The sequence below is a fragment of the Psychrobacter sp. SCQQ22 genome, from assembly GCF_015864605.1.
Classification (GTDB): Bacteria; Pseudomonadota; Gammaproteobacteria; order Pseudomonadales; family Moraxellaceae; genus Psychrobacter; species Psychrobacter fozii.
In genome coordinates, this window is the sequence record NZ_JADYWZ010000004.1 from 288356 (window position 1) to 373021 (window position 84666).

Genomic DNA, 84666 nt, shown 5'->3' on the forward strand with positions numbered 1-84666 from the left:
GTGCAAGCTCACCACGTGTATCAATTGCCACATTTCTATTACACAATCCTCGTGCGACAGCGAATGAAAACACCTTTTCAGTATATAGGCGAGTGCTTGCACCAACGAAAGTCGCTTGGTTTTCATTGTTTTGAATCGACTCACACACGCTTAGTATCATCTCACTGGTGATATCGTTCATTCTCAAGTCGCCAATTTCACGACACATGTATCCGAGACATAAATCCCAAAACTTAAGCGTTGACTCACTAAATGATGGTTTTTTAGATTTGCCTTGTTGGCGACCTGATGTTTTGTGATCTCGCCACGCTTTTGCAATCTCAGAAAATGGTGCGTTTTTTAGATGAGCGTATTTATTGGTTTGCTCTTTTTGCTGAATGGCTTTGGGGTCAGAGCCTTTTGCGACCGTATTAAGGATGGTCTCTGCTTTATACTTAACCTCATACAGACTGATATCTTCAACTTTACCCAACATCATCCTAGGGCGTTTGCCATCGATGTGCGGATGAGAATAACGCAGGTAGTATTCCTTTTTGCCATTTGGATAAATACGAAGACTTAAACCAGACACACCTGAGATGCTGACCGAATAGTCTTTATCTCGGCATTCAAGTTTGTTGATGTCATTTGCATTGTCGACAGCCATGATGTGTATCCGTAAATATGATAAGTAAGGCGAATAATAGATTTAGGGTTTATAACTTATGAAAAGCGTCCTATCTATAAACATAAAGGACTATTGGACACTGGTATGGACACCAGTATTTAGAATAATAATCAAAAAACCCTTTATTCATAGTATTTAAAACACTTAATTATTCCCAAGGTTCACTTGGGGATGATTATAGCATAATGGTCAAAATAAGGGGTAGGCCATGTAGTTGTTGGCCTACACACCATTTTTGCCGGTTATTTTGAGAGATGATTAAACATCATTTTGGTACAGACAGTCCATTAGGTAAGCATTTGAGAGGATTTTATATAAAACACATGCTCCTGTACTCGCACAGAATATTTAAATCGGGGTCATAGTACTGTTCTGTGCAAATATGAAGCATGGCTGCAGATAGCTAAATAGCGAGCGAGTGAGAGTGATATTGCAGAATGAATTAATACTAAGACGGCTAAATGCTCAGGCAAATATTATCGAGCTGACTGAACAGCTCATTTTTCGATGGTTAAATTCTCAATGCACTTAAGTAACGTTTGAGTCGCTTACCTTCATCAAAGATAAAAAGTATTGGGGTTATTCATTTCGACGCGGATTATTTGAAGTACAAGAGGCTGACTTTATAGTTATTGCCAATGCTATGAATATACATATTGACAGGACATAAACCCGATTTGTTAATTACGCTATTGAGTAGGCGTTTAATTTTATTTTTTGGGATACAAGTGGAGCATAAAAAGTGATCATTAACCCCAAGTATGCTGGCCTCTTAATGGGCCTTATTATTTCTTTAGGGATGAGTTTTATGATGTCCTTTGTTATGGTTTCTATGAATGTAGGATTCACCGCAAATTTTTTAAATAAGTAGATGCATGCTTCGGCAGCGGGGTTTTTAATTGGTTTTCCTGCATCTGCTGTATTTGTTCCTATTGCTAGAAAGTATGTGTTTAAGCTTACTGGCGTTGTGACGTAAACCACATTTTATACTTAAAAAGAAGTAATAAAGTAATAGCCCGTTGTACTGCTTCACATAATACGTTTAGGTTTGTTGTTAAGTAAATGTTGTACCATTTCACGCAGTATGGGGTTTTGCATGCGATTGGCTGGATAGACCAATGAAACAGGTGTTGCAGGCATATGAAATGGTTCAAGAATAGACACGAGTTGGCCACTATTAATATAGTCCTGCACTAAAAAATCAGGCAAAAACGCGATACCATGACCTGAGGCTGAGTATTCAGCCGTAATATTTCCGTAATTAACTTCAATCGTTCCTGTAACATTAACATGTCGCTCATTGTTACCTTCAAAGTAGCGCCAGCGACAGGGGGTACGAATTGAGGAATCAAGTATACAGTTGTGTTTTGTAAGTTCTTTAGGATGTTGGGGTGTACCGTATTTTGCTAAGTAATCAGGACTTGCGACATACAACACATTTAATTCAGTAAAATTTCGCGCGATAAGCCGAGAATCCGACAATTCATGTACTCGAATAGCAAGATCAATACCTTCCTCAACTAAGTTAATATAACGATTTAGTAATATAAGCGTGATTTTTACAGCAGGGTGTTGATGCAAAAACTCCCCAATTAAACGAGTGATACCAAGTTGTTCAGCATTAGGGGGAGCACTAATTCGAAGGTGCCCAGCAATAATGCGCTGATTGATATCAGCTCGACCCTCAAGGTTTTCCAAAGCATCAACAATCAGATTGAACTGCTCTAAATAATGCTCACCTTCTGCAGTGAGGTTCATCGCACGCGTTGTGCGATGAAGCAATTGACAACCAAAGTGCTTTTCTAGCTCAGATACCTGCTTGCTAACCGCAGAAACAACAATACCCAGTTGGTCCGCTGCCTTGCTAAAACTGCCCAAATCGAGAACAACTTGAAAAGTTGTTATAGCACGAACAATATCTATTTTTCTCTTCATATGAATAGTGTTTTTGTTTTTAGATTGTTTTTCAATTATAAGTCTATTGTTATACTTTACTCAACCTTAAAGAGACTGGAATAAACAATATGAAAATTTTATTAATAGGTGCCTCTGGCACTATCGGAAAAGCAGTAACTAAACGCCTAGCAAATAACGATGAGATTATAGCTGCAGGATACTCAAACGCAGATGTGATTGTGGATTTAGGTAGCGCAGAGTCAATTAAAAAAATGTTTGAACAAGTCGGGCAAGTTGATGCGGTTATCTCAACCGCTGGGGTTGCAAACTTTGGATCTTTTGATCAACTTTCTGATAATGAGTATCAACTAGCACTTAACAACAAGCTAATGGGGCAAGTTAACTTAGTACGCTTAGGACGTGCTTATATTAGCAAAGGTGGTTCAATAACGTTAACCTCGGGTGTATTGTCACGAGAGCCTATGATTGGTAGCACAGCCGTTAGTATGGTTAATGGCGCATTGGAAAGCTTTGTTAAAGCAGCGGCGCTTGAAATTGACAGCTTTCGACTTAATGTTGTGTCTCCAATTTTTGTAAAGGAAACAATGGCTATGATGGGCATGGACACCGAAGGCGGCCTGTCGGCAGATGACACAGCTAAGGCATATGTTGCTGCTGTAACGGATTCAATGCATGGCGCAACACTTGATGCCCCTGATCACGTTAATTAACCTGAACGCTAGTTAAGATATTTACTAAGCAACTGAACTATCTGATATTTAAAACTTTATGTAGCCAGAGATTTTAGGGTCTATTGAACAGAGCTAATTTACGTGTCAATAGCTGCTTGAGATGGATTTATTATCCAGAATTCAGGTTACTTAATTTTATTTAGAGGGAATAACGAATTGCTCCTATGCCATTGGACATGAGTAATTCGTTATGCGCTCCACAACAAAGTATTAATCAAGGGTACCAACGAATATTTGCAGTCTATTTTTAATTGCCTTTATGTAAACTTGGTCAGTTATCTATTGTTAGATGGTATGATGCCACTGGTTTTTTGCGGCTCAATGCTGTTAACTGATGGCGTATGGACGTAATCAGCCAAGCAGCTGTCATAACATTATCTAAGGTGATTAATTTTGATTTCTTATAATAAAAACATACTATTACTAACATTATGTGCAGGATTTATCGTATCGGGATGTACTGAGCAGAAGGCCAATAGTGCAGCTGTGTCAGCCAAGGTCGATAGCGCGCCTACACAACTCATCAATAATCATGAACAACCAAAGCAAGAGTTACTTCAAGCTCTGCGATTCTTTGAAGACAGCTGTGGTTTTGTAGATGGTGCAAAAAATAATGGCTTTGATGCTAGCCCGAGTGAAAAAGACTTTGATGCGTTCAAATCTTCTTTTATTGGTCATGATTCTAATGCCGCATTTGAAGACCAATACTATCTAAAACCATTGTCCAGTGTACCCAAGCAGTACCGTAAGGCCATTGATGATATCCAGGTAGAGCAGGATGAAGAAGGCAGTATGCGTTATAGTGTTTACTTCAAAAATGCGACCTACCGCGACCATGACCTCGAAAAGCTTGTGATTTTCTTTAAACCTGAAACTGATTACGCTTACGATACGTTGTATTTTAAAAATAAGAACTTTGTCGATTTAAAGCCTTCATTCAAACAAGTCTATGTAGATTGGTTGGGTGGTTATAGCGGCGCTGTTTTTAACTTAGAAAATAACTCAGTGACCTGTGATTACAGCCGTTAGATTAGGGCTTGTCTCACAATATTTACGGTTCAACATCGCTTAGTGTTTGAAAAAGCTTGTCAATAGATTGAGTGATTTCATATTCATTGAGACTCCCAAATCCAAAGCGTATATGTGAGGGCTCTTTTTGTGTTTTGTTAAAAAAAACATTTAACGTCGAGTCATCATTGTCAAAATTTGCCAGATTTTTCCCTTTAGAAAGTTTCGATATATCTACCCATATGGCCAATCCTCCCGTAGGTAAGATAAAGGATATTTGATCACCAAATATCCGTTGAAACTCTTTAGCAGCATGATTTCTCCTTTCCTTGTATTGTTGCCTTACTTTTCTAATATGCCTTTTTACTTCTCCAGATTCCATCAAGTCAGATAAAACATGCTCTGTAATCGTATTGCCTTGTCTGTCGATAAGCACAATCTCTTGAGCGGCTCTTTTTATAAAATGCTGATCAGCCACGACATACCCCAATCTTAGCCCTGGTGCAAACACCTTTGACATCGAACCAATGTGAACCACATTTTCGGAGTTGTGCAGGCTTGCTAATGGCGGAATAGGGTTGGTGTCATAGTGAAACTCATGATCATAATCATCTTCAATGACCGCAAAATTATAGAGTTTCGATAACTCTAGCAAAGCGAGTCTGCGATGCATCGGTAGGCAAACGGTAGTGGGATATTGATGATGGGGCGTCACAAAAACCCCTGCCACGTCATTATTTGACAGGATGTGGCGCAAGTGGGTGATATCCAAACCTTGCTCGTCCAGCTGACATTTTAAGACTGTAAACCCGCTTGCTTCGAATGCCGCCTGTGCTGGCAAGTAACACGATTCTTCCATGACGATAGCACCCTCTTGCGGGTTAAGTATCCTTGATGCTAAATAAATCCCCATTTGACTGCCTCTGACAATGCAGATTTCTTGTTCAGAGCAATTCATAAACCTTTCGCTCGTCAACATCTTTTGAACAGAACAACGCAGTTCAATCGCTCCTCTAGGGTCGCCATAGCCAAGCTTGGAGTGCCGACTAAGGCTAATACATACTCGGCGATAGGTTCTTGCTAACAGCTCGTAAGGAATCAATCGAGCATCGGGTATGCCGTCATTTTTTATGGATAAATAATCAGACAGCACTATCGCATTTTCATATAGCGTTTCCGTCAGTTTAGACGATGATTTGGTTGTCTTTAAAGGGCTGATTAATTTTTTATCTGACTCTAGTAAGTGATGCTCTGGTAGCACATGAGAGACAAAAGTCCCTTGTCTCAACTTGCTTTCAAGCCAGCCTTGCACCTCAAGTTCTTCGTATACTTGCTGGACCGTTTTACGGTTTATGCCTAATTGCTTTGCTAAAGAACGGGAGCCCGGCAGCTTTCTCCCTGCATTCAGACGGCCACTTTGAATGCCTTGCGTTATATAGTTTAGTAGCTTCAAGTGCAGGGTCTTACCCGACGCATCTTCTAAGGTAAATTGAGTATCCCAAAGCATAAACGTTGTCGCTCCTTTTTCTGGACTATTCTGGAATATGTTGTCAGAACCATACGGTAGATTTTATCTGGACCAGTAAGTTTTTAATATCTGGCTCTTTGTTTTAGTCCAGATTATCGCTAATCTGTGTTCATTGTCAACGCATCACTTAAAGGAGATATACATGACGACAATGAATATGACTAAAGACACACTCATGAAAAAAGCCCAGCACGATATGGAAACGCTTATCCAAGACATTGGTTTGACCGATCGTCAAAAGCTAGCAGCGACATGCCGTATTTTGTTTGATAAAGGTCATGATGCAGGATTGGCAGGACAAATCACTTGCCGTTCTGAGGCTCAGGGGACGTTTTTGACTCAGCGCTTTGGACTAGGGTTTGATGAGATCAGTGCTGATAATCTGATAGAAGTAGATCAAGACCTCAAGCCTTTAGATGGACAGGGTATGGCCAATCCTGCCAACCGTTTTCACACATGGATATATAAAGAACATCCAAAAGTGAACTGTATTATCCATACACATCCTACTTATATCGCTGCACTGTCCATGTTGAAAGTGCCGTTAATCATCTCTCACATGGATACGAGCGCGCTATATAACGATTGCTCTTTTGTCGCTGAGTGGCCAGGGGTGCCTGTGGGAAATGAAGAAGGGCAGCTCATATCGAATGCGCTGGGCAACAATCGTGCCGTGTTTCTTGCTCATCATGGACAACTGGTCGCTGGCGAAACGATAGAAGAGGCTTGCAACCTAGCAATACTCATTGAGCGGGCCGCTAAGTTACAACTACTGGCAATGGCCAGTGGCCAGATTCAACCAATATCTCCTGAGTTGGCACAAGAAGCGCACGATTGGGTTTCTACAGACAGAAGAAACAAAGTGAACTTCGCCTATTATGTAAGACAAGCACTCAAAAACCATACTGACTTTATGTAAGGATTAACCAATGAATTTAACAGGCATTATAGGTTATACGATAACCCCGTTTACAGAAAATAATAACGTCGATTTTAAGCAACTCGAAACAGTGATTGACACGTTACTTGATGCAAAAGTCGATGCAATCGCGGCTTTGGGAAGTGCAGGGGAAGCCGCTTATTTGAGTGAAGACGAGTGGGAGAGTGTGGCCAGTCATACTGTCAGCTATGTCGCAGGCAAAGTACCCGTGGTGGTTGGTATCGCTGAACTGACGACTGCACAAGCCGTGAAGCGTGCTAAATATGCTCACAAAATTGGCGCTGACGTCGTCATGTTGTCTCCTTTCTCTTATTATAAATTGAATGAAGATGAGATGTTTTTACACTATAAAAGTGTGTCAGATGCCACACCGCTTCCTATCATGATATACAACAACCCAGCGACTTGCGGTGTGGATATGTCTCCTCAGTTTATGCTAAAAATGGTAGATGGCATCGAAAATGCGCGCTGGATTAAAGAAAGCATCGGTGACATACAGCGCATGCATAAGATTTATAAATTATCAAAGGGGAGCGTGCCTTTCTTTAACGGCTGTAACCATATGGCTTTAGAGGCACTCAATGCAGGCGCAGTAGGCTGGTGTACTATCGCTCCGTGCCTGATTGGCGATCAACCAAAGCAATTGTTTGACGCGATCAAAAACAGCAATAACGAAAAAGCTAGAGAACTGTTTTATCAACAGTACGAGTTTTTAGAGTTTATTGTCCGATCAGGTTTGGCTGCTGCAGTGAAGGCTGGCATGTCTGCACAAGGTATCCAAGTCGGTCATCCTAGAAAGCCTTTGCTGCCTCTAACGCCCTTGAAGCAAGAAAAGCTGAAAAGCTGAAAAGCATGCTAATCGATTTAGGCTGTTTTTCTTAGGTTATTTACCGTTTAGGGTTCAGATGGGAGATATGCCCTAGTACTCGAAAAATCAGATCTTTTGTGTCAGTTATTTATGCTTTAACAGTCCGTAAATTTTGATGCATTAGGTCTGCTTATTCGAACTCACTCAATCATTTGACAAAGGATTGAACATGAAAAATGTCTTGGCTATTAGACATGTGCATTTTGAAGACCTTGGCGTGTTTGAGGAAGTACTCATAAACTCAAACTTCCACATCGAATATATCGATGCTGCTACTGTCGATTTCGATACGATAGACCCTCTATCTGCAGATTTATTGGTGGTTCTTGGTGCGCCAATTGGTGCTTTCGATGAGGATATTTACCCATTCCTCAAGTTAGAATTGGCATTTATTGACAAGCGCTTAAAAGCAAACAAGCCTTTATTGGGTATTTGTTTAGGCGCACAGCTCATTGCTCGATTACTGGGCGCTAACGTCGCCTCTATGGGTCGCAAAGAGATTGGGTTTGGTGCTATGCAAACTCATCACTCAACTGGCAATCCTCTTATAGGGCTGTCAGACATTCCTGTATTGCACTGGCATGGCGATCAGTTTGAGATTCCTCAAGGCTGTCGCTCTTTGGCAGCAACGGATATCTGCCCAAATCAAGCTTTTGCACGTGGGAATAATATATTGGCGCTACAGTTTCATATAGAAGCACGGCCAGATAATATTGAACAATGGCTCGTCGGCCATGCTCACGAGTTGAATAGCACGAATATCGATATTAAACAGATTCGCTATGAGGCTAAAAAATATGGAGTGGCGATCACTTCAGCAGCACAAAAAATATTTTTGAATTGGCTTAACGCCACTGAGTAGGTTGATGAAAAGATTGGTTAACAAGTTGGTTGAGCGGTTGTGATTGTGATGATGTAATACGGTATATTTTTTATCACGACCATACAACACAACGCCATGCAATATTTTTTAGTGAATGATTCATCAATCTAATGCTCAATAGAGTATATTTAACATAATATACATTATGCGAAAACAAACCAACGGTTTGAAGTGGTTTTGAATAAATATTCTGAACAGCATTAAAATTCTCTTTACTAACTTGTTCCAGTATTTTTATGCTAACGTCTAATCATACTTGATCACGTATTTAAGGAAATTTTTATGACAAGAGCCTCTTTTTCAAAACTGTCGACTATTGGGATTTTAACGCCAGTATTATTTATCACTGGTTGCCAATCTTTGGCGACAACATCTGATATTCATAACAGCGGTCATTCATCTGAAAGTCACGCTACACTGGAAAACAACCAACAGATGCTGATACAGCAAGCCACAAATATTCAGCAAGCATTAGCAAATCAAAACTATGCTGCTATCATTGATGATATTCATCCCACACGTGGCGTTCGCTTTTCCATGTATGCTTATGTGCGTCCAGAGACTGACAAAGTCTTTAGTCGTGAACAATATGCGCAATATCTACAGCAGTCCAAAATTCGCTTCACTTGGGGCGAAAAAGACGGCACTGGCGATCTATTAATCACGCCACTAACAACATATTTAGATGCTTGGGTTGCAGCCAACAAGTTTAATAGCGTTACGCCTAGCAGCAATGACAAGTCTCATGGCAATATGATTAATAACATAGACAACATATATCAAAAATCAGATGTTGTAGAGTTCTATCATAAAGGTACAGAAAAATACGCTGGAATGGACTGGCGCGCTCTACGCCTAGTATTTGATGAATATCAAGGAAAACGTTATCTGGTGGCGATTATTAATGACCAATGGACGGTTTAGAGTTTATAGAAACGATTGACTGACCACTTTTGTAAGGCGCGTTTAAAATGGCAGCCTACGCCATCTGATTATAAATACCATATATTCAAATATTAATATATATTTTGCAACTTATGTTACTTTGTTTTTGGTATAGTTTTTAATGACAAGCTTTTTTACTAGCCCTCTAACGACAGCATATTCATAATCAATTTAATCAAAGTCTCTTTTTGATTGGGGTCAGATTCAGCGACCAATAAGGTTAATGCCGCAAGCCCAGTATTATTGATGACCATGTCGCCTTTATCATTCAGCAGTCGGTGATTACGGTGTAAAAAATCCACGAATAGAAACGCACCGCTGCGTTTATTACCATCAGTAAAAGGATGGTTTTTTACCATAAAATATAGTAGATGTGCCGCTTTACTCTCGATAGTCGGATACGCAGGCTCACCAAAGACCGTTTGCTCTAAGTTACCCAATACACTATCTAAACCGTCACCGCGAGGCTTGGCAAATAATTCAGTCGCCTCACCCCTATCTATCAGCTGATATTTCAAATCAGTCAGTGCTGCCATAGCCCCAGTCGTACTTGGTAAGATACCTCCATCTTGTCCTGTAGGATTATCCAGTAAACCTTCATCATAGCGCTGCAACCATAAAAATGTCTGCGTATAGCGGCTTATAATCTCAACCAGTCCGCGTCCTTCGTCGGTTTTAAGCTCGGGGCTTTGTGCGGTTTTTTTGATTAGTTTTAGCGCTTGTTGCAATTCAATAGAGTTTTTATCGAAGCGCTGTTGATTGAGCGTATAGCCTTGTACCAAGTATTCACGTAAGCGCTGCGTTGCCCAACGCCTAAATTGCACACCCTGAGGAGATTTTATGCGATAACCGACTGAGATAACCACATCTAGGTCATAAAAAGTCACCGGACGGTCTGAATTTGCAATATGCATTTTTTGCATATTGCTTTTTTCATCGATTTCTTCATCTCTTATGGCATTGGCGATATGACGAGAAACCACTGATTGGTCACGACCAAATAATTCGGTCATTTGTGCTTGTGACAACCAGACGGTTTCTTGCTCAAAACGTACATCTACTTGCGCCTTTCCATCAGCACTTTCATAGATTTCTACTTTTGCCATATCGTCATTTATAGCGTTACTCATCTCAGCTTCCCCAATTCCAATATGCTGTTTTGAATACAGTTTACTGTCACAACCTCTATAAATATCACTCATAACGGCGTCTGACGAAAGAATTTCACCATAATCTCATAAATATCAGGATAAGCATCTATCAGTTTTTGCGGTGTTTCAAAAAACACTTCACTCAAAACTGCAAAAAACTCAGCAGGATTCGTCGCTCCATAACGATCTAGACCTGACTTACGATGTATCTGAAAGTCCTCAAAATCGCGGCTCATAATCTGTGTCCAGTTTGCAGGATCCATATCAGGCTGCATCGGTGGAAAGCCATTGGCACGGCCATTCATCATATCGAGTTTATGGACAAACTCATGAATGACAACGTTGTGTCCATCACGCTCACCTGAATGTTTGGCATCTTTCCATGAGAGAATGACAGGTCCTCGCAGCCATGCTTCCCCGCTACGGTGCTGAGTGCCTTCGTGGACGATACCAAACTCATCTACCGTGGTGCTATCGCTCTTGTACGAGCCAGGATAAATGATGATGGATGACCAGCCAGCATACCAATCGAGACTTAGGTTTAATATTGGCAGGCACGCTTGCAACGCAATAGACTGTCTGACAGCATTGGTAATCTCGAATCCTTGCGCACCAGTAAATGATTTATCAGCCAAAAACAATGTCGCGAGCTCAAATAAATGTATCATCTCGTCAACACTTAATCTGTCGAGTATCACAATACGTTTAGCAGCCTGCATCCAATCAGCATGGCTAAACTCGCTATTATCTAGTATGCGCTGCTCGCGCCAGTCTCTTATGATGCCAAACATACATGCCACCCCTATTCTTTTAATATTTCGCACACATTGGTATTACTGAATCTGAGTATTATATCGGTAATCAGCAATATGCCTTTATAAGTAATATATTGACATGTATGAGTAAAAAACGCTGCTCATACATGAATTATTGAGCAGCGCAGACTTACATTCACACATCAAGATTTAAAATTGATATTGCAAGCCTAGTTGTACTGAGCTGTCTTTATCGTCACGTGCAAAGGTGGTATCACCATTCAGATACGCATAAACGTTTTTATGAACCTTGTTACTCACACTCAACTCAAAACGTCCATAATCGTCATCTTTATCTGTTTGGGTGATGCTAACCTCTCTTGTTTGACCATCAGCTAAAGACGTTGTCGATAAACCATCTATTAAACCATCTTCGAAAACATGCACGTAAGCGATTTTTCCTTGAAGTTTGGCAGGCGTACCCATCAAGTCAAAACCATACTGCAACTGATAACCAAGCTCTGAATCCCATGCCTCGCTAGAAGTGCTATCAACCTTTAGCGCAGTGCGAGAATCAGCATTGCCACTGGTATAACCATCTATGTCTGTATCACTGTAGTTCAGACCCAAAAATGCACCATGCGCGACGTTTTTCTTGATAAGAAAATTATAGCCAAGCTCATTGTATGCGCTCAACACATCAGCATCCGCATCACTGCGTTCGCTATTGTTGATGATGTTTATGCCGTCATTACCATCCAGTTTTACAGTTCTGTTAACGTCTAAGTCATGTTTAGATAAGCTCAGGGATGTGGTGTTCCACCAAGCCGTGTCTTTTCCGCCCAATAAAGAATATGCCTGAACACCGTAACTCGTATCTTTTTTAATACCGTTTTCGACGGTGTTATTGTTTTGATTGGCCGCTTGCACACCTGCGCCAACACGCCAGCTTGGCTGTACCATATATTCGCCATATAGACCAATATTGGCGCGAGTGCCCTCTTGTACCTCATTAGCATCCACGTAGCTTTGGGAGCCATCTACCCAAACCTGAGTACGCGAATCTGAATCAAAAGGCTCCGCATCATCGAGAGTATGTAACGCCAAAGCATTGGCTCGCTCAAGCACCGCTGAGTGCGAGTCGGTAGCATTGTCCTGTAAAGCTAAGCCCATCGTATTTTGAAGATTGAGCGCACTTTTGGTTGATGCAATGATATCAGCATTGGTTTGCTCCACAATCAACCTGCTGATGATACGAGAGTAGTCACGCATTCTTTGCGCTATGCGTTCTTCACCAAAGGCCGCAGTAAGCACTTCTTCGTTATCTAATGCAGGGTTATGCCACGTATAGCCGCCTGGAATATCTGGGTTTTCAGTTTGTGTGTAACCATCATAATCAGGCCCAAGGCCCCAGTTAGTAGCCTCAAATCCGACGACCTCCATGACACTATCAAAAGACTCCTGATCGCTACAGCATCCAACGCCATAAGGCTCGTATGGCGCTGTCTCACCTGGTGCAATAATGGCTGGATTGACTTCTAGTGTAATACCAAGCTCTTTAGCAATACGCAGTGCGTTTTCACGCAAACTCACATTGGCAGCCACTTCATTGCCGTCACTGTCATAAGCGTTTCGCCCTGCATTGGCGTACATTTTGTCGCCTGTAATCAGACTGTCTAGGTTAATCATGCCCAACGCTGTTGATTTTTCTGCGTCCGTTAGCTGATCAACAAACGCCTTTGAACCATTGAGACCGCCCTCCTCTGCACCAAATGCCACAAACTGGATATCATACTCTGTCTCAATGCCTGTCAGGTTTCTGGTCAACTCAGTTAAGACGCCAGACCCAGAAGCATTATCATCCAGTGCCTCTAAATTTGCATAGTTTGGATAGGCGACGGCAGAATCATAATGTGCACCGACAAATAGCGTTCTGTTGCTGTCAGCACTGCCTTTTTGAGTCACGACAACGTTATTACTCGTTAACGTTTGACTTCTGAATAAACCACGAGGCGCTAAAAAATCAAAAGTTTGACGATTGACTTGGTTGTTACTGCTATCGATTGTCATACGCTGCTGCATATAATCAGCAGCTTGGACTTCTTTATCTGAACCTGTATAACGACCAGCATAGTCACGGGCAAGCGTCAGCGCCGTTTCTGTACCATAATCACCGTACTTGGCTTCTGCAAATACTTGCGAGCCTGTAAGCAGTGTCAGCGCCGCAACCACTGAAATCTTAAGCGATGATAAGTTAGTATCCAAACTGCTTCTCCTTGGTTAAAGAACTGCAATCAATACTAAAAAATAACCTAAAGCAATGCAGTTTACAAGATAAAAGACTTATGTTTGTTAATTAACTTTTTAAGCAGAATGGTGGCTCATCGAAACGCTATCTACATAGCTATAATCAATACTTACGGATCGCTGTTTGATATTGATTTTCACCTCCATACTGCTGATTTATCGGCTCGTTTAGGAGTGCTTTACTAATGCTTAGCTTTAGTTATACCAATGGCATCCAACTGTACTTCTACCACTCGTAGCGCCATTGATTTCCAGTCCAAATTTATATCATCGGTAAACACCATGTGGTGACTGATACTCACGTACCCATGTACGATGGCCCAAATATCTAGCGCTATTTGTCTGCGCTCCTCAATAGTAGCACCATCTGGTAGATACGAACCCGCCACCCGTACCAGTTTCGAAAACGCACTGTCTCTAGCAGCAATGGCTTCTTCAGAGGGCTGATATCCTGCATCAGATTCCCCAAAAATTAGCCGATAGTGTGCCTCGTGGTGCTCGCCCACATTGAGATAACCCAAGCACGCTTCTAATACTTGCTCTTTACATGCTTTGCCCTCTGGAATCACATCCATGGCTTCACGGACTAAGTTAAATCCTTCTATGTACAGCGCGTCTAGTATGCCCTGCTTGCCTTGAAAGTGGCTATATATACCGATAGTGGATAGACCTGCGCGTTTAGAGATACCACGCACGCTTAAGGCATCCCCGCCTCCTTCTAAGAAAAGCGCTGATGCAGCATTTAATATTTTGGTTCTGGCATCCATTAGATTCTCACTAGGTCTTGACAATTATAACAGTGTTATTTTAGTATATAACACTGTTATGTACAAACAGTTATATAAGATTTATATGGATAAATTCAACTTAAGAGTAAGGATGCTATGAATACTCAACACCTAGAAACAGATTATCTAATCATTGGTAGTGGCGCGGTGGGTATGGCTTTTGCCGACGTGCTACTTACAGAGACAGATGCTAATATTATTATCGTCGATAAGCATCATAAGCCAGGTGGTCATTGGAACGATGCCTATTCGTTTGTCACACTGCATCAGCCTTCGTCTTTTTATGGTGTTAGCTCACGTGAGCTTTGCGGCGGTATGATTGATAAAATTGGTTTAAACAAAGGCTTGTCCGAGCTGGCATCAGGCGCAGAAGTCATGGCATACTTTGATAAAGTCATGAAGCATACATTTTTACCAAGTGGCCGTGTGACATACTTCCCGATGTGTGAGTATCAAGGCGATGGTAAGTTTTCATCGTTACTGTCTGATACCCGCTATGAGGTCAAGGTCAATAAAAAAATCATTGATGGTACTTATTTCAAAACTTCAGTACCAGCAACCCATACCCCAAACTTCGAGATTGCTGAAGGTGTTAATTTTGGTCCATTAAATGACTTGCCGAGTCTAACCAAACCTCGTGATGGTTACGTCATTATAGGTGGTGGTAAAACAGGTATTGATGCAGTTTTATGGCTACTAGAGAATCAAATTGATCCAGACCACATTACATGGATTATGCCAAGAGACGCTTGGCTGATCGATCGTCAGAACACCCAGCCTTCTCGTGATTTTTTTGTGAACACTATAGGGGCGCAGGCTACTCAAGCAGAAGCGATTGCTGAAGCTGAAAACATCGAAGACCTTTTTAATCGTTTAGAAAAAGGCGGCGTATTGATGCGTATTGATCCAAATGTACGCCCGCAAATGTTCCATGGTGCCACCATTAGCAGTGAAGAGCTTAAGCAGTTACGCCGTGTTAAAAACATTGTGCGTAAAGGTCGTGTGACCCGTTTAGATACTGACAAGATTTATTTTGGTGATGACAGTATTGCTACTACCATCAATACCATGCACATCGACTGCTCAGCACGTGCAGTACCAGTGACAGAGACGTATGATGTATTCCAAGGTAATACTGTGGTGGTACAAACCGTACGTACCTATCAACCTGTATTTAGTGCGGCGTTCATCGCCCATATTGAAGCCAATTATGATGATGAAACTGTCAAAAATGAGTTGTGCCAAGTGGTCCCGATCCCAAATCATGATACAGACTTTCTGGTTGGGCTCGTTAAACAAATGAAAAACCAGATGCGTTGGTCAAAAGAGCCTGCGCTACGTGAATGGATGATTAACAATCGCTTAGACGGATTCACCAAATTGATACGAGCTAGCGAAGATACACCACCTGAAGAGCTTGCCATCCTTAAGCGTTTAAAAGAAGCAGGACCAAAAGCCGCTGCAAACATGCCCAAACTCATGGGTGAAATCATGCAAATAACGGCAGCACGTCAAGCCACCACCGCTAATACCTAAAAAGTAACTATTTAATAATAACTATCAAGAACAACTGTCAAGGAAGCGACTATGCAAGAATTTCAGACCAACAAGACAAACCTAACCCAAGCTCGCCTACAAGAGACGCCTATACACACTCTCGGTGATGGCGAAGTACGCGTCAAAGTTGATCGCTTTGCTTTTACCGCCAACAATATTACTTATGCAGTCATGGGTGACCAATTACGCTATTGGCAGTTTTTCCCGCCAAATGGCGATGAACCCGAAAAATGGGGCATTATTCCAGTCTGGGGCTTTGCCGATGTTGTTGAGTCCAATAGTGATGCGCTGCCCGTCGGTGAACGACTATTTGGCTATTTTCCGCCTGCCAGCGAATTAATTATTACCCCTAAGCGAGTCACCCAAACCAACTTGCTCGATGGTAGTGCCCATCGTGCCGAGCTGCCGCCTGGCTACAATATGTATCAGCGCGTTAACCACGAGCCGGGTTATGACCGTGCCAATGACAATCAGCGCATGCTATTGTTCGTATTGCACTTAACCTCATTCTGCTTGCATGATTTATTAAAGCGCAATGACTGGTTTGGTGCAGAGCAAGTGGTGATTATCAGTGCCTCTAGTAAGACAAGTACCGGCCTAGCATATGGCCTCACTGATGATAAGGACGCACCGCACGTTATCGGCCTCACCTCAAACCGTCATATAGATTTTGTTAATTCCATCGATGCTTATGACAGTGTGCTGAGCTATGACACGCTTGAGCAGATTGATGCGACCAAACCGACAGTCATCGTAGATATGTCAGCCAATACCGATGTACTTAGCCGTCTACATAGACACTTAGGCGATAACATGCGCTACACCAGCAATGTCGGTATCACGCATTGGGACGAACCACGTCATGTAGACGGTATCATTCAAGAACGTAGCCAGCAGTTTTTTGCGCCCAGCCATGTACAGCAATGCATGAAAGAATGGGGCCCTGAAGAATTTAATAAACGCTCTATGCGCTACGTCATGAACAGCACCGCAAAAACCAATGCATGGCTAAAAATTCAAGAGCTTGACGGGGTTAATGGCTTACTGGAGGTTTATGAAGACATTTGCGAGGGCAAAATAGCCGCTGATGAAGGTCTGATCGTGGTTATGTGATACATGCTCACCATCGTTAATATCAGCTGAATCAAGATATTAGTAATAAATAAAAAAGAGAGTTCAAAAGAGCTCTATTTTTTATTTTCGTAGTGTAGTAGGGTTTTAAACCAGATACCTGTTCTACTTATCCTTTCATGGCTCTAACGTGCCAAGCCTTGCTCTGTTAAGTACTCATGTAATCCTTCGGCGAACTGTCTGTAGCCTGCCGCATTGGCATGTATTTTATCAGATTTCAGCGCATCATCTGATAGCACAGTCGACCAACCATCAGAATATAGCGGTATGCCTTCAGCCTCCGCAATAGCTTAATACAGTGGATTATCACTGGCTTTTCCAAACAAGGCGCTGGTACTGAGATGCGGTTCAGCAATCAGGACAACATTAATATTTTTAGATTGCAAAGTATCAATAGTCGCGATGATATTAGCCCGCGTCGTATCAGGTGCAATGCGCTGCAATACGTCATTGCCGCCCACACCCAATAATACCAAATCAGGACTTTGCTCAGTGATCTCATTCACTCGAGTCAGTACATCTGCAGAAGTGTCACCTTTGACACCCGCATTGATAACCCTCCATTTGCTTAGCTCTGCCAGTACCGTAGGGTATGCTGTTTCAGTATTTGCTCCATAGCCATAGGTCAGCGAATCACCAAGTGCAATCACCGTACTGCCTGCAGGTAAAGCCGTTTGCATTGGTTCACTATCACAGCCTGTCATGCCAATAGCTGCAGCAAGTCCTATGCTTGCCAGCGCTAAAAATCTACCACCTAGACTCATATCTGTTCCACTCCTATATTGTCAATAATTGAGCTAAATTTGTTTGAATAAATAGGTCAAACTTACTTAAAATCTATTATTTAACTTTTGTTGTATATCAATCAGTATACGTTGTATAGTTAATAAAGGAGATAGATTACCTGTTCAGCGCAATACCATTGCTACGCGGCTTAGCATAGACAGTGTATTCATCATAAAGTATAACTTTACCAAGAATACGTGAGGTTTTTATGAATAAAACAGCATCTCAAAGTCAGTCTACCGATAACACCCAAAACAAAGAAAGCTCTGAAAATAAAACCCAGAGTCAATCCATAAAAACATCCAATACCAAAAATCCTACTTCAAAAACAGTAAAAGACACTTTAGAAAAATCTGAGAAAAAAGCACAAAATAAAGCACAAAGCTTCGATGAACTACAGATAAGCAAAGGTCAGTATCGCCCAGTGGCAAAGGCTGTTGGCAACTGGCTTGATAACATCAACATGGATGCCCTCAACTACCTCAACGAACAAGCCGAAAATATCTTTTATCGTAAAGGCGTTACCTTTACCGTCTATAGCGATGCCAAAAACATCGAGCGAATGATACCGTTTGACATTATCCCCCGTATTATCGCTGCCAGTGAGTGGCGACAGATAGAAGCTGGTTGTAAGCAGCGCATCACCGCCCTCAATGCATTCTTGCACGATATCTATCATGACCAAGCGATTATGAAGGCCGACATCGTGCCTGCCAGCTATGTCTATGCCAGCGGCTGCTATGAGCCTTGGATGATGGGTATTGAACTGGACAAACCAATCTACTCACACATCAGTGGTATCGATCTGATCCGTGATGAGTCTGGTAAGTTCTGTGTATTAGAGGATAATTTGCGTACCCCGTCTGGCGTCTCCTATATGCTTGAGAGCCGTAAAATATCAGAGACACTCTTATCTGATATGTTTTCTGACACCCCTATTATGGGCATCAGCGATTACCCCAATCGTCTCAAAGCCTGTCTTGCCAGCTCGACGTCCAAATACGATCCACAAATCGTCATCTTGACGCCTGGTCGCTTCAATAGTGCCTACTATGAACATGCTTTTTTAGCACACGAGATGAATGTACCCTTAGTGCATGGTTATGATTTGGTGGTTGAGGACAGCAAAGTCTACATGCAAGGTATTCGTGGCAAGGTACAAGTCGATGTGATCTACCGACGCATTGATGACCCTTATATCGATCCACTAGCCTTTCAATCTGACTCGATATTGGGTGTCTCAGGGCTGATGAGCGCCTATCGTGCTGGTAATGTCGTCATTGTGAATGCGCCAGGCACAGGTGTGGCTGATGATAAGAGCTTATATCCCTTTGTACCAGATATGATCAAATTCTATTTAAATGAAGAGCCTATTTTACCCAATATAGAAACCTATCAATGCCGTAAGCCTGATGAGCTCAAATACGTGCTTGATAATTTAGACAAGCTGGTTGTAAAAGAAACCCAAGGTTCAGGTGGTTACGGCATGCTCATTGGTCCAACCTCTACTACAAAGGAAATTGAAGAGTATCGCCTGCGTCTACTTGAAAATCCAGCTGGTTTCATTGCCCAGCCGACTATCTCACTATCTACCAATCCTACTGCTGTCAGCGATGGCATTGCGCCGCGCCACATTGATTTGCGTCCCTTTATCCTAAGTCACGGCGATGGCTCGGTAGATATTGTGCCAGGTGGTTTGACTCGTGTGGCCATGGTTGAGGGCTCCTTAGTCGTCAATTCATCTCAAGGGGGCGGTATTAAGGACACGTGGGTCGTCGATGACAGTCACTTGCAATCTTCGACTAAAAAACCAAACTGCAATGGTCAAGCTGGCAAATGCTCGCCTTTATCATCAGAGACCAATACCTCAGATCACGCCAACTACTATGATCGTGTACAGCCTCTAGAAGCGGGCTATGAGATGCTAGATGACGCACCCATGATTCTGCTACTCTCCACTGCCAGTTATCTAATATGGCTGGGCCGATACAGTGAGCGCCTGTATTACTATGATGATGTCATGAAAAAACTGGTCAAAGACGATCTCAAAAAATCACAGCTGAAGCACTTAATCGGCCATTTAGGTTTTGACGCGGATGCGGATGAATCGTTTAAGACCATGAAAGCGCAGATGCTGTCTGATTTGGAACGAAATATCATACCGAACATCGTTCAATCGATAGATGACAATGTACAGGAGGCAAAAGGCGTCATTGGTAAAGATACTGCTGAGTTATATAATTTGATTAAGCGGCTTTCAAGTGCTGGTACTTATCGTGCTGCGACCTTACAGCTACATGCATGTAACGCCGCTATGAAACAAGAGCACCCGACAGTGACTTGTTTCTGGCAATTAGGGCGTCATTTTGAGCAGCTTGAGCGAGCTGTGCTACTGGAAGAGGACTCAATAGAAGTCAGTCTTGAATTTAAGTACTGGATCAATGAGCTACCAGAGAACACGCGCTGGCGTGAGCTGACACGTCTGGCCAATCAGATGATTAGATCGAAGAAATTTAGTGATTTTGAGCTGATTAGCAAAGAGTTTAATATCATTTTGCGTCAAGGTGTCTAGCCGAAAAATGATGACAAGCGCTAATGATACAGTCAATTCGATAGGGTTTGAAAGCAAGGAAGGCACGTAAAGGCACGAACAATAGCAAACTAAGCGAGCCTGACACTGTATTCGATTTATATGGGATTGACCATACATATGAAATAAACAGAAAAATAGGAAGCTATCATGAAACTTCAAATCAGCCATCAAACCAATTACTACTACGGCGAGCTTGCACAGCGCAGTGTCCAGTATATACGCATGACTCCCATGCAGATGCCGCATCAAATTATTCATGAATGGGAGGTAATGCTCCCTAAAGTGGCGACCAATCAAAAGGATGGCTTTGGTAATGACTGGCTCACGCTAAGCCGTAATGAGGCGCATAATAATTTGCAAATGCAAGCGTCAGGTATCGTGGAGATTGATACAGAGACCCAACGTTTAGAGGATATGGCTCATGTCCCCTATCTGCTGTTTACCGTACAAACGCCATTGACCAAATGTTCACAAGAGATGCGTGAGTTTGCAGCGCCTTATCTAAAGAAACCCACGCATGACAGCCTAAAGGCGATGGCCAATGCCCTCATCATGAAAATGCCATTCGTAAAGGACGTGACCCATGTAGGTACGACAGCTGCTGAGTCTTTTGCGACGAGCGCTGGCGTGTGCCAAGATCATACTCATGTGTTTTTAGGCTGCTTACGTGATCAGCATATTCCAGCCCGCTATGTATCAGGCTATCTGTATGACGATACCGAAAACCACATGGCTAGTCATGCGTGGGCAGAAGTATGGTTAGATGGCTACTGGTATACCTTTGATATATCAAATCAGCTGTTTCAACCAAGCTCTCACGTCTACGTCGCTATTGGTAGAGACTACTTAGATACTGCCCCTGTACGCGGTGTACGTATGGGCGGCGGCTATGAGAATCTTTACAGTCAGGTACTGGTCACGCGTCTATCATAGCCTGATACCTTTTATGTTCACCACCAAGGATGTTTTATGACTTATTGTGCTGCCATTCGCCTAAAAGATGGTATGGTTTTCGCTAGTGACACTCGCACCAATGCAGGTGTCGATCATATCTCAACGTTTAGAAAGCTGTATCAGTATGGTATTGAGGGAGAACGCGTGATGGTGCTACAAACTGCTGGTAGTCTGGCCACATCGCAAGCGGTATTTACCAAGTTGCAGCATGATATTGACCAACGTTATGAAAGCAATCTCAATACTGTACTCACACTGTTTGATGCCGCACAAATGGTGGGTGAATGCATGCGTAATGTCATGAACCATGCCAAAACGGTGGCTAATGATGATAACGGTAGTCAATTTACCAGCTCATTTATGTTGGGTGGACAAATAAAAGGCCAGCCGCCCGAGTTATATATGATTTATCCCGAGGGCAATTGTATTAGGGCCACCAAAGACACGCCTTTTTTTCAACTGGGTGAAAGTAAATATGGCAAGCCAATTCTGGATCGGTCAGTCACATACGACACCGATATTCAGCATGCTGCGCGTGCATTAATGCTGTCATTTGATTCCACCATTCACTCCAACCTATCAGTAGGCATGCCGATAGATTTTGTCATTTATAAAAGTGACAGTTTAGAGACACCTGAAGGTCGTCGTATTGATGAGAATGATGAGTATTTCAATACCATTCGTCGGCAGTGGTCAAAGGCGCTACGCAATATATTGGTTGAGCTACCTGAGTATCCTGATAATTATTGGAATAAATAGCTCAGTATAAGAACACGCCATTTATATATCTTTTGCACTAAAAAAGCCCTTTGTCTAATGCAAAGGGCTTTTTTATTATCAACTAATAATCAGGCAATAAAAAACCGGAGTAACGCTGAATAAACAGCCCTACTCCGGTTTTGCCTTAAAGGCCTTGAATGCCATCATAATGATGTCGCACTCAATTGTTGTGTAATCTACCTCATGACCTGGTACATGGAAGACTCACTGGACTGCACCTAGATAAAGGCCCTAGTGCATTAGCTCAATCACGATTGCGTGATTGCGCCAGCGAGCTAATGACACTAGGGCCTTTATCTAGGTATTAGCAGGACTGAAACAGTCTTCCTTGGGTAAAATGTAATGGCTTGACTCGTGGACGACGCAACGTCGCCCCTCACCGTAAACGGTGAAACGCTAAATCTCACAACCCGTTAAGTGTGCCTCATAACAGTTAGTACTGTCAATACATAATTGACCACTTTCTTTGCTTGCGACAGTAGGTGTCGCAAGCTATTTATTTTGTGACAAAAGTCCTTGATGTTTTTTGTAAAACGCGGTTACATAGTAATCAAAATTTTACCGAAACATTCATTGTAAGCTGACAAAATAAAAATTAAGGCAAATTTCTATGAGTCTGTCCTTCGCACAAATTCAGCAAGCTTGGCACGCTCAAGACCCAAGCTTGGTTGATAAGTTATGTTTATTAGCAACACAAGTTGATGATGTTCCTGAGTCGCCCATCCCCGAGCACGAACTGACATTTGAGCGATTTTTGGACAAAATTTTAAGTCATCAGTTTCGGGAGCAAAACCCCAAAGTACAGTTTGTAGAGCGTGTGGCAATGATTGCCAAGCTTGAGGCAGACGAAGGCGTTTACCCTCTCCCTGATCGTTACAAAATCCATTTAATATTGACCGCACTTTGGGAAGATAGCAGCGCGTATTCTAGAACCATCTTAAAACAAGCCATTACAGCTTTGCCGGTCAGCTATGGTGTGTGGAAAGGATTGAAGCGCATTTATAAGCAAGCTGAATTTTCTCAAGATTATGAGATATTTGGACAAATTGCCGCCAAGATTGATTTACAACGCTTCAATCAAACCGCTGATTCTACGGTCAGCCTAGCTACCAAAACCTATATGAGCCTCAGAGCATGGCGTTATCTGCGGCAGTTGGGTCAGCAAATGCCAATTGGCTATATTGATGCTGCCGTCTCTGTACTCGCCAGCTATGACGAAACCATGACGGCTGGCAGCCCTGAACAAACGAGCAGCTGGGTGCTCAATCACATCTGCTTCCACAACAGCCTTGATTATGGCGTCAATCGATTCAGCAGTCGCTCACCTCGCAAGCTCTTTGATGCAAAAGGTCGTGCGTTTTCTGAAGCGTGGCAACGAGACCCTGAACCGCTTATCCAGCTATTGGCTATCGCCAAAAACGAGGCTGTCAGACAGTTTGCAACCGATAGCCTAAAGCACGACTTTAAGACCCAATTACGTGATGTGAGTGGTGAGACGCTACAATATTTATCTGCCGGACAAGCGCACAGCAAAGCGCGTGACGAGATGATTGTTTGGTTATTAGAAAATTCACCGCATTTTGAAAAGTCTAAATTTCAAACATTGGGCTTGCATCAAGTGGTGCTACAACTACTCCATTCACACTATCCTGCCGCTTATCAGTATGCGATTGGCTATGCCAAAAGCTACGCTCAGAACTTATCACTCACTGAGCTGATGCTACTGGCAATGTCAGATTATGAGCCTATTAGAAGCTTTGCCATCAACAATATCTTGAGTCGTGATCCTGTTTCTGATATCGGTGTCAACGGTTGGGGTCAGCTGTTAGACACAGAGCATCACTATCAAACCGCGAGCAAACAACTTAGCAAACACTTTACAAGGCGCGATTTAACCCCTGAGTGGTTTTTTGAACGATTGACTAGCGGTAGAACACACAGCGTAAAATTTGCCATAAAAAAACTGCCTGAGCTTTATAGCGCCAAAGAGCTAGGGACTGAATACTTTATTCGCGTTGCCCAGCAGCTAGATATACCAGAGCAACAGGACTTCTCTGCTCATAATGGCAGTTACTACAATAATAATGACTGTAATGACAGCGACTGCATGGACTTTGCGTTGGACCAGCTCAGACGTTTGGATTTGAGCCAAGTAAATGCGGCAGTATGGCAAACACTATTGTTACACCCATTATCGCAAGCGACTATTACCGATTGGTTTGATGAAGATGTACTGTCAGCAGCGACGCTTGATATGAGCTATTGGCATGCACTTGCCTATGAGCCTGATTGGCAAGTGAGTGAATATATTGAACAATTAAAATCTGCTGACACCCCTATTAAAAACTGGCAAAAGCATTTGGCCTTTGATGAATATCTAGCAGAAAACGTGAGGGATTGGCTGTCTGATGTGCGTCGGTTTGCGCCGATAGATTTAGGTTTTGACTGGTTAATGCAGTTAGCCCATAGCGAACAGGCGGTATACCGCGAATTTGCGATTGAACGCATTAACAAAGGATTCTTGCCTGCCGACTTTATCGCATATCTTGACAGTAATGAAGGCGCCTCTACTGACAACGCTTCCAGTAATGGCACTGACAATAAAGACTCGAGTAGCGACGCTGCTACTGAAGTAGATTTAACCGGCCAACGCTATTTATTCACAGGCAAGATGCAAAGCATGACTCGTGGCGAGGCCGAAAAAGTTGTGAAAGCGGCTAATGGTGCCATCAGTGGTGCTGTCAACGGCAAGTTAGATTACTTGGTCATCGGTGATGATGGTTCACCGTTATACGGTAATGGCCGTAAAGGTAGCAAGCAAGTTAAAGCCGAAAGCTTAATCGCCGATGGTGCGCCGCTAAAGATTATTTCCGAAACCGCATTTTTGCAGATGCTAAGCGGTCAATCGAGAGAGGTGTCTGAAGACGATACTTTTGCAGGTGCCAACGCCCTGTGGCATATGGCAACAGATGACGCTACTGCACCCATCAGTGAGCTTGCGATCAGCTACCTCAGTCATCATCATGAACAGATCTGTATGGCACTGACAGACAGACCAGTCGATCCCGATGCGATTATCCCTTCTTCGTTCTTTGATGCGGAACGTGTCATTCCTTTATTGCAACACCGTAATAGCCAGCTGCGAGAATTTGGCTTATTACTGAGTGAGTATGAAATGGCGACGTGGCAACCAACGCCAGCCCTATGGCTGATGATGGCAGAATCTCCCTATACGGATATCACTCAACTGCTAAAGCGTGCACTATTGGACAAGCCATCCGTTGCCAATCGACGTTACCACGTTCAGTCAGCACAATTGAATGCTGGCATGCTGAATGCGTTGATTGAAAGCAAAGCGCGAGTCGCTCGCCAAATCGGCATCACCTTGCTGCAGCGTCACGCCAACTTCCAAGATGTGCAGTCTCTATATCGATTGACCCAAAGCACAGACCGCGAAGTACGCTATGCCGCCGTGACCATGCTATGGAAACACTATAAGGCGCGTCACGTGTCTCCAAACTGGCAACCAAACACTACCGATAAAGATGCTGTACGAGACAAAGACAGCCGCGCACAACCAGTCATAACAGAGCAGTCAGATAAACGTTTGGCAAGCTTGCCTGCAGAGGTTGATCAATTATTAATGTTGCTACGCCGTGGTCTTTTTGAGCTACCGCCTGGCCGTCTAGGCGGTTCGCAAGAGCCAAGTGCTAGTGACAGCAGTAAGCAAAAACATCAACGCTATTCAGATAAAACCTCATCAGAGCAAACTGAGTCAGATAGCAATATCACGCTAAAACCTATATCTGCGAGTCGTGCCAAACTGGCATTGATTGAGACCTTTCGTGATGTGGCATTGGCTGACAGCACCTTTGCGGCGCTCATTATGCCCACACTGTTCACCTTTACGCACTCGGCAGGCAAGATGGAGCGTCATGCGTGTTTGGTTGCTGTCACACGGTTATTGCATCGCTATCCTGAGCTATCTAAAAATCTGCAGCCAGTGGCATCTGCTTGATGGCTTTTGCAAACAGATATAGATAAAAGATACTTAAAAAATATGACGTCACCTCAACTGAGATAACACCATGAAAACAATAACACTCCCCTATTGGGGTCAAATCATTGGCTTAGTCAGTAAGGCTAACAGCACTCAAGCGGCAACTCAAAAAACAACCAAGCAAGATGGGCGCAGTCTTTTTATTACTCGCCAGCAGCAAGCATCTAATACGGTCTTATACATCCTTGATCAACAAGGTGAGCAATTTAGCTTATCGACAACTGCACTGCCTTGTGCGATGCAAGCCATCACCAAAATAGATGACAGCACTATTGTTATGATTGGTGACGATGGTCATCTTTATCAAACGGATTGGCAAGCAAAGAAAGTTAAGAAGACTAGTGCTACATCCTTGCTTGATGCACCTGAAGATAACAACAGTGCTATAGGCCGTGCTGTAGCAATGGCACCACTACAAAATGCGTTGGCTATCTTATATCCAAAACACATTGTGATATGGCCTTATCAGGACAGTCAAGCCAGCAGTACTGTCATCATTGAGCCTTATTCGTCTTCTATAGCAGCATCAAGTAAGGAGTCTGCATTAACAGCGCTAGCAACCTCAAATGATGGCTCGTGGTTAGTCGTAGCAGATAAAACAGGAGCTGTTAGTAGCTATCAATGGACCTCAGAGGAAGCCCAGCTCAATCTAAGTAGTCGCAAACAGCTCCACCAAGGTAAAGTAAACGCGCTTTGTTTTGAGCCAGTTGGGCAGTATTTCTTCTCAGCAGGCGCAGATAAGTGCTTATACCGTACTCATATCCAAGGCGATCTGCATCCTGTTGATAGAGCCAAGTCTAGCCAACACAGCGAAATGATCACGGCGCTTTGTGTCTCAGACACTCGGTTGTTCACTGCCGCCGATGACAAGAGCGTCAAATCATGGGCATTTGATAAAGGTCAGCCAAACAGCTGTAAAGAGGATCTAACCAAGGCTCGACAGATCGCCTTATCTTCTTACGCTGAACAACCAGCGCTCATCGTAGTCAGTGCCGATCAGAGCCTACGTTTCATACCTATTGACCATACTCAAAGTACGTCAAAAAATAGCAAGCTATTGCCAGTCACTTATATCATCAAAGATGGCTATCAGAGAATCAGCAATCTGCTCACAGATACTTCAAACAATAATGATGTGTCGTTTAAAGAAGGCTTGGCGCTGCTACAGGCACAAGCAGATAACCAAATATTAGAGCTGGTTAAAAAATCACTTGCTGATAGCGATACGCTCACGGCCAATCAAGCATTGCAATTGGTACAGTGGGTTGCTACTACTAATCTTGATAAAACTGCACAGGTTTTAGAGCAGCAACTAAGCTCGGCGCACAGTGCAAAAGTACGCCTTGCTGCTTTTCATGCCTTGGCCGACCGCGCAAGTACGGCAAAGCGCCCGCTGCATTATCTAGAAGAAGCCTTTAAAAACCGTTACTACGAAGAAGTGGTGGCTTCTGCGTTACAAGGTTACCTAAAGGTTGCGATGAAGGATGCCACCAGCCAGCGCCGCATCTTACCTATTTTAAGAGAAGCGTTGTCACACAGTTTTGCGAATATTCGTAAGCAAGCATTGGCGTCCCTTGAGACTTTATTGCCAGAGAACAGTCCGCAAGCAGATTTGATGGCCTTAGACTGCAATCAATCAGACATTGTCCAATCAGGGTTAATTCGTCTGTATCAGCGCGGCATGCTAAATCACCTTGAAGTCTCGCGTCAATTGATGCTGCTACAGCATCATCGTAATACAGAGATTAGGCAAACGGCGTTTTACGTCTCATTGCTGTCTCAGCCTAAATTGATAGAGGCGTTGAAACAGCAAGGTGACACGCAAACCTTACGTACCCTAACTGATTTTGATGACTTTCGCTTACTGCGTGGCACGCTATTAGATAATGCTAGCAGCACAGCGACCAATGATAAGAGTGTTAAACAATCAGAATCCGATGAGGCAATACGTTTAACCTTATCTACGCAAGATTTTATCTCGCAAGCAGATAGTACCCAAGCATCTAAGAGTAAGGCTAAAACGGCCAAATCCAAGAAGCCTGCTGCTGAATCTATAAAGCTAAGCAATGACACGTTAGAGCCATTATTACAAAGCTTAAGCAATAGTCACGAAGATATCAGTTTCCGAGCGGCTTATGCGCTGGCTTGCCTACAAGACAAACGAGCGTTTGGCACCCTGATTAGTCTGATGAGCCATGATGACAGCGCCATCATCCGTGCTGGTGTGGCCACCGCGCTTGGTCATTTAAATATAGAAGACGCCAAAGCAGTCCTACCGACATTACTAGATGATAAGGACGCTGGCGTGCGCCAAGTCGCCATGCAAGCCTATGGTAAGTTGTCAGACAATGCATTATCCTGGGCAGCGACGGGTTTTGCTTCTAAACATCAAGATATTCACGAGCAGTCTTTAGCGCTGTTTTTAAAGCATATTGCACCAGATAGCGCAAATAGTGGTGATAGCAGTGATAAAAGCGCTCAGATGTCGTCAGAGATGACAGACATACTGCTACAGGCATTGAATAATCCTTTTACCAGCATTCGGTTAGAAGTGGTTAAAGTTCTATTAAACCGCCAATTTAAGCAGTCATCTGACAGCGCCATCGTTGACATCATTGAGCTATTGCAGCAAAGCCTCTTTGAAGATGTGCATCAAGTGGCGATAGAAGAATGGCAACGACTGTTGCTGTCGATGACATCGAAACATAAAACGAATAAAGCCAATAACACTGAAGAAACTAGCCACCAAAAGACCAATCAAGCTGTCCTGACCCTGTTCTTTGCAGATACGTTTGCCGCTATTCGTCAGCAAGCCTTTGACATCGCACTTAAGCAAAGCAAGCATTTAGGGTTTGCTGACGTAATGCTGAATGCGCTTGCCAGCCCTTATGCTGATACCAAGCAACTGGCCTTTACGACAGTGCAAGCCAGAGCGAATACGACTCAGCTGACACAGTTGATGCCAGCTCTAGTGGCTATGTTCGCTGATGACAGTATTGAGCTGCGCAAGCAAGCCTTGACGGTTGCTTTGGCGCTGACAGACTTACAGCCTACTATTTTAGCGAATAAAAACGGCACCGATGATCAACCGAATCAACACGAAGCATTGATTACCGCTGCCCTCAACAGCCCTTACCCTGATATACAGCTAACAGTCGCTCAACTACTGGCCAGTCAATCACGCTTATACACTGACGAAGAACAGGCACAGCGGAGTGATGAACAAGCGTATCAAGTCTTTAAACACTATCTAGAACTGCCTATGCCCTCTCAAGGTAAGAAAAGTGATAGCTATACCCAGTGGCACAGTCATGTTAGCCAAGCGCTGTTTGGCTTGTCTAAACTGGCATACCCATCAAAGCATGATGCGCTAGGTTGGTATGCTAAATATCTACACCACCCTGATGCTGATTTTAAACCTCTTGCACCAAAGATTACGCAGATAGTTTCTTTTGAGGACATTGATCTACTGGTGAAATGGCAAAAAGATGAGCGCGCCATTATCAGTCAATCAGCCAGTTTGTGTTTGGCTATTTTGGGTGATGCTCGAGGGCAGTACTTCCTTACTCATAACATAAGAGACGAGACAGACAATCTGAGTACGCTTGTTGCACCGATGACGCCTACGCATTGGCTACAAGCGCAGCACGGTTTAGGTATTACACATGCACGGCAATTACAGCCTTTGTTTGAGTCAGAGTCCTATGCAGTAGCAGCCAGACTGTTATTGATATTTAATAACTTACAAGATGACTGGCAAGATAGCCTGCAAGCTACTAAAACAGACACTACTAGCACTGGTCGACCTAACCGACTGATAGAAGCCCTAAGCTTTGCGGATAATGACACGGCAGTAGTCTACGCCAATATACTCGCTCGTTACCCAAATGACGTACAACACCCTAATAACCAGCCAGCACTATCGTCAACGTGGCAGTACCTAAGTGATTACTTGTCACGTAAATTAGGCAGTGTTTTATCCGCTCACTCTGAAGTCATTACAATGATGATGGATGCCATGCCAAACATGGTAGATAAAGGTGGTGTTAAAGGACAGTCGAATAATACGGCCTCTATCCGAGCAAGTACTCTGACAACCGTCAGTACCGAAAACTTACAACAGCTCGCCAACCTCAGTTGCCATCAGCAGCCATCGGTACGCGCCCAAACTATCGATGTTATCTGCAACTTATCTGAATTACTCGCTCATGATTATTATGACGATGAGGACGATGTTTTTGAGACACTACAAAAATGGCAACGCAGTTTGCAGGCATTGTTAAGTGCTCACCCTGTATCAGCTTCTATTCAGGATGTTTCAAACGACGATGCGCAAACAGTAGGTAGCTCTCCTACTGACAAACAAGATAGTTCTGAGGTGCATTATCCATACCAGTCCCTTGCTTTTGGCGCTTGGATTGGTGTCATACGCGCAGGCGATGATTATTATACTAATAGCAGCACCACAGACCAAGCCATGCGAGGGCTAATGTGGCTTGCTACTCAATCATCGCAGCTTAACACCAATAACAACACTAATAACGATGAGGACTGGCGAGATAGTACCAGTCGCGTGTTGTTGCCACTACTCAACCACAGTAGTTTTGACACTCGTGAGTTGGCTTGGGCATGCTTGTATAAACTGGACATGCCTGCCAAAAAGCTGGCTGACTATGCCATGAGCACGCCCTACCGTGATATGGTCAAACGCGGCTTGGATCTATTGCTAGATACCGCAAATAATAATGCCGTACAGCAGCAAAGAAAACCATCGGATACAGCTACTGTCAGTAGTAGGGCTGATCAACAACTCATTGATTTATTAAAAATCAATAATCACACCTTAGCAGAAGAGACCTATCAGCTGCTAAAAGGCCGACTAGGCCATCTGCCTGCTAGCTTACTTGGGCTACAGACCTATTGTCAGTCGCTACTGCCTCAGATCGTTGCTGAATGGAAACAAGTCATCGTCACGCCCTTTGCAAACAGTCAATCGCCGTCAGTGCAGCGCCAAGACAAACTGACGTTTTTGCTGCACGCTGTGAAGAGTGATGATTGGAATGCAAAATATCAAGCACTGAGTCAACTGGTCGAGTTTCATGACGTACTCTTTGCGGACAGCACGCTATTTGATAGCTTATTTGATTTTGCTGAAGACGCTCAGTCCAGTAATGAGAGATATCGTAGCTGGAAATTACTTACTGAGGCACTCACGTCGTACCAATTCATCAATAAGAACACTTTAGAGGGTCGTTTAAATAGCAGCTTTGATATTGCGACTGCTGAACAGGTCGCCAATGAAGCGCACTTACGATTATTAGCCTTACTTGATGATCCACATATCAACAAACCTAAGCAGTTTATTTATTGGGATATCGCTGACCTACGTAACACGAATCTCGTGGCGCCATTACTACAGCGTTTAGAAAGTCTGTTTGAGCACACGCCGCAAAAAAATAAAGAAGAGCGTAAATATTTATTTGATACCTTAGTAAAAATCAGTGGTTACGATCAAAACATTGAGGATTATTTGGAGGAGCGTGAAGACACGCGCTGGTTACAACGTCAGCACCCTAGAGACTCGCAAGTCTTGTTGTCACTGTTTACTACGCTTATGAATCATAGTGATTATGCGCTTGCCGCGCAGCTATTACCGTCACTGGCATGGGTACAATCGGGCGATAGCGATTTATCCTCACGCATTGATACTGCTTTAGCCCTAGCCTACGAGCAGATGCCAGCTAACCATACCTTTAAATTGGTCGAGGCACTGGCATATCGAGCCAAAAGACGACATAGCAGCATTGCCTCATTACAAAACGCTCTACGCAATAAAGACGCTGATGTGCAATTTGCCGCGGCTGAAGGACTGGCTAAGTGTGGTCACGCTGATGGGGTCAATATCTTGATGGCAACGATAGATTACAACCCTGATGCTGAATTCCGCAGTTGCAGTGTGTTAGCCATTGGCGAGTTGCTAGGCAGCAGTGACCATCAAAACCAAAGTGATAACTCGCCTAATGCCAAAGCGCCTGTGAACAACGCTGATCAAAACTTACAGGTTCATACTTTATACAAAGCCTATGATAAGTTAATCAAACTGGCCGAAGATGATGAACATTACTTGCAAGACGTGGCTAGCGAAGCCTTGGGTCGCCTTGCACAAGGTGGTGATTTTGAACATAGCCCGCATATTTTTGAGCTATTAAAATCGCACTTGTCAGACCCCGCAATCCATTTCACCAATCCCGGCATTGTCCATTGGTTAAATGGACTGCGCTGGCTCAACACAACGCCTGCTTGGGAAGAAATACGCCACTATATACGCATTCATATCGATAAAGCCATATTCTTCCGTCCACAAAGGCATGCGGTATGGCTACTGCAGATGAATGATAGCGATGCCAATAAAGCATTAATTTTAGATATCTTAAAGCAAAACAACCTAGATCGTGCTGTGCTCATGGCGGCTTATACGGCATCACAGAAAACGTGGGGCAGTCTTGCGACGCAGATTTATCCTTATGATTGGGCAGCCATCCAAAGCCATAATAATGACTTTATAGAAGAGACTGAGCATTTGAGTCTAAAGCGTATCATTGATAATAGCAGCATCGATGAGCTGGCAGCATTTATCACCCAGTATGGCGCGCACTTACCAGCCGACACCTTGATGGCACTGCAAAATGCCATTATGGCCAAGCAAGACATGCCAACATCGCAGCTTACCGCGTTGATTAGCAGTAGTAACACACTGACACAGCATATTGGACTGTGCTATCTGACCCAATATCCAACTAGCTATTTAGACAAAGAAATGGTTGCGACGTTGCAGCAGCGTTTTGACACTGCAAGCGAGCAATGGCATACGCTTATCGATACCATCAACTGCAGTCCAACGACCATCAATAATAGTCAGTGGATTGATATGGTTGAGCAAGTGGGTGGCACCATCAGACAACTGGTTTGGCTAATCATGCGTCATATAGCCATTACAACTGCCAAAGGCGCTGTCGACAAAGCGGCTACTAAGCAGATCGCGGCAATGCTTGATTGGCTCAATGATGCTCGTCAACCATTGACCATCACCTCTATTCCACTGCTCTCTACGACTGTTAGCGGTTGGTGGCAGCAAGCGCTGTTAGCATTGCTGGCTAGACCTGCCGCTGAAGATAAGGTGCTATCAAGTATCTTGCCAACGTTGAGCGTTGTCTCGACAGCAACTCAATCGCAGCTTACTTATGACAACCAAGCCTTGCTAGGAACTGTGATTGCTCGTATTGAACAAAGCGGTACATCTACCCAAAAATCCATAATAACGGTAGTAAAGAATGCGCTAAAACATAAGGGCTCGTCTACCGAGATACCAATCAATCAGCAGCTACTACAGTGGATCAGAGCCAAAGACGCTGATGCACTCTATCATTGTGCGAGTAATGACAACATGGAGCTGACGGTTCGTATCCGTGCCATTGAAGCGCTTGGACAGCTACATGATCCAAATATTGAACAATGGCTGACGACGCTCATGGCACATGAAAATTCAGACATTCAGAAGCTTGCTTATAAAGTACTACGCCGCTGGCAACGTGCCATGATACGAGCGCAGCAAAAGCGTCCGTTGGCATATAGTCAGGACAGCAGTCAAAAAAGCAATCAGGGTGAAGGAGACAGTCAATGACTATAGACAATCAATTAGACCAAGCATCAGAAACAGAGTCAGAAGTAGTAGCAAACACTGATGGCCTGATGATGCAGTTGGACTACGCCGCACCTAGCCAGATTAGTCAAGTTAACGAATCGTCAGATTCATTGTCGGAGGCGCAAACGACCGAACACACTCAGCATGTGGCTCTATTTGCTCAGCTGAATCGATCGGAGGTTAACTTCCACGGTAAGGTCAAATCTCCCCTTGTCTTTCGTGACAGTTTGCTAGCCTTATTTGATGTGGTGAGTAGTGATTATCGCTATGTGCCAAAAGACCGCTCAGCGTACACGGTATTTATGCAGATGCGCCGTGCCAGCAGCAATAAAAACCTATTTACTGCGCAGCGTGATTATTTCACGTGGTTGTTCGACAATGACCCACTGGCTTTTTGTATTTTGGACCCGATTATTCAGGTGCATGAGCAAGGTGTTAGCTTTGAGGTATTTAGCCGTGATGAAGGCTGCTATGCTCAATTGACATTAACCAATGAGATTTTTGAGCAAAGTGCCGAAGCTACCCTTGGTACCACAAGTATTGATTATAGTGCGGCGTTGTTTAACGGTATTGAGAAAATTCGCGACCATCAGCAAACAATGTTAGACATTGGTCATGAAGCGGTCGGCTTACAATTACTCGAAACCATGCCAGAGACAGCTGAAGCAGATACTGATAGTACAGTGGCCACGCCCACCGTAAAAAAACAGATCATAGAAAAGCGCATTAATGTGCCTAAAAGCTGGATCAGAGCACTGTTACAAGTACAGTCTGCAGGTCAATTACCACAAGACACCATTCATCTTGATCCAATCGCACTGTATAACGTATTGTTTGAGCTGCGCATGCATGCTGATATCAAAGGCAAACGCCGAGGATTGTTGATTGAGCTTAGACCTCAGCAGCTGCCAGTGATTATATTAGAGCCTTTTGACATCACTGTTACTAGCCAAGTCAGCCAACAGCAAAAGCCCTATCAAGGTCAACAAGCGAAGCTGATTCGCTTATGGGGTCGCCGTCGTCTCAGCCTATTAAAACGTCTGTTGCCACATACTGACAGCGTTTCAGTATCGCTACTGGGTCAAGGCATGCCAAGCTACTGGACACTAAAAGGCAAAGGCTTTCATTTCACCTTTGCTATGACAGGCTTTAGCCAAGCCAATTGGTCACAGTCGTTAAACTTTGACTTGTTACTACCCAAGCGCCCACAGCAAAACACACTCAGCGCGGATAATAAGCAAGCACGTGAACAAGTAGCAGAAAGTACTGATAGTGGTTTAGTAAAGGTCGTTGATATTCTTACTCGCCGCCCAAGTACGGTAGAATCATTGACCCAGCAGCTATCAACGCAAGAGTCAGAATTAAAATCAGCACCTATCACGCAAGCCCAAGTGCGACAGTGGCTACTAGCAGGAACGCAGCAAGGCTTGATTCGTTATGATATCGCGCAAGGGAGCTATTACTATCGCCCATTGACGCAGACACCGCTTGATATGGCGCAGTTTGCTTATCACAATGAGGCAGAAAAACAGGCCTTTGATTTGATTGGCCGTGCGGATGCCGTGCAGAAGTTCTCTGTCGAGACCGTCGCTACTAAAGGCGTGAGCATCAGTGCTGATATCTATGTTGAAGAGGATCGACGTACTTACCACAGTCAGCTGCAACTGGGCGATGAAGCACTGGTCAGCCGAGCAGAATGTAGCTGTCCGCAGTATTTACAGCACCGACTCACACAAGGTGTGTGTGCACATCTCATCGCATTAAGGCTCAGTTATAACAATTACGACAGTACCACTGCCAAAAATGACAGCTGGCATGACACTCGCATATTGAGTCAGCGTGTACCTGCTCATCACTCTATTCGCCATTCCACTAAAGCTGCCACTCAGTATAAAAACGAGGCTATCACAGCATCTTCAGGCTTGGTGATGGACTTATCTGCATTGGCGCAGCTATCAGAACCATCTCTAGATAATACAGCAGAAAATATAAAAGATCGTATAAAAGAAAAGGCTGTGGTCGCAACAGATGAGACCTGTATTACTTATATCTATCTGACCATTGCACATAAAAAAATAACGATTGAGCAGACCACGGGCGATGACAGTACGCATCAGCACTTTGTGTTTAACCAACCTGCTCAAGCCAAAGCGGCTTATTTACAACATATTGCCAGATTTGAAGCCAAAGGCTTTATCGAAAACCAAGGGGTGTAAGGTATGACGACGCAGACAGAGCAGCAAAATGATTATATAACCCCTGTGCCTAATGCCACGCCCTTTGAGCGACAGTGGCAGCAACTATGGCAAGACATTGAGCTGGCAGGCGGACGCTATCAATACGTTCAGCAGCAGCTGGTGAAGAACGGCTTTATGGTAGATCGCCAACCTGTCGATAATATGAGCCCAAAAGAACGGGATCGCTATAAAAAAGCCTTGAAAAAAGAGGCAGCAGAAGAAAGAATCCTCAAGAAATCAGCGTGGCAAGCCTATAAAGCCCATCATATTGTCCATCTTGGTCACCAAGTTTACTGGTCAGATGACACCAGTACCGATAAATGGGATATCAAAGACGCTTCCAATCGGCTTATTGAAAATAAATTACCACTACTCAACAAGCATACTGAGCTGGCAGACGCAGTTAACCTAACCGTGCCCCAGTTGAAAGGACTCTGCTATCAAAGGGACGTCGCAACCAATCTGGCCTATTCGCATTTCACTATTGCCAAGCGCAATGGAACAGCGCGTCAAATTTGGTCGCCCATACCGCGTTTGAAGTTTGTACAGCGCTGGATTTTGAATCAAGTCTTAAACAACTTAACGACGCATGATGCCGCACATGGTTTTGTTCGTGGCAAATCCATCGTGACCAATGCAGCCGTACACAGCAATAGCGAGCTGCTTATTAAGCTGGATGTCAAAGACTTTTTCCCTAGTGTCAGTTGGCGCCGCGTCAAAGGCGTATTCCGTCATGCCGGTTATCAAGAACAAATATCCACGCTACTGGCGCTATTGTGCACCGAAGCACCCAGACAAATCATCAAACAAGATGGCGTTACCTACTATGTGGCATTGGGTGATAGAGCTTTGCCACAAGGTGCACCTACTAGCCCTGCACTATCCAATATCGTCTGCTTAAATTTAGATCGACGCTTAACGGGACTGGCTGACAAAATTGGCTTGCGCTATAGCCGCTATGCCGATGATTTAACGTTTAGTTTGCCAGTATCCAATCAGAAATCCAACACTGCAAAGAGCGATTCAGACACTAAGCACAACCAATTGATTGGTCAGCTCTTAGGATCAGTGAATAAAATATTGCGAGAAGAAGGCTTTGCACTAAATAATGACAAGACACGTGTGATTCGTACAGGTAATCAGCATAATGTTACTGGCATGGTCGTTAACGGTAGCGGTGTGCCAAGGGTATCACGCCAAATCAAGCGCATGTTACGAGCAGCCGTTCATAACTTAGAGTCAGGCGGCACATTACGCGCCGATGAGACTTTAAATACGCTGTCAGGATATGCTGCTTGGATAGCCTCGGCAGAGCCAGAGTTGGGACATAGTTATCTAGATAGAATTGAGCGTTTGCACGTGCAGCAAGAGACATCTGCATAGATATTTATTTATATTTATAAAAAATGAGTATTAGAAAAATTCTATTTCTAATACTCATTTTTACATCATTACATGTTACTGATGTAAAGACACTGATATAAATATAGCGCCATTACACCAATAAAAATGGTGCAGTACGGCTGTCTTTTGACTGAGAAACGTCATATGGCGTACCTTGAGCAACAATCATTCCGCCCGCATCTCCTGCCCCTGGCCCGATATCAATGATCCAGTCGCTATTGCTAGCCACTTGCATATCATGCTCAACCATGATGACGGTATTGCCCGCATCGACGAGACCATTTAACTGCGTCATGAGCATAGACACGTCAGCAGGATGTAGACCTGTGGTTGGCTCATCCAATATGTATAGCGTGTCGCCTCGTTGCACACGCTGCAGCTCAGTGGCAAGCTTAATCCGTTGCGCTTCCCCGCCCGATAGTTCGGTGGCAGGCTGACCCAGACGTAAGTAGCCAAGTCCAACTTGTAGCAATGCCTCTAATGCACGCAAAATAGGTGCCTCATCAACGAAAAACTCATGAGCCGCTTCAACCGTTAAGTTTAATACTTCAGCGATGTTTTTATCTCGATAAGTGATTGCCAGCGTATCCTCGTCATAGCGTTGGCCATGACAAACCTGACAAGGCGCATAGACGCTTGGTAGAAATAACAGCTCAACACTGACAAACCCTAAGCCTTCGCAATTTGGGCAGCGGCCTTTTGTGGTGTTAAAGGAGAACCTGCCAGCATCATAGCCATGAGATTTTGCTTGCTTGGTGGCTGCAAACAGCTTACGTACATCGTCAAATAAACCCGTATAGGTTGCCAAGTTAGAGCGCGGTGTACGTCCAATCGCTTTTTGATTGATATTAATAAGCCGACGGACGTGCTCCATGCCAGCGACGATTTCACCACCAATTATTGACTCAAGCTCTTGCTCTAACAAATCCGCTTCACCAATAGGCGCTTCTGTAACTGTCTTTTGTCCCAATGCTTCATTGATAAGCTCTACCAACGCTTGACTGACAAGGCTTGATTTGCCTGAGCCCGAGACCCCTGTGACGCTGGTCATGACCCCAAGCGGAAACTCAACGTCTAATCCTGTTATGTTATTTCGCTCAATGTTGGCAAGCTTGAGCCAGGCTGCTGGCTGCCTTGTGCTAGATTTTGACTGTGCGTTAGACGTAGCATTGGCAAATAGATATTGACCAGTATGCGACTGCGTAACTTCACGAAGTCCATCTGTAGGACCACTATAGACAATCTCGCCACCATGCGTGCCCGCCTTTGGCCCGACATCGACTACCCAATCGGCATGTCTAATGACACTCACGTCATGCTCAACGACAAACACCGAGTTACCAGCCGCGATTAGCTCATCTAACGCCCCTAACAATGCTTGAGTATCAGCGGGATGTAAACCAGCTGATGGCTCATCAAGAACATAGACCACACCAAACAACTGCGAGCGAATTTGAGTAGCTAAGCGCAACCGCTGTAACTCGCCAGGAGAGAGCGTCGGTGTGGTACGCTCAAGCGAGAGATAGCCTAACCCTAACCTTGTCAGCGCCTCAACACGAGAGAGAATGTCACTGGCGATACGCTGGGCGACGATGGCTTTTTCGCGGTTTGGTGTGTTATCAGCTACCTTGGTACAAGCGGTTACTTCTAATTTTTCCGCCATTTCTGTTAGCGTTAACTGTGATAGCTCGCCTATATCCAATCCTGCAAACTTAACCGATAGCGATTCTTTCTTTAGTTTTTTGCCATGGCATTCTGGACACTCAGATATCTGCATAAACTGCGAGACGCGCTTTTTGGTACGTGGGCTTTGAGTGGTGGCAAAAGAGTGCAAAATGAAGTTTTTGGCACTGGTAAAAGTACCCATATAATTTGGCTTTTCACCCTTTTCAATCGCGTCACGCGTTTGCTCAATGTTGTATTCAGGATAAACAGGCACCGTCGGCGTATCATCTGTAAACAAAATCCAGTCGCGTGTTTTTTTCGGCAGTGTGTGCCAAGGCTTGTCGATATCGTAACCCAATGTGGTCAATATGCGGCTAAGGTTTTGTCCTTGCCACGCTGGTGGCCATGCTGCAATCGCACGCTCACGGATGGTCTTGCTGTTATCTGGCACCAGTAACTCTTCAGTGACCTCAAACACGCGGCCAATACCTGAACAAGTCGGGCAAGCACCATCTGGCGTATTAGGAGAGAATGCATCGGCATATAGTATTCCTTGATCTGCCGGATATTCTCCTGCTCGTGAGTACAGCATGCGTAGACCATTGGATATCGTCGTCACGCTACCCACGGACGAGCGCACTGAAGGTGTACCCCGCTTCTGCTGTAGTGCGACTGCTGGTGGCAACCCTTCTATAGAATCAACATCTGGCTCATCGACCTGATCAATGAGTCGTCTTGCATAAGGGGATACCGAATCAAGATAGCGGCGTTGTGACTCAGCAAACAACGTACCAAATGCCAATGACGACTTACCTGAGCCGGATATACCTGTAAAGACCACCAGCGCATTACGAGGTAAATCAACATCGACGTTCTTCAAGTTGTGTACGCGTGCGCCTCTGACCTGAATGTTTTCTTGGTCAGGGTTATAGAGAGCGTTCTTTACTGTGCTTGTTATACTTGTTTTTTCTTCTAATTTTTTTGGGTTTGCCATAGTGCTACTGTTCCTATTAACTTTTTGTTTATTCCTAACATGCCTATTTGTCTTTATTCAATTAGCAGAAAGGTTAACACGTACTCATGCAAGGCTATGGCTAGGCTTACGTATCAATAGCATAGATAGACAAAACGATAACTCAAGTCACCCAATCATTAATAATAATAAACCCGCAATTAATGCGGGTTTATTTAGCAAAAAATACTATCAGGATAATGGTTACTGGGAGATTAAGACACGGCTAATCGCATCAGCTGCGTGCTGATATAACCACCAAATGTCCCTACCGCATAACCTAAAATACCCAAGAATACCCCGACAGGAGCCAGTGACGGATGAAAAGCCGTTGCCACAATTGGTGCAGAGGATGCGCCGCCAGTATTAGCATTGGAGCCAACCGCCAAAAAGAAAAACGGTGCTCGAATGAGTCGAGCGACAGCAAAGATAATCACGATGTGAATACTCATCCATAACAGACCGATTAGTAATAGTCGCCATTGCGAGACGATACCGGCCAGATTAATTTGCATACCGATCGCGGCGATTAATACAAAGATAAATACCGTGCCTATTTTTGATGCACCAACATGATCAAGCCTGCGAATCTTAGTAAAAGAAAAGATGACGCCTATTAAGGTGATAATCACCACCATCCAAAAGAACGAGCTGGCAAAGCTATACTGTACTGCCCATTTGTATGGGGCAAAAAACCCTGCAATCTGTCCTCCGACGAAATGCGCCACTCCGACCATCGCAAAACATAAACCAAACATCACCATCAAATCATTGATGGTTGCTGGGCGCGCATGATCACGCTCATAGCTCTCGACGGCTTTAATAACCTTATCGATACTACTGGTATCCGCGCGTAGAAAACGGTCTATCTTGTCACTGTGTTTTGCCATCACCAAGATAGCCAATAACCATAATGAGGCATTGGTAGCATCAACCAAAATCATCATACCAAACAAATCATCACTGACCCCGAATAGCTCCTTCATCGCGGCTTGATTGGCTGCACCGCCGATCCAACTACCCGCCACCGCTGAAAATCCGCGCCATAGCGTGTCATCTGTGAACATACCAGGCGATATCCACTTAGCCACTCCTAAACTGATTGGACCGCTGATGACGATGGCGATACTCGCAGCGAAGAACATGGCGATCGCTTTCCAACCTAAGCCCAATATCTTGGGCACATCCATCGATAAGGTCATCAACAGCAAACTTGCTGGCAGTAAATAAGTCGCAGTAAAACCGTAAATCTGTGAGCCAATACCATCAGCGAAGACGCCTAAGCTATTCAGAGTGGCTGGTATAAAGCAGCACAACACAATACCTGGTAGTACCGCATAAAACCGTCGCCAAAACTTACCCGGTAAGCCTTGGGTATAAAAAACCAGACCAATAATGGCCATGATGATGCCAAAAGCTAATGGCAAATTATCAATTGCTAAATTTGAGGTGGCAGACATCAAGGTGCTCCAAGTGTTACAACGGGCAAAAGTAAATCAGTATAGACAAGGCAAAAAACTCATACAAGGACAAATACAGAATTATCAAACGCAAAAAAGCCAGATAACAAGTATCTGGCTTTTTTAGTGTTATTTTTAGACGATCAATGAATCAATCATTTTAATCGTCAAATATAACCGTATTACGAGTTGTTACCACGGTTGCCGCCGTTTGGACGACCTTGGCCACGGCTGTCAGAACGACCAGCTGGACGACCTTGGCTGCCGCTTGGACGACCGCGACCAGTTGCAGCGCGCTCACCACGTGGAACGCCAGTGCTATCACCGCGGCTAGGGCCACCAGTGCGCTTGCCTTGATAAGGCTTGCCACCTGAACGCTCATTTGGCTTACCAGATGAATCACGTGGCTTACCAGATGAATCACGTGGCTTACCTTGATAGCCGCTGTCATTGCTAGCACGTTGACCAGTTGATGAGCTGTCGCTTGAACGACCACGAGCATTAGCAGGATTACCTTGATAGCCACCGCTTGAACGACCACGGCCTTGACCATTACCACCACCGTTAGAGCGACCACGACCACGGCCACGACCATTACCTTTGTTTTCGCTAGGTACGTAAGTTTTCTTAGGCTCCATGCCTTCGATGATACATACTTCCATTTTGCGATCTAAATAACGGTTGATGGCGTTAAGCTGTGGACGATCATCCATGCTACATAAGCTGATAGCGATACCAGTACGACCAGCACGACCACAACGACCGATACGATGGACGTAATCTTCAGTTTGGCGTGGAAGATCATAGTTGATAACGTGCGAGATTGCTGGGATGTCTAGACCACGAGCAGCAACGTCAGTCGCTACTAGGATTTTAACTTTACCATTACGCAAGTCTTGAACGATACGGTTACGCTTGCTTTGTGGCAAGTCACCATGTAGGAAGCTTGCTTTATGACCAGCTTCTTGTAACTGTTTTGCTAGTTTTTCAGTGCTACGTTTGGTAGCAGCAAAGATAATGATCTGTTCCATATCTTGCTGGCAAACGATTTTGTCAAGTAAACGGTTTTTGTGATCGAAATCATCACAGTAGTACACTTTTTCTTCGATGTGTGCAGATTCTACTTTGATTGATACACGCTCAGGGTTCTTAGTGAAGCTGGCAGCGATTTTACCTACTGGGCCATCCCAAGTGGCTGAACACATGATCGTTTGACGATCAGTAGGAGCGGCGCGCAAGATGTCACTGATGTCATCAGCAAAACCCATGTCTAGCATGCGGTCAGCTTCATCAAGTACCAATACTTCTAGGCTTGATAGATCAACACGACCAGCATTGATATGGTCAAGTAGACGACCAGGAGTCGCAACGATTACTTGAACGCCTTTTTTCAAAGCAGTGATCTGACCATTGTACGGTGCGCCGCCAACTAGTGGTACACAGAACAGACCGCGCATATCTTTAGAGTATGTACGAACGCTGTCATGTACTTGCTGAGCAAGCTCACGCGTTGGCGTTAGGATAAGTGCTTTGGTTAGTTTGTCAAAGCTAGTAGCACGGCTTAAACGGTCAAGTACTGGGATAACGAATGCGGCAGTTTTACCACTACCCGTTTGCGCTGACAATAAAAGATCACGACCTTCTAGAGCAAAAGGAATAGCTTGTGCTTGGATAGGCGTTGGGTTGGTGTAACCACTGCGATCAAGTGCAGTTAGAATAGGCTTAGCGATGCCAAGATCAGTAAAAGTAACTTGGTTTTCGTCAACAGCGTCAGTAGTAGCCGCTTGAGTGTCAGTGTTTGGGGTGTCAGTGCTTTCGATGATACCGTTTTCAGCGGCGATTGCAGATAAGATGTCAGTCATAGTAATCCTTGGTAAGTATAAGCTGCTGTAAATTCAGCAAACTTGATGCATACCACTGATAACCGTTCACCACGCTGCCTTTATTAAAGAATCACCGGACCACTGTAGGAGTGTCGATAATCAGAAACCCAGCCAATAGAGCTGTTGTTTCTACAATAAATGCGTTCGTGCTGTCTGACGTATTTTGGTGGTAGTGCCGAGTGTCTTATCCTTGCTTGATATACGCGCATTATCGATGCTTTGTCTAAAGCAGATAAAGGCAAACAGCAACCAATCTAATCCATACTTATGGAACAGTAGATAAGATATGAGTCAAAAATAACGGATATTTTAAAAGGTTATTTAAGTACACAAAATCATCGGCAACAATTACTTATGGTCATCCTAGACCCAAAATCGCAGGCGATGTTATCAATCTCATAATTCACGAAAGCTATAAGCTAACGTGGCGACGTAGTATATCATAATAAAAGTACAACTGTACCTATTTTTTCACATAATTATTAAATAAGACTTAGCCAATAACAGATCGATGTTTAAATATCGATCTGATTCAGCAGGTTATCGTTTATATTCAATACTATTTACTTGTTTTAACTTCTGTCACGTAGGTCGGTAGCTGCCAGGCCCCACCTGCTTCAATCATGCGGCACAGCCCAGTACTGCTCTGATGGCTTTTTTCAAACGATTTTCCCGTCCATATCCAGTCAGTCTTAGTTAAGCAGTCACCGATACCACGACCTTTTTGTACTGAAGTGACTATACCTTTATCGTAGTCAGTAGCGTTGGTCGTTACCAGTGTTGGATTGTAAGGTTTGGTGTCATTGATAACCCAGGCACCCGCCCCTGTATTATAAGCACTCGTCCAACAGTCATGCTGTGCTATTAGTTTTGAGCTGTTCAAGCGACTAACTCGCCATGGTGATTTATCTGACAAATTTGGGCAGTCATCATCGACATCTTTGATAGTGCCTTTCATCAGTGCGGCCAATTGCGACGACTTCATGACAAACTTTTTCTTATCATTCACGGCGGCATTCGGTTTAGGCGCGACAAAACGTAATGCGGGTGCCGCTTTAGGTGCTAACACACCACTATTAGGTTTAACCGCACTAGCATGATCAATGAAAGCGCTCGATGTTCCTACTCGCCCCTGTGCTTCGTCCGCTTTGAGCATAACGGCACTCGCGCCTTTATCAGATAGCTGCCAACGTGAGTTACGCAGCACCAGTTCGATATTGCTTGATTTGGTCAGTGCCTCTAACAGTGCGGTCACTTGTGTTTTAGTCAATTCGGCACTGCCTGCTGTGGCCGAAAACGGCTGAGTTTCACCGTAGTCTTTGTCATTAATAAATAATGATATACGGTGACGGTTACCCAGTTTCATCAAGGCTTTAGATGAGCTCTCTTTGGCACCGCCAATTTTTACTTTGCCATCCACGATCGCATTCGCACCTGCACGGCGTGTGAGTAATACAGATATAGGGAATTCGCTATTGTTTTCTGCTTGATAGCCTGCCAGCCGGCACGTACGGGTGTTATCACAAGCAACTTGCCAATCTTGGCTGGTCAGCTCAACGCCTGAATGTGCCATACTTGCTGTACTAAATAAAGTGGTGCTGATAGCAGCAAATAAAGATAATCGTATTTTATTTTTTATCATTAATAAGGGTGTCTTTTTTGTTTTTTTAGAATTAAGTCTTAGACGAGTGGTATCGTTCGGTTGTAAGTATGGAGAGACGTCTATATGTCGATGGTCCTGCGCGGCCTTGACCTGAGAATAGCAAACAGCAAAGCGATCACTGCTTGTTTGTAGTGATATACCCATCAGCTTATGGTTGTCATCATTCATAGTCATTACTCATCAATAGAAGCAGTACAAATATCTACCCATTAGGGCAGTGTCTGCTATCTTAACGTATCAATGTTTCTATCTGTTATACTAATGTACTATTATGTAAACGGGCAAGTATATGATTATTTTAATATAACCATATATAGATACAGAATAACTGTGAATTTGATGGCTATAAACATCTATAAAATAAGGCTGATAAGCAATCCACTTATCAGCCTTATTATTACGCTGTGTACTGCTCAACTATGGTTTAAGAACGCTAAAACGGTACAAGGCAGCCGACTTTAGATTGTACATATAGGAAGGCTAACGCCGTAGCAGTTTAGTCGTTCTCCAATTATAGCTAACCCATTGATTTTAATGGCAACTCTACAGCACGCTTAATCGCTGGTCGCTCAGCAATAGCCTCTGCCCAACGTTTTACGTGAGTATAATCATCTACTTGTAAAAACTCTGCTGCATCATAAAGCTTACCAAGCACTAGCTGACCATGCCATGACCAAATGAGCATATCCGCGATATTGTAATCCGTCTCATCATTACCACACATGTACTTGTTGTCTTTTAGATGGATATTAAGTACATCAAGCTGACGTTTGGCTTCCATCGTATAGCGGTTGATTGGGTACTCTAATGGTTCGGGTGCATAAGCATAGAAATGTCCAAAGCCGCCACCGAGAAACGGCGCACTACCCATCTGCCACATCACCCAAGACAGACAGTCGGCCCGCGATTTGCCAGCTGACAAAGGGATAAATTTGCCAAACTTTTCTGCTAAGTACATTAAGATGGCGCCAGACTCGAAGATAGCAATAGGCTCACCGTCGTTTCTGTTAGAATGATCGACCAAAGCTGGGATTTTTGAGTTGGGGTTTATTGTCACAAAGCCAGAGCCAAATTGCTCGCCCTCAGAAATGTCAACTTTATACGCATCGTACTCAGCGCCTTTGACACCAATTTCGGCCAGCTCTTCTAGTAGCATGTTTACCTTGACGCCATTCGGTGTATTCAGCGAATACAATTGTAGTGGCGCATTGCCTACTGGTAGCTCTTTGTTATAACGTGCGCCAGCTGTCGGGCTATTGATGTTGGCGAACTTACCACCGCTTTCTTTATCTTGCGTCCAAATTTTTGGTGGTACATATTTATTATTATCCTGACTCATAATTTATCCTATTATTTTCTGGTTGTGATAGAACTTACAGTAGCACATTCACCGCTATAGGGTTGAAAAGTGAAATAATCAGTAGAGTAACTGCCCACAAACTGGATGATATCAATACCATATTTTTGGTATGGGTTACCTGTGCCGATACTACCCGCTATATGAGCACCTTTCACATTACATTGATAGCCATCACGATTGCAGTGACATACTGTATTGTTCTTATAACCCAAATTCTTTATATCGGCGTTTATGATAGTGCTTTGTTGTGTGAGACCTTGCACTTGCGACCCTTTATGAGAGCTTACGTAAACAACTCCTACTATGTTGGTATTACGAGTATTGTTTATTTGCCATTTAATGGCCTCATAAGAGCTTAAGTATAATACTACCGGTTTGGAGATAGCAGGTATATCTAGCACGACAGCTTGATTATCCGCCTCATAAACACCAGCGTATAATGCTACAACATCTGGGTATCGCTGCTTGATGGTGGATAAAATTTGATTTGGGTCTTCAGGTTGATTAACATTCTCCATAGGACTGATATCCATTGCCACATCTGTTGTATGCCAGCCATTGCGGTACTCAACTTCGACAATATGATTACCAGCTGGTATATATACTTTTTGCATATCATCACCGCCTTTGTTGTCCTCAATGATAATATGTTTATCGATAAGCACCCGTGCCTCAGAGTGACTTTTACTAATCAAAACTTGATAAAACCCCGATTCAGGTACGCTTAACGAGCCTACCCAATATGCCATGAATTTTTCTGATGGTATATTTTTAAAGTCACTCCAACTATATTTTTTTGCCACTCCTGTGACGTGTTCTCTTTCTATTACCTTTGATGGATTGTCTGCATGCATATAAAAAACTTGATATCCCCGATGAGGAATACCATGATTGAGCTGATAAGTATCGTTCCACGTATTAAAGGCTAATGGGAAGTTATGTAAATGACTATCAAACGTGATGATATTATCGTCTTCAGCACCTGTTTCAATAGGCGGCAGAATGACTGTTTCAAGAAGGATATCGCTATCTTTTTCAATCTCAATATTGTCAGCTATGTCCGGAGTTACTTTAGGCATCTCTGAGTATCCATCACATGCATTTAAACTAAACATATTTAAAAAAGCCAGTTTTTTACCAGCTTCACTAAAGTCACCATCAAACAACTCCGAGATGGCTTCCTCCAATAAGTGCCGTTTAGTTTTTTGCGCATCCCTACAACCATCTGTCAGAATATGAGTACCGTTTACTGTATTGTCAGCAGAATAGCTGTCGTTGATGGTGGTTTCGGAGTTAGCAGTTTCATCATCACTGATCATTAATACTAAAAGTGTGACAACTATCAATGTTACAATGAGTGCAACGGACTGTCGTTTATACATATGATTACATACTCGAGAACAGCTACATCGTAGGATGTGAACGATATGACTATAGCTGTTATATTAATTTAGAAAAATTGTCGAGTAATAATTATACAAGATAATAACAAATGAAAGTGCGTAAAATGACTTTGTCTAAGGTCTGTTGAACATTTAAATTTCAATGTTCAACAGACCTTAATCTTACCGTTAGTTATTTTTTTATGGATGATTAGCATTAATTTCAGCCAATCTGGTTTCTACACTGCTCAAACATTATTAATTGAACATAATTTACTCCACATGCCCCATAACGCTTTCGACTAACAATCGACTAAAATATGATTTATGTCTACTATACTTAATAAAAATGAGTCTAAAATCACCCTGACTCCAACGCAAGATAAATACTTACCCTATGTGCTAGCAGTCGCGCTGTTCATGCAGATTTTGGACGCTACTATTTTAAATACGTCCTTACCGCAAATGGCACAGGCGTTGGGTGAGTCGCCACTGAAGATGCAATGGGCAGTGATCAGTTATGCCTTGACCTTGGCTATATTCATTCCTATCAGTGGTTTTTTGGCGGATAAATATGGCACACGTCGGGTATTTCTATCGGCCATCGTCATTTTTTGTATTGGCTCGTTGCTGTGTGCTGCCTCACCTACGCTAGATTTTTTGATTGGCTCACGCATCGTGCAGGGTATTGGCGGTGCGATGATGACGCCCGTTGCTCGTTTGATACTGGTTAAGTCTTATCCTCGCAACAAGCTCTTGACTGTGATGAACTTTGCGGTGATACCGGCATTGGTCGCGCCTTTGGTTGGCCCAGTATTGGGTGGTTATATCGTACAATATGCCAGCTGGCATTGGATATTTTTAATTAATATTCCGATGGGTATCATCGGTTTTATTATGGGCAAAAAACTCGTGCCTGCATTATTTGAGGATACTAAGCGTCTAGATTGGACAGGGTTTTTATTGTTTGCGGCAGCCGCTTGTGGGTTTACGTTGGCGGTAGAGTTCGGCTCACAGGCAGGACGAGAGCTTTATGGGTTATTCTGTGGTTTGGGTGCGGGACTGCTGATAGGTGCTTATATCTGGCATGCCAAAAAGCGGGATGCGCCACTGTTTCCTTTGAGCCTATTTGACATTCGTACCTTCCGCATTGGTATTACGGGTAACTTATTTACGCGACTCGGTATCAGTGCGGTTCCGTTCCTACTACCGCTACTATTACAGGTGGTGTTTGAGTACTCACCATCACAGGCGGGTTGGTTACTGGCCCCTATCGCTGTAGGTGCCATCGGTATCAAGCCATGGGTGAGTAAAATCATTCAGCGTTACAGCTATCGCACTGTTTTGGTTTACAACACCTTTTTTATGGGTTCGCTTATCATCGTATTGGCACAGTTCAATGACGCATCACAATGGCTGTGGTTCATACCCATCTTGACTGTCATGGGCGCTTGTAATTCTATGCAGTTCAGCGCAATGAATACCATTACTATTGGCGACCTTCATGGCACACAGACCAGTAGTGGCAACAGCCTAATGGCGGTCAATCAGCAATTGGCCATTAGCTTTGGTATCGCCTTTGGTGCAGCAGTACTTAATTTGCTGCGTGATAGGTTCGAGCTAGATACCTTGGCTGCATTCCAAACCACTTATTGGATACTTGGTATTTTAACCATTCTCTCAGGATTGTACTTTTTACGCCTAAAGCCTGAAGATGGTCGCGGTCTATATTAAAGAGTACCGGATAGAGTCTGTCAAATTTCAGACATAAAAATGCCAGCTCATGTTTTGGTTTATGACCAATCATAGGCTGGCAAGTTTAGAAAATATGATCTATTTATCTATCACATCATCTTATGGTGCGTCGTCATCACTCATTTGTGATTGGATGTATCGTTCCACCCCGACACTCTTAATCAAATCTTCTTGCGTGTCTAACCAGTCTTCATACTCTTCATTACCATCTTTTAAGATGACCAATAACTGGCGAGATACGTAGTCAGATTTTGTCTCACATAACGTGATAGCGTCCGTAATAATTGCAAATTTTTGCTTTTCTAAACGCAAATTACAGTCAATCATTTCAGGCACATCTTCAGCGATGAACATTTTGCCATAATCTTGCAAATTCGGTAAACCGCCTAGCAATAAAATCCGTGCAATCAGATCATCAGACCATTTCATTTCAGCAATAGACTGCTTATAAAAGCTTTCATTAAGGGCTTCTAATCCCCAATGACGTGCAATGCGAGCATGTAAAAAGTACTGATTAATAGCAATCAGCGACTGTCCAAGTACTTTGTTTAAAGCACGAATGACCTCTTTATCCCCTTTCATTATCTTTCTCCCTATTCATTTATTATTTAAGCTAAACATTATTCATCTAATTATCTAGGACACGCCCTAGCATGGTGTTAGATGAGATTAGGAGTGACTTCAGCCATTTGGCTTTGTAGATAATTGGGCAGGCCAATCATATCAATTAGGCGCAGTTGTTGCTCAAGCCAATGAGCATGGTCTTCTTCAGTATCTTTTAGTTGCTCGACCAGCATCTCACGTGTGACATAGTCATGCTCTGCTTCACAGATAGCAATGCCATCCTTTAAATGCTGCTGTACTTGATACTCTAGATTAAGGTCAAGCTGAAGCATTTCGGGAACAGTAGCGCCGATATTGATCGCATCAACCGTCATTTTAGGCGTGCCACTTAACATTAAGATACGGCGAATGATGGCTTGGGCATGCAATGTTTCATCAGCCATCTCATGATGGATGCGATCATACAACTTGCCATAATGCCATTCAGCATACATTTCTGAATGAATAAAATACTGATCACGAGCGGCAAGCTCACCACCTAATAAAAAATTCAAATAATCAATGACTTTTGGGCTACCTATCATAACTTATACTCCCCTATTTATACTTTACTACTCACATTGCATCCATAATTACCCATATAAGGATAGTGTTATTAGCAAACTGAGTAGTAGATATCAAAACCAACAAAATGCCTTACAGCGTCAGACATATATAGTAGCATAACGGCTCTGATATCGCTTGTAACGTTAGGAACTAAGAATAAGATGCTAATTGAGAACAATAATTAGCTAGCGTTAATTCTGATTATTAGAGGTGCTTAAAATAGGTGTATTAGCGAAGTTATACGGACGCTTGCAACTTACCCTTTATATATAATAGTTAAAGCGTAAGTGAAGTCTGTTAGATATTTTGTGTGATGCTAAAGCCTATTCTTGATTTTAATATTAAAAGTTGATGCTGCTTAAACGGCGTAAGCTAAGACATCAAGTTTCGCATGGTGCTCTTCTAAGTAATCATTGACCATAGGTTCACAGCAGCCACAGCAAGTCGCTACATCAAGCGTGTCTTTTAAACCATCAAGCGTATCAATGCCTGAGGCAATAGCTGCTTTAATTTGCTTTTCTTTTACGTCATTGCAGATGCATACGTACATGAACTAACTCCTACGAATATCGCTATTCAATAACTACTGGCTAATCATTTTTACTGCTTGACCTATAATAACGATAACTATTATCATTTTCAATAGTATTTGATATATTTTAATGACAGCGAAGTTTTTTTAAAGGAAAGGTATAACTTGGCAAGAATATTGCAGCGATTAATCTATGTAAGCGAATATAAATATTTATGTTATGATATAGATGAATGGTAGTAAATTTACGATAAACTGTAATTTAGCTTATTTTTTAATCGATTTTGTAGATAACTACTGCTATATTGACCATCTATCAACAATAACCCCATAGGGATTATTTTATGTCTGATAATAATTTTACGATACGACCAATTGAATTATTTAAAGTTCTATCCGATCCAACGCGTTTAAAAATATTTCAAATTCTTTTTAATAAACAATCACGTTGCGTGGGAGAGCTAGTAGAAATATTAGATCAACCTCAACCAACGATATCGCGTCATTTAAATCATTTGAAAAAATTAGGTATTTTGAACTGTGTACGTGATGGTACATGGATGTGGTATGAAGTTGCCGATGATTTACCAGAATGGTGCCAAGAGGTTTTAGAGATTACTTATAAGCAAATATCTGCCAATGATGTTGCGCTACCAAAAGCAGGCTAAATGTGATTGGTATTAAGAAAATCTGAGGCATCGTTTAACGCAAAAAAGACCTATTTATCATAGGTCTTTTTTATGTCTGCTAACAATGTGACTATGAGAATGTGGCTGTAATGACATAACTCTAGTAACGTGGCTTTAGCAATATGGCTATGCCATATTCAATTATGTCAGATCTAAAAACTCACTGATAAAGGCACTGGCTGGCTGGTGTATCAGCTCTTCTGATGTTCCTACCTGCTCCACTCGCCCTTGGTTCATGACAACGATTTCATCCGATACCGCACGGGCTTCTTCTTGATCATGTGTGACCATGATACTGGTGATACCTAGCTCATGATGAATATTTTTCAACCAAGTGCGTAGCTCTTTTCGCACCTTGGCATCCAGTGCACCGAACGGCTCATCAAGCAATAATAGTTTTGGCTTCACAGCGAGTGCCCTTGCCAGCGCAATACGCTGACGTTGGCCGCCTGATAGCTGATGTGGATAGGCATTGGCAATTTGTGGCAGCTGTACGAGCTCTAACAGCTCGGCCACACGCTTATTGATGTCAGCTTTGCTTGGTCGCTCATGCTTTGGTAGCAACGTCAGACCAAACGCGACATTGTCAGCGATGTTTTTGTGACGAAATAAGGCATAGTGCTGAAACATAAAGCCAATATGACGTTTTTGCACAGGCGTATTGGTCACATCTAGCTCATCAAACAATATTTGCCCTGAGTCAGCATATTCAAGACCAGCGATGATACGCAATAGCGTCGTTTTACCACAGCCTGAAGGCCCTAGTAAGGTGGTCAGCTTGCCAGTAGGCACGGTGATATTGATATTGTCTAAGGCGGTAAAATTACCGAATTTTTTATTAACGCTGCGAATCTCGATGCTCATAATAGTATCTCTTATTATATTTTTTGTCGCGTGGTTCATACTCTATAAATTGGATACGGTGTCAGTCTCGCTTAGTCTACTATTTGTAGTACTGTCACTCGGCTTCTTCATACCTAAATTACATTGAACCAACTATATCGTGGCAGAGGGTCTATACGACATTACTGCTTATTATTGCCTGCGCCATTCTCATCAGTACTTAACGATAGCTCAGGTATATTGGCCAGTCGCTCAGATTTAGCAAATTTACGCTCTTGTAGCTTCGTCATGACTTGCTGAATGAGTAGCGTCACGAGAGCTAGTGCAGCAAGCAAACTAGATAAGGCAAAAGCGGCGGTAAAGTTATAATCGTTATAAGCAATCTCGACTAATAGCGGCATGGTATTGGTCTCACCGCGAATGTGACCGGATACCACACTGACAGCACCAAACTCACCCATCGCCCGCGCATTGGTCAAAATCAAGCCATATAACAGTGCCCATTTGATATTTGGCAAGGTCACATGCCAGAAAGTCTGCCAACCAGTCGCGCCCAACGTCAATGCTGCTTGCTCTTCACTGTCGCCTTGAGTCTGCATCAGCGGTATTAGCTCACGTGCTACAAACGGAAAGGTGACAAATAACGTCGCTAAGACAATACCGGGAACGGCGTAAATTACTTGGAACCCCATGCTTTCTAGCCAACCGCCAACGGTAGAGTTAAGCCCGAACAGCAATATGAACATCAAGCCTGCGACCACTGGTGACACTGAAAATGGCAAATCAAGTAACGTGGTGACCAACTGCTTACCTTTAAACTGATAGCGGGTGACCAACCATGCAATCGCGATGCCCATCACCATATTAATCGGCAAGACGATGGCAGCAGTAATTAGTGTCAGCTTAATGGCTTGCAACGCTTCAGGATCGACTAGTGAAGCAACATACAACTGCCAGCCACCTTTAAAGGCTTCATAGAACACCGCTAGTAAAGGTATCACTAGCATTACAACCATGAATAGCACAGCGATACCGATAAAGATACGGCGTATCCATGGCGTGTCTTTGGTTGCCGCGTTACTTTGGTAGTCGTAGCTGTTAGATATTTGCATGTTAGCGAGCTCCTACACGGCGCGACAGCTTCCACTGCACAATATTAATGGTTAATAAAATCACAAATGAGATGAGTAGCATAAATAGTGCGACCGCAGAGGCGCCTTGAATGTCAAACTGCTCAAGCTTACTGATAATAATCAGTGGTAAAATCTCAGACTGCATCGGAATATTGCCCGCGATAAAAATAACTGAGCCATACTCACCCGTCGCACGGGCAAACATCATACCTGCACCCATTAATAGTGCTGGTAGCAACTCTGGCAAGATTACTTTACGGAAGGTGGTGAAACGATTGGCACCCAATACAGCTGCCGCTTCTTCAAACTCGACCGATAGCTCAGCGAGTACTGGCTGCACAGCACGGACGATAAAGGGGAAGCTGACCACGACTAAGGCCAACCAGATACCTATCGGTGTAAAGGCCACTTGAATATCGAATTTGGCAAACCACTGCCCCATCAGACCGTTAGGCGCATACAGCGTGGCAAGCGATATACCAGTGACAGCCGTTGGCAAAGCAAATGGTAAATCAACCAAGGCATTGATCAAGGACTTGCCCCAAAACTCATAACGTACCAACACCCAAGCGACCAATGTACCAAACACCATGTTGGTGAGCATGGCTAAAAATGACATCCATAAGCTCAGCTTGATAGCAGCAGTCACTTGCGGCTGGCTGATGGTTTCCCAAAAACCCGTCCAGCCCATCTGCGTGGTCGTATAGGCCATCATGGCAAACGGCAGCACCACCAATAGCGATAAGCTAAAAACAGTAATGCCCATGCTTAGACCAAACCCTGGCAGCACATTGCGTTGACGCAAGCGTGTCAGCCAACCTTTCTTAGGAAGGGGTTTGCTGGTAGAAGATGTGGGTGCACTCATAGTGATATCCTGTTGCCCAACTGATGGTACTTATCGTAAGACCATGTTATATCGAACTTATTATTAGTATGCTTACGGTATAAAGGACATAGTGCGTACGACCATGTCCTTTATGGAATTTCTTATGAATGACTACATCACCTGATTTATAGCAAAGCAATCACCTTTACTAAATGGCTACTCAGTGATCATTCTTGTCTTAGTCATTTGCTACTGTGGTGCATTAATGGCCAGTTGATCAAAGACGCCACCATCGCTGAAGTACGTACCCATGATGTCATCCCATGAGCCAAAGGCATCATTCGGACGGAACGTTTCAACTGGTGGTAATTTATCACCATTTTTATCAAGCACGCTTTGCACGCTAGGACGTAGATAGAGATCGGCTGCCAACTGTTGAGCCGGCTCGCTCCATAAATAGTCCAAATAAGCTTTTGCTGCGTCTGTTGTGCCTTTCTTATCCGTTACTGATTTGACAATAGCCACTGGGCTTTCTGATTTAATCGAGTATTTTGGATAAACGATATCGACTTGACCCGCGCCAAAATCAGTTGCTGCAAGATTGGCTTCGTTTTCAAAAGTAACCAAAACGTCACCGATACCACGCTGAACGAATGTAGTCGTTGCAGCACGTCCACCATTCTCATAAACTTTGACATTTTTTAGCATGTCTTTGACATAGCCTTTAGCCTTGGTTTCATCTTGGTTAAAAGCATGCAGACCATAGCCATAAGCACCTAAGAATGCATAACGACCATTACCCGTGACTTTCGGGTTTGCCATCACAATCTCAAGACCGTCTTTGGTCAAATCTTCCCAATCATTAATGCCTTTTGGGTTACCTTTACGTACCAAAAATACGATGGTGCTAGTAAAAGGTACGGCATTGTCAGGGAATTTGCTTTCCCAATCTGATTCAACTAAGCCTTTTTTCTCAAGCAGCTCAATATCAGACCCTTGGTTCATGGTCGCAACATCCGCTTGTAGACCGTTAGCGACAGACAATGCCTGCTTGCTTGAGCCACCATGTGACTGTTTGATCAGGATATTACTGTTTGGGTTTTCAGATTTGTAATGCTCAACGAATAATGGGTTGTAGTCTTTATAAAAATCACGGGCCACATCATAAGAGACATTTAGCAACTCGATATCTTGAGTGTCTGTTGCTGCGCTACCACTTGCATCAGTCGCCTCGTTATTGCTACAGCCGACCAGACCCAAAGTTAATGCAACACCGGCAATACTTAAGACGTTCAGTGTTTTACTTTTTTGTTGATAGCGCACAGCGTATGTCATAAATCCCTCAAAGATATCTGTTAAGTAATGCAAGTATGCTAACAGCGCCATCTTATTATGTTTAATGATGAATATGCGTATGTTATTGCCAAAACGGAATAACAAGAGCGTAACGTTAAACTTATCAATCAGTTGGCAAAATCCTACTAGAAGATCCTCATTTATAGAGACTCAAAAGCACATAAGATTGACGGTATTTTCTACCTGACAGCTGCCAAGTTATGCATGATTTTATAGATTGCTTTACAGGTTATTTTTTTACACTTGCCAGCTGATCGAAACGTCCACCATCAACAAAGAACGTATCCATAATCTGCGTCCAAGCACCAAAGACAGCCACTGGTTCAAAAGTCGTAATCTCAGGCAATGTGTCTCTATGAGCAGCCAGTACTTCTGCATTACTAGGGCGCATATACATCTCTGCCATGAGCTGCTGAGCAGGCACGTCCCACAGACCTTGTAAGTAAGCACTGGCGGCATCTGTCTTACCGCTCTTGTCCGTAACGGCTGTGACGACCGCCACTGGATTAGCAATCACAATAGAGTAGCTTGGATAAACGATATCGACTTTTCCTTTAGCAAATTCCTTGGCAGCCAAATGCGCTTCATTTTCAGTCGTAATGAGCACGTCCCCTAGCCCGCGCTGGGTAAAGCTGGTAGTGGCAGCACGCGCACCATTGTCATAAGTGACCACGTTTGCCAATAACTTCTTGATAAAGTCATCGGTTTTGGTAGGCGTTTCCACGCTTTCTTTGAATTGATGCAGACCGTAGCCATAAGCACCCAAAAAGGCATAACGCGCTGTGCCACTGGTTTTTGGGTTTGGTATGACCACATCGATATCATTACGTGCCAGATCTGACCAGTCTTTGATATTTTTTGGATTGCCAGAACGGACCAGTAGCACCATCGTGCTGGTATAAGGCACCGCATTGTTAGGGAACGCCTGTTTCCAATCAGTGGCTACTAGCCCTTTTTCGACCAGCAGGTTCATATCGCTTTCTTGATTTAAGGTTGCCACATCTGCTTGCAAACCATTGGCAATAGACAGTGCTTGCTTACTTGATCCGCCATGTGATTGATTTACCTTGATCTTGCTACCTGGATGCTCTTTTTGATAACTTGCACTGAATAGAGTGTTGTAGTCTTTATAGAAATCACGTGATACATCATAAGAGACATTCAATAAGCTAATATCTTGCGAGTCTCCCGCTGTCGATGTGTCTTGCGATGTAGATTCATTAGAGTTACAACCTGCTATGAGCACCGTAACGGCCAGTACGCTACCAATTTTTAAGGTGATATTAGACAGTTTTGATTGTATGGCTGATTGCATGATTTTCTTCTTAATAGATGGTTGGGCGTTGGCAAAATAGTGGGCACTTTATTATTAATATTGCAGCCCGACGTATTTCGAAAATCACCCTATGGATAATAAAAGATATGCTAGCAGTTTGTATGCTGGACTCTTAGTGACGAATTCGCTTATCGAGTGGTTAACTTGGCATAAGCAAATTTTTCGATTGTCTTTAACTATCTGTTTTTACTTAGTTTTATAAAAAACTATAAGGATATGATTTTTCTGACTAAGACTTCATAAAAAAGGGACCAAACGATAATCGTATGATCCCTTCCTTTAAATACAGCTTTTTGGATATCGTTAAATGTCATAGTCAGTCAGATGCTGTTATATAGTCGGTTCACTATAATTTGGATACAAGGAAGGTGAGTGAAAGTACTACAACTCGTAGACTAAGCAGGCCTGACACCGTATCCAATTTATAGAGGATTGACTATACCGCAGAAGCACCGGTCAATTTAACTTCAGCACGTTCCTCTTTTGCGATACCTGCATAGTAATCACGCAAAATCTGTAGCACTTCTGGACGACTGAAGTTCTCTGGTACCACTTCATCTTCTGATAGCGCTTTGCGTAGCTTTGTTCCAGATACTTTGACATGCTCAGAGGTATCATGCGGGCAAGTTTTGTCTGAAGCCATCGCATTACAAGCATTACACCAAAACGTCCAGCCAATTTTTAATGGTTGAGTAATCAGATCATCTTTACCTACTTTGTCAAAGATAGTCTGCGCATCAAAGGCACCATAATAATCACCAACACCCGCATGGTCACGCCCGACAATCAAATGGCTACAGCCATAGTTTTGACGAAATAGCGCATGTAACAAGGCTTCACGTGGGCCTGCATAGCGCATATCTAGCGGATAACCCGCTTGAATCACCGTGTCTTGTCTAAAGTAATTATCAATCAAAGTTTTGATCGCTTCTTGACGGACGTCTGCTGGGATATCACCGGGCTTCAAGGCACCGAGCAATGAATGAATCAACACACCATCACAGATCTCAATGGCAATCTTGGCAAGATATTCGTGTGAGCGGTGCATTGGGTTACGCGTTTGGAATGCTGCAACGGTTTTCCAGCCTTTGGCATCCAATATTTCACGCGTTTCAGCTGGCGTTTTATAGATTTCTGGATATAGTGTTGGGAACTCACCTTCGCTTAATACTTCTACGCTACCTGCGATATTGACGTCATCTTGACTCAATACTTGCTGTACACCTGGATGCTCGCTATCAGTTGTCGTAAATACTTGCTGACACTCATGGGCTTTATCGATGGTATAAGTCTCTTCTACTGTTAAGATACCCATGACTTCACCGTTTTGGGCGACCAATGCGACTTTGTCACCTTGGCTTAGGCTGTCAGCAGTGGCTTTAGGTGCTGACAAGGTAATAGGAATTGGCCAAAACAGGCCTGCGTTGTCACCGCTTTGCAAACGCATGTTGTCAACGACACCTTGCCAATCCGCTTGATTCATAAAGCCGTTCAACGGCGTAAAACCACCGATACCGAACATAATCAAATCGCCGCGCTCACGAGAGCTTAAGGTAATAGATGGCAATGTGCTGGCAAGTGTCAGCGCTTCGCTGCGAGCATCACCATTTAACAATAATGGTTTTAGTACATCGCTACCGTGTGGCGGAACAAGTTGTGATGGCTTTTTATTAGCAATAGTAGATGTCATAATAATTTTAAAACCTCAAGGTATAGAAAAAAGAGTTGAATAACAGCAAATGAATGGCTTAAAAGGCAATTTTATGAATAAGACGCTAATGATCGTCAGTTAAAATCGCGCATTATCAGATATTAAATTTTAGGGGTTAAATTTGATAAGCATAGGCTACCTAACTTTCGTTATGAAAATTTATGCTGTGTTTGGATATGTATATGTCTTAAAGGAATTTATGTTTTGAAGCACAAGCTTATATGATGTAAAGCTGAACGGTACACATTGCGATCGACAACAAAATATATTACACACGCAAATCATTTTCGTCGCTGCTTTTAAGTCTAAAAACAAATTTGAGATTACGTCATGTATCAATATAACTACGCTGACCAAAACTTAGTAGAGGAACGAGTCGCCCAGTTTCGCGACCAAACCGAACGGTTTTTGGCGGGTGAGCTGCCAGAAGAACAGTTTTTGCCACTGCGTTTGCAGAATGGTCTTTATATTCAGCGTTATGCGCCGATGTTACGTATTGCTATTCCTTACGGCCTACTAGCCAGCTATCAACTGCGTAAATTGGCAGAGATTACCCGTAAATACGATAAGGGTTACGGACACTTCACGACCCGTACCAATATCCAGTTGAATTGGCCAAAACTTGAAGAAGTGCCAGACATATTGGCGGAGCTGGCATCCGTACAGATGCATGCCATTCAAACGTCGGGCAACTGTATTCGTAACACGACTACCGATCCTTATGCCGGTATTCATCAAGAAGAGATTGCGGATCCACGCCCTTATTGCGAGATTATCCGTCAGTGGTCTACCTTTCATCCTGAATTTGCTTTTTTACCGCGTAAATTTAAGATTGCTGTCGTTGGTACTGCCAATGACCGCGCGGCGACGCAAGTACATGATGTTGGATTGCATGTAAAAACCAATGACGAAGGCGAGATTGGTTTTGAAGTATTGGTGGGTGGCGGTCTTGGCCGTACACCAGTGATTGGTAAAGTAATTAACGAATTCTTGCCACGTCAGCATCTGCTTAGCTATCTAGACGCTATTTTACGCGTTTATAACCTACATGGTCGCCGTGACAATAAATACAAAGCCCGCATCAAGATATTGGTCGAGAGCATGGGCGGTCCTGCCTTTGCTAAATTGGTCGATGCAGAGTGGGAAGCCCATACCAAAGATGGTCCACTGACGCTGACCGATGCAAACTTTGACACGGCTATTGGCTTCTTTAGTGAGCCTGATTATGTTGGTTTTGATGCTCTACAAGTACAGTCTGACTTGCAACAGCAACTCAATGCGAATAAAGACTTTGCCGATTGGTACAACCAAAATACAGTCGCGCATAAAATAGCAGGCTATCGCGCCGTCGTAATTTCTCTGAAAGCAGGCTTGGTCGACGGAACCTACGTACCATCTGGTGATGTCAGCGAATCACAAATGGATGCTCTCGCTGATCTGTCAGACAAATATAGCTTTGGTGAATTGCGTGGTACTTATCAGCAAAATCTCGTCTTCTCTGATGTGCAAACCAATCAGCTATATGAGCTATGGGAACAGTTGGCTGAACTGCATTTAGCACGCGCCAACATAAACACGCTAACCGATATGATTGTTTGCCCAGGTTGGGACTATTGCTCACTCGCCAATGCCACAACTCACAATATCGCTGAGCAAATCGAGAAGCAATTTGATGATCTCGACTACCTTTATGAATTGGGTGAAATCCGCCTAAATATGTCTGGTTGCATGAATGCCTGTGCTCATCACCATACCGGTGATATCGGTATCCTTGGTGTTGATAAAAAGGGTGAGCATTGGTACCAAATCAGCCTAGGTGGTAACTCTAGCAACGATGCCAAAGTCGGTAAAATATTGGGTAAAGCAGTACCAGCCGAAGATGTGGCGATCACCCTACAAAAAATACTGGACGTCTATTTAGAGCAGCGCGTGAGCAATGAGAACGACGTAGAAGCCTTTAGTGACTTGGTCAATCGCGTTGGCGTGGCACCTTTTAAGGAGAAGGTCTATGGGTAATCATCACGTATTAAATAGCGATGGTATCGATATCAGTCAGACCGATACGTGGCTAGCGCTCACCACTAATGAGCTACCAGGAGGTATTGCCCTAACCCACACATCACTACTTGAGCTATTGCATAAGTCAGAAAAAACAGATGTGCTGTTGCCACTTGATGATTTGTTAGACGCTACAGGCAAGATTGCTGGCGGACTATTACAACAAGTACGTGAGTTGCTGTCCCAACACACTAGCCGTACAGGCGTTTGGGTGACATCGGACAGTGACACGGATGTATTAGTTGGTTTATCAGAGTTTTTATTACAGCAAGACTTAATTGTCATTCATGTGCCATTGTTTGTCGATGGTCGCGGCTTCAGTTTTGCGCAGACGTTACGCCAAATGGGTTACGAAGGTGAGATTCGCATGGCTGGCAAGTTTGGCCGTGATCAAATCGCTTATCTGCTACGTTCTGGTGCAGATAGCTTTGTGCTCAGTGAGCATGATATGCAATCAATTTCTGATATTGGTCAAGCATTCAACGCGCTTGCCAGTAGCTACGATGGTCGAAATGCTGCTGCATTACCGATGTTTGCTAACGTTTAATTTACCATTCATTATTTATTTAACTTTTATTAAATTTATTGTTAAACCAATCCCATTGTAAGGAATGTATCATGAGTCAATTACAACCAAACCTAGATATCGATCAAGCCAACCAAGAGCTAAACGGCAAGTCGCCAGAAGAGATCGTTTCATGGGCACTAAGCCAAGCTAAAAACCCAATCATTACCACTAACTTTCGTCCTTATGAATCAGCGATTTTACATCTAGTTGCCAAGCAGCGCCCAGATATCACTGTACTATGGGTAGATTCAGGCTATAACACGGATGCGACATATCAATTCGCTAATAAAGTCATTCGTGACCTAAATCTAAATGTCGTTACTTATATCCCTAAGCAAACCGCTGCACATCGTGACGCGACCATGAACGGTATTCCTGGTATTGATAATCCACAGCATGATGAGTTTACTGACCAAGTAAAACTTGAACCATTCCGCCGTGCATTAGATGAATTGAAGCCTGACGTTTGGTTCAATGCTATCCGTAAAGATCAAACAGAATTCCGTCAAGGTCTTGATGTGCTTAGCCTATCAAAAGATGGTGTATTAAAAGTAGCGCCATTATTTGAAAAAACAGATGCTGATCTAGACGTGTATCTTGAAGAGCATAACCTACCAAATGAGTTTGACTACTTTGATCCAACGAAAGTAGAAGAAAGCCGTGAGTGTGGTTTGCATACTCAGCTGTAGATAGCGACTAAGTTATTAATGGCATTAAGAAGAAAAAAGAAGCGATGATTTCAATATCATCGCTTCTTTTTTGTGTTTAATATAGTCATTTATCAAAGGGTTTTCTCATTATTTTTCGTTAGGCAATAGCGCATTGTGCAGATGTTAAATGACTCATTTGGTATTTTTATACAACGTTTTAACGTTTTTTGGTATAACATTACGTTATTCTATGGCTTACCTTTGAGGGCTGTGCGCCATCACTTCACTAAGCCAACCCTTTTAAACCCAATTACGAACGAAATTGCCATCTTTGTAGATAATCACGCGCATCGTGTTACTCAAGATTGGTAATAGTTTTACCGCACTCATCAATATGGATATTTGTTATGCCCTCTATACAAAAAAATGACTCACTCTACGAAAAGCTCCATGATAAATTGCCTCCTGTCGGTAAAGCGGCATCTTTTCTGACTGGTGCCAGCGTCCTTACTGCCAACAGCATCTTCGTTGGTTTACCTATTTGGACTTTGGGTGCTGCGAAAGTACTAACCAAGTCAAAATACGCCGACGATGCACTCATTGCGATTACTAAATACTGGATTAACAGTAATAACGCCGTAATTAATCATGCGTTGCCTCATAAAGACTGGCGTATTAATATGCCTGACGATCTGAGCGAGGATAAACAATACCTACTCGTGAGCAACCATCAGTCTTGGGTTGATACCAGTATCGTGCAATATATTAGCCAAGATAGATTACCTTTGACGCGGTTCTTTACTAAGTTTAATTTGATTTATATTCCTGTTATCGGTCAAGCTTTTTACTTCTTAGACTTTCCAATGATGAAGCGATTTTCTTCTAAAGCGATGGCAAAAAACCCAGAACTTAAAAAACAAAATTTAATCGAAGCCAAGCGTGCGTGTCGTCAATTAAAAGATAAGCCTTTTGCGTTACTTAATTATCTAGAAGGTACGCGCTTCACCAAAGAAAAACATGACAAACAAGACTCACCTTACCAGCATCTATTAAAACCGCGGGCTGGTGGTCTGTCATTGGCAATCAATGCGTTAGGCGATCAGTTAGATTCGATTTTAGATGTCACTATCGTGTATCCAGATGGCACTCCTGACTATGATGATTTATGGAAAGGTAATATCCGTCGTCTGGGTGTTGATGTGACTCGCCTAAAGATACCTGATGAGCTGTTTGCCGCGATTATGGATGGTGGTTACGACCGTGATGAAGCCACGAAAAAGATGATGTTTGATTGGTTAGAAGATATCTGGCAACAAAAAGATGCACGTATGACTAAAATGCTCAGTGAGTTTGAGTAGGTTTTAGCATAAGACTGCATATATGATTGCGAAGATTTTATGAACATTATAGCCAGAGCACTTAAGCATACTGCTTTGGCTATAAGATTTTGTCCTTCAGCCATCCTTGCCATATATGGATGTATTTGGTTTATCTATTCCTTTTCCTATCAAAAAACACACCGCTCATATCAAAAACGAATATACTAATGCCAATTCACTGCGTGAGACGTCGCGCACGATACCTCATAATAGTGGTATATTTTACATTGAATGAATTGGTGGTGATGCTATGAACACTTTTCCATTATTTTTTAAATTAGAAGACCGCAAAGTGCTTATCGTTGGTGGCGGAGACGTGGCGCTACGCAAAGCGGATCTGCTGAGTCGTGCTGGTGCAGAAATCACTATCCTTGCCCCCGTTATTAGTGATGAAATACAAGCTTTGCTAAGCGATAGTAAGCATCAGCTCATCTATGAAAATTACAATAACACCTATATGTCAGGCGCACGCGTCATTATTGCGGCTACTGATGACGAAACGCTGAATCATCAAATCCATGCTGACGCCACCGCCCTAAATATTCCCGTCAATGTGGTTGATACGCCGCATTTATGCGACTTTATATTCCCAGCCATTGTTGATCGCAATCCTATTGTGATTGGTATCTCATCTAACGGCAAAGCACCAGTGCTAGCACGTTTACTACGTGCCCGCCTTGAGACGTTGATTCCACAAGGCTATGGCAAATTGGCCAAATTGGCAGGCGAGTTCCGTACTGAGGTAAAATCCAAGATTCCTACCTTAACGGGGCGTCGCCAGTTTTGGGAGCGAGCGTTTGAAGGCAAAGTCAGTGAGCTCATGTTTGCTGGTAATGAAACCCAAGCCACTGAGCAGCTACAAGCCGATTTAGATAGCACTGCTGCGAATATTGCCAGTGCTAATGAGGCAACAATCAATTCTACTGTGGTAGCTACTCCTGTAGTCGACAACGAAACCTCTTTGGATGCTACCACTCCAGTTGGCGAGGTTTATATTGTGGGTGCAGGCCCTGGTGACCCAGAGCTGCTAACTTTTAAAGCGCTACGCCTGATGCAGCAAGCGGACATTGTCTATTATGATGCCTTGGTCTCGCCACAAGTCTTAGATTTGTGCCGCCGTGATGCGGACAAAGTGTTTGTAGGTAAAAAGCGCAGCAACCATGCGGTCGCTCAACTTGGTATCAATGAGCTGTTGGTAAATAGCGCTAAAGAAGGTCGCCGTGTGGTTCGTCTAAAAGGTGGCGATCCTTTTATCTTTGGGCGCGGCGGTGAAGAGATTGAAAGCTTACGGGCACATAGCGTTCCTTATCAAGTTGTACCAGGCATTACTGCTGCCAACGCAGCTGCTAGCTATGCAGGTATTCCACTTACCCACCGTGATCACTCGCAATCGGTACGCTTTGTCACTGGATTTTTAAAGGCTGGCGCACCAAACAGTAACTTTAAGAGCTTTTTAAATACTGATGAGACGGTTGTTTTCTATATGGGTCTGCACTCTTTGCCTCGTTTGACTGAAGGCTTGATTGATGCTGGACGAGCTGATAGTACTCCTATTGCCATCGTATCCAATGCCAGTATGCCCAATCAGCAAGTATTAACCGGCACACTTGCCAATATCGTTGAGTTACAAGAGCAAAACCAGCTACCAACACCTGCGCTACTTATCATGGGAGATGTCGTCGCTCTGCATGATAATTTGGCTTGGTACAACTTACAAAATCAGCAGCACAATCAAAACAGTGACGATCTAGCGAAGAACTGGTTGCGCGAAGGGTCAAGAGGTAAAGTAGAAAAACAACCGATAGACCAACAAGCACATGCGCTCTCTATGATATCCAGTTTGGCTACGCAGCAAGAGGAAGGTTTAGAACAACTGATTATTGATTAATTTTTAGTATTAACTTTCAACAATAAAGAGCTCTATCGATAATAATATATTGGTAGGGCTCTTTTTTCACGCATTCCAACAGCGCAAACCACAAAAAATCTTGCTAGAATGACAGCTTCCCATTAACTGTCTTTAAGTGCAATTATGTCTACACCTGCCACTTCCAATTCAATGCCCGCTCGACCATTAACCATCCTACATACCTCAGATTGGCATTTAGGTCGTAGGCTTTATGGCCGCATGCGCTATGAGGAATTCGAGGCGTTTTTGAGCTGGCTTGAAGAGACAATTAGCACGCAAAAAGTCGATGTATTAGTCGTTGCTGGTGATATTTTTGATACCATGACGCCAAGTAATAGAGCCCAAGCGTTGTATTTTGAGTTTTTAGGGAGAGTTTCCAAGTCATGCTGTCAGCACGTGGTGATAGTCGCGGGCAATCACGACTCCCCTACTTTTTTAGATGCCCCCAGTCAGGTGCTTAAGTTCTTAAACGTTCATGTGATTGGCACTGCTTGTGACGATTTAAACAACGAAGTACTGGTTTTAGGTGATGTAGATGGCACTCCGCATTGTATTATCGCCGCTGTTCCTTACTTGCGTGACCGCGATGTGCGTAGCAGTAGCGCTGGCGAGTCAGCGGATAGCAAAGACGCCAATGTCATAAAAGGTATTCGTGCACACTATGATGAAGTAGCTAGCATTGCAAAATCCAAGCAATTTGAACTTATCGAAGCGCATAATCGGCATATCCCTATCATTGCGACAGGACATCTATTTGCTGCTGGCGGTACCACAACCGATGATGATGGTGTACGCGAGCTTTATGTTGGCTCACTGGGTAAAATCTCTGCTGATATGTTCGATGAAAGCTTTGATTATGTTGCGCTTGGTCATTTGCACGTGCCACAGCGGGTCGGAGGTTGTGAGCATATTCGCTATTCAGGCTCCCCTATTGCCATGGGCTTTGGAGAAGCCAAGCAGCAAAAGCAGGTATTGCTAGTAAAGTTTGGTGCTGCAAACAATGTCATATCAGATCTAGACGCTACCCCTGATCATCATATTCCTCAGCTTATCAATACAGCCTCTCATGTTAAAACGACCAAGATTGAAAAGTCAGTAGAAAAAACCGTTAAAAAAGTGGCTATTCAGGCAGAGCCTTTGATGGATGACTTGTTTGGTTTTGATGAGCCATCGGCCAATGAGAATGATGAGATTGTAAAAACTGATGTCACAGAGAACCCTCTTGCTCAGCAAGACCTAGATAATCAATCAGTTCCTACTCATGCCGCCACTGCCAATAAAATACTGCATCACGATAATTTGAATCAGATGCAAGTAGTTTCCTTACCCATTCCAAAATTTCAGAAACTGGCACAAGTCTCAGGTGACTTAGCGTCTATTCATCAGTCTATTGATAAAGCCATTCAATCACTTGATTCAAAAGAATCCGTTTGGCTAGAAGTTATTTATATCGGCGATGATATTGTTAGTGAATTACGTGAGCATATTCAGGCCATGGTAGAAGGCTTGCCATGTGAGGTATTAAAAATTAAGAACACTCAAACTTATAATAAAGTCCTTAACCAACAGCAAACCTCTGAGACATTACAAGACTTAAATGAAGAAGAGGTATTTGAGCGTTGCTTAACTGCTCATAGTATTCCTGATGAGCAAAAGTCAACCTTGCGTGATGCCTACGATCAAATCGTTTACAACCTGCGTCATGCAGATAGCCATGCCGAATAATATAAGTTATTCAACATACATAGCTTCTAACTTTTAACTGATGCCTTTAGCTTTCTCAGCTTTTAACACTGCCCTATATCAAAATAAGACCTGCCCATGCGCCTAATTGAACTACGACTAAAAAATCTAAACTCGCTAAAAGGTGAATGGCACATTGATTTTAGCGACCCTGCTTTTCTCAATGAGGGCATTTTTGCTATTACTGGGCAAACAGGTGCTGGCAAGACCACCATACTGGATGCCGTTTGCTTAGCGCTATACAGTCAAACGCCAAGATTGGGTGATATTACGGGTTCAACGAATGAGATAATGACCCAAGGTACGGGCGAGTGCTCAGCAGAGGTTATCATCGAGATAAATTCCAAACGCTATCTATGCTATTGGTATCAACATCGTGCCCACAAAAAAGCCAAAGGCAACTTATTACCGATTAAGCATGAGATTAGTGATGTTGAAACAGGTGCTATTTTAGAAGAGAAAAAATCTAAAACATCAGCCTACATTCAAGATCTAATCGGTATGGACTTTAATCAATTTACTCGTTCCATCATGTTGGCACAAGGTAGTTTTGCGGCGTTTTTGAAGTCTGATATTGGTGATAGAGCTGCCATTTTAGAAAAAATAACGGGTACGGCCGTCTATGCCAAAATATCGTTAAATGTGCACGAGAAAAAACGCTCAGAGGAAGAAGTGCTTGGCAAGTTACTAGCAGGCGTTAATAGCTTATCCTTATTAAATATTGAAGATGAAAGACGACTGGCTACAGAGTTAGACACTCTGAATCAACAGCAAATCAAACAACGACAAACATTCAAAACCCTGAGTGAACAACTACAGTGGTTGGATAGCTTCTATCAACTACAACAGAACCTCTCGGTTTATCAGGCTGAGTTCGCAACAGCGCAACAGGAACAGAAAGATTTTATCCCAGAAGCACAACGCTTAGATATTGCGACCAAAGCCTTAGAAATTGACAGCCAGTTTCGCGCGCTGTGCTATAGCCGAGAGATGGTCAATAGATTGAATGCTGAGCAACAAACATTGCTTAGTAAAATCCCGACACAGGAAGAAGCGCTTGGGCAAGCTTCAAGTCATCTAAATGAGGCGAGTACTTTTGAAAAGAACGCCACAGATAACTTACAAACCGCTTTACCCATTATTAAGAAGGTGCGTGAATTAGATGCTGATATAAAACAGCAAGCTCATGCTTTATCAAATGACAATCAACGTAAAGGCGTACTGGTTAATAATACTCAACAATTACGTCAAGAAATAGCTAGCCATAAACAAACAAAGCAGGATATTAACACTCAGTTTGACAGTATAGAAAAGTACTTTAATGACTATCCAGAGGTAAACGATCTCGATACAGATATGGCAACCTTTGATAGCAGCTGTAGCCGATTAAAGTCATTGCTAGAAGACAATATGCGCTTAGCTGCCGATAAACGAACACATGGTCATCAAGCCAGCCAACTACAAGCAAGTTTTGATCAATTGTCTCAGCAGCAGGACGCTGATACGTCATTAATAACACAACAGCGTGAGCAACTTGCCAGCGTACGACAGCAGCAAGCAGCACTCATCCAAAAACAATCGCTGGTTAGTATGCGTCGTGATCAAGAACATGTTGATCAAATTAATAACCAAACTGAGCAGGCTCGTTTCAAGTTACAACGACTGTCCGAACTTACTAGCCAAATCAAAAGAACCACTCTTTCACTACCAGCACTTAGCCAAGCGTTAACTAATTTAGAAGAGATAATTACCAGTCATCAATCAGACATTCAAAATGCTAAGCTCAAACGACAAGATAAACAAGAGCATCTAAATCTACTACAGAAAGTCGCTAAGCTTGAAGACTATATAACAGAACTACAAGACGGATCGCCCTGCCCGCTTTGTGGTGCTCATGAACATCCTTATGGTAAACACCATCCGTTATTAGACAATCATATCGACGACAATGCCGACCAAAGCCAATTGTCTAAAACACAAAAGATTCAGCAAGAAATGGCGGCACTAGAAACTGTTATAGACAATCTTGAGCAGACATTATCAAAACACCGTCTTGAGCATGCCACAAAGAAAGAAACGCTTAATAACCAACAACAGCAATTAGCGCCTTTACAGCAAGAGACAGAGACCTTATCTACTGATATTCAGGTTTATCTGGCCTCATTATTTGATGATAAAAATAGTTACTCTGAATCCATTGCAGCGACCATTCATCCGCTTACTCAAATTATGGATAACGTCAATGGTTCGATTGACGTAGACAACTCTCTATCTTTATTGGATGCCGCCAAACACAATCTGATTGATTACAAGCAGTCTCTACAAACCATGATGGGCCAATACGATGTGCTGACACAACGTATTGCACATATTAGTACTGCAATCGAAACCGATGAAAAGCATCAACAAGTACTTATTCGCGACATCAGTAATTTGGCAACTGATAGTAAGCTTAATGCACAGAAAATTGAGAGTATTGAAGAAAGTATCGCTGCCAACTTCTCTGAATTGGCACCTATTATGACCGCTGTTTCAGCTCTAGCGCATAAATACCCTATAGAGAACCATAAAGAGTATTTATCTGTAGCTGTTAGTACAGCAGACATCAATGGTGCACTCAAGCAACTGAATGATGGGGTTACTGAGCATACCGTCATAGACAGCTCAGACTATGACCCTCATATCGAAAGACTCCGTCAACAGCGTGGCGCCCTAAGTCAGTTAAAACAATATTGCCATGAGCAAAAAAACGAACAACAGGAGCTAACCAATACGATAAGCGGCTTAACAGCACAGATTGATGCCAAACAAGCACAGCTTACCAATGACGAAAAATCGCTCGAAGAACTAGAGCGCTTAACTACTAATAAAACCAATACTATCGAGAAATTAAAGCAAGATAGAAAAGAGATTTTTGCGGATAAAGAAGTAGATGCTGAGGAGACTCAATTACGAAGTGCGGTCGATAAAGCTCAAACCGGTAAGGTAATGGCACAAAGGCAGCTAGACACCATACAGCAGACATTAGAACAATTAAAGGTTAGACAGCAGCAGCTAGCAACAGAGCTACAATCTGCGACTGGTACGCTTAATACACAACAAATCGAGTTTACTAATTTACTATCAGAATCACAGTTCGCCGACGAAGCTGCTTTTGTCAGTGCACGCCTGCCTAAACAAGAGCGTGAAGCACTACACATACGTAAATCGATTATCGACAATGCCTTGCGACAGGTGAAGTCACAGCTAGATAGTACTCAGCAATTATTAGCGCAAAAACTTGCTGCTCCTATGACAGATAAGGATAGAGAAACGCTTGCTGGCGAGTATCATCAAATACAGACAGATATTGATCAACTCAGTCAGAAGATAGGCGCAATTGACCAAAAGCTCAAAGATAACGACAATCAAAAAGGCGAACAAGTAGCACAACTCGTGGCTATCGACGAGCAAAAACAAAAGCTACAAGTTTGGCAGCAGCTACATACGCTAATTGGGTCAGCTGATGGTAAAAAATATCGTACCTTTGCTCAAGGGTTAACGTTTGAAGTTATGATTAGTCATGCAAATACGCAATTGCAAAAAATGAGTGACCGTTACCTACTCATCCATGACGACCACAATCCGCTTGAGCTTAATGTGATTGATAATTATCAGGGCGGCGATGTTCGTAGTACTAAAAACCTCTCTGGTGGCGAAGGCTTTATTATCAGCTTAGCACTTGCCTTGGGACTATCACAAATGGCCAGTCATAACATTCGCGTGGATTCGTTATTCTTGGATGAAGGCTTCGGCACACTGGATGAAGAGTCACTTGATATCGCCCTCGATACGTTAACGAGCTTACAACAGGAAGGCAAGTTAATCGGTATTATCTCCCACGTGCAGGCACTAAAAGACCGTATCTTAACCCAAATTAAGGTTGAAAAAATCTCTGGTGGCTTTAGCCAAATTAGCGGTCAAGGGTGTCAGAGAGTTGTCGGTGAAAAAGCCTCGTAAGTTAATCCATTTTTCAATAATAGAGTGTCAGTAATCAAGATGTAAACGCTCTTGTTTGATCAGATAATAAAAAACCACCGTTAATTAATAACGGTGGTTTTTTTGAGATAGTATTTTATTCAGTCAGTGACTTATTCAATCACTCATTTAGTTACTTAATTAATTACTTAGTGACTAAACCACTCAGCTCACTCATCAACACTGATAATGTAGACAGGCTGATTTGACTGTCTGCATCATTAGCATGAAGCTGATCTAACTTGCTCATCTCTGATGTGACAGATTCTAGATGATCTAAGTGACGTGAGCGCCACTCGCCAAACGCTTGTTTCGCATCTGGTTTAGATAATATGGCATCCATCAACAGACGCAAGCTACGTGACAGCTCATTCATCAATGCATGACGTGCACGGCGATCCCAGTAATCTTGCTGTGGTAAGGTGGCGATATTGTCCATCATCCAGTCTAACTGCAAGACATGGTAGGCTTCAAAGTATAGTGTTGCAATCTCATCAACAGGACGCTCGTACAGCTCTGCTAACAGCGCGGCATCGAGGGCATCCACATGATAAGGCAGCATAGCAAACAATGCAGCATCACTATTAGACAGGTCTTCCTGCATCAGGCTAGTCGTATCTTCTTGCAAGTACGCTGCAAATTGTTGCTCAATGAAACCACCTGGTTTCGTTAGCTTTTCAACGCTATCGCTAAAGCGGCTAATCATATCAGCGACTTGCAAATCTTGACCAAAGGCATTGATAAACCAAACGACACCGCTCTCAAGTGCATCACGCAGACGTAGCTCGAGATTTAACAGTAACGTAGCATCGACTTGATTGTCCAACGACTCAAGCGTTTTCCAAGCTTTTGACACATCAAAAACATCACGGCTAATCGCATAGCCACGCACGATGGTGGCCAGTGATTGATCGGTCTCTTCGAACAGACGGAACAGTGCTTCGATACCCAAACGGTTGACCACGCTATTGGTCAGATAAGTACTGATAATCTCACGATGTAAGCGATGCTCTGTCATCTCATCAAAGAAGCGTGACGCTAGCTCATCAGGGAAGTACTTACGCAGCTCGTTGATGAAGTATGGATCATCTGGCAAATCAGAAGACAATAAGTTGTCATACACCCACATCTTACCGTAAGCCATCACAACGGCTAGCTCAGGATTGGTCAGGCCAGCATTCGATTTTTGACGTTTGGCAATCTCTTCATCTGATGGCAGATATTCGATTGCACGGTCGAGACGTCCTTCGCCTTCTAGCATCTGAATAAAGCGTTGATGATCGCTTAGGTTCGCTGATGCACGAATGTGACTCAGTTCAATCGCTTGAGGCTGTAGGTAGTTTTGGCGTAGTACCAATTCTGCCACGTTATCGGTCATGCTCTCTAACAGCTCATTACGCTGCTTTAAAGTCATGTCACCTTGCTCAACCACTTTACCCAATAAGATTTTGATATTGACTTCGTGATCCGAGCAGTTAACACCGCCTGAGTTATCAATGGCATCTGTATAAATGCGTCCGCCCGTTTGAGCATATTCAATACGGCCTTGCTGCGTGAAGCCTAAGTTACCGCCTTCACCAATCACCGCACAGCGAAGCTCGTTGCCGTCGATACGTAGTGAGTCATTCGCACGGTCGCCGACATCAGCATGGGTCTCATTAGCGCTTTTGACATAAGTACCGATACCGCCGTTCCAGATGAGATCAACAGGCGATTTCAATAACGCACTGATTAAATCATTGGGTGCGAGACTGTCTTCGTGGATATCAAAGATTTCTTTCATCTCGGCACTGATAGCGATTTTTTTGTCTTGGCGTGAGAATATACCACCACCTTGGCTGATTAATGAGGTTTCATAATCTGCCCATGATGAGCGTGGTAACTCAAACAAACGTGCGCGCTCAGCATAAGAGGCCGCAGTGTCTGGATTAGGATCAATGAAGATGTGCAGATGGTTAAAGGCGGCGACCAGCTTAGTATGGGTTGAGAGCAGCATACCGTTACCGAATACATCACCACTCATATCACCAATACCGACGACAGTGAAGTCATCACGGTTTTGGATGTCCATACCGCGCATACGGAAGTGACGTTTGACCGACTCCCAACCACCACGTGCCGTGATACCCATCGCTTTATGGTCATAACCTACTGAACCACCTGAAGCAAAGGCATCATCAAGCCAGAAGTTGTATTCTGCTGCTAAGGCGTTGGCGATGTCAGAGAAAGTCGCTGTACCTTTATCTGCAGCAACAACCAAGTATGGATCGTCTTCATCATGTCTGACTGTATTGGCTGGCGGGACAATCACGCCGTCTACGATGTTGTCTGTAACATCGAGCATACCGCGCAAGAAAGTCTGATAACAAGCGATACCTTCCGCTTGAAATGCTTCACGACCATCCGCCATGGTTTTGGTTTTGACGATGAAGCCGCCTTTTGAACCAACAGGCACAATCACTGCGTTTTTCACCATCTGTGCTTTAACTAAGCCCAGTACTTCGGTACGGAAATCTTCCATACGATCTGACCAGCGCAAACCACCACGGGCAACCTTGCCTCCACGTAAATGGACAGCTTCAACACGTGGCGAGTATACAAATATCTCAAACATCGGTTTAGGTTTAGGCAAGTCAGGAATATCTGCTGCCAAAAACTTAAACGACAAACGATCTTTACGCTGACCATCGGTATCAGTCTGGTAGAAGTTGGTACGTACCATGGCATTGATTAAATCTAAGTACCAACGGAGGATACGGTCTTCATCGAGACTGTCTACATCTGCTAGCGCTGCGATGATTTTTTCTTGTACCTGAGCCGTTTGCTGTGTGCGCTCATCTTCACTGTACTTCGGATTCATGCGAGCATCAAACAGGCTGACCAGTACCACACTGATATCGCTGTTTTTTACCACAGTTTGTTGAATGTAGTTACTAGAGAATGGTGCGCGGGCTTGCATCATATAGCGTGATAGCGCTCGTAATAATACCACCCCATAAGTATCCAAGTTGGTCGTTAATACCAATTCGTTAAAGGAGTCACTTTCAACACGTCCTGCCCAAATTTGTTTGAGACTGTCTTCGAACTGACCACGTACCACTTGCATATTGACGGTATCGACATGTTCTAGCGTCAGCTCATACTCTTGCATCCAAATCGGCTGCTCTGGCAAGTCGAACTCATAGGTCTGTGCTGAAATAACCGACACACCAAAGTTTTCAAGAATTGGCAGGACTTTGGATAAAATAACAGGCTGCTCACGACCGTAGAGTTTTAGATGCAACTGGTTGCTTGCATCACCCGTTGATTGGTACAAGTGCCAAATCATCGGTTGCTCTGCGGTCAATACAGCCAAGCGCTTGGTATCTTCAACCGCTGTACGCGCATCGAAACGCTCTTGATACGCGGCAGGAATGTAGTTCAAAAAGCGACGGTTTAAGGCGTTGGCATGCTGCTCACCGACATTATCAAGAAGTACTCTTTGATAGTCATCACTCCATGACTCCATTAACGCTGACAATTTGGCTTCTAGTGCTGTCGTATTGACGTCGTTCACTTGACCAGGCACTGTGCGTACATGGACATGCACACGAGCATGAGCAGATTCATTGAACTCAGTGGTAAATCCTGAAGAGGTTCCACCATAAGCATCTTTTAGCACGTTTTGTACTTTGATACGCAGCTCAGTGTTGAACTTATCACGTGGGATGTAGACCAAGCACGAGACAAAACGCTGATAATGATCAATACGGCTGAATAGACGCAAGCTCTTTTTGTCTTGTAACTGGCTAATACCAGATACGATAGGATATAACTCTTCGACACCGGCTTGGAATAAATCATCACGCGGTAACGTGTTAATCACATGCATCATTTTATGATGGGCATGACCGTCACGTGGCAACTCTGCCATGGCCATAATCTTATTGGCTTTTTCACGTAATAGCGGTATTTGCTGTACGGTCAGTTGATATGCTTGTGAGGTCAATAAACCGATGAATCGATATTCACCAACCAGCTTACCGTTGTCATCAAACTTATGAATGCCCAAAAAGTCCATATATACTGGGCGATGTACAGGCGATACTCGGCTTGATTTTGATAGCATCAATACGCGTGGCTCAGTCAATAGTTGCTTCAATACTTTAGGCAGTTGACTAAAGCTCTCTGACAATTTGTCTTCTTCAGCACCGCGTAATAAACCAAGACCACTATTACCAATGGCAAATAAATCCAAGTCCACAGAATCGGTATCAACTTCAACAGATTGCCCGCCTTCTAAGCGGTATTCGCGATAACCCAAGAATATAAAATGATCGTCTAATACCCAATCTAAAAACGCTTGGATCTCTTGCTGTGAATAAAATACTTCTGGCAATGGTTTTGTAGACAGCTCTGCCTTAATATCTGTCAGCTTCGAGCGCATTTGCGTCCAGTCACCAACGACTGTATCTAGCGTATCGATTTTAGCCAATAGCATTTGTTGTAGTGCGTCCAAATCTTCGTCATTTTGATAAGCAATCTCGCAATGAATCAAAGACAGATGTGAAGTGGCACTTTCATGTGCGCCTTCGATATGCGTAATATCACCATCATCGTTACGATCAACGCTAACAATGATATTGTAAGTACGATGTACATCGATACCCTCCGCTTCGAGACTCATCAAAATCGTATCGACTAAGAACGATCGGTCATAAGCCACAATTTGGATTACTGTGTGCGAACTGTGAAAATGCTGCTCTTCCGCTTTAGGGTTGAGTACAGTCAGTTGTGGTCTACTGCGGTCATAGGCTTTGAGCAAAGTAAAGTGATGTAACGCCATGCCTGCCAAATCAGCATTACTGATGACTTTTGCCGTTTCTTGGTGGAGCGGCTGGTAATAGCTATGAATAAAATGGTCAAACAACGACTTATCTTTTTGTACATAACTGGTCGCAATATCGCTTATCTGACTGATTCGCTCTGTTGCGATACTAAGAGAGTTTGGCATGTTCTTTATCCTTTTTTATAGATCTGGTCTATCTATTATTTATTTGAGTTTATTAATGAGTAACATCACTGGCAGCGCATGAATATATTGAATACTATTGATGCCGCGAGGCAGTATAGCCATTTATACAAATTATTCTAATTTTTTCTTACTTTTTTGAGTTTTTCTCCTATATTTACTACTATATTTCGATGACATGCAGCAATCAGGATATAACGCCATTAATCTAGTGAAGTGTAACGCAACTAGGGCGCTAGCTGAAGTGTGCAACATCATTTCATGAATCAGCAACATGTCGATAACATTTGCTAATGAGATAAAAGTATACTTTTGCTTGTCTTTGTTATTGATTGGCTGCTGGCAAGTGATACTCATGGTAATCAGTACGACTTTTTTGTTAGAATATGCCGGTATATTTGAGAGTGTGTGACTAACTCATTATTAATTTTAATGCTAAGGGCGAGACGTATGATGAATATTTTGGTAATCGGTTCAGGTGGTCGCGAACACGCGCTGGCATGGCAGTGTGCAAAAGACGATAAGGTCAATAATATCTACATCGCTCCTGGTAATGCTGGTACTGCACTTGAACCTAAATGCCAAAACGTAATCTTAGAATCTACTGGTGATAACGCTAGTGAACATAGCGCAGTGATAGCGTTTTGCCAAAATAATGATATCGACATGGTCATCGTTGGACCAGAAGCACCTTTGGTGACTGGTATCGTTGATGCATGTCGTGATGCTGGCATCAAAGCATGGGGTCCGACAGCATATTGTGCACAATTAGAAGGCTCAAAGACCTTTGCTAAAGAATTTATGGCGCAAAACAATATCCCAACAGCTGCTTATCAAGGCTTTACAGATGCAACAGCAGCCAAAGCTTATATCGATGAGCAAGGTGCACCAATCGTTATCAAAGCTGATGGTTTAGCTGCTGGTAAAGGCGTCATCGTTGCTGAAACGATCGAACAAGCACATGATGCAATCGACGACATGCTAGCAGACAATAAATTTGGTGATGCAGGTAGCCGTGTGGTTATTGAGCAGTTTTTGCAAGGCGAAGAAGCCAGCTTTATTTGCATGGTTGATGGCGACAATATCTTACCGATGGCAACCAGCCAAGATCACAAGCGTGCTTTCGAAGGTGATACAGGGCCAAACACGGGCGGTATGGGCGCATACTCTCCTGCACCAGTCGTCACTCAGGATGTACATGACAAGGTAATGACTCAAGTCATTCAGCCAGTGGTTGATGCCATGAAAGATGCCGGTCATCCTTATACGGGCTTCTTATATGCTGGCCTTATGATTGATGAAGCAGGCGATCCTTATGTGATCGAATTCAACTGCCGCTTCGGCGATCCAGAGACACAGCCTATCTTGATGCGTTTACAGTCATCAATGGTAGATTTGGTCGCTCAAGGGCTAGCAGGTCAGTTGCCTAGTGATGCTAAATGGGATGCCCGCCCTGCTCTCGGTATCGTTGTTGCGTCTAAAGGCTATCCAGAAACCTCTTCAAAAGGTGACGTTATCGCTGGCTTGCCAAAGTTAGATAGCAATAATGACAATGCCGTTAAGGTATTCCATGCGGGTACGGCATTTTCTAATGCTGACGAAGCCAGCTCTGAGAATGAAGTGGTGACCAATGGTGGTCGTGTGTTATGCGTGACTGCACTGGCAGACAATATCGCTGATGCTCAACAAGCTGCATTAGCCGTGACAGGTGCGATTAGTTTTGATGGTGCACAGTATCGTCGTGACATTGGCCATCATGCCATTGCTCGCGAAAATGCTCAGTAAATTCATTACCGTAAAATCAGTTAGTCATCTAACTGAGTAAAATCCTTCTATTCTATTATTCGACCTAGCAACACGCTAGGTCTTATTTTTTGATACAGTTTCGTCTTCCAAACAGACCCTAGTATATTTCTACAAAATGATACCCAATAATTTAGCAAAAATTAAATGTTAACATAAGTATCAAAGAGGCTATTCAACCTTAGTATTATCAACAGACTCATCAACCAGATATGCTTTATATGATACAATTTTACCCCTATGCATCGTATCTCCCTTGTATTGTAGGTTCCTAACCCACAAATCAATACCAACCGGATGAATGATTATATTTATGGCAAATGATACGTCTAAACCTTCTAGCAATAAGCAATCCATCGATAACTTAAAAACCTCAGGGTTTGAGCGTCGAATGTCGATTGCCAAAACTTCCTTAAACATTGGTCGTCGTTGGGCAGGTAATAGCGTGTCTGGCATGTTTTTGAATAAAGAGACGCGTACAGCGCGTAACCAAGCTTTTATGGAAGAACAAGCAAATTACCTTGCATCAGAGCTCGGTAAGTTAAAAGGTTCTGTCGTAAAGATTGGCCAAATGCTGGCAATTTATGGTGAGCACATTTTACCACCTGAAATCACGCGCGCGCTCCAAACCCTAAATGACGATACGGCTACATTATCATGGCCAACGATAGAGCTTACATTACGTCAGTTGTTGGGTAAGAAGTTAGATGAACTAGAAGTTGACACTGTCCCTATTGGAACCGCTTCACTTGCCCAAGTACACCGCGCAACAGTCATCGAAACTGGCGAGCAAGTAGTACTAAAAATCCAATATCCAGGTGTGGCCGATGCTATCAACTCTGACCTTTCTCTATTCAAGCAATTATTGAAAGTCAGTAACATCGTTCCACAAACTCGCTCACTCGATGCATGGTTCGAAGAGATACGTGACCTACTCCATCATGAAGTCGATTATGAAGCAGAAGCATCAACCACAGAACGTTTTTATGAGCGCCTAAGCAACGATCCGCGTTATGTCGTTCCTAAGATTAACCGCAGTTATTCAAAAAAGCGTTTATTGTGCATGTCTTATGAGCCAGGTATCACAGTTGTATCTGATGCCCTACAATTACTCCCTCATGAGCGCCGTAATGCCATTGGTCAAGCTGCTATCGAAATCATGATGCAAGAGATTTTTGTTTGGGGTGAAATGCAGACAGATCCAAACTTTGGTAACTATCTAGTTCGAGTCAGTGAGGATAAAGATGGTATCGATAAATTAGTCTTACTAGATTTTGGTGCGATTCGCCAGTTTGATAATAACTTATTAACCATTGCCCACGGCTTGTTAAAAGCTGGCTACCGCCATAACCATCAAGCGATGAATCTAGCAATGACTGGTTATGATTTCTTTGATAGTATGAGTGGCAAAGTGCGTTCCGATATTGCTTCGCTATTTCTGTTGGCAACAGAGCCATTCAGCGATCCAGCGATGAATCCTGATATCCCGTCTGTCTGTCTAGATGAAGGCAACCGCTATATTTGGGCGAATAGCAAGCTACACTCGCGCCTTTCTACAGAAGCCACACGAGCAATGCAGTCTTTCGAATTTAACCTACCACCGAAAGAATTTATGTTTATCAGCCGTAAATTCATCGGAGCTTATACTTTTTTGACAGTTTTGGATGCTTATACCGATTCTAATAAGCTCGTTAAACCCTATTTATAGTATCGAATAATTACCTATTTTTTGGCCGTCTTTTAGTGACGGCTTTATCTTTTATTGATTTTATTTGCTTAGGCTATTTTATATTTGTTAGTTTTGATTATTCCAGTCCCTCTTCATATTCATATTATTTTTACTTAGGCTATTTGTCTTCGCTTATATGGCCTACTTGCCATTCATCAAACCTTGTTTTATACCCTTCTGGCTTACGCATGTTCAGCTCCCAACATGTTTCTCCGCGCGCTAGATACTTCACTTCAAAATGTGTGCGCTGGCTATCAGTCGCTACTGTATATCGAGTGTTTGGCAGGCACCATACCTTGGTTGCCTGCTGCTCTGCATTATCCATATATGCTTCTATATTGGTGACGAGCACTACCTCGCCACCTATCTGCAAACGTGACAATAGAAACTCAAAAAATGGCATATTTAGCCACTGTTGATTGGGGTTATGCTGTTCAGGATTTGGATAAAGAATAAATATTTTTGCCAAACTGTTCGGCTTGATAGCGTGCACCGTCCATGCAATGGCATCAGCATGAATCGCGTCTAGGTTCTGTGAAGCTTGTATTGCCGCCAGTTTCGCAAATGCTTCGAATTTGTTGCGTGTACGCTCAATTGCTATCAAATGCTTATCAGGATTTTGTACTGCAAAACCAAGCGCATGCTTGCCCTTCCCTGCACCAATCTCTAATAATAAGGGCAGATTATTTTTGTTTTCACCAATGATGCTTGGCAAGATAAAGTCACGCGGTGCTGAGAGTCTCTGTGGTTGAAATGCACGCTCTTGTTGATGCGTAAGCTCAATATTGTCAGTCATTTACTATCCTTAAAGTATTTGTCTTTTGCCATTATTCGGCTGCATGCTATTATATAGTCAATCCGCTGCAATAGTAATATGACGACAGCTAGCAATGCTAAAACCGTCTATTAATCATCACGTAGGCAAACCTACTGACTGTCATTCACTATTAATAATTCAAATAAATCGAGGATGCTTTCACTCTTATTATGACTGACCCTACCCCCAACACATCACCCAAGACTTATCCTTGCCCACGCTGCGGCACCCAAACAGCATGGCAGGATAATAAATATAAGCCGTTTTGTAGTAGTCAATGCAAACTTATCGACTTAGGTTCATGGGCAAATGAAGACTATACTTTGCCTGCGGAAACCACGCCATTCTCTGACGAGCTATAACCAATCACTTTTCTTTTTACTCACTGTTCCTCTTAAGGATGTTTTATATGTCTGCTACTTACCTGATGCCCACTTATAACCGCCAGCCAATCAACTTTACGCGTGGTTCGGGCAGTTGGTTATATACCAAAGATGATACGCCTTATTTAGACGCACTGACTGGCATTGCTGTCTGCGGATTGGGGCATTGCCATCCACAGGTGACCGATGCCATTCAGCAGCAAGCAGCGACTCTAGTGCATACCAGCAATCTATTCGGTATTGACTGGCAAGAGCGTGCAGGAGAGATTCTGTGCACGGCAGCTCGAATGGATAGCGTGTTTTTTGCCAATAGTGGTGCTGAAGCAAATGAGGCGGCCTTAAAACTGGCAAGACTATACGCACATAAGCAAGGTTTTAAACGTCCAAAAGTTATCGTAATGGAACAATCATTTCACGGTCGCACATTACTGTCACTGTCTGCCACTGCCAATCCAAAAGCGCGTGAAGGCTTTTATACATTAGATGATGACTTTATTCGTGTTCCATTTGGCGATATTTCAGCCATTAAGCAAGCAGCACAAGACCATGATGATATTTGCGCTATCTTTGTAGAGCCTATTCAAGGTGAAGGTGGTTTGAACACCGCTGCCAACGGGTTTACGTACCTTGAAGAGATACAAGCAGAGTGTGAAGCTAACAACTGGCTATTTATGTTGGATGAAGTTCAGACAGGTAACGGCCGTACTGGTAAGTATTTCGCTTATCAACATAGTAATGCGCGCCCTGATGTATTGACAACAGCTAAAGGATTAGGCAATGGTTTCCCAGTGGGAGCCTGTATGGTACGCGGACGTGCTAATGGTTTGTTTGGTGCAGGTAGTCACGGCTCAACGTATGGTGGCACGCCATTGGCAAGCCGCGTGGTGCATACTGTCTATGATGTACTCGGCAACAGTAACATAATGGAAAATGCGGTTATTGAAGGGCTATTCATTCGAGAGACGCTAGTTGATACACTGGGACAACATGGCGTGAGCAGTCGCGGTGCAGGGATGATGATTGGTATCGCCTTGCCTGAAGACATGGACTGTAGTCAGCTCGTAGATCGTGCACGTGATGAGCAAAAGCTAATCATCAACGTTACTGGTGGCCATGTGATACGTTTGCTACCGCCGCTGAATATGAGCCGAGATGAGAGCACACAAGTGGTTGAACGCTTGGTTTATTTATTACAACCGTCTTTTTAGAGTGTGGCTGATAAATACCATAGTTAATTCACAATCATTTGAATATGTGCAAGTCAGATTAGCAAAAGCACTATAGATGACAGACTAAGCGATAAGGCTCTTCACACTCTATTCAGTTGATATAGAACTGAGAACCATAAAAAAGCCTATAGATAGTTATATCTATAGGCTTTTTGCTGACTGCTAATCACTGAACTTCTAGCATGTCATTAAGTTACCACTTAATTGGCATGAAAATACTTTTTCAAAACTTCTAAACAGCGAGTTATTTTAGCGGGTTGCTGTTCACCATTTAAGGTAACTGCATATAGCACAAAGCTTGGTAACTGATAACCAGTTAAAACTTCAACCAACTCACCACTCTCAAGCTCTTTCTTGATATCCATTTCCAACATTCTAACCAAACCATGGCCTTCTTTGGCCAAAGTGGTTGCCATAAAGACATTGTTGGTATAAATGCGTGAGTTCATTTTTGTGCGGGTTTTTTTACCCGTTTCGGTTTGAACCAAATCAATTTGATTGGCATCTTTCATGATTTCAATACAAATCAGCTGGTGATCGGCCAAATCTTTGGGCGTTTGTAACTTAGTATGTTGACGTAGATATTGCGGTGAAGCAACGAGCATTTGACGCACGTCTGTCAAAGGATGACTGCTCAGACTAGAGTCATTCATCGATGGGCTCATCCGTATCGCTATATCGATACGCGCGTCAATCATATCGACATAATGATTGTCTGCTAAATAGGTAATGCTAAGATCATCATGCGCTGCCATCCACGTAGATAGTGCTGGCAAAATATGATTCACACCTAGCTCAGGCGTTGTAGCCACGCGTAAGCTACCTGCTAACTCATCACGCAGTTGATTAACCTTTATTCGGCCTTGTTCAGCCGCACTCACCACATCTTTTGCGGCCTCGTAAAAACTTTCACCCGCTTCTGTTAAGCTCAGCTTACGAGTTGAGCGATGCAGTAACACCACACCTAAATCATTTTCTAATGATCTGATTTGCTGACTAACTGCACTGGTGGTAATACCTAGCTCACGAGCTGAGCCACTAAAAGAACCATGTCCGACCACACTGGCAAACACAGCCATACCGCGTAAATTATCCAACATACTTTCACCTAAGCTACATTTCAATTTTTAATATAACTTAACCACTATAACGAATTTTTAATTTCCTTATAGTAATTAAGCATACTTCTATTATTCGGATTTATCCATTTTATAAGCAATAAAAGTAAAAACATCAAGACGATAGTACAATATCACCTTGATGTTTTGTGTAGTAATTGCGTCTGACAACTATATAGAACTTTAAATAATTTTAACAATATTTTTTCTGACTGCTTAATACAAATGTACCTTACCCATCCTTCCTTCACCACGTTCAGTTAGGTATTGCATCACTGGAGTGTTCAGCAATTTTGACTCTGCAACCGCCTTAGCTTGTACTAAGCGTTTTTGTTGGCGACGTTCAGGTGTTTTATCTTCAGCCATCATGACGCTACCATCAATTTTCAGGTCGATCTCCGCTTGGGTAAACTGCTGTTGCAATTTGGCTGCTAACTGTTGAAAAGTCGTTTGCAGATGTCGGCTATCCACACTGGTCACAAAGACTGCCTGACCATCACATAAACCGGTCATCATGCCTTGACGAGCAAGCGCCAACTCATCTTGGGCCAAGACATCTGCCTCACGAGCAGTCTGTAACCAATAATCCCATTTCTCTGGTGTCCACTCACCCACCAGCTCTTGTGTCGGACAACGTAGTAAGGTACGAGGATCATCAATGTGTGAGGTTAACTGAGAATTATTTACGCCAGGCTCAACAACTGGTTCAGGCTCAACAACTGGTTCAGGCTCAACAACTGGTTCAGGCTCAACAACTGGTTCAGGCTCAACAACTGGTTCAGGC

54 protein-coding genes and 2 pseudogenes (1 of these 56 running past the window's edge) are annotated in these 84666 nt (G+C 43.2%); 29 read left to right on the forward strand and 27 right to left on the reverse strand.

The annotated features are described in order from the left end of the window. Positions 1-646: the 5' portion of a tyrosine-type recombinase/integrase gene (locus I6E84_RS07660; protein ID WP_197217258.1), read on the reverse strand. Its footprint begins 629 nt before the window's first position; only the first 646 of its 1275 coding nucleotides appear in the window; it begins with the start codon at positions 644-646; the stop codon falls past the left edge of the window. Between the two features lie 832 nt (positions 647-1478). On the opposite strand from I6E84_RS07660, the gene I6E84_RS14280 reads away from it, so the two are divergent. Beyond that, complete coding sequence (locus I6E84_RS14280; protein WP_413786945.1) at positions 1479-1538, forward strand: hypothetical protein; 60 nt, start codon at positions 1479-1481, stop codon at positions 1536-1538. A gap of 158 nt (positions 1539-1696) precedes the next feature. On the opposite strand, the gene I6E84_RS07670 is transcribed toward I6E84_RS14280, so the two are convergent. Beyond that, a complete protein-coding gene (locus I6E84_RS07670) occupies positions 1697-2602 on the reverse strand; it encodes a LysR family transcriptional regulator (protein ID WP_197217260.1) in 906 nt (301 codons plus the stop codon). Between the two features lie 89 nt (positions 2603-2691). Here I6E84_RS07670 and I6E84_RS07675 point away from each other — a divergent pair, with 89 nt between their 5' ends. After that, the gene (locus tag I6E84_RS07675) at positions 2692-3294 is read left to right on the forward strand and encodes a short chain dehydrogenase (RefSeq protein ID WP_197217262.1); all 603 of its coding nucleotides are present in this window, start codon (positions 2692-2694) and stop codon (positions 3292-3294) included. A 414-nt stretch (positions 3295-3708) separates the two neighbouring features. After that, on the forward strand, positions 3709-4344 hold the full coding sequence (locus tag I6E84_RS07680; RefSeq protein WP_197217264.1) for a hypothetical protein: 636 nt from the start codon (positions 3709-3711) through the stop codon (positions 4342-4344). A 22-nt stretch (positions 4345-4366) separates the two neighbouring features. On the opposite strand, the gene I6E84_RS07685 is transcribed toward I6E84_RS07680, so the two are convergent. Then, positions 4367-5830 (reverse strand): PLP-dependent aminotransferase family protein, encoded by a 1464-nt coding sequence (locus I6E84_RS07685; RefSeq protein WP_197217266.1) that lies wholly within the window; start codon positions 5828-5830, stop codon positions 4367-4369. A 163-nt stretch (positions 5831-5993) separates the two neighbouring features. Between I6E84_RS07685 and I6E84_RS07690 the strand changes: the two genes are divergently transcribed. From I6E84_RS07690 to I6E84_RS07705, 4 genes are all read left to right on the forward strand, one after another. Next, positions 5994-6770: an aldolase gene (locus I6E84_RS07690; protein ID WP_110923468.1), complete on the forward strand. Its 777-nt coding sequence runs from the start codon at positions 5994-5996 to the stop codon at positions 6768-6770. Between the two features lie 10 nt (positions 6771-6780). Further along, the gene (locus tag I6E84_RS07695) at positions 6781-7638 is read left to right on the forward strand and encodes a dihydrodipicolinate synthase family protein (protein WP_197217267.1); all 858 of its coding nucleotides are present in this window, start codon (positions 6781-6783) and stop codon (positions 7636-7638) included. Between the two features lie 190 nt (positions 7639-7828). Next, on the forward strand, positions 7829-8521 hold the full coding sequence (locus I6E84_RS07700) for a glutamine amidotransferase (RefSeq protein ID WP_197217268.1): 693 nt from the start codon (positions 7829-7831) through the stop codon (positions 8519-8521). Between the two features lie 303 nt (positions 8522-8824). Beyond that, a complete protein-coding gene (locus I6E84_RS07705; protein WP_110923471.1) occupies positions 8825-9466 on the forward strand; it encodes a hypothetical protein in 642 nt (213 codons plus the stop codon). A 158-nt stretch (positions 9467-9624) separates the two neighbouring features. Here I6E84_RS07705 and rhuM read toward each other — a convergent pair whose 3' ends face one another. The 4 genes from rhuM to I6E84_RS07725 form a co-directional block, all read right to left on the reverse strand. Further along, positions 9625-10617 carry a RhuM family protein gene (gene rhuM / locus I6E84_RS07710; protein ID WP_197217269.1) on the reverse strand — a complete coding sequence of 331 codons (993 nt, stop codon included), beginning with the start codon at positions 10615-10617 and terminating at the stop codon, positions 9625-9627. A gap of 68 nt (positions 10618-10685) precedes the next feature. Then, positions 10686-11429, reverse strand: coding sequence for a zinc-dependent peptidase (locus tag I6E84_RS07715; RefSeq protein ID WP_197217270.1), 744 nt, complete (start codon positions 11427-11429; stop codon positions 10686-10688). A 174-nt stretch (positions 11430-11603) separates the two neighbouring features. Then, the gene (locus I6E84_RS07720; protein WP_197217271.1) at positions 11604-13658 is read right to left on the reverse strand and encodes an autotransporter domain-containing protein; all 2055 of its coding nucleotides are present in this window, start codon (positions 13656-13658) and stop codon (positions 11604-11606) included. Between the two features lie 224 nt (positions 13659-13882). Beyond that, positions 13883-14467 (reverse strand): TetR/AcrR family transcriptional regulator, encoded by a 585-nt coding sequence (locus I6E84_RS07725; protein WP_197217272.1) that lies wholly within the window; start codon positions 14465-14467, stop codon positions 13883-13885. 117 nt (positions 14468-14584) lie between these two features. Here I6E84_RS07725 and I6E84_RS07730 point away from each other — a divergent pair, with 117 nt between their 5' ends. Further along, positions 14585-16024 (forward strand): NAD(P)-binding protein, encoded by a 1440-nt coding sequence (locus I6E84_RS07730; protein ID WP_197217273.1) that lies wholly within the window; start codon positions 14585-14587, stop codon positions 16022-16024. Between the two features lie 51 nt (positions 16025-16075). Continuing rightward, positions 16076-17158 carry a DUF2855 family protein gene (locus tag I6E84_RS07735; protein ID WP_197217274.1) on the forward strand — a complete coding sequence of 361 codons (1083 nt, stop codon included), beginning with the start codon at positions 16076-16078 and terminating at the stop codon, positions 17156-17158. A gap of 308 nt (positions 17159-17466) precedes the next feature. On the opposite strand, the gene I6E84_RS07740 is transcribed toward I6E84_RS07735, so the two are convergent. Further along, positions 17467-17940 carry a GDSL-type esterase/lipase family protein gene (locus I6E84_RS07740; protein WP_227681342.1) on the reverse strand — a complete coding sequence of 158 codons (474 nt, stop codon included), beginning with the start codon at positions 17938-17940 and terminating at the stop codon, positions 17467-17469. 230 nt (positions 17941-18170) lie between these two features. On the opposite strand from I6E84_RS07740, the pseudogene I6E84_RS07745 reads away from it, so the two are divergent. From I6E84_RS07745 to I6E84_RS07775, 7 genes and pseudogenes are all read left to right on the forward strand, one after another. Beyond that, positions 18171-19745, forward strand: a pseudogene (locus tag I6E84_RS07745) (circularly permuted type 2 ATP-grasp protein); the annotation flags it as partial. A gap of 957 nt (positions 19746-20702) precedes the next feature. Continuing rightward, the gene (locus tag I6E84_RS07750; RefSeq protein WP_110923479.1) at positions 20703-21488 is read left to right on the forward strand and encodes a transglutaminase family protein; all 786 of its coding nucleotides are present in this window, start codon (positions 20703-20705) and stop codon (positions 21486-21488) included. Between the two features lie 36 nt (positions 21489-21524). Further along, entirely contained in the window at positions 21525-22268 is a 744-nt protein-coding gene (locus I6E84_RS07755; RefSeq protein WP_110923480.1) for a peptidase, read from the forward strand. Between the two features lie 631 nt (positions 22269-22899). Then, the gene (locus I6E84_RS07760; RefSeq protein WP_197217278.1) at positions 22900-26307 is read left to right on the forward strand and encodes a BRCT domain-containing protein; all 3408 of its coding nucleotides are present in this window, start codon (positions 22900-22902) and stop codon (positions 26305-26307) included. 70 nt (positions 26308-26377) lie between these two features. Then, positions 26378-34030, forward strand: coding sequence for a HEAT repeat domain-containing protein (locus I6E84_RS07765; RefSeq protein ID WP_197217280.1), 7653 nt, complete (start codon positions 26378-26380; stop codon positions 34028-34030). After that, positions 34027-36267, forward strand: coding sequence for a hypothetical protein (locus I6E84_RS07770; RefSeq protein ID WP_197217282.1), 2241 nt, complete (start codon positions 34027-34029; stop codon positions 36265-36267). The genes I6E84_RS07765 and I6E84_RS07770 overlap by 4 nt, the downstream gene beginning before the upstream one ends. Positions 36268-36270: 3 nt before the next feature. Next, the gene (locus I6E84_RS07775) at positions 36271-37671 is read left to right on the forward strand and encodes a reverse transcriptase family protein (protein ID WP_197217284.1); all 1401 of its coding nucleotides are present in this window, start codon (positions 36271-36273) and stop codon (positions 37669-37671) included. Positions 37672-37783: 112 nt separating this feature from the next. On the opposite strand, the gene uvrA is transcribed toward I6E84_RS07775, so the two are convergent. The 6 genes from uvrA to I6E84_RS07805 form a co-directional block, all read right to left on the reverse strand. Further along, positions 37784-40351, reverse strand: coding sequence for an excinuclease ABC subunit UvrA (uvrA, locus tag I6E84_RS07780; protein ID WP_197217286.1), 2568 nt, complete (start codon positions 40349-40351; stop codon positions 37784-37786). A gap of 233 nt (positions 40352-40584) precedes the next feature. Beyond that, complete coding sequence (locus I6E84_RS07785) at positions 40585-41829, reverse strand: DUF819 domain-containing protein (protein ID WP_197217288.1); 1245 nt, start codon at positions 41827-41829, stop codon at positions 40585-40587. A gap of 182 nt (positions 41830-42011) precedes the next feature. Further along, a complete protein-coding gene (locus I6E84_RS07790) occupies positions 42012-43691 on the reverse strand; it encodes a DEAD/DEAH box helicase (RefSeq protein WP_197217290.1) in 1680 nt (559 codons plus the stop codon). A 580-nt stretch (positions 43692-44271) separates the two neighbouring features. Further along, positions 44272-45543, reverse strand: a complete 1272-nt coding sequence (locus tag I6E84_RS07795; protein ID WP_227681343.1) for a DUF1176 domain-containing protein — start codon at positions 45541-45543, stop codon at positions 44272-44274. A 349-nt stretch (positions 45544-45892) separates the two neighbouring features. Then, entirely contained in the window at positions 45893-46714 is an 822-nt protein-coding gene (yghU, locus tag I6E84_RS07800) for a glutathione-dependent disulfide-bond oxidoreductase (protein ID WP_197217292.1), read from the reverse strand. A gap of 11 nt (positions 46715-46725) precedes the next feature. Continuing rightward, positions 46726-48117, reverse strand: a complete 1392-nt coding sequence (locus I6E84_RS07805; RefSeq protein ID WP_197217294.1) for a hypothetical protein — start codon at positions 48115-48117, stop codon at positions 46726-46728. Positions 48118-48444: 327 nt separating this feature from the next. On the opposite strand from I6E84_RS07805, the gene I6E84_RS07810 reads away from it, so the two are divergent. Next, the gene (locus tag I6E84_RS07810) at positions 48445-49851 is read left to right on the forward strand and encodes a DHA2 family efflux MFS transporter permease subunit (RefSeq protein ID WP_197217296.1); all 1407 of its coding nucleotides are present in this window, start codon (positions 48445-48447) and stop codon (positions 49849-49851) included. Positions 49852-49971: 120 nt separating this feature from the next. On the opposite strand, the gene bfr (I6E84_RS07815) is transcribed toward I6E84_RS07810, so the two are convergent. The 3 genes from bfr (I6E84_RS07815) to I6E84_RS07825 form a co-directional block, all read right to left on the reverse strand. Next, complete coding sequence (bfr, locus tag I6E84_RS07815) at positions 49972-50454, reverse strand: bacterioferritin (protein ID WP_197101164.1); 483 nt, start codon at positions 50452-50454, stop codon at positions 49972-49974. Between the two features lie 77 nt (positions 50455-50531). Continuing rightward, a complete protein-coding gene (bfr, locus tag I6E84_RS07820) occupies positions 50532-51020 on the reverse strand; it encodes a bacterioferritin (RefSeq protein WP_197130171.1) in 489 nt (162 codons plus the stop codon). Between the two features lie 380 nt (positions 51021-51400). After that, positions 51401-51592, reverse strand: a complete 192-nt coding sequence (locus I6E84_RS07825) for a bacterioferritin-associated ferredoxin (RefSeq protein ID WP_110923492.1) — start codon at positions 51590-51592, stop codon at positions 51401-51403. Positions 51593-51918: 326 nt separating this feature from the next. On the opposite strand from I6E84_RS07825, the gene I6E84_RS07830 reads away from it, so the two are divergent. Then, the gene (locus I6E84_RS07830; protein ID WP_197101166.1) at positions 51919-52242 is read left to right on the forward strand and encodes an ArsR/SmtB family transcription factor; all 324 of its coding nucleotides are present in this window, start codon (positions 51919-51921) and stop codon (positions 52240-52242) included. A gap of 162 nt (positions 52243-52404) precedes the next feature. Here the strand turns inward: I6E84_RS07830 and I6E84_RS07835 are convergent, their stop codons facing one another. The 6 genes from I6E84_RS07835 to sat form a co-directional block, all read right to left on the reverse strand. Next, positions 52405-53127 (reverse strand): sulfate/molybdate ABC transporter ATP-binding protein, encoded by a 723-nt coding sequence (locus I6E84_RS07835; RefSeq protein ID WP_194196572.1) that lies wholly within the window; start codon positions 53125-53127, stop codon positions 52405-52407. A gap of 161 nt (positions 53128-53288) precedes the next feature. Then, on the reverse strand, positions 53289-54218 hold the full coding sequence (cysW, locus tag I6E84_RS07840) for a sulfate ABC transporter permease subunit CysW (RefSeq protein ID WP_197217297.1): 930 nt from the start codon (positions 54216-54218) through the stop codon (positions 53289-53291). A 1-nt stretch (position 54219) separates the two neighbouring features. Continuing rightward, a complete protein-coding gene (gene cysT, locus I6E84_RS07845; RefSeq protein ID WP_110923496.1) occupies positions 54220-55104 on the reverse strand; it encodes a sulfate ABC transporter permease subunit CysT in 885 nt (294 codons plus the stop codon). A gap of 210 nt (positions 55105-55314) precedes the next feature. Next, the gene (locus I6E84_RS07850) at positions 55315-56400 is read right to left on the reverse strand and encodes a sulfate ABC transporter substrate-binding protein (protein WP_197217298.1); all 1086 of its coding nucleotides are present in this window, start codon (positions 56398-56400) and stop codon (positions 55315-55317) included. A gap of 250 nt (positions 56401-56650) precedes the next feature. Further along, positions 56651-57736, reverse strand: coding sequence for a sulfate ABC transporter substrate-binding protein (locus I6E84_RS07855; RefSeq protein ID WP_197217299.1), 1086 nt, complete (start codon positions 57734-57736; stop codon positions 56651-56653). 457 nt (positions 57737-58193) lie between these two features. Beyond that, positions 58194-59447, reverse strand: coding sequence for a sulfate adenylyltransferase (gene sat / locus I6E84_RS07860; protein ID WP_197217300.1), 1254 nt, complete (start codon positions 59445-59447; stop codon positions 58194-58196). A 351-nt stretch (positions 59448-59798) separates the two neighbouring features. Between sat and I6E84_RS07865 the strand changes: the two genes are divergently transcribed. The 7 genes from I6E84_RS07865 (at position 59799) to I6E84_RS07895 (ending at position 71774) form a co-directional block, all read left to right on the forward strand. Then, positions 59799-61484 (forward strand): nitrite/sulfite reductase, encoded by a 1686-nt coding sequence (locus tag I6E84_RS07865; protein WP_197217301.1) that lies wholly within the window; start codon positions 59799-59801, stop codon positions 61482-61484. Then, entirely contained in the window at positions 61477-62073 is a 597-nt protein-coding gene (locus I6E84_RS07870; protein ID WP_197217302.1) for a DUF934 domain-containing protein, read from the forward strand. Before I6E84_RS07865 ends, I6E84_RS07870 begins: the two co-directional genes overlap by 8 nt. A gap of 71 nt (positions 62074-62144) precedes the next feature. Then, entirely contained in the window at positions 62145-62783 is a 639-nt protein-coding gene (locus tag I6E84_RS07875) for a phosphoadenosine phosphosulfate reductase family protein (RefSeq protein ID WP_197217303.1), read from the forward strand. Positions 62784-63151: 368 nt separating this feature from the next. After that, a complete protein-coding gene (locus I6E84_RS07880; protein ID WP_197130217.1) occupies positions 63152-64102 on the forward strand; it encodes an acetyltransferase in 951 nt (316 codons plus the stop codon). Between the two features lie 271 nt (positions 64103-64373). Beyond that, positions 64374-66011, forward strand: coding sequence for a siroheme synthase CysG (gene cysG, locus I6E84_RS07885; RefSeq protein WP_197217305.1), 1638 nt, complete (start codon positions 64374-64376; stop codon positions 66009-66011). 144 nt (positions 66012-66155) lie between these two features. Next, positions 66156-67757, forward strand: coding sequence for an exonuclease SbcCD subunit D C-terminal domain-containing protein (locus I6E84_RS07890; protein ID WP_227681344.1), 1602 nt, complete (start codon positions 66156-66158; stop codon positions 67755-67757). 96 nt (positions 67758-67853) lie between these two features. Further along, positions 67854-71774, forward strand: coding sequence for an AAA family ATPase (locus I6E84_RS07895; RefSeq protein WP_197217307.1), 3921 nt, complete (start codon positions 67854-67856; stop codon positions 71772-71774). Between the two features lie 163 nt (positions 71775-71937). Here I6E84_RS07895 and I6E84_RS07900 read toward each other — a convergent pair whose 3' ends face one another. After that, the gene (locus I6E84_RS07900) at positions 71938-76785 is read right to left on the reverse strand and encodes an NAD-glutamate dehydrogenase (protein WP_197217308.1); all 4848 of its coding nucleotides are present in this window, start codon (positions 76783-76785) and stop codon (positions 71938-71940) included. A 471-nt stretch (positions 76786-77256) separates the two neighbouring features. Between I6E84_RS07900 and purD the strand changes: the two genes are divergently transcribed. Together purD and I6E84_RS07910 are read left to right on the forward strand one after the other, a co-directional pair. Continuing rightward, positions 77257-78588 carry a phosphoribosylamine--glycine ligase gene (gene purD / locus I6E84_RS07905; protein WP_197217336.1) on the forward strand — a complete coding sequence of 444 codons (1332 nt, stop codon included), beginning with the start codon at positions 77257-77259 and terminating at the stop codon, positions 78586-78588. Positions 78589-78919: 331 nt separating this feature from the next. Further along, the gene (locus I6E84_RS07910) at positions 78920-80314 is read left to right on the forward strand and encodes an ABC1 kinase family protein (RefSeq protein WP_197217309.1); all 1395 of its coding nucleotides are present in this window, start codon (positions 78920-78922) and stop codon (positions 80312-80314) included. Positions 80315-80453: 139 nt separating this feature from the next. On the opposite strand, the gene I6E84_RS07915 is transcribed toward I6E84_RS07910, so the two are convergent. Then, positions 80454-81131 (reverse strand): DUF938 domain-containing protein, encoded by a 678-nt coding sequence (locus tag I6E84_RS07915; RefSeq protein ID WP_197217310.1) that lies wholly within the window; start codon positions 81129-81131, stop codon positions 80454-80456. Positions 81132-81322: 191 nt separating this feature from the next. Here I6E84_RS07915 and I6E84_RS07920 point away from each other — a divergent pair, with 191 nt between their 5' ends. Then, complete coding sequence (locus I6E84_RS07920; protein WP_197101193.1) at positions 81323-81514, forward strand: DNA gyrase inhibitor YacG; 192 nt, start codon at positions 81323-81325, stop codon at positions 81512-81514. Between the two features lie 47 nt (positions 81515-81561). Continuing rightward, positions 81562-82743: an aspartate aminotransferase family protein gene (locus tag I6E84_RS07925; RefSeq protein ID WP_197217311.1), complete on the forward strand. Its 1182-nt coding sequence runs from the start codon at positions 81562-81564 to the stop codon at positions 82741-82743. Positions 82744-82964: 221 nt separating this feature from the next. Here the strand turns inward: I6E84_RS07925 and I6E84_RS07930 are convergent, their stop codons facing one another. Both I6E84_RS07930 and I6E84_RS07935 read right to left on the reverse strand, forming a co-directional pair. Continuing rightward, complete coding sequence (locus I6E84_RS07930; protein ID WP_110923512.1) at positions 82965-83864, reverse strand: LysR family transcriptional regulator; 900 nt, start codon at positions 83862-83864, stop codon at positions 82965-82967. A 234-nt stretch (positions 83865-84098) separates the two neighbouring features. Beyond that, positions 84099-84666 (reverse strand): annotated as a pseudogene (locus I6E84_RS07935) (DNA polymerase III subunit gamma/tau); the annotation flags it as partial.

Bases quoted from the DNA above. Each gene is read 5' to 3' on its own strand.
- I6E84_RS07880 (WP_197130217.1), top strand. From the start codon at position 63,152: ATGCCCTCTATACAAAAAAATGACTCACTCTACGAAAAGCTCCATGAT.
- sat (WP_197217300.1), bottom strand. From the start codon at position 59,447: ATGACATCTACTATTGCTAATAAAAAGCCATCACAACTTGTTCCGCCA.
- bfr (WP_197101164.1), bottom strand. From the start codon at position 50,454: ATGAAAGGGGATAAAGAGGTCATTCGTGCTTTAAACAAAGTACTTGGA.
- rhuM (WP_197217269.1), bottom strand. From the start codon at position 10,617: ATGAGTAACGCTATAAATGACGATATGGCAAAAGTAGAAATCTATGAA.
- I6E84_RS07900 (WP_197217308.1), bottom strand. From the start codon at position 76,785: ATGCCAAACTCTCTTAGTATCGCAACAGAGCGAATCAGTCAGATAAGC.
- I6E84_RS07890 (WP_227681344.1), top strand. From the start codon at position 66,156: ATGTCTACACCTGCCACTTCCAATTCAATGCCCGCTCGACCATTAACC.
- I6E84_RS07830 (WP_197101166.1), top strand. From the start codon at position 51,919: ATGTCTGATAATAATTTTACGATACGACCAATTGAATTATTTAAAGTT.
- cysW (WP_197217297.1), bottom strand. From the start codon at position 54,218: ATGCAAATATCTAACAGCTACGACTACCAAAGTAACGCGGCAACCAAA.
- I6E84_RS07760 (WP_197217278.1), top strand. From the start codon at position 22,900: ATGAGTCTGTCCTTCGCACAAATTCAGCAAGCTTGGCACGCTCAAGAC.
- I6E84_RS07810 (WP_197217296.1), top strand. From the start codon at position 48,445: ATGTCTACTATACTTAATAAAAATGAGTCTAAAATCACCCTGACTCCA.
- I6E84_RS07750 (WP_110923479.1), top strand. From the start codon at position 20,703: ATGAAACTTCAAATCAGCCATCAAACCAATTACTACTACGGCGAGCTT.
- I6E84_RS07855 (WP_197217299.1), bottom strand. From the start codon at position 57,736: ATGCAATCAGCCATACAATCAAAACTGTCTAATATCACCTTAAAAATT.
- I6E84_RS07755 (WP_110923480.1), top strand. From the start codon at position 21,525: ATGACTTATTGTGCTGCCATTCGCCTAAAAGATGGTATGGTTTTCGCT.
- I6E84_RS07715 (WP_197217270.1), bottom strand. From the start codon at position 11,429: ATGTTTGGCATCATAAGAGACTGGCGCGAGCAGCGCATACTAGATAAT.
- I6E84_RS07895 (WP_197217307.1), top strand. From the start codon at position 67,854: ATGCGCCTAATTGAACTACGACTAAAAAATCTAAACTCGCTAAAAGGT.
- I6E84_RS07740 (WP_227681342.1), bottom strand. From the start codon at position 17,940: ATGAGTCTAGGTGGTAGATTTTTAGCGCTGGCAAGCATAGGACTTGCT.
- I6E84_RS07685 (WP_197217266.1), bottom strand. From the start codon at position 5,830: ATGCTTTGGGATACTCAATTTACCTTAGAAGATGCGTCGGGTAAGACC.
- uvrA (WP_197217286.1), bottom strand. From the start codon at position 40,351: ATGGCAAACCCAAAAAAATTAGAAGAAAAAACAAGTATAACAAGCACA.
- I6E84_RS07700 (WP_197217268.1), top strand. From the start codon at position 7,829: ATGAAAAATGTCTTGGCTATTAGACATGTGCATTTTGAAGACCTTGGC.
- I6E84_RS07735 (WP_197217274.1), top strand. From the start codon at position 16,076: ATGCAAGAATTTCAGACCAACAAGACAAACCTAACCCAAGCTCGCCTA.
- I6E84_RS07670 (WP_197217260.1), bottom strand. From the start codon at position 2,602: ATGAAGAGAAAAATAGATATTGTTCGTGCTATAACAACTTTTCAAGTT.
- I6E84_RS07730 (WP_197217273.1), top strand. From the start codon at position 14,585: ATGAATACTCAACACCTAGAAACAGATTATCTAATCATTGGTAGTGGC.
- I6E84_RS07775 (WP_197217284.1), top strand. From the start codon at position 36,271: ATGACGACGCAGACAGAGCAGCAAAATGATTATATAACCCCTGTGCCT.
- I6E84_RS07790 (WP_197217290.1), bottom strand. From the start codon at position 43,691: ATGACTGACATCTTATCTGCAATCGCCGCTGAAAACGGTATCATCGAA.
- I6E84_RS07675 (WP_197217262.1), top strand. From the start codon at position 2,692: ATGAAAATTTTATTAATAGGTGCCTCTGGCACTATCGGAAAAGCAGTA.
- bfr (WP_197130171.1), bottom strand. From the start codon at position 51,020: ATGATAGGTAGCCCAAAAGTCATTGATTATTTGAATTTTTTATTAGGT.
- cysG (WP_197217305.1), top strand. From the start codon at position 64,374: ATGAACACTTTTCCATTATTTTTTAAATTAGAAGACCGCAAAGTGCTT.
- I6E84_RS07920 (WP_197101193.1), top strand. From the start codon at position 81,323: ATGACTGACCCTACCCCCAACACATCACCCAAGACTTATCCTTGCCCA.
- I6E84_RS07690 (WP_110923468.1), top strand. From the start codon at position 5,994: ATGACGACAATGAATATGACTAAAGACACACTCATGAAAAAAGCCCAG.
- I6E84_RS07875 (WP_197217303.1), top strand. From the start codon at position 62,145: ATGAGTCAATTACAACCAAACCTAGATATCGATCAAGCCAACCAAGAG.
- I6E84_RS07695 (WP_197217267.1), top strand. From the start codon at position 6,781: ATGAATTTAACAGGCATTATAGGTTATACGATAACCCCGTTTACAGAA.
- I6E84_RS07835 (WP_194196572.1), bottom strand. From the start codon at position 53,127: ATGAGCATCGAGATTCGCAGCGTTAATAAAAAATTCGGTAATTTTACC.
- cysT (WP_110923496.1), bottom strand. From the start codon at position 55,104: ATGAGTGCACCCACATCTTCTACCAGCAAACCCCTTCCTAAGAAAGGT.
- I6E84_RS07850 (WP_197217298.1), bottom strand. From the start codon at position 56,400: ATGACATACGCTGTGCGCTATCAACAAAAAAGTAAAACACTGAACGTC.
- purD (WP_197217336.1), top strand. From the start codon at position 77,257: ATGAATATTTTGGTAATCGGTTCAGGTGGTCGCGAACACGCGCTGGCA.
- I6E84_RS07765 (WP_197217280.1), top strand. From the start codon at position 26,378: ATGAAAACAATAACACTCCCCTATTGGGGTCAAATCATTGGCTTAGTC.
- I6E84_RS07770 (WP_197217282.1), top strand. From the start codon at position 34,027: ATGACTATAGACAATCAATTAGACCAAGCATCAGAAACAGAGTCAGAA.
- I6E84_RS07805 (WP_197217294.1), bottom strand. From the start codon at position 48,117: ATGTATAAACGACAGTCCGTTGCACTCATTGTAACATTGATAGTTGTC.
- I6E84_RS07725 (WP_197217272.1), bottom strand. From the start codon at position 14,467: ATGGATGCCAGAACCAAAATATTAAATGCTGCATCAGCGCTTTTCTTA.
- I6E84_RS07865 (WP_197217301.1), top strand. From the start codon at position 59,799: ATGTATCAATATAACTACGCTGACCAAAACTTAGTAGAGGAACGAGTC.
- I6E84_RS07910 (WP_197217309.1), top strand. From the start codon at position 78,920: ATGGCAAATGATACGTCTAAACCTTCTAGCAATAAGCAATCCATCGAT.
- I6E84_RS07930 (WP_110923512.1), bottom strand. From the start codon at position 83,864: ATGTTGGATAATTTACGCGGTATGGCTGTGTTTGCCAGTGTGGTCGGA.
- I6E84_RS07915 (WP_197217310.1), bottom strand. From the start codon at position 81,131: ATGACTGACAATATTGAGCTTACGCATCAACAAGAGCGTGCATTTCAA.
- I6E84_RS07825 (WP_110923492.1), bottom strand. From the start codon at position 51,592: ATGTACGTATGCATCTGCAATGACGTAAAAGAAAAGCAAATTAAAGCA.
- I6E84_RS07705 (WP_110923471.1), top strand. From the start codon at position 8,825: ATGACAAGAGCCTCTTTTTCAAAACTGTCGACTATTGGGATTTTAACG.
- yghU (WP_197217292.1), bottom strand. From the start codon at position 46,714: ATGAGTCAGGATAATAATAAATATGTACCACCAAAAATTTGGACGCAA.
- I6E84_RS07925 (WP_197217311.1), top strand. From the start codon at position 81,562: ATGTCTGCTACTTACCTGATGCCCACTTATAACCGCCAGCCAATCAAC.
- I6E84_RS07785 (WP_197217288.1), bottom strand. From the start codon at position 41,829: ATGTCTGCCACCTCAAATTTAGCAATTGATAATTTGCCATTAGCTTTT.
- I6E84_RS07870 (WP_197217302.1), top strand. From the start codon at position 61,477: ATGGGTAATCATCACGTATTAAATAGCGATGGTATCGATATCAGTCAG.
- I6E84_RS07795 (WP_227681343.1), bottom strand. From the start codon at position 45,543: ATGAATGATGACAACCATAAGCTGATGGGTATATCACTACAAACAAGC.